The sequence below is a fragment of the Caulobacter sp. CCG-8 genome, from assembly GCF_037402475.1.
Classification (GTDB): domain Bacteria; phylum Pseudomonadota; class Alphaproteobacteria; order Caulobacterales; family Caulobacteraceae; genus Caulobacter.
The window spans coordinates 56,430-170,272 of record NZ_JBBEUD010000004.1; the positions used below are offsets into that span (position 1 = coordinate 56,430).

At 68.6% G+C, this 113,843-nt stretch carries 98 protein-coding genes and 3 pseudogenes (2 of these 101 cut by a window edge); 45 read left to right on the forward strand and 56 right to left on the reverse strand.

What is annotated here, in order from left to right:
* A protein-coding gene (locus WAE60_RS04610; protein ID WP_337685359.1) for a thioredoxin family protein crosses the window boundary here: on the reverse strand, positions 1-522 show its start. The gene continues 1,671 nt to the left of window position 1, outside the view; 522 of the gene's 2,193 nt are visible here — the first part of the coding sequence; it begins with the start codon at positions 520-522; the stop codon falls past the left edge of the window.
* Between the two features lie 117 nt (positions 523-639).
* Here WAE60_RS04610 and WAE60_RS04615 point away from each other — a divergent pair, with 117 nt between their 5' ends.
* Entirely contained in the window at positions 640-1,032 is a 393-nt protein-coding gene (locus tag WAE60_RS04615; protein ID WP_029909032.1) for an acyl dehydratase, read from the forward strand.
* A 113-nt stretch (positions 1,033-1,145) separates the two neighbouring features.
* Here the strand turns inward: WAE60_RS04615 and WAE60_RS04620 are convergent, their stop codons facing one another.
* Positions 1,146-1,940, reverse strand: coding sequence for a SapC family protein (locus WAE60_RS04620; RefSeq protein ID WP_337685220.1), 795 nt, complete (start codon positions 1,938-1,940; stop codon positions 1,146-1,148).
* 361 nt (positions 1,941-2,301) lie between these two features.
* Positions 2,302-4,362 carry a TonB-dependent receptor gene (locus tag WAE60_RS04625; RefSeq protein ID WP_337685221.1) on the reverse strand — a complete coding sequence of 687 codons (2,061 nt, stop codon included), beginning with the start codon at positions 4,360-4,362 and terminating at the stop codon, positions 2,302-2,304.
* Between the two features lie 149 nt (positions 4,363-4,511).
* Here WAE60_RS04625 and WAE60_RS04630 point away from each other — a divergent pair, with 149 nt between their 5' ends.
* Positions 4,512-5,330: a phosphatase PAP2 family protein gene (locus tag WAE60_RS04630; protein WP_337685222.1), complete on the forward strand. Its 819-nt coding sequence runs from the start codon at positions 4,512-4,514 to the stop codon at positions 5,328-5,330.
* Positions 5,331-5,461: 131 nt separating this feature from the next.
* Here the strand turns inward: WAE60_RS04630 and WAE60_RS04635 are convergent, their stop codons facing one another.
* The 4 genes from WAE60_RS04635 to WAE60_RS04650 all read right to left on the reverse strand — a co-directional run bounded on the left by WAE60_RS04635 (position 5,462) and on the right by WAE60_RS04650 (position 10,535).
* Positions 5,462-6,001, reverse strand: a complete 540-nt coding sequence (locus WAE60_RS04635) for a GNAT family N-acetyltransferase (protein ID WP_337685223.1) — start codon at positions 5,999-6,001, stop codon at positions 5,462-5,464.
* A gap of 13 nt (positions 6,002-6,014) precedes the next feature.
* Positions 6,015-6,893: an N-carbamoylputrescine amidase gene (aguB, locus tag WAE60_RS04640; protein ID WP_337685224.1), complete on the reverse strand. Its 879-nt coding sequence runs from the start codon at positions 6,891-6,893 to the stop codon at positions 6,015-6,017.
* On the reverse strand, positions 6,890-7,894 hold the full coding sequence (locus tag WAE60_RS04645; RefSeq protein ID WP_337685225.1) for an agmatine deiminase family protein: 1,005 nt from the start codon (positions 7,892-7,894) through the stop codon (positions 6,890-6,892). Before WAE60_RS04645 ends, aguB begins: the two co-directional genes overlap by 4 nt.
* Before the next feature lie 157 nt (positions 7,895-8,051).
* Entirely contained in the window at positions 8,052-10,535 is a 2,484-nt protein-coding gene (locus tag WAE60_RS04650) for a TonB-dependent receptor (protein WP_029909048.1), read from the reverse strand.
* Between the two features lie 192 nt (positions 10,536-10,727).
* Between WAE60_RS04650 and WAE60_RS04655 the strand changes: the two genes are divergently transcribed.
* Positions 10,728-12,320, forward strand: a complete 1,593-nt coding sequence (locus WAE60_RS04655; protein ID WP_337685226.1) for a glycosyltransferase family 39 protein — start codon at positions 10,728-10,730, stop codon at positions 12,318-12,320.
* 134 nt (positions 12,321-12,454) lie between these two features.
* On the opposite strand, the gene WAE60_RS04660 is transcribed toward WAE60_RS04655, so the two are convergent.
* Positions 12,455-13,096 carry a 3-oxoacid CoA-transferase subunit B gene (locus tag WAE60_RS04660; RefSeq protein ID WP_029909052.1) on the reverse strand — a complete coding sequence of 214 codons (642 nt, stop codon included), beginning with the start codon at positions 13,094-13,096 and terminating at the stop codon, positions 12,455-12,457.
* Positions 13,096-13,806, reverse strand: a complete 711-nt coding sequence (locus WAE60_RS04665) for a CoA transferase subunit A (RefSeq protein ID WP_337685227.1) — start codon at positions 13,804-13,806, stop codon at positions 13,096-13,098. The genes WAE60_RS04660 and WAE60_RS04665 overlap by 1 nt, the downstream gene beginning before the upstream one ends.
* A gap of 126 nt (positions 13,807-13,932) precedes the next feature.
* Here WAE60_RS04665 and WAE60_RS04670 point away from each other — a divergent pair, with 126 nt between their 5' ends.
* Genes WAE60_RS04670 through WAE60_RS04680 form a run of 3 tightly spaced genes read left to right on the forward strand, consistent with a single transcriptional unit; the run spans position 13,933 to position 16,732 of the window.
* A complete protein-coding gene (locus WAE60_RS04670; RefSeq protein WP_197026666.1) occupies positions 13,933-14,514 on the forward strand; it encodes an NAD(P)H-dependent oxidoreductase in 582 nt (193 codons plus the stop codon).
* Positions 14,515-14,517: 3 nt separating this feature from the next.
* The gene (locus WAE60_RS04675; protein ID WP_029909058.1) at positions 14,518-16,437 is read left to right on the forward strand and encodes a monovalent cation:proton antiporter-2 (CPA2) family protein; all 1,920 of its coding nucleotides are present in this window, start codon (positions 14,518-14,520) and stop codon (positions 16,435-16,437) included.
* Between the two features lie 55 nt (positions 16,438-16,492).
* Positions 16,493-16,732, forward strand: coding sequence for a hypothetical protein (locus tag WAE60_RS04680; RefSeq protein WP_029909060.1), 240 nt, complete (start codon positions 16,493-16,495; stop codon positions 16,730-16,732).
* Positions 16,733-16,823: 91 nt separating this feature from the next.
* Here WAE60_RS04680 and WAE60_RS04685 read toward each other — a convergent pair whose 3' ends face one another.
* Positions 16,824-20,573: an Ig-like domain-containing protein gene (locus tag WAE60_RS04685; RefSeq protein WP_337685228.1), complete on the reverse strand. Its 3,750-nt coding sequence runs from the start codon at positions 20,571-20,573 to the stop codon at positions 16,824-16,826.
* Positions 20,574-21,950: 1,377 nt separating this feature from the next.
* On the opposite strand from WAE60_RS04685, the gene WAE60_RS04690 reads away from it, so the two are divergent.
* Together WAE60_RS04690 and WAE60_RS04695 are read left to right on the forward strand one after the other, a co-directional pair.
* On the forward strand, positions 21,951-23,504 hold the full coding sequence (locus WAE60_RS04690) for a response regulator (RefSeq protein ID WP_337685229.1): 1,554 nt from the start codon (positions 21,951-21,953) through the stop codon (positions 23,502-23,504).
* Between the two features lie 37 nt (positions 23,505-23,541).
* Positions 23,542-25,242, forward strand: coding sequence for an MFS transporter (locus tag WAE60_RS04695; RefSeq protein WP_337685230.1), 1,701 nt, complete (start codon positions 23,542-23,544; stop codon positions 25,240-25,242).
* 90 nt (positions 25,243-25,332) lie between these two features.
* Here the strand turns inward: WAE60_RS04695 and WAE60_RS04700 are convergent, their stop codons facing one another.
* The 4 genes from WAE60_RS04700 to rlmN form a co-directional block, all read right to left on the reverse strand.
* Entirely contained in the window at positions 25,333-26,172 is an 840-nt protein-coding gene (locus WAE60_RS04700) for a serine protease (RefSeq protein WP_337685231.1), read from the reverse strand.
* 25 nt (positions 26,173-26,197) lie between these two features.
* On the reverse strand, positions 26,198-26,626 hold the full coding sequence (locus WAE60_RS04705; protein WP_029909070.1) for a DUF350 domain-containing protein: 429 nt from the start codon (positions 26,624-26,626) through the stop codon (positions 26,198-26,200).
* A gap of 153 nt (positions 26,627-26,779) precedes the next feature.
* Complete coding sequence (locus tag WAE60_RS04710) at positions 26,780-27,199, reverse strand: hypothetical protein (RefSeq protein ID WP_337685232.1); 420 nt, start codon at positions 27,197-27,199, stop codon at positions 26,780-26,782.
* The gene (gene rlmN / locus WAE60_RS04715; RefSeq protein ID WP_337685233.1) at positions 27,199-28,416 is read right to left on the reverse strand and encodes a 23S rRNA (adenine(2503)-C(2))-methyltransferase RlmN; all 1,218 of its coding nucleotides are present in this window, start codon (positions 28,414-28,416) and stop codon (positions 27,199-27,201) included. Before rlmN ends, WAE60_RS04710 begins: the two co-directional genes overlap by 1 nt.
* A 344-nt stretch (positions 28,417-28,760) precedes the next feature.
* On the opposite strand from rlmN, the pseudogene WAE60_RS04720 reads away from it, so the two are divergent.
* Together WAE60_RS04720 and WAE60_RS04725 are read left to right on the forward strand one after the other, a co-directional pair.
* Positions 28,761-30,429 (forward strand): annotated as a pseudogene (locus WAE60_RS04720) (M2 family metallopeptidase).
* A gap of 142 nt (positions 30,430-30,571) precedes the next feature.
* The gene (locus tag WAE60_RS04725; RefSeq protein ID WP_337685234.1) at positions 30,572-32,233 is read left to right on the forward strand and encodes a TadE/TadG family type IV pilus assembly protein; all 1,662 of its coding nucleotides are present in this window, start codon (positions 30,572-30,574) and stop codon (positions 32,231-32,233) included.
* A gap of 243 nt (positions 32,234-32,476) precedes the next feature.
* Here WAE60_RS04725 and WAE60_RS04730 read toward each other — a convergent pair whose 3' ends face one another.
* On the reverse strand, positions 32,477-33,412 hold the full coding sequence (locus tag WAE60_RS04730; protein WP_337685235.1) for a 2-oxoglutarate and iron-dependent oxygenase domain-containing protein: 936 nt from the start codon (positions 33,410-33,412) through the stop codon (positions 32,477-32,479).
* A 197-nt stretch (positions 33,413-33,609) separates the two neighbouring features.
* Between WAE60_RS04730 and WAE60_RS04735 the strand changes: the two genes are divergently transcribed.
* Entirely contained in the window at positions 33,610-34,287 is a 678-nt protein-coding gene (locus WAE60_RS04735; RefSeq protein WP_337685236.1) for an OmpA family protein, read from the forward strand.
* Between the two features lie 103 nt (positions 34,288-34,390).
* On the opposite strand, the pseudogene WAE60_RS04740 reads toward WAE60_RS04735, so the two are convergent.
* Positions 34,391-35,116: pseudogene (locus WAE60_RS04740) on the reverse strand (ATP-binding protein); the annotation flags it as partial.
* A 138-nt stretch (positions 35,117-35,254) separates the two neighbouring features.
* On the opposite strand from WAE60_RS04740, the gene WAE60_RS04745 reads away from it, so the two are divergent.
* The 4 genes from WAE60_RS04745 to WAE60_RS04760 are packed head-to-tail and all read left to right on the forward strand — an operon-like array spanning position 35,255 to position 39,990.
* Complete coding sequence (locus WAE60_RS04745) at positions 35,255-35,950, forward strand: TnsA endonuclease N-terminal domain-containing protein (RefSeq protein ID WP_337685237.1); 696 nt, start codon at positions 35,255-35,257, stop codon at positions 35,948-35,950.
* Positions 35,937-37,865, forward strand: coding sequence for a Mu transposase C-terminal domain-containing protein (locus tag WAE60_RS04750; RefSeq protein WP_337685238.1), 1,929 nt, complete (start codon positions 35,937-35,939; stop codon positions 37,863-37,865). The genes WAE60_RS04745 and WAE60_RS04750 overlap by 14 nt, the downstream gene beginning before the upstream one ends.
* The gene (locus WAE60_RS04755; RefSeq protein WP_337685239.1) at positions 37,865-38,779 is read left to right on the forward strand and encodes a TniB family NTP-binding protein; all 915 of its coding nucleotides are present in this window, start codon (positions 37,865-37,867) and stop codon (positions 38,777-38,779) included. The genes WAE60_RS04750 and WAE60_RS04755 overlap by 1 nt, the downstream gene beginning before the upstream one ends.
* Positions 38,776-39,990, forward strand: a complete 1,215-nt coding sequence (locus WAE60_RS04760; RefSeq protein ID WP_337685240.1) for a TniQ family protein — start codon at positions 38,776-38,778, stop codon at positions 39,988-39,990. The genes WAE60_RS04755 and WAE60_RS04760 overlap by 4 nt, the downstream gene beginning before the upstream one ends.
* Here the strand turns inward: WAE60_RS04760 and WAE60_RS04765 are convergent.
* Positions 39,987-41,822 (reverse strand): hypothetical protein, encoded by a 1,836-nt coding sequence (locus WAE60_RS04765; RefSeq protein WP_337685241.1) that lies wholly within the window; start codon positions 41,820-41,822, stop codon positions 39,987-39,989. The genes WAE60_RS04760 and WAE60_RS04765 overlap by 4 nt on opposite strands.
* Before the next feature lie 365 nt (positions 41,823-42,187).
* Between WAE60_RS04765 and WAE60_RS04770 the strand changes: the two genes are divergently transcribed.
* Positions 42,188-43,531, forward strand: coding sequence for a hypothetical protein (locus tag WAE60_RS04770; RefSeq protein WP_337685242.1), 1,344 nt, complete (start codon positions 42,188-42,190; stop codon positions 43,529-43,531).
* Here the strand turns inward: WAE60_RS04770 and WAE60_RS04775 are convergent.
* From WAE60_RS04775 to WAE60_RS04805, 7 genes are all read right to left on the reverse strand, one after another.
* Positions 43,512-44,606 (reverse strand): hypothetical protein, encoded by a 1,095-nt coding sequence (locus tag WAE60_RS04775; RefSeq protein ID WP_337685243.1) that lies wholly within the window; start codon positions 44,604-44,606, stop codon positions 43,512-43,514. The two genes, WAE60_RS04770 and WAE60_RS04775, sit on opposite strands and share 20 nt — an antisense overlap.
* Positions 44,599-45,246, reverse strand: coding sequence for a hypothetical protein (locus tag WAE60_RS04780; protein WP_337685244.1), 648 nt, complete (start codon positions 45,244-45,246; stop codon positions 44,599-44,601). Before WAE60_RS04780 ends, WAE60_RS04775 begins: the two co-directional genes overlap by 8 nt.
* The gene (locus WAE60_RS04785) at positions 45,246-47,216 is read right to left on the reverse strand and encodes a hypothetical protein (protein WP_337685245.1); all 1,971 of its coding nucleotides are present in this window, start codon (positions 47,214-47,216) and stop codon (positions 45,246-45,248) included. Before WAE60_RS04785 ends, WAE60_RS04780 begins: the two co-directional genes overlap by 1 nt.
* Positions 47,217-47,822: 606 nt before the next feature.
* On the reverse strand, positions 47,823-48,731 hold the full coding sequence (locus tag WAE60_RS04790; RefSeq protein WP_337685246.1) for a plasmid partitioning protein RepB C-terminal domain-containing protein: 909 nt from the start codon (positions 48,729-48,731) through the stop codon (positions 47,823-47,825).
* Positions 48,728-49,615, reverse strand: a complete 888-nt coding sequence (locus tag WAE60_RS04795) for a plasmid partitioning protein RepB C-terminal domain-containing protein (protein ID WP_337685247.1) — start codon at positions 49,613-49,615, stop codon at positions 48,728-48,730. The genes WAE60_RS04790 and WAE60_RS04795 overlap by 4 nt, the downstream gene beginning before the upstream one ends.
* Positions 49,615-51,183 carry a recombinase family protein gene (locus WAE60_RS04800; RefSeq protein WP_337685248.1) on the reverse strand — a complete coding sequence of 523 codons (1,569 nt, stop codon included), beginning with the start codon at positions 51,181-51,183 and terminating at the stop codon, positions 49,615-49,617. Before WAE60_RS04800 ends, WAE60_RS04795 begins: the two co-directional genes overlap by 1 nt.
* A gap of 89 nt (positions 51,184-51,272) precedes the next feature.
* Entirely contained in the window at positions 51,273-51,590 is a 318-nt protein-coding gene (locus tag WAE60_RS04805) for a helix-turn-helix transcriptional regulator (RefSeq protein ID WP_337685249.1), read from the reverse strand.
* 304 nt (positions 51,591-51,894) lie between these two features.
* Between WAE60_RS04805 and WAE60_RS04810 the strand changes: the two genes are divergently transcribed.
* Entirely contained in the window at positions 51,895-52,803 is a 909-nt protein-coding gene (locus tag WAE60_RS04810) for a hypothetical protein (protein ID WP_337685250.1), read from the forward strand.
* A complete protein-coding gene (locus WAE60_RS04815; RefSeq protein WP_337685251.1) occupies positions 52,804-53,196 on the forward strand; it encodes a hypothetical protein in 393 nt (130 codons plus the stop codon).
* Positions 53,197-53,429: 233 nt separating this feature from the next.
* On the opposite strand, the pseudogene WAE60_RS04820 reads toward WAE60_RS04815, so the two are convergent.
* The 3 genes and pseudogenes from WAE60_RS04820 to WAE60_RS04830 all read right to left on the reverse strand — a co-directional run.
* Positions 53,430-54,266 (reverse strand): annotated as a pseudogene (locus WAE60_RS04820) (ATP-binding protein); the annotation flags it as partial.
* Positions 54,267-54,395: 129 nt separating this feature from the next.
* Entirely contained in the window at positions 54,396-55,343 is a 948-nt protein-coding gene (gene gshB, locus WAE60_RS04825; RefSeq protein ID WP_337685252.1) for a glutathione synthase, read from the reverse strand.
* Between the two features lie 110 nt (positions 55,344-55,453).
* A complete protein-coding gene (locus WAE60_RS04830; RefSeq protein ID WP_337685253.1) occupies positions 55,454-56,026 on the reverse strand; it encodes a DUF308 domain-containing protein in 573 nt (190 codons plus the stop codon).
* 167 nt (positions 56,027-56,193) lie between these two features.
* On the opposite strand from WAE60_RS04830, the gene WAE60_RS04835 reads away from it, so the two are divergent.
* Both WAE60_RS04835 and WAE60_RS04840 read left to right on the forward strand, forming a co-directional pair.
* On the forward strand, positions 56,194-56,655 hold the full coding sequence (locus WAE60_RS04835; protein WP_029909084.1) for a MarR family transcriptional regulator: 462 nt from the start codon (positions 56,194-56,196) through the stop codon (positions 56,653-56,655).
* Positions 56,656-56,777: 122 nt separating this feature from the next.
* On the forward strand, positions 56,778-57,785 hold the full coding sequence (locus WAE60_RS04840; RefSeq protein WP_337685254.1) for an NAD(P)-dependent alcohol dehydrogenase: 1,008 nt from the start codon (positions 56,778-56,780) through the stop codon (positions 57,783-57,785).
* Between the two features lie 32 nt (positions 57,786-57,817).
* Here WAE60_RS04840 and WAE60_RS04845 read toward each other — a convergent pair whose 3' ends face one another.
* The 5 genes from WAE60_RS04845 to rdgB form a co-directional block, all read right to left on the reverse strand.
* On the reverse strand, positions 57,818-58,633 hold the full coding sequence (locus WAE60_RS04845; protein ID WP_029909086.1) for a transglutaminase family protein: 816 nt from the start codon (positions 58,631-58,633) through the stop codon (positions 57,818-57,820).
* Positions 58,630-59,043: a YraN family protein gene (locus tag WAE60_RS04850; RefSeq protein WP_337685255.1), complete on the reverse strand. Its 414-nt coding sequence runs from the start codon at positions 59,041-59,043 to the stop codon at positions 58,630-58,632. Before WAE60_RS04850 ends, WAE60_RS04845 begins: the two co-directional genes overlap by 4 nt.
* The gene (gene rsmI, locus WAE60_RS04855; RefSeq protein WP_337685256.1) at positions 59,040-59,909 is read right to left on the reverse strand and encodes a 16S rRNA (cytidine(1402)-2'-O)-methyltransferase; all 870 of its coding nucleotides are present in this window, start codon (positions 59,907-59,909) and stop codon (positions 59,040-59,042) included. Before rsmI ends, WAE60_RS04850 begins: the two co-directional genes overlap by 4 nt.
* A gap of 100 nt (positions 59,910-60,009) precedes the next feature.
* Positions 60,010-61,158 carry a radical SAM family heme chaperone HemW gene (hemW, locus tag WAE60_RS04860; protein WP_337685257.1) on the reverse strand — a complete coding sequence of 383 codons (1,149 nt, stop codon included), beginning with the start codon at positions 61,156-61,158 and terminating at the stop codon, positions 60,010-60,012.
* A gap of 138 nt (positions 61,159-61,296) precedes the next feature.
* A complete protein-coding gene (gene rdgB, locus WAE60_RS04865; protein ID WP_337685258.1) occupies positions 61,297-61,902 on the reverse strand; it encodes an RdgB/HAM1 family non-canonical purine NTP pyrophosphatase in 606 nt (201 codons plus the stop codon).
* Positions 61,903-62,476: 574 nt separating this feature from the next.
* Here rdgB and WAE60_RS04870 point away from each other — a divergent pair.
* Both WAE60_RS04870 and WAE60_RS04875 read left to right on the forward strand, forming a co-directional pair.
* Positions 62,477-63,010 (forward strand): DUF2975 domain-containing protein, encoded by a 534-nt coding sequence (locus WAE60_RS04870; RefSeq protein WP_029909095.1) that lies wholly within the window; start codon positions 62,477-62,479, stop codon positions 63,008-63,010.
* Positions 63,011-63,033: 23 nt separating this feature from the next.
* The gene (locus tag WAE60_RS04875; protein ID WP_029909097.1) at positions 63,034-63,264 is read left to right on the forward strand and encodes a helix-turn-helix transcriptional regulator; all 231 of its coding nucleotides are present in this window, start codon (positions 63,034-63,036) and stop codon (positions 63,262-63,264) included.
* 129 nt (positions 63,265-63,393) lie between these two features.
* Here the strand turns inward: WAE60_RS04875 and rph are convergent, their stop codons facing one another.
* The gene (gene rph / locus WAE60_RS04880; protein ID WP_337685259.1) at positions 63,394-64,110 is read right to left on the reverse strand and encodes a ribonuclease PH; all 717 of its coding nucleotides are present in this window, start codon (positions 64,108-64,110) and stop codon (positions 63,394-63,396) included.
* Positions 64,111-64,221: 111 nt separating this feature from the next.
* On the opposite strand from rph, the gene hrcA reads away from it, so the two are divergent.
* On the forward strand, positions 64,222-65,298 hold the full coding sequence (gene hrcA, locus WAE60_RS04885; protein ID WP_029909100.1) for a heat-inducible transcriptional repressor HrcA: 1,077 nt from the start codon (positions 64,222-64,224) through the stop codon (positions 65,296-65,298).
* 7 nt (positions 65,299-65,305) lie between these two features.
* A complete protein-coding gene (grpE, locus tag WAE60_RS04890) occupies positions 65,306-65,923 on the forward strand; it encodes a nucleotide exchange factor GrpE (protein ID WP_029909102.1) in 618 nt (205 codons plus the stop codon).
* Positions 65,924-66,005: 82 nt separating this feature from the next.
* On the opposite strand, the gene WAE60_RS04895 is transcribed toward grpE, so the two are convergent.
* On the reverse strand, positions 66,006-66,476 hold the full coding sequence (locus WAE60_RS04895) for a low molecular weight protein-tyrosine-phosphatase (RefSeq protein WP_337685260.1): 471 nt from the start codon (positions 66,474-66,476) through the stop codon (positions 66,006-66,008).
* A 95-nt stretch (positions 66,477-66,571) separates the two neighbouring features.
* On the opposite strand from WAE60_RS04895, the gene msrA reads away from it, so the two are divergent.
* From msrA to WAE60_RS04915, 4 genes are all read left to right on the forward strand, one after another.
* Complete coding sequence (gene msrA / locus WAE60_RS04900) at positions 66,572-67,090, forward strand: peptide-methionine (S)-S-oxide reductase MsrA (protein WP_029909106.1); 519 nt, start codon at positions 66,572-66,574, stop codon at positions 67,088-67,090.
* A 150-nt stretch (positions 67,091-67,240) separates the two neighbouring features.
* Positions 67,241-68,359, forward strand: a complete 1,119-nt coding sequence (gene dnaN, locus WAE60_RS04905; RefSeq protein ID WP_029909108.1) for a DNA polymerase III subunit beta — start codon at positions 67,241-67,243, stop codon at positions 68,357-68,359.
* A gap of 172 nt (positions 68,360-68,531) precedes the next feature.
* Positions 68,532-69,188 (forward strand): hypothetical protein, encoded by a 657-nt coding sequence (locus tag WAE60_RS04910; protein WP_337685261.1) that lies wholly within the window; start codon positions 68,532-68,534, stop codon positions 69,186-69,188.
* The gene (locus WAE60_RS04915) at positions 69,185-69,781 is read left to right on the forward strand and encodes a hypothetical protein (protein ID WP_337685262.1); all 597 of its coding nucleotides are present in this window, start codon (positions 69,185-69,187) and stop codon (positions 69,779-69,781) included. Before WAE60_RS04910 ends, WAE60_RS04915 begins: the two co-directional genes overlap by 4 nt.
* A 128-nt stretch (positions 69,782-69,909) precedes the next feature.
* Here the strand turns inward: WAE60_RS04915 and WAE60_RS04920 are convergent, their stop codons facing one another.
* Positions 69,910-70,038: a hypothetical protein gene (locus tag WAE60_RS04920; RefSeq protein WP_255347291.1), complete on the reverse strand. Its 129-nt coding sequence runs from the start codon at positions 70,036-70,038 to the stop codon at positions 69,910-69,912.
* Between the two features lie 157 nt (positions 70,039-70,195).
* Between WAE60_RS04920 and WAE60_RS04925 the strand changes: the two genes are divergently transcribed.
* The 6 genes from WAE60_RS04925 to gyrB all read left to right on the forward strand — a co-directional run bounded on the left by WAE60_RS04925 (position 70,196) and on the right by gyrB (position 76,278).
* Positions 70,196-70,570, forward strand: coding sequence for a VOC family protein (locus WAE60_RS04925; protein WP_337685263.1), 375 nt, complete (start codon positions 70,196-70,198; stop codon positions 70,568-70,570).
* Positions 70,571-70,796: 226 nt separating this feature from the next.
* Positions 70,797-71,501 carry a hypothetical protein gene (locus WAE60_RS04930; protein ID WP_337685264.1) on the forward strand — a complete coding sequence of 235 codons (705 nt, stop codon included), beginning with the start codon at positions 70,797-70,799 and terminating at the stop codon, positions 71,499-71,501.
* A gap of 96 nt (positions 71,502-71,597) precedes the next feature.
* Positions 71,598-72,347: an SDR family NAD(P)-dependent oxidoreductase gene (locus tag WAE60_RS04935; protein ID WP_337685265.1), complete on the forward strand. Its 750-nt coding sequence runs from the start codon at positions 71,598-71,600 to the stop codon at positions 72,345-72,347.
* A gap of 90 nt (positions 72,348-72,437) precedes the next feature.
* On the forward strand, positions 72,438-72,593 hold the full coding sequence (locus tag WAE60_RS04940) for a hypothetical protein (RefSeq protein WP_197026651.1): 156 nt from the start codon (positions 72,438-72,440) through the stop codon (positions 72,591-72,593).
* Positions 72,594-72,634: 41 nt separating this feature from the next.
* Positions 72,635-73,798, forward strand: a complete 1,164-nt coding sequence (gene recF, locus WAE60_RS04945) for a DNA replication/repair protein RecF (RefSeq protein ID WP_337685266.1) — start codon at positions 72,635-72,637, stop codon at positions 73,796-73,798.
* Positions 73,795-76,278, forward strand: a complete 2,484-nt coding sequence (gyrB, locus tag WAE60_RS04950) for a DNA topoisomerase (ATP-hydrolyzing) subunit B (protein ID WP_029909122.1) — start codon at positions 73,795-73,797, stop codon at positions 76,276-76,278. Before recF ends, gyrB begins: the two co-directional genes overlap by 4 nt.
* An 83-nt stretch (positions 76,279-76,361) precedes the next feature.
* Here the strand turns inward: gyrB and WAE60_RS04955 are convergent, their stop codons facing one another.
* Positions 76,362-77,390, reverse strand: a complete 1,029-nt coding sequence (locus WAE60_RS04955) for a hypothetical protein (RefSeq protein WP_337685267.1) — start codon at positions 77,388-77,390, stop codon at positions 76,362-76,364.
* A gap of 364 nt (positions 77,391-77,754) precedes the next feature.
* On the opposite strand from WAE60_RS04955, the gene WAE60_RS04960 reads away from it, so the two are divergent.
* Positions 77,755-78,708: a bifunctional helix-turn-helix transcriptional regulator/GNAT family N-acetyltransferase gene (locus WAE60_RS04960; protein WP_337685268.1), complete on the forward strand. Its 954-nt coding sequence runs from the start codon at positions 77,755-77,757 to the stop codon at positions 78,706-78,708.
* Here the strand turns inward: WAE60_RS04960 and ybaK are convergent.
* From ybaK to WAE60_RS05000, 8 genes are all read right to left on the reverse strand, one after another.
* On the reverse strand, positions 78,705-79,178 hold the full coding sequence (gene ybaK, locus WAE60_RS04965) for a Cys-tRNA(Pro) deacylase (RefSeq protein WP_337685269.1): 474 nt from the start codon (positions 79,176-79,178) through the stop codon (positions 78,705-78,707). The genes WAE60_RS04960 and ybaK overlap by 4 nt on opposite strands.
* A 194-nt stretch (positions 79,179-79,372) precedes the next feature.
* Positions 79,373-81,859, reverse strand: a complete 2,487-nt coding sequence (locus tag WAE60_RS04970) for an exo 1,3/1,4-beta-D-glucan glucohydrolase (RefSeq protein WP_337685270.1) — start codon at positions 81,857-81,859, stop codon at positions 79,373-79,375.
* 362 nt (positions 81,860-82,221) lie between these two features.
* On the reverse strand, positions 82,222-83,745 hold the full coding sequence (locus tag WAE60_RS04975; RefSeq protein ID WP_337685271.1) for a tryptophan halogenase family protein: 1,524 nt from the start codon (positions 83,743-83,745) through the stop codon (positions 82,222-82,224).
* A 121-nt stretch (positions 83,746-83,866) separates the two neighbouring features.
* Positions 83,867-86,818: a TonB-dependent receptor gene (locus WAE60_RS04980; RefSeq protein ID WP_029909137.1), complete on the reverse strand. Its 2,952-nt coding sequence runs from the start codon at positions 86,816-86,818 to the stop codon at positions 83,867-83,869.
* A 240-nt stretch (positions 86,819-87,058) separates the two neighbouring features.
* Entirely contained in the window at positions 87,059-87,787 is a 729-nt protein-coding gene (locus tag WAE60_RS04985; RefSeq protein WP_337685272.1) for an SGNH/GDSL hydrolase family protein, read from the reverse strand.
* Positions 87,787-91,230 (reverse strand): LamG-like jellyroll fold domain-containing protein, encoded by a 3,444-nt coding sequence (locus WAE60_RS04990; RefSeq protein WP_337685273.1) that lies wholly within the window; start codon positions 91,228-91,230, stop codon positions 87,787-87,789. Before WAE60_RS04990 ends, WAE60_RS04985 begins: the two co-directional genes overlap by 1 nt.
* Before the next feature lie 46 nt (positions 91,231-91,276).
* A complete protein-coding gene (locus WAE60_RS04995) occupies positions 91,277-92,776 on the reverse strand; it encodes a carboxylesterase family protein (protein ID WP_337685274.1) in 1,500 nt (499 codons plus the stop codon).
* Complete coding sequence (locus WAE60_RS05000) at positions 92,763-93,686, reverse strand: ROK family protein (RefSeq protein WP_337685275.1); 924 nt, start codon at positions 93,684-93,686, stop codon at positions 92,763-92,765. Before WAE60_RS05000 ends, WAE60_RS04995 begins: the two co-directional genes overlap by 14 nt.
* Positions 93,687-93,868: 182 nt before the next feature.
* On the opposite strand from WAE60_RS05000, the gene WAE60_RS05005 reads away from it, so the two are divergent.
* On the forward strand, positions 93,869-95,092 hold the full coding sequence (locus WAE60_RS05005; RefSeq protein ID WP_029909147.1) for an ROK family transcriptional regulator: 1,224 nt from the start codon (positions 93,869-93,871) through the stop codon (positions 95,090-95,092).
* 170 nt (positions 95,093-95,262) lie between these two features.
* On the opposite strand, the gene WAE60_RS05010 is transcribed toward WAE60_RS05005, so the two are convergent.
* From WAE60_RS05010 to WAE60_RS05020, 3 genes are all read right to left on the reverse strand, one after another.
* Positions 95,263-96,861, reverse strand: coding sequence for a flavin monoamine oxidase family protein (locus WAE60_RS05010; RefSeq protein ID WP_337685276.1), 1,599 nt, complete (start codon positions 96,859-96,861; stop codon positions 95,263-95,265).
* Positions 96,862-97,059: 198 nt separating this feature from the next.
* On the reverse strand, positions 97,060-98,094 hold the full coding sequence (locus tag WAE60_RS05015; RefSeq protein WP_337685277.1) for an aldo/keto reductase: 1,035 nt from the start codon (positions 98,092-98,094) through the stop codon (positions 97,060-97,062).
* 19 nt (positions 98,095-98,113) lie between these two features.
* Positions 98,114-99,283: an MFS transporter gene (locus WAE60_RS05020; RefSeq protein WP_337685278.1), complete on the reverse strand. Its 1,170-nt coding sequence runs from the start codon at positions 99,281-99,283 to the stop codon at positions 98,114-98,116.
* Positions 99,284-99,382: 99 nt separating this feature from the next.
* Here WAE60_RS05020 and WAE60_RS05025 point away from each other — a divergent pair, with 99 nt between their 5' ends.
* Complete coding sequence (locus tag WAE60_RS05025; RefSeq protein WP_029909154.1) at positions 99,383-100,312, forward strand: LysR family transcriptional regulator; 930 nt, start codon at positions 99,383-99,385, stop codon at positions 100,310-100,312.
* Between the two features lie 149 nt (positions 100,313-100,461).
* Here WAE60_RS05025 and WAE60_RS05030 read toward each other — a convergent pair whose 3' ends face one another.
* The 4 genes from WAE60_RS05030 to WAE60_RS05045 all read right to left on the reverse strand — a co-directional run bounded on the left by WAE60_RS05030 (position 100,462) and on the right by WAE60_RS05045 (position 103,377).
* Complete coding sequence (locus tag WAE60_RS05030) at positions 100,462-100,944, reverse strand: cupin domain-containing protein (protein ID WP_337685279.1); 483 nt, start codon at positions 100,942-100,944, stop codon at positions 100,462-100,464.
* Between the two features lie 8 nt (positions 100,945-100,952).
* On the reverse strand, positions 100,953-101,873 hold the full coding sequence (locus tag WAE60_RS05035) for an alpha/beta hydrolase (RefSeq protein WP_337685280.1): 921 nt from the start codon (positions 101,871-101,873) through the stop codon (positions 100,953-100,955).
* Positions 101,874-102,026: 153 nt separating this feature from the next.
* Entirely contained in the window at positions 102,027-102,893 is an 867-nt protein-coding gene (locus WAE60_RS05040; protein WP_029909161.1) for a dienelactone hydrolase family protein, read from the reverse strand.
* Positions 102,894-103,032: 139 nt separating this feature from the next.
* Complete coding sequence (locus WAE60_RS05045; RefSeq protein ID WP_337685281.1) at positions 103,033-103,377, reverse strand: L-rhamnose mutarotase; 345 nt, start codon at positions 103,375-103,377, stop codon at positions 103,033-103,035.
* Positions 103,378-103,495: 118 nt separating this feature from the next.
* On the opposite strand from WAE60_RS05045, the gene fucP reads away from it, so the two are divergent.
* Genes fucP through WAE60_RS05085 form a run of 8 tightly spaced genes read left to right on the forward strand, consistent with a single transcriptional unit; the run spans position 103,496 to position 110,710 of the window.
* Complete coding sequence (gene fucP, locus WAE60_RS05050; protein ID WP_337685282.1) at positions 103,496-104,800, forward strand: L-fucose:H+ symporter permease; 1,305 nt, start codon at positions 103,496-103,498, stop codon at positions 104,798-104,800.
* A gap of 3 nt (positions 104,801-104,803) precedes the next feature.
* Entirely contained in the window at positions 104,804-105,817 is a 1,014-nt protein-coding gene (locus tag WAE60_RS05055; RefSeq protein WP_337685283.1) for a zinc-binding alcohol dehydrogenase family protein, read from the forward strand.
* On the forward strand, positions 105,811-106,638 hold the full coding sequence (locus tag WAE60_RS05060; protein WP_337685284.1) for an amidohydrolase family protein: 828 nt from the start codon (positions 105,811-105,813) through the stop codon (positions 106,636-106,638). Before WAE60_RS05055 ends, WAE60_RS05060 begins: the two co-directional genes overlap by 7 nt.
* A gap of 4 nt (positions 106,639-106,642) precedes the next feature.
* Positions 106,643-107,413, forward strand: a complete 771-nt coding sequence (locus WAE60_RS05065; RefSeq protein ID WP_029909170.1) for an IclR family transcriptional regulator — start codon at positions 106,643-106,645, stop codon at positions 107,411-107,413.
* Positions 107,410-108,447 carry an aldo/keto reductase gene (locus WAE60_RS05070; protein WP_337685285.1) on the forward strand — a complete coding sequence of 346 codons (1,038 nt, stop codon included), beginning with the start codon at positions 107,410-107,412 and terminating at the stop codon, positions 108,445-108,447. The genes WAE60_RS05065 and WAE60_RS05070 overlap by 4 nt, the downstream gene beginning before the upstream one ends.
* Positions 108,448-108,457: 10 nt before the next feature.
* Positions 108,458-108,754, forward strand: a complete 297-nt coding sequence (locus WAE60_RS05075; protein WP_029909174.1) for a UxaA family hydrolase — start codon at positions 108,458-108,460, stop codon at positions 108,752-108,754.
* 2 nt (positions 108,755-108,756) lie between these two features.
* Positions 108,757-109,968: a UxaA family hydrolase gene (locus WAE60_RS05080; protein WP_337685286.1), complete on the forward strand. Its 1,212-nt coding sequence runs from the start codon at positions 108,757-108,759 to the stop codon at positions 109,966-109,968.
* Positions 109,969-109,981: 13 nt separating this feature from the next.
* On the forward strand, positions 109,982-110,710 hold the full coding sequence (locus WAE60_RS05085; protein ID WP_337685287.1) for an SDR family oxidoreductase: 729 nt from the start codon (positions 109,982-109,984) through the stop codon (positions 110,708-110,710).
* Here the strand turns inward: WAE60_RS05085 and WAE60_RS05090 are convergent.
* From WAE60_RS05090 to WAE60_RS05110, 5 genes are all read right to left on the reverse strand, one after another.
* Complete coding sequence (locus WAE60_RS05090; protein ID WP_029909179.1) at positions 110,703-110,921, reverse strand: hypothetical protein; 219 nt, start codon at positions 110,919-110,921, stop codon at positions 110,703-110,705. The two genes, WAE60_RS05085 and WAE60_RS05090, sit on opposite strands and share 8 nt — an antisense overlap.
* Positions 110,869-111,543: a sigma-70 family RNA polymerase sigma factor gene (locus WAE60_RS05095; RefSeq protein WP_337685288.1), complete on the reverse strand. Its 675-nt coding sequence runs from the start codon at positions 111,541-111,543 to the stop codon at positions 110,869-110,871. The genes WAE60_RS05090 and WAE60_RS05095 overlap by 53 nt, the downstream gene beginning before the upstream one ends.
* 115 nt (positions 111,544-111,658) lie before the next feature.
* A complete protein-coding gene (locus tag WAE60_RS05100) occupies positions 111,659-112,033 on the reverse strand; it encodes a flagellar protein FliS (protein WP_337685289.1) in 375 nt (124 codons plus the stop codon).
* On the reverse strand, positions 112,020-113,720 hold the full coding sequence (fliD, locus tag WAE60_RS05105) for a flagellar filament capping protein FliD (protein ID WP_337685290.1): 1,701 nt from the start codon (positions 113,718-113,720) through the stop codon (positions 112,020-112,022). Before fliD ends, WAE60_RS05100 begins: the two co-directional genes overlap by 14 nt.
* A 119-nt stretch (positions 113,721-113,839) precedes the next feature.
* Positions 113,840-113,843, reverse strand: partial view of a flagellin gene (locus WAE60_RS05110; protein ID WP_029909187.1) — the end only. The gene runs 1,097 nt beyond the window's last position; the window shows 4 of its 1,101 coding nt (coding positions 1,098-1,101); its start codon lies off the right edge, out of view; it ends in the stop codon at positions 113,840-113,842.

Below are 113,843 nucleotides of genomic sequence, written 5' to 3' on the forward strand. Positions count from 1 at the left end.
CTTGGCGCCCCATTTCGGATCGGTCCCGGGCATCCCCGCCACCACGGGCAGGGTCAGGGTGACGACGGCGTCCTCGGGCACGCAGACCTGTTCGCAGACCAGGAAGGCGGCGGCGGCCTTCAGGGTGACCACCGAGCCGACCTGGGCGTTGGCCGGCACGCTGATCGGCACGGGCAGCAGCACGTCGCCGGTATAGGCGAAGTCCAGCAGCGGCCCGACGCGGCTCTTCTCCGGCGTCGGCCAGACGATGTCGCCGGCGGTCCAGCCGGCCGGCAGGGTCCAGACGATGCGGGTGGCGTCGCCCGCGTCGCCGGGATTGCGCCAGTAGGTGTGCCAGCCCGACTGGATCTTCTGGCTCAGGGCCACATAGACCGTCGAGCCCGGCGCGACGCCGGCCTCCTGCGAGACCAGCTCGACCTCGATATGCCCGGTGTGGACCGGATCGGCCTTCGCCGGAGGCGCGCCCAGGAACAGGGCGACCATCAGCGCCGGTACGACGGCGAACAGCTTGCGAAGCGACATGAACGGGTTCCAGGCCAGGTCGAGAGCACGACACATGACCTCTCCGAGCGCTCTCGACAATGGCCAAGCCGCCGTGATCAGGTCGTAGACCCGCGTTCGCAAGAGAGTCGCCCGTCCATGCCCGCTTCCTTCGACGACATCGAGATCGGCCAGGTCGTGTCCCTGGGGACCACGGTCGTGGACGGCAAGGCGCTGGAGAGCTTCTGCGCGGCGTTCCAGCCGGGCTGGCCCGCGGCCAGCGGCGCGCCCGACACCATGGTCTTCGCCATCTGGTCCAAGCTGGACAGCGAGGCCAGCGCCGCCTGGCCCCAGACCAAGCGGGTCGGCGTCGACGCCCTGCGCTGGCTGCGCAACCCGCCCGCGGGCGAGCTGCTGCGCGGCCGCATGACGGTGATGGGCAAGGACCCGGTCGGCGACGGCAAGGGCATCGTCATCGCCCAGCACGACCTGCTGGACGAGGCGGGACGGCTGGTCTTCTCGTGCCTGACGCGGAGCATCTTCGCGCGGTAGGCGGCGACCGAAGCTGGGGACAGGCGCATGCGCCTGTCCCCGACCGCGCAAAGAAAAAGGCGGCGGGCTCTTTCGAACCCGCCGCCTCTTCGCGACACCCGAGGGTGTGAAACCTAGTTCAGCGCGCCGTTGGCGGCCGTCTGCTGCTGGCGCAGGGTGGCCATGGCGATCAGGCGGTCCCAACCGATCAGCGAGACCAGGTGGGCGTAGATCTGGGCCAGGGCGCCGCTGGTCTGCAGTTCCTTGACCTTGTCGGCCGGCAGGGCGTTCAACTTCTCTTCTGAGACGCCGTAGTACTCGGCCACGGTCTGGGGCTCGCCGGCCTGGCCGTTGGCGTCGACCGGGGTGAAGACGGCCTTCTTCAGTTCGAAGAGGTCGTTGTCCTTCAGCAGCTGCACGAACGAGTCGGTGCGGCGGCGCTCGACTTCGAAGTCGTCGCAGAACTTGATGCAGTTCTGGGTGTATTCGGTGGGCTCGCCCTTGTCGTCGAACAGCGGGGTCTGGCCGCCTTCGGCCAGCAGGTCCGAACCGCGATCGATGCAGACGATCATGCGCTCCTGGGCCTCGTCATTGGCCAGGACGAACGGATAGCGGCGGATGTAGGCGGGGATGTAGCAGCCCGGCTCGAAACCGCCGTCGGCGGCGATGAACAGGTTCTCGCCGGTGTTGAGGCCCATGACGGCCAGCGGGACGCGGTCCTCGCCGGCGAAGATCACCGGATAGCTCAGGGCGGCCGGGGCGAACTCGGTGACGGCCAGCGGCACGGCGGTGCCGCTCAGGGCGAAGCTGTAGGGCTTGTCCTTGTGGACCAGGCCGAGCTTGGCGTGCTGCTCGCGGTTCAGCGGCTCCGGCGAGGAGTAGAACAGGACGTTGCCGGAGATGCCGCCGGCGGGTTGGGTCGTTTCCATGAACAGCTCGACAAAAAGCTAATGAGACGGACGCCTATTGCGTTTAGGCGTCCTTAGAAGGGTCCGGCGCTTCTAGCCGATCCGGAGGGGCCTCGCAATCGACCCCTCCGCCTTACGGTTAAGTCGGACCGCCGTTTCGCTCAGTACGCGAAGGAAGCCCGGTAAACGCTGTCATGGGTGGAGCGTTATCGAGGAGGCGAACCCGCCCTTTCCCCCTTTGTTGTCATCCCGGAAAGCGCGGAGCGCTTGTCCGGGACCCAGGGGACTGGGCGAAGGCGGTGCGGCTCACCTGGGTCCCGGACAGCCTCTTCGAGGCTTCCGGGATGACAACCCTGGGGGATCGACAAGCTCGTCCGCGATCCTAGAACTTCCAGGCCACGCCCGCCCGCACCGAGCGGCCCGGCGACGGGGCGATGTCCTTGAGGAACGAGACGTGCTCGCGGATCTCCTCGTTGGTCAGGTTGCGGCCGTCGATGAACAGCCGCAGCGGGGAGTCGGCGATCGGCTTGAACGTGGCCTTCAGGTTGACCACCGTGTAGCCGTCGGTGGGCAGTTCGAAGGTCGCCACGCGGTCCTGCTCGGCCACCCGGCGCACCTCCAGGGTGGTCTCGACGCGCGGCGCGGTCCAGACCACCGAGCCGCCCAGCGACCACGGCGGGATGCGGGCCGGGACGCCGGCGTCGGTGTCGCCGTGCACCCAGTCGAAGGTGGTCTCCAGGCGGATCGACTGGCTGGCGCCGCGCCAGGCCTCGTAGCTGGCCTCCAGCTCGGCCCCGTGGAAGTCGGCCTTGGTCTGGAAGTACTGGTAGACGGGCAGGTCGTCCTCGACCGCGCCGGTCGGGGCTTCCTCGATGAAGTTGTCGTACTTGGCGGCCCACAGGTGGCCCTCGGCGCGCAGGCGGTCGCTGTTCCAGCGGACCGTGGCCTCCAGCGAGGTGACGGTCTCGGAGTCCAGGCTGTCGTCGCCGACCTCGAAGCCGCCGGTGCCCGGGTGCGGGCCGTTGGCGAACAGCTCGAACTCGGTCGGGGCCCGGCCGTTGCGCGACAGGGTCAGGGCGGTGAACAGGGCGTCGGTCGGCTTGTAGAACACGCCCAGCGAGGCCGAGACGTTGTCGAAGTCGCGCGTCTCGGTCGGAGTCCGCAGCTCGCGGGTGTCGAAGCGCAGGCCGGCGTCGATCCCCCACTGGCCGCGGTCCAGCCGCTGCAGGGTGAAGATCCCGTACTCCTTGATGTCGGTGGAGGGCACGAAGGCCTCGTCGCCGATCGCCTCGAAGTGGCGGTCCAGGGCCTGGAAGCCGATGGCGCCCTGGTGGCCGTCATGCTCGCGGTGCACCAGCTCCACGCGGCCTTCCGTGCCGTGCGACAGGAAGCGGGTGCCCACCTCGCCGTCCTCGACGCTGACCTCGGCGTGCTCGTAGTCGGCGTAGCCCAGCGAGACACGGACCTTCTCGAACCACGGATTGTCCAGTTCCTGCTCGCCGCGCAGGTCGTAGCGGGTCTGTTGCAGGTGGATCGAGACCGGGCCCTCGGCGTCCGGATCGATCGGGGCCAGGATCTGCTCGTAGGGCACGCCGTAGGTGGTGTCGGTCTTCTTGACCGACGCCCCGATGAAGCCCCGGTCGTGGACCCAGGAGACGCCCGCGCCGTAGGCGTCGACCTCGACGTCGGTGTTCTTGACCACGTGGTCGGGATCGACCGTCAGGCCGTCGCGGGCCGCCAGGCGGTCGGAGACGGCGGCGGTCGGGATCGAATAGTCGTCGGTGCGGCGGCTGGAGAAGTCGGCCGCGAACACGATCGGGCCCTTCCCGGCCTTGACCGCGCCGCTGTAGGCGTAGCCGTCGTCGACGCTGGAGGCCGAGGCCGACAGCCGGCCCTCGGGGCCGTTGGCGGCGGGCGTCGAGGGCACGCGGTCGTCGATCATGTTGACCACCCCGCCGATGCCCGAGCCGCCGTAGGCCAGGGTCGAGGGGCCGCGCAGCACCTCGATGCGCGAGGCCTCGCCCGGGTCGCTGGCCACGGCGTGGTCGGGCGACAGGGCGCTGGCGTCCACCTGGCCGACGCCGTTCTGCAGCACCATCACCCGGGGGCCCGACAGGCCGCGGATCACCGGGCGCGAGGCGCCGGGGCCGTAGAAGGTGGAGCGCAGGCCCGGCAGGCCGTTCAGCATGTCGCCGATGCCGGCCGGCGGGGCGACGTCCAGCTGGTCGCGGGTCACGACGTTGACGCTGCTGGTCACGGTGTCCAGCGACACGGCGTAGGGGGCGGCGGTGACCACCACCTTGTCGACCGCGTTGGGGGCTTCGGGCGCGTCGGGCGCGGCCGCGGCGTCGGCGGGCGCCGGCGTCTCGGCGGCGTGCGCCAGGGGCGCGGCGAGGGCGAACGCCAGCAGGCTCGCGGCGGAAAGCAGTACGCGACGGGGCATGGGAAATCCTGAACCTTGACCGGGGGAGCGGCTTGGCCGAAGTGTTATGAAATAACATTACGAGTCGTCAAGCCGCTTCTTGCCAAAACCCGGCTTGACGCGGCGTCTCGTCGCCGTTCTGTGGTCGGATGACCGATCGGAGGCCGCCCATGACCCGAAACGCGATGCTCGTCGCCGCCTTTTCAGGCGCCCTGCTGATGGGCTGCTCGCCGGTCCAGGACCTGTTCTCCAAGGCCGGCCCGGCCGCCGCGCCCTATGCGGTCAGCCCCAGCACCGCCAGCTGGACCAAGCCGCCGCCCGGCTACCTGACCACCGGCATGAACCTGGACGGCGCGACCATCGTCGGCCCGCCGCCCGAGCCGAAGTCGACGCGCGGCCGGGCAGACCGCAAGATCTTCAACCAGACCCGCAAGCTGGCCGGCGGCCCGGCCTGGGACAAGGCCATCACCGACGCCGACCTGTCGGGCGCACATGGCTTCAAGAGCTTCTCCTGCGCGGCGGGCGTCAATATCGGGCCCGAGGCGACGCCGGTCCTGGCCAACATGCTGCTGCGGATGACCGACGACGCCGCCACCCTGTACCAGCCGGCCAAGGCGGTCTTCCAGCGCAAGCGGCCGCCGGTGGGCAACAAGAAGCCGATCTGCGTGCCGCGCGAGAAGTGGATCGAGACCGACGGCTCGTATCCGTCCGGGCACGGCCTGATCGGCTGGTCCTGGGCTCTGGTGATCTCGGAAGTCGCCCCCGAGCACGCCAGCGCCGTCCTGGCGCGCGGCCGCGAGTTCGGCGACAGCCGCATCGTCTGCGGCGTGCACTTCCAGAGCGACATCGAGGCGGGGCGCTACCTGGGTTCGGCCATGGTCTCGCGGCTGCACCAGGACCCGGCGTTCCTGAGCGATCTGGAGAAGGCCAAGGCCGAGGTGGCGGCGTCGAAGGCCGCCGGACCTCCGACCGGATGCCCCGCCGCCTAGCACTTGCCCCCTACGGATCGCTTCGCGATCGTCTTCCCCCGGAGGGGGAAGAGCCGCGCCGCGTTCGAGGGCTCCGCCCCCTACGGGGGCGGACAGACCGCGAAGCGGTCAGGTGGGGGCAAGTGGGTGCGCTACGGATAGGCCCTAGGCCGTCCCACGAACACCACGTGCGGCTTCAGCGGATCGCCCTCCGCCACGCCCGGATGCTCGAAGTCCCGCGCCGGGTCGTAGGCCATGCCCAGCCGCCGCATCACCGCCTGGGAGGCCAGGTTGGTGCGGGCGGTGAAGGCGATGATCTCGTCGATGCTGAGGTCGAAGCCGTAGTCGAGGGCCGCGCGGGCCGCCTCGGTGGCGTAGCCCTGGCCCCAGGCGTCGGGGGCGAAGCGCCAGCCGATCTCGACCTGGCCGGCCAGCAGCGGGTTCTCCTCGGGCACGTGCCAGATGCCGGTCAGGCCGATCACCCGCCGGTCGTCCCGGCGCTCGACCACGTAGAAGCCGAAGCCGTGCTCGGCGAAGTGGGCCTGGACGCGGTCGACGAAGTGGTCGCTCTCGGCCCGCGAGCGCGCGCCGCCCAGCCAGGCGCCGACCGCCGGATCGGCGTTGATCGCCGCGATCGCGTCGCGGTCGGCGTCGACCGGCGCGCGCAGGACGAGCCGGCCCGTCCCTATCACTTCAAGCCGCCGATCACGCGGGACGGCCGCTGGCCAGGGCGCCGTAGAACTCCGGCCGCCGGTCGCGGAAGAAGCCCCAGGCCGCGCGGTGGGTCTGCAGGAAGTCCAGGTCGAAGGTGGCGTTGACCAGGCCCTCGTCGCTGCGGCCCAGCTCGCTGACCAGGTCGCCGCGATGGTCGGCCACGAAGGACGAGCCGTAGAAGGTCTGGCCGCCGTTCGGATAGCCGTCCCACGGCTCGAAGCCGATGCGGTTGGCGCCGACCACCGGGATCACGTTGCTGACCGCGTGGCCCTGCATGGCCCGCCGCCACGGCAGGGCGGTGTCCAGGCTGGGGTCATGCGGCTCGCTGCCGATGGCGGTGGGATAGAACAGGGCCTCGGCGCCCATCAGGGCCATGGCGCGGGCGGCCTCGGGGTACCACTGGTCCCAGCAGATGCCGACGCCCAGGCGGCCGAAGCGCGTGTCCCAGACCTTGAAGCCCGTGTCGCCCGGCCGGAAGTAATACTTCTCCATGTAGCCGGGGCCGTCGGGGATGTGGCTCTTGCGGTAGAGGCCCAGCAGGCTGCCGTCGGCGTCGGCCATGACCAGGCTGTTGAAGTAGTGCGGGCCCTCGCGCTCGAAGATCGAGATCGGGATCACCACGCCCAGCTCGCCGGCCAGGGGCGCGATGGCCTTGACCACCGGGTGCTCGCGCCACGGATGGGCCTCGGCGAACCAGCGCTCCTCCTGGGCCACGCAGAAGTACGGGCCCTGGAACAGCTCGGACGGCAGGATCACCTGGGCGCCCTTGGCGGCGGCCTCGCGGATGAAGGCTTCCGTCTTCTTGATGTTGGCCTGCAGGTCCATTCCGTACGAGGTCTGGATCGCGGCGACGCTGAGCTTGCGGGTCATTCGCCGGGCTCCTGTTGGCTGATGCAGTGGAACGAGCCGCCGCCGGTGAGGATGGCGGTCGAGGGCAGGCCGATCACCTCGCGCTCGGGGAACAGGCCGCTGATCACCTCGACGGCGAAGGCGCCCGACTCCTCGGCGTAGATCGGCACGATCACCGCCTCGTTGGCGATCAGGAAGTTCATGTGCGAGGCCGGGATGATCTCGCCGTCCTCGCCCGTGATGCGGCCCGGCGACGGGATGCGGACCACCTGCAGGGGCGAGCCGCGGCTGTCGGTCATGCCGGCCAGGGCGCGGGCGGTCTCGGCGTAGACCTCGGCGTTGGGGTCGTCGACGCCGAAGGCCATGGGGCAGGCCACCACGCCCGGCGCGACGAAGCGGGCCAGGTTGTCGACGTGGCCGTCGGTGTGGTCGTTCAGCAGGCCGTCGCCCAGCCACAGCACCTTCTTGGCGCCCAGGGCGGCGGTCAGGGCGGCCGTGGCCTTGGCCTCGTCCCAGTCGCCGTTGCGGTTGGCGTTCAGCAGGCACTGGCGGGTGGTGAGGATCGTGCCCGTGCCGTCGTGGTCCAGGGCGCCGCCCTCCAGCACGAAGGCGTTGCGGGCCAGGGGCGCGCCCGAGGCGGCGGCGATCTGCTCGGCGACGATGTCGTCGCCCTCCAGCTGGTACTTGCCGCCCCAGCCGTTGAACTTGAAGCCGGCCGCGACGGCGCCCTTGGCGGTCTCGGTGAAGATCGGGCCGGTGTCGCGCAGCCAGATGTCGCCGAACTGGCCGCGGACGATCTCGACCGTGGTGTCGGCCAGCAGGGCGCGGGCGGCGGCCTCGGCCTCGTCGCCGACCACCATCAGGCGCACGCGCTCGCCGCCCGGACCGGCCAGGGCGCGGGCCAGGTCGGCCACTTCCTGCTGGGCTTGCTCGAGGTCTTCCTGCCACAGCTCGGCGTGGCTGGGGAAACCCACCCACATGGCGCGGTGCGGAGCCCACTCGGCGGGGACGGTCGTGGTCATGAACGGAACCTGGATCGAAACGGGAGGCGCAAATGGGCCGGGACGGCCCCGGGGTCAAGCCGCCCTTCTAGCAAACTGGTGCGACAAAAGAAAAAGGGCGGTCCGTTTCCGGACCGCCCTTCCGTCTTTGACCGAGAGGTCAGCCTCGAGAGGCCGATTAGAACTCGGTGCGCAGGGTGAACTGAACCGTGCGCGGCGAGCCGATGTAGTAGGTCGGCGCGCTGGCCGCCGAACCCGTCAGGGCCACGGCGTTGGTGCGCGAGCTGATCGAGCCGAAGTAGGTCTCGTTGAACAGGTTGTTCACGTTCAGCTGGGCGTAGGTCTTCTTGGCGAAGGGCAGGTCGTACGACAGCGACATGTCCCACACGGTGTAGTGCGGGGCCACTTCGTCGTTCACGTCCGTCGAGTAGCGGTTGCCGGTGTACTTGCCCTGGACGCCCATGTGCAGCGCCTCGGTGATGTCCCAGTCGACGCGGCCGCCGAAGGTGTACTTCGGGGTCTCGACCACTTGCTTGCCCGACAGCGGCAGGAGGGCGCCGGCGGCGTTGAGCACCAGGTCGTCCTGGATCTCGCTGTTGTTGTACGAGAACGAGCCGGTGACCGTCAGGTATTCCGCGACGGCCCAGGCCGCTTGCGTGTCGAAGCCCCAGGCCTTCACGTCACCGACGTTGCGGTCAATGCTGATGTTCAGGTCCGGATCGAAGGCTTGCACGATGCGGTTCTTGTAGTCGGTCTTCCACAGCGCGGCGGTGGCCATGACGGTCGGCGCCGAGTAGCGGTAGCCCAGGTCGTAGGTCTTGGTCGTTTCCGGACGGGTGTCGGCCGGGGTGCCGACGCCGTTTTCCAGCGTGGCGGTGTAGAGGTTGTCGGTACGCGGCGAGGAGAAGCCCTCGGCGTAGCTGACGTACACGGTGTGACCGCCGCCGATGTCATAGGTCGCGCCGGCGTTCGGCAGGACCTTGTCGTACTTCACGGTGGCCGACCACGGCTTGATGTAGCGCAGGTTGGCGGCCGTGCCGGTGGCGAACTGCACGGTGCCGTCGGTGTTGGTGACGACCGGCGCCTGGGTGGTGCAGCTGACGGTGAAGCCCGAGATGACGGTGGTCAGGTTCGTGGCGTTCTGCGTGTAGCAGTACTGGTTCAGCTCGCGCTTGAAGAAGGGCGCGCGCACGCCGAGGTTCACGGTCAGGCGGCTGTCCATGAACTTGCCGCGGTATTCGGCGGCGACCTGGTTCAGCTGGGCGATCGAGAAACGGTCGCGAGCGCGCAGATAGCTGCCGTCCGAGGTGTAGATCTTGGCGCCGTGGCCGTCCTTGCCGCCGAACACGTTGGTCGTGTTGCCTTCGGCGTCGAGGGCCGTGTACTCGCCGGTCTGACGGTGGCGGCCGTAGTCGCCGGTGTAGGCGACGCGGATGCGGTTGTCGTCGTTCAGGTCCCAGATCAGCGAGCTGGTGACCGTGTAGCGGCGGGTGTTGGTGACGCTGGGCGCGAAGAACGCGACGGTGTCGAGCGTGTCGCCGTCGCCGTTCAGGTCCTTGGCGGCGCCGTTCGAACCGCGGACGCGGCCGTCGGTTTCAGCCACGGTGGCCAGCTGCGAGCCGCCGTCGGCCAGGGTGTACTGGAACGACGGGTCGATCGTCAGGCGCAGGTTGTCGGTCAGGTGGAACAGGGCCGAGCCGCGGACGCTGCCGGTGTTCGACGGGTTGACCTGGCGGCCGTAGTAGTCCGAGCAGTTGCCCGGGATGGCCGGGGCGGTCTCGGTGATGGTGCGGGTGCCCGCGTTGATCACGCGGTTGGTGCAGGTGGCGGTGTAGTCGAGGTTCTTGCCGAAGGCGTTGAACTCGGCCAGCGTCAGCTGACGGATGTTGTTGTTGCGGTTCTCATTGTAGTTCACCGCGAGGCTGACGAAGTCGCCGCGATCGCCGATGTCCTGGATGATGCGGGCGTTGACCTGCTTCTTCTCGAGCGAGCCCGGGCCCTTCCACTTGTCGTACTTCTGGTACGAGCCGGCCACGAAGGCGCGGGTGCCGATCGGACCGAAGTCGCCGGTTTCCAGCATCAGGAAGGCGCGGCGATAGTTGTCGTCGCCGATCGAGGCGTCGGCGATGCCGCCGAACTCATGAGCCGGCTTGCGGGTGATGTAGTTGATGGTGCCGCCGGTGGCCGAAGCGGTCGGGCTGTCGACGTCGGTCGTGCCCAGGTTGACGCTGGCGCGGTCGATCAGTTCGGGGTCCAGCTGCTGGTTCGGATAGACGGCGTAGTTGCCGGTGTCGTTCAGCGGCACGCCGTCGAAGGTGACCGAGACGCGGGCGCCGTCGAAGCCGCGCAGGCGCAGGTTGCCGCCCGACGAACCGTAGGGGTCGTTGTTGGTGAAGCTGACGCCCGGCAGCAGGTTCAGCGACTGGAACACGTTCTGGCCGGTGGACTGGGTCGCCAGGAAAGCGTTGTCGACCGAGGCGCGCGACTTCGGCAGCGTCTCGACGATCTGGCCGGCGACGGCGCGCTGGCCGGCGGCGGTCACGACCACGCTGTCGACTTCGTTGGCTTGCGAGCCGGTCGACTGGGCGAAGGCGGCGGTGGCGCTGAGCAGGCAGCCGACCAGAGCGGTCGACGCCAGACAGGCGAGCTTTTTCGTCATCATCTTGATCTATCCCCTCGTTCAAGTCGCAGCGGGGTGCATGAAGCCCGCCGGACCACTCATTAAGAGGCTCTTTAGCGACGTATTTAGAAGGTTTGGTGACGGAAAGGCCACGATCGCGGATAAACACGCTTCGGGGGCCCCGCTTGCGGAAGATTTAGTCAGCGTCCTCTTACTTATGCGGGAGAAATCGGCGTGGCCCTTGATGAAACAGCGCGGGCGACTCGAGCGCGAATCGAAAGGCTGACCCTGATCTTGATCGGGGTCCTGACGATTCTGAGGGTCGTGGCGCTGTTCGTGACACCCCTGGAGTTGTACCCGGACGAAGCCCAGTACTGGCTGTGGTCGCGCCACCTCGATTTCGGCTACTTCTCCAAGCCTCCGGTCATCGCCTGGCTGATCTGGGCGACCACCGGGATCGGCGGCGACGCCGAGGCCTGGCTGCGCATCGGTTCGCCCCTGCTCAACGCCGCCACGGCCCTGATCATCGCCCGCATCGCCACGCGGCTGTACGGAAACGAACGGGGCGGGACCTGGGTCGGCGCGGCCGCCGCGGCGATCTTCATCCTGATGCCGGGGGTCCAGCTGTCGTCGGTGCTGATCACCACCGACACCCCGCTGCTGTTCTTCCTGGCCTTGATGATCTGGGCCTGCGTCAGCTTGCCGCACGCCTCGCCCCGCGTCCGCATCTGGGTCGCCGCCGGCATGGGCGCGGCGCTGGGCATGGCGTTCCTGAGCAAGTACGCGGCGATCTACGCCCTGGCCAGCCTGGCCGTGCACCTGTTCCTCTCGCGCGAGGCCCGGCGCGCCTGGACCCCGGCCATGGCGGTCGCCTTCTTCGCGGCCCTGCTGGTGGTGTTCGCCCCCAACATGATCTGGAACTACCAGCACCACTTCTCGACGCTGGAGCACACCGCCGCCAACGCCAACTGGAAGTCGGGCAAGCTGTTCAACCCGATGGAGCTGATCCAGTTCGTCGGCTCGCAGTTCGGGGTGTTCGGGCCCATGCCGTTCGCCGTGCTGGGCGGCGGCGCCCTGCTGCTGGCGGTCCGAAAGCGGCTGGCCGCCGCCGACATCACCCTGCTGTGCTTCGCCCTGCCGCCGCTGGCGACGGTAGCGGCCCAGGCTTTCGTCTCGCGCGCCAACGCCAACTGGGCGGCCGCGGCCTATGTCGCCGGGTCGGTGCTGGTCGCCGCCTGGCTGCTGCGCTGGGACGCCCGCCGCTGGCTGATCGGCGGCCTGGTCCTGCAGGGCGCGCTGGCCTTCCTGTTCCTGACCTGGGTGATCGCTCCGCGCACGGCCGACGCCATGGGCATGGGCAACGCCTTCAAGCGGGCCCGCGGCTGGGACCAGACGGTGCAGGCGATCATCGACCGCTCGCGCGAGGAGCAGGCCCTGCACGGCGGCCTGACCGCCGTCGCCCTGGACGACCGCTTCCTCTACAACGTGGCCGCCTATTACGGCCGCGACTATTTCGGCACGCCGGCCGCCCCGCCGCTGAAGATGTGGGTGCACGAGATCGCCCCCCGCAACCAGGCCGAGGCCGAGGCCCCGCTGGACGCCGGGCTGGGCCGCCGGGTGCTGATCGCCAGCCTGGAAGGCACCTATCGCGGCAAGATCCAGCAGGACTTCGCGACGACGTCCGACCTGCAGATCGTCCGCGTGCGCCTGGACAGGAAGCGCTCGCGCCGCACCGACCTGTTCATCGCCCAGGACTTCCGGCCCGTGCCGCGCGACCCGGTGACGGGGCTGCCGCCGGATACGCCGTGGAAGGATCCGGGTAAGTAAGTGATTTCCCTCCCCCTCGTGGGGAGGGTGGACGCGAAGCGGACGGGTGGGGCCTGCTGACTCATCAAACCCCACCCGACCCTGGCTCCGCCAGGGCCACCCTCCCCACAAGGGGGAGGGACAAAGCCTTAGCCCTAGAGGGCGACCTCGAACGCCGCCTCGGTCTTGGCCTTCACTTCATCCACCGTCACGTCCGGCGCCAGCTCGATCAGCCGCACCGGCGTCTTGCCGCGGTTGATCTCGAAGACGCCCAGCTCGGTGATCAGCAGGTCGACCACGCCCGCCCCGGTCAGGGGCAGCGAGCAGCGGTGCAGCAGCTTGGGCGCGCCGGACTTCTCGCAGTGGTCCATGACCACCACCACCCGCTTGACGCCGGCCACCAGGTCCATGGCCCCGCCCATGCCCTTGACCATCTTGCCGGGCACCATCCAGTTGGCCAGGTCGCCGTTCTCGCTGACCTGCATGCCGCCCAGGATCGACAGGGCGATGTGGCCGCCGCGGATCATCGCGAAGCTGTCGGCCGACGAGAAGTACGAGCTCGAGTCCAGCTCGGTGATCGTCTGCTTGCCGGCGTTGATCAGGTCGGCGTCCTCCTCGCCCTCGTAGGGGAAAGGGCCCATGCCCAGCATGCCGTTCTCGCTCTGCAGCGTCACGGACATGCCCTCGGGGATGTAGTTGGCCACCAGGGTCGGGATGCCGATGCCCAGGTTCACGTAGAAGCCGTCCCGCAGCTCCTTGGCCGCCCGTTCGGCCATCTGGTCGCGCGTCCAGGCCATTACACCGACTCCTTCGGACGGGTGGTCACGCGCTCGATGCGCTTCTCGAACTTGGCGCCCTTGATCAGGCGGTCGACATAGATGCCGGGCGTGTGGATGTTGTCCTTGTCCAGCGCCCCGATCTCGACGATCTCCTCGACCTCGACGACGGTGGCCTTGCCGGCCGTGGCCATCATCGGATTGAAGTTCCGCGCGGTCTTCCGATAGACGAGGTTGCCCTCGGCGTCGGCCTTCCAGGCCTTGACGATGGCGAGGTCGGCGACCAGGCCGCGCTCCATCACATACATCTCGCCGTCGAACTCGCGCGTCTCCTTGCCCTCGGCCACCAGGGTGCCGTAGCCGGTGCGCGTGAAGAAGGCCGGGATGCCCGCCCCGCCGGCGCGGATGCGTTCGGCCAGGGTGCCCTGCGGATTGAACTCCAGTTCCAGCTCGCCGCTGAGGTAGAGCTGTTCGAACAGCTTGTTCTCACCCACATAGGACGAGACCATCTTCTTGATCTGGCGGTTCTCCAGCAGGATCCCCAGGCCGAAGCCGTCGACGCCGCAATTGTTGGAGATGACCGTGAGGTCCTTCGTCCCCGCCTCGCGGATCGCCGCGATCAGGTTCTCGGGAATGCCGCACAGGCCGAAGCCGCCGGCCATGATGGTCATGCCATCGAATAAAAGACCCGCCAGCGCTTCGGCGGCTGTGGACTTCACCTTGTCGACCATGGTTCCTCCCGGAGCGACGTTCGCCGATTGCTCTGGACCGGCGGGCGGAGAAATTCAACTCTTGATGAATAAAATTTCGATGCGTGGAGTGAAGGCGTGACGGATCAGGCTAACCCTGGGGAAGCTATCATCGGCGGCGTGACGCCCGCCACCTCGGGCGTGCTTTTGACCCTGGCGCATCCGGCGCTTGAACGGTCTCGCGCCAACCGCGCCCTGGCCAAGGCGGCCAAGGGGCTGGACGGCGTCACCTTCCACGACCTGTACGAGACCTATCCGGACTTCGCGATCGACATCGAGGCCGAGCAGGAGAAGCTGTTGAACCACGACGTGATCGCCGTGCAGTTCCCGCTCTACTGGTACTCGACGCCGGCCCTCCTGAAGGAGTGGTTCGACCTGGTGTGGCTGCACGGCTTCGCCTACGGCCTGGAGGGCAACGCCCTGGCCGGCAAGCGCCTGTTCGCCGCCTGCACCACCGGCGGGGCGGCCAAGGCCTATCACGCCCACGGCTACAACCGCTTCACCCTCGACGAATATCTTCGCCCCCTGGAGCAGACCGCCTATCTGTGCGGCATGGTCTGGGAGACGCCCTTCGTGGTGCACGGCGCGGCGGTCAAGGACGACGAGGAGCTGAAGGCCGAGGCCCAACGCTACCGCGCCCGCATCGCCTCGCTGCTGACCGTCCCCGCCGACGCCGAACTGGGGGCCTGAGCCATGCCGTTCCTGCTGCAAGCCTTGGTCTACCTGGGCGCCGCCGTCATCTCCGTCCCGATCGCCAAGCGCCTGGGCCTGGGCTCGGTGCTGGGCTACCTGATCGCCGGTGTTGTGATCGGGCCGTTCGCCCTGTCGCTGGTCGGCGAGCAGACCGACGTGCGGACCTTCGCCGAGTTCGGCGTGGTGATCCTGCTGTTCCTGATCGGACTGGAGGTCCAGCCCTCCACCCTGTGGGACATGCGCAAGGCGATCTTCGGCTTCGGCGGCGCCCAGGTGGTGGGCACCTCGGTCGCCATCGCCGGCGTCTCGATGCTGCTGGGCCTGCCCTGGCAGACGGCCCTGGCCGTGGGGATGGTGCTGGCCATGTCGTCCACCGCCATCGTGCTGCAGACCCTGGACGAGAAGGGTCTGAGGCAAGGCCCGGTCGGGCGCGCGGCCTTCGGCATCCTGCTGCTGCAGGACCTGGCGGTGATCCCGATGTTCGCCCTGTTGCCCACCCTGGCGACCATCGCCCCGCCGGTCCACGCCGAGGCGGCCGGCGGGCACGGCGGCGCCAGCCTGATCGCCCACCTGCCGCCGTGGGCCCAGGGCCTGTCGGTGCTGGTGGCCGTCGGCGCCGTGGTCGGCGGCGGCCGCTACCTGGTGCGGCCGATCTTCCGCTTCATCGCCGAGGCCCGCCTGCGCGAGATCTTCACCGCCGCGGCCCTGCTGATCGTGGTGGGCGTGGCCAGCATCATGCAGATGGTCGGCCTCTCCCCCGCCCTCGGCGCGTTCCTGGCCGGGGTCGTGCTGGCCGAGAGCGAGTTCCGCCGCGAGCTGGAGACCGACATCGAGCCGTTCCGCGGCCTGCTGCTGGGCCTGTTCTTCATCACCGTCGGGGCGGGCATCGACCTGAGGCTGGTGGCCAGCCAGCCCCTGACCCTGATCGGCCTGGTGCTGGGCCTGATGGTCCTGAAGTTCGCGGTGATGTTCGGCCTGGCCCGGCTGTTCGGGGCCCCGGCCCGGGGCGCCGCCGCCGTCGCCACCGCCCTGGCCCAGGGCGGGGAGTTCGCCTTCGTGCTGCTGACCTTCACGGTCGGGGCCGGCGTGATCGGTGCGACCCTGGCGGCCCTGCTGACCGCCGCCGTCGCCGTCTCCATGGCCCTGACCCCGGTGGCGATGATCCTCTACGAGCGCATCGCCCAGATGTTCGACGCGGCGATCCCCAAGGTGACGCCCGACACCGGGGCCTTCGACGACAGCGAGCCCGACATCATCATCGCCGGCTTCGGCCGCTTCGGCCAGATCACCGGCCGCCTGCTGACCGCCAACGGCTTCCGCTCCACCGTGCTGGACAGCGACATCGAGCAGATCGACCTGCTGCGCCGCTTCGGCCGCCGGGTGCACTACGGCGACGCCACGCGGATGGACCTGCTGCGCGCCGCCGGGATCGAGCGGGCCCGGATGCTGATCGTCGCCCTGGACGACCGCGAGAAGACCGTCGAGCTGGTCGAGACCGCCCGCAAGGCCTTCCCCGACCTGGTGATCCTGGCCCGGGCCTGGGACCGCCGCCACGCCTACGACCTCTTGGCCAACGGCGCCGACGCGGTCGAGCGCGAGACCTTCGAGGCGGCCCTGGCCCTGGGGACCACGGCCCTGCAGAAGCTGGGCTACCGCGCCCACCGGGCCCATCGCGCCGCCGGCATCTTCCGCCGCCACGACCGCAAGTCGTTCGAAGACCTGCGTCCCGTCTGGGGCCAGGAGGAGGCCTACATCCTGGCCTCGCGCGACGCGGCCCAGACCATGGACAAGCTGCTGACCGCCGACCTGGCGCGCCTGCGCCCCGGCGACGGCGCGGGGGCCTGGGACACCGCCAGCCTCGACGAGGAGCTGAAGGAACGCGCCGAACGGGAAGCCGCCCGGCGCGAAGAGGCGAAATAGAGTCGGGAACCGGACTCTGTCGCGGGGGCTTCCCCTTTCCGGAGGAAGCCAGGCGATGCGGTACTATTTCCAGCTCAGCGACGGCCACGTCCTGACCGACGAGGAGGGCGAGGTGTTCGACGACCTCGACGCCGCCAAGGTCGAGGCCGCGCGGATCGCCGGCGAGTGGCTGCGCGACAACGCCGACGAGTTCGCCCAGGACGGCGCCCTGCTGGTCGAAGTGCTGGACGAGCGCCGGGCCGTGCTGGCCACCGTCGCCGTCGAAGCCGACGCCCCGACGGGCACGATGCACTAGCCCCGGCCGGGGACATGCCCTTGGGCGTGTCCCCAACGTTCGCTGGGCTTGGATGGGGACACGCCCAAGGGCATGTCCCCGGCCGTGATCCCTACAGCAGCCAGTCGCCGACCACGTGGTGCTGCGGGTCCAGATAGCCGCCCTGGGTCAGGCCGGCGATCGTCCAGTTGTCGAGAATCACCGTGCCCATGCCCACGGCGGTGATCTGCACCGCGTCGACATGGTGGTCGCCGTTGGTGTCGACGTCCTTGAAGCTGGGCTTCAGCAGCTGGTCGATCAGGCCGTTGAGCACGGTCTGGGCCCGCGACGGTCCGCCGAAGTCGAACAGATCGCCCAGCTGTTCGCGCAGCGGGGTGACGATGCGGTCCTGGCCGGGGTTGAAGTCGGTGATGTGGTCGGTCCCCGACAGCAGGCCGAAGACGAAGTCGTCGGCGCCGGCCCCGCCGGTCAGGATGTCGTTGCCCAGGCCCCCTTCCAGGGTGTCGCGGCCAGTCCCGCCGTCCAGCCGGTCGTTGCCCAGACCGCCGATCAGGTGGTCCGACCCGCCGGCGCCGTTGATCACGTCGTTGAGCAGGCCGCCGGTATAGGTGGTGTCCTTCTCGCCGGTGTCGGTGAAGCTGTTGGCCTTCAGCAGATTGCCCGACAGGGTGCGGTTGTCGCCCGCCTCGCCCACCGTGATCGAGACGGTGATCGGGGCGGTGAAGCCGCCGTGGCCGTCCGAGGCGGTGTAGGAGAAGCTGTCGACCACCGAATGGCCGGCGGCCAGCTGGTCGAAGCTGTCGGCGTCGGCCACGTAGCGGACCTGGCCGTTCTCGATGCTGATCGAGGCGCCCAGGGCCGACTTGGCGCCCGACAGGGCCGCGATGGCCAGGGCGTCCAGGTCGACGTCGTGGTCGTTGGCCAGCACGTTGACCAGGATCGAGGCGTCCTCGGCCACCGAGGCCGCGTCGGCCGCGCCGATCGGCGCGTCGTTGACCGCCTCGACGCCCAGCTGGACCGTCACAACGCCCGAGACGCCGCCATAGGCGTCATGCGCCGTATAGGTGAAGGCGTCGGCCCCGTTGTAGTTGGCGGCGGCCGTGTAGACGAACGAGCCGTCGGCGTTCAGCACCAGGGTCCCGTAGGTCGGGCCCTGGCCCAGCACGGCCGTCAGGACGTCGCCGTTCAGGTCGCTGTCGTTGGCCAGCACGCCGTGGGCGGCGTCCACCGTCAGGACCGCGTCCTCCGAGACCGTGAACACGGCGTCCAGCGTCGCCACCGGGGCGGTGTTGATGAACAGCTGCGACAGGATCGCGTCGTGGTCGGTGGGCTGGTCGATCGCCGCCTGGCCGGTGTTGAGGTGAACGTTGTCGAACACCGCCCCGTCCTTCAGGCTCTGGGAGACCAGCAGGTTGTCGATCTGCTGGGCGTTGCCCTCGAAGATGTACGAGTAGCGCTCCTCGGGCGTCAGGGTGCGGGCCAGGTTGTACAGCGCGCCGTCGGCCTCCAGCAGGGTCAGGCTCTGCTCATAATAATAGGCGTTGAAGTCGCCCATCACCGCGATGTGGGCGTCCGGGTTCGCGGCCAGCAGGCCGGCGACATAGTCGTGGACGGCCGTGCTCTGATCGGCGCGGCGGTCGTCGCCGCTGTTGGCGGCCGGCTGGTTGGCGCCGAACAGCGGGTCGCTGCCGCCGCGCGAATAGTTGTGCACGTCGATGGCGGTGATCGTCTCGCCCCGGAACACGAAGTCGGCGGCCAGCGGATTGCGGCTGTTGTTGAAGGCGTTGGCGGGGCCGGTGGTGTCGGTGACCAGCCGGGCCGAGCCCTCCACATACGTCACGCGGTCGGCCAGATAGAGGAAGGCGTTGCGGATGTTGCCGTTGCTCTCGCCGCCGGTGGTGTTGTTGGCGGTCGGGGCGATCTCGATCCAGCTGTAGTGCGGGCCGCCGGCCGCCTCGATGGCCGCCACCAGCTTGTTCAGGGTGTCGGCCCCGCTGTAGTTCGTACCGTTGCCGGTGCCGTCGGCGTCCTGGATCTCCTCGACGCCCAGGATGTCGGGCGCGCCCAGATTGTGGGCGATGTCGGCCGCCAGGGCCGCGAACTTGGCGTCGGAGTCCTGGGGCGAGATGTTTTCGAGGTTGTAGGCCCCGATCGTCAGGTGGCTGTCGTCGCCGGCCAGGGTGGTGACCTCCAGCGGCACGGCGCCGCCGCTGGTGGTGGTCTCCACCGAGGTGGCGATCACCTCGTACTCGCCGCCGAAATAGCTGACCACGCCGGTGACGTCGCCCAGGTGGTCGCCCAGCACATAGGCCGAGTTGAAGCCGGGGTTCACGCCGCTGTCGGCATAGACCAGGATCCGCTCGGGATTGTTGTCGCCGTCCGACAGGGTGACCCCGCCGCGGCTGTTCAGGCCCGTGGCGTTCGCGCCATCGTCGGCCACCACCCAGGTCTGGCCCTGGTAGGTCGCGCCCGTCGACTGGGCGTTGTGGATCGTCACGACCATGCCCTCGACCGACTCGTAGAAGTCGATCCCGTCCGTCGCCGGATCGAAGGTGGAAAGGTGGTCGTCGTCGATCACCGTGGTCGGGATGGCCCGGCCGCCGGCGCCCAGCACCGTGGCGGCCACCGTGCCCGTGCCGATCACGCTGATCGTCGGGGCGGTGATCTCGGTGATCGACAGGTTGGTGGCGACGCCGCCGTTATATTCGTCGACCGTGCCCGTCACCTTGACCAGGTCGCCGACATGCACCGTCGGGATGGCGTTGGTGAACACGAAGACGGCGTCCGAGGTGGCGTCGTCGCCGTCGCCGTTCGGGTCCTGGATCCAGAAGCCGCGCGAGCCGGTGGTGTCGATGGCCGTCACCACGCCCTGGGTCGAGACGGTCTGGCCGTCATAGGCCGAGATGTGGCCCGCGCCCTGGATGTCGTAGATGGCCACCGGGGCGAAGTCGTCGTTGACGATCGCGCCCTGGCCCACGCCGTCGACGATGGCGGCCGCGCCGCTGGCCACCACCAGGTTGGAGAGGTTGACGCTGAAGGCCTCGTTCGGCTCGGGCGTGGCGTCGCCGTGGACGATCACCGAGATCGTCTGGCTGGCCGGGCCGCCGGCCGTGAAGGTCAGGGTCCCGTGGGTCTCGTTATAGTCCGAGCCGTTCTGGGCCGAGCCGTCGGCGGTGGCGAAGTCCACGGTGAAGGCGCCGGTGGTGTTGGTGCGGGTGACGGTGAAGGTCATCACCTGGTCGCCGCTGTCGCCCTCGGTCAGGGTGACGTCGCTGATCGAGACGTTGGCGCTGGGCACGCCGCCGTCGGTGACCGTGAAGCCGGTCTTGTAGGCCACCGGATTGCCGTCATCGAGCGACCAGTTGGCCGCATTGGCGATGGCCGACAGGATCTCGGCCTTGGTCCCGGTGGTGGTCCCCACATAGGCGCCGTTGTCCAGCGAGAAGGCCAGGGCGGTGCTGCCCGCCGCCAGGCCGGTCGGGATCGCCGAGGTGTTAGAGTTGGTGGCGTCGCCGGCGTAGGTGGCGTTGCCGTCGGCGAAGTCCAGGGCGAACAGCGGCGTCGCGCTGGCGGCCGAGCCCTGATAGGCGATGATCTGGTCGCCCGAGGTGGACGGATTGAACGAGCCGGTCAGGCCCGTGACCGTGATCACCGTGCCCGCCGCCGCGCCGCCCGCCGGCGCGGTGTAGGTGAAGACACCCTCGCCGCTCCGGAAACCGCCCGCCGCGAACCAGCCGTTGTCGGTGAAGCTGATCACGGTGCCGGCGTCGATCGCCTGCAGCAGCACGAACGAAAACGACTTGCCGGCGGTGTCGGCGCTGTAGCCGATCAGGGCGAGATCGCCCACGGTCAGGGTGGTCATGCGTTTCCTCCGAAGGGGGGTCTTGTTCTAGGTGATCGCCGCGGGTCGGGAGTGGATGGACGGGCCGAGTGTTCTAGGCGCTTTCAGCACGGCCGCGATCTTCGACCAGCCTATGGACGCTCGATGACAGGACGATGTCGAAGTTTTCAGCATTCCGCAATCGAGAGCTTGCGGCTCAGCTTTCAGAAATCCGGATTTCCGATCTGAATATAAAGTCGTGGCGAATCATTATTTACATGCTCAGCACACCTCTCCCGGATAGACTTCCGTATTCGACCTTGAAAAGGACCTCGCCGGGTCCACGGATATTTCGAATATCCTCGATACGCCAACCTCGGGGACGACTGACGGCGCCCCTCGCAATGCCTGGGGCGGGCGGCGAAGATTGCGGCCGGAAGCGCGCGATGTCCGATCGGAAAGAAAAACTTACTTACTTGATCGGAAACCAGACGCCGGAGCGCGCTCCGCGCCGCCGCCCGATTGCTGGGCGCCGCCTCGCGCCCTCTCCCGGAGGGAGAGGGAGGGGCCCGCGCCGCAGGCGTGGGAGGGTGAGGGGTTTCACCCTGTCAGGTTTGGCTGCGACCGCCCTGCCGGCGCGCCGGTTGGCGTCGTAACCCCTCACCCTGCCCTCTCCCTATGGGAGAGGGTTCAGATGGGCGACTTGCGCTCGGCGAATAGCGAACGAACCTCAGCGTTTTCAACGCCCTGAACTTTCTCGACCAAACTTATCCTCCCCCTTCCAGACGCCCGTATCCTTTACCCACCTCGACGCGGGAAAGGGCGCATGGCCAGCGACCGATGCGGCGGCGGGGGGCGATCGAGCGGGAAGCTCTGTCGGCGGTCCGAAAGGATCAAACTCCATCCATCTGGTGCCGGCTGGGCTCGGAACACGGATACAGCGTTGGATGGGGGCCGGTTGAGCAGCAGGCGGGCGGTGAGACGCTCGCGGTCCGGGACTGGAGATCGTTGCTCCAGCCCGCCCGTCGGAGGCTTCAAGGCGGCGAGGTTCGAACAGAGCTCAGCGCCGCCGCGCTTCCGGACAACGACCGCGCGGAGCGATCGGGCTTCGTCGAAACGGTATTCTCTAATTTCTTCCGGACGATGTCCGGCGCTCTGCGTCCCTTTCCATCAGCTCACAGCCGGATTGGCGTGGGATCACACTCCCTTGCCCCCAACCTGGCGGCTTCGCCGCCTGTCCGCCCCCGTAGGGGGCGGAGCCTTCGCACCCGCGCTCTTCCCCCTCCGGGGGAAGACGACCGCGAAGCGGTCCGTAGGGGGCAAGCAGTCGCCGCTCCCGACTCGGAAAGAAGGCCCCCACCGCACGATGTTCTCCGCCGCACACCCGTCGTTAAGCCGCTCCCGCTAAGCTCCGCGCCCATGAACGACCGTCCTTCCTCCGCCGGGGTCACGCCCGAACAGCTGGCCACCCTCAGCCACGAGTTCCGCACGCCGCTGAACGGCGTGCTGGGCATGGCGCGGCTGCTGGAGGGCACGCGGCTGACCGCCGAGCAGAAGGCCTATGTCGGCACCCTGCGCGAGAGCGGCGACCACCTGCTGTCGCTGGTCAACGACGTGCTGGACTTCGCCCGCCTGGGCGCCACGGCCATCGAGCTGCACGCCGCCCCGGTCGATGTCGAGAACCTGCTGCGCCAGGTGGCCGAGCTGCTGAGCCCGCGCGCCCACGAAAAGGCCATCGAGATCGCCTGGGCCGCCGCGCCCGGCCTGCCCGCGATCCTGGCCGACGAGGGCCGCCTGCGGCAGGTGCTGCTGAACTACGCCGGCAACGCCATCAAGTTCACCGAGACCGGCGGGGTGCTGCTGAGCGCCGAGCTGGTTTCCGACGGTCGCATCCGCTTCAACGTCCGCGACACCGGCCCGGGCGTCGCGCCCGAGGCCCGCGCCGCGATCTTCGAGGCCTTCGTCCAGACCGATCCCTCGCACCAGGCCCAGCTGGGCGGGGCGGGCCTGGGCCTGGCCATCGTCGCCCGCCTGGCCGGCGCCATGCACGGCGAGGCCGGGGTCGGCGGCGAGCTGGGCCAGGGCGCCGACTTCTGGTTCGAGGCGCCGTTCGAGTTCGCCCCGACCGAACCCACCGACCTTCCCCTGGCTGGCCGCGTCGTGGCCGTCGCCTCGCCCAATCCCATGGTCCGCGAAGCCGCCCTGCGCCAGGTCCGCGCCAGCGGCGGCCAGGCCCTGGCCGGCGAGACCGTCGCCGCAGCCCTGAAGGGCGCCCCCGCCGACGCGGTGCTGCTGCTCGACGCGGCGCTGTCGGGCCCGCGCGGCGCGCTGAAGGCCCCGGCCGGCCGCGCCTGCGTCGCCCTGCTGACCCCCGACCAGCGCGACCGCATCCCCAAGCTCAAGGCCTCGGGCCTGGGCTATCTGATCAAGCCGCTGCGCCGCGCCTCGCTGATCGCCCAGGTGCTGGCGGCCCGCCCTGTGGCCAAGGCCGCGCCCGTCGAGGCCGCGCCGCTCGCCCCCGCCCACGAGGACGACCGCATCGCCCCGGCCGCGGCCCCCGGCGTCCGCGTGCTGCTGGCCGAGGACAATCCGATCAACGCCCTCTTGGCCCGCGCCCTGCTGGAACGCGAAGGCTGCAAGGTCGACCGCATCGCCAGCGGCGACGAGGCCGTCTCGGCCCTGTCGCGCGGCTTCTACGACCTGATCCTGATGGACCTGCGCATGCCGGGCCTGAACGGCATCGAGGCCACCAAGGCCCTGCGCGAACGCGGCGTGACCACGCCCATCGTCGCCCTGACCGCCGACGCCTTCGACGAGGACCGCCGCGCCTGCCTGGCGGCGGGCATGAACGACTTCCTGGCCAAGCCCCTGACCTCGCCGGCCCTGCGCGGCGTGCTCACCAATTGGGCCCGCCTTGGACAGAGTGGGCTCGGCTGGACGAAAGCGGCGACACGCGCCAAGGTCGCCGGCTAATGGCGGGGCGGCTTCCCCGCTTCGGGGACCGCCACGCATGACCGACGACGCCAAGGCCGCAGCGCCGCAGAAGAAGACCCTTCTCCAGACCCTGGCCTTCTTCGGCGAACGCCGCAGCCTGGTGATGCTGGGCCTGGGCTTCGCCTCGGGCCTGCCCTTCATGCTGATCTTCGACACCCTGTCGCTGTGGCTGCGCGACGCGGGGCTGTCGCTGGCGGTGATCGGCTTCTTCAGCCTGGCCACCCTGAGCTTCTCGTTCAAGTTCCTGTGGGCCCCGCTGATCGACCGCACCAAGGTGCCGATCTTGCACAGCCTGGTCGGCCATCGCCGGGCCTGGATGCTGGTCTGCCAGGCGGTGATCATCCTGGGCCTGCTGGGCATCTCCGGGACCAACCCGGCCGCGAACCTGCCGCTGATGGCCGCCATTGCCGTGATCGTCGGCTTCGCCACCGCCACCCAGGACATCGTCATCGACGCCTGGCGGATCGAGGTGGTCGATACCGACCGCCAGGGCCAGATGGCCGTGGCCGTGCAGTGGGGCTATCGCGGGGCGATGATCATGGCCGGCGCCGTGCCCCTGATCCTGGCCGAGCGCTTCGGCTGGAACATCTCGTACCTGGCCATGGCCGGGGCGATGCTGGTGGGCGTGATCTCGACCCTGCTGGCCCCGCGGGAAGAGGCCCACGCCATCCGGCCGATCCACACCGACGGCGTCAACCAGCCCAAGGCGCTGGAGATCATCGAATGGCTGGCGCGCCTGGCCATCCTGGTGGCCGGCGCCCTGCTGGTGGGGTCGGGCCTGTCGGGCGACGCCAGCCTGCTGTCCAAGGTCGTCGGCGGCGACGCCCTGGCCGAGGCCTGGAAGAACAAGCAGAACGGCGTCTTCCTGCAGCTGCCCGGCGTCGCGCTCGGCCTGGCGGTCATCGCCGTCGCCGCCTGGCCGGTCCCCGGGATCAAGACCAAGCCCGGCGTCTATCTGTCGACGGCGCTCTATTCGCCCCTGAAGGAGTTCCTGACTCGCTTCTCGGGCGTGGCCGGCCTGATCCTGGCGGCGATCTGCGTCTACCGGGTCTCGGACTTCGTGCTGAACATCATGAACCCGTTCTACCGCGACATGGGCTTCACCCTCACCGAGATCGCCGAGATCCGGAAGGTGTTCGGCATCATCGCCTCGATGGCGGGGGTGTTCCTGGGCGGGGTGGTCGTGGCGCGCTTCGGCCTGATGCGGGCCCTGATCATCGGGGCCTTCGCCCAGCCGATCAGCAACCTGATGTTCGCCCTGCTGGCCATGAGCGGCCACGACACCCGCATGCTGTTCGCCTCGATCTGCATCGACAACATCGCCGGCGGGGTCGCTGGCACCGCCCTGATCGCCTACATGTCCAGCCTGACCACGGCGGGGTTCACGGCCACCCAGTATGCGCTGTTCTCGTCGCTCTACGCCTTGCCCGGCAAGCTGATCGCCTCGCAATCGGGCCGGATCGTCGAGGCTTCGGCCGTGGCGGCCGAGCACGGCGGGCCGATCGGCGCCCTGAAGGGCCTGTTCACCCGCCTGCCGCCCGAGAGCTTCACCGCCGCCGGCGCCAAGCTGGGGGTCGGCCCCGCGGCCATGGCGGCGGGCTACACCGCCTTCTTCATCTACACCGCCCTGATCGGCCTGGTGGCCATCGCCCTGTCGTTCGCGGTCGCGGTCCGCCAGCCGGCCCACATGGCGGCCAAGGCGGCGGCGGAGGGCTGATGTGCGGCCGGCGACATGCCCTTGGGCGTGTCCCCAAGTCCTCGTGCGGCGCGAGCTGATGGGGACACGCCCAAGGGCATGTCCCCAACCTCAGGCCTCGCTCTTGAGGCACACCACCTGGGCCACGCGCAGGTCGCGGCGCAGGCCGTCGGCGACGCGGCCGTAGTTCTCGGTGGTGATCGACTCGCCCAGGGCGAAGCTGGCCGGACGGCGGCGGCTCTGCTTGAGCAGGTCCTCCACCGTCTCCTGGGCGGTCGTGTAGATGCGGCCCCGGCGCGGCGATTCCGCCACCGTGACGCCGATCACCCGGCCGGCGCTGTCCAGGGCCGGCGCGCCCGACAGGCCCGACAGCGTGCCCTTCAGATTGTCGGTGCGGCCGACCTCGGCCCAGACCAGGACCGGCTCGACGCGGGCCCCGCGCCCTCGGATGACCAGGTTCTCGCGGCCCAGCAGGCGCGAGGTCACCTCGCCCGGATGGCCCTGCGGGAAGCCCGGGTGATAGGCCCGCTCGCCCCGGCGAGGCGGCTCGGCCGCGGCGCGCAGCGGCACGGCGGGCGCACCGCCCTCGGTGGTCAGGATGGCCGCGTCGCCGGACGGGTCCAGGGTGATGCGGGCCGCCACGCCCCGGCCGTCGGCCACGACGATCGCCGCCTCGCGGCAGCCGTCCACCACGTGGCGGGCGGTCAGCCAGGAGCCGCCGTCGTCGACCGAGAAGGCCGTGCCGCTGCCGGGCTGGCCCTTCTCGGGCACCTGGACGACCACCGACGGGTCGAACGGCGAGGCCGGCCCCAGCGGCAGGCCCACGTCGCCGGGCACCGGCGGCGGCGGCGGCGGGGCGTCGGAACGCTCCTGCCGGCCGATCGCGACGACCAGCAGGGCGCTGACCACCGCCCCGTAGATCAACCAGTCCGGAAGTTTGGGGAAATGCACTGGACCCGCCCCGGCCTTTCCCGCCTCAGCCCGCGACCGCGGCGGCGAGGATCAGGGCGGTGGCCAGCTTGGCCCCGACCAGCAGGGCGGCGGCGGCCACCTCGCCCTCGTTGATCCGCTCGGGCAGGCCCTTGAGCAGCATGTCGGTGATCCGGAAGACCAGCAGCTGGACCACGATGGTCGAGACGCCCCACAGCACGATCTCCAGCGGCGACACCGAGGCCGACAGCGAGGTGGCCAGCGGGATGGCCAGGCCCACCATCACCCCGCCCAGCGACAGGGCGGCGGCGGCGTTGCCCTCGCGGATCAGCTTGATCTCCTTGTGCGGGGTCAGGAGGCAGTAGAGCGCCGTCCCCACCACCAGCATCGCCAGGGTGATGGCGGCGTGCATCAGGGTCAGCGGCAGACCGCTGGCGAAGGCCTGGATCTCGGGCGACTGGAGCTGAGGCGGCATGAAACAGGAACCCCCGGAACTGAAGACGGCATTGCTAGCAGGGATCAAAGGTCCTGCGAAGCCGGGGACATGCCCTTGCGGCGTGTCCCCATCGACATCCACCGAGCCAGGACTTGAGGACACGCCGCAAGGACATGTCCCCAATCGGAGACGTTACTGGACGAACCTCGTCACCGACCAGCCGTAGGTGCGGATCCGCCAGGCGCCGTCCTCCAGGACCTGCGTGAACGACCAGCCGCCGTCCTCGTCGAACGGCTTGCCGTCGCGCACGCCGGTCCAGCGGGTGGGCAGGGAGAAATAGACCGTGTCGCCGGTGCGGCCGAAGTCCTGGGGCGGGCCGAACGTGTGGCGCAGGTCGCCGATCGCGCCCACGTGGTGGGTCATCAGCTCGCGCCAATGGGCCAGGCCCGCCTGGCCGGTGAAGACATGCGGCGGGAAGTTCTCGAGGATGACCACATCGCCGGCCGAGAACACGCCTTCCAGCATGCTCGTGTCGGCCGTTTCCAGGAACCGCGCCAGCGCCTTCGGGCCGGCCATCATGGCGGCGTCCGGCGCGGCGGGCTCGGTCGCCATCAGGCGGCCGCCTCGTCCTCGTCTTCGTCCAGAACGCCGGCCATGGCCGCCATCGACAGCTTGCGCATGGCCGAGGCGCGGACCTTCTCGCTCTCGCTCTTCAGCTGGCCGCAGGCGGCCAGGATGTCGCGACCGCGCGGCGTGCGGATCGGCGAGGAGTAGCCGGCGCGGTTGAGGATCGCGGCGAAGGTCTCGATCGCCGCCCAGTCCGAGCACTGATAGTCGGTGCCGGGCCAGGGGTTGAACGGGATCAGGTTGACCTTGGCCGGGATGCCCTTGATCAGCTTGACCAGGGCCCGGGCCTCGTCGGGGCTGTCGTTGACGCCCTTCAGCATCACGTATTCGAACGTCACCCGGCGGGCGTTGCTCAGGCCCGGATAGGCGCGGATGCCGGCCATCAGTTGCTCGAGCGGGTACTTCTTGTTCAGCGGCACCAACACGTCGCGCAGGGCGTCGTTGGTGGCGTGCAGGCTGATGGCCAGCATGGCCTGGGTCTTCTCGCCCAGAGCCTCCAGCTGCGGGACCACGCCGGAGGTCGAGACGGTGATCCGGCGACGCGAGATGGCGATCCCCTCGTTGTCGCTGATGATCTCGATGGCGTCGGCCACCTGGCCCATGTTGTAGAGCGGCTCGCCCATGCCCATGAACACGATGTTGCTCAGCAGGCGGTCGTCCTTGTCGGATGGCCATTCGCCGAGGTCGTCCTTGGCGATCTGCACCTGGGCGACGATCTCGGCGGCGGTCAGGTTGCGGACCAGGGCCTGGGTGCCGGTGTGGCAGAAGCTGCAGTTCAGGGTGCAGCCGACCTGGCTGGAGACGCACAGGGCGCCGACGCGGCCGACGGACGGGATGTAGACGGTCTCGACCTCGATGCCCGGAGCCATGCGGATCAGCCACTTGCGGGTGCCGTCCTTGCTGACCTGGCGCTCGACCACCTCGGGCCGGGCGATCGTGAACTGGTCGGCGAGGCGGGCGCGGGTCTCCTTGGCGACGTCGCTCATCTGGGCGAAGTCGGTGATCCCGCGGTGATGCACCCAGCGGAAGATCTGAGTGGCGCGCATCTTGGCCTTGCCGTGCTCGACCACGCCGCTCTCGGCCAGGGCGGCAACCATCTGCGGCCGGGTCAGGCCCGACAGGTTGATCAGGGGCTTGGGCGCATCAGCCCCTTCTTTCGAAGAGGAGGGAGCCATGCGCGACAGGTCGAGGGTGACGCTCAAGGGGCGGTCCAGGGGCAAGACATTTCGGGATCGAGGCGAGGATATAGCAGCTCTCGCGGCTTTTTCCAAAAGGACGGGGCGTCGCGGCCCATCCCGCTTGACGCCTGGGCCTTGGCCTCCTTCCATGCGCCCTTCGATCCCGAGACGGATCGCCGAAGTCTGGGGAGGCTCCGATGAAGACCCGCCTGCTGGCCGCCTGCGCGGCCCTCGCCCTGTGCGCCGGCGCCATGGCCGCGCCCGCCGCCCACGCCCAAACCCAAGCTCGGGCGTCCGCCGCCGCGCCGACGCCGACGCCCGAAGAGGCCAAGGCCTTCGTCGACAGCGCCGAGAAGGACCTGATGGCCATGGGCGAATACGCCGCCCGCATGGCCTGGGTGCAGGCGACCTACATCACCGACGACACCAACTGGCTCAACGCCAAGGTCGATGCCGAGGCCAACGCCATGGCCGTGCGCTACGCCAAGCAGGCCGCGCGCTTCGACAAGACCCCGGTCGACGCGGTCACCCGCCGCAAGCTGAAACTGCTGAAGGCCGGCCTGGTCCTGCCCGCCTCCGACCGGCCCGGCGCGGCCCAGGAGCTGGCCGACGTCCAGGCCCGGCTGCGGGCGCTCTATTCCACCGGCAAGGTGACCATCGACGGCGAGACCCTGACCCTGGACGACCTGGACGACCGGCTGCGCACCGAGCGCGACCCGGCCAAGGCCAAGGCCATGTGGGAAGCCTGGCACGCGGTGGCCAAGCCGATGGCCGCCGACTACCCCAAGCTGGTCAAACTGGCCAACGAAGGCTCGGTGGAGCTGGGCTACAAGGACACCGGGGCCCTGTGGCGCTCGTGGTACGACATGGAGCCCGACGCCTTCGCCGCCAAGACCGACGCCCTGTGGGCCCAGGTCGCGCCGTTCTACAAGAACCTGCACTGCTACGTGCGCGGACGGCTGAACGCCAAGTACGGCGACGCCGTCCACCAAGACCGGCCCGATCCGCGCCGACCTGACCGGCAACATGTGGGCCCAGAGCTGGGGCAACATCTACGACATCGCCGCCCCGCAGGGGATTCCCGGCCCCGGCTACGACCTGACCCAGTCCCTGGTCGCCAAGGGCTATGACGCCACGAAGATGATGAAGACCGGCGAGGGCTTCTACACCTCGATGGGCATGGCCCCGCTGCCCCAGACCTTCTGGGAGCGCTCGATGATCACCCGGCCGCGGGACCGGGAGGTGGTCTGCCACGCCTCGGCCTGGGACGTCGACAACGACCAGGACATCCGGGTGAAGATGTGCACCCGGGTCAACGCCGACGACTTCTACACCGTGCACCACGAGCTGGGGCACAACTTCTACCAGCGCGCCTACGCCGGCCAGCCGTTCCTCTTCCGGGGCGGGGCCAACGACGGCTTCCATGAGGCGATCGGCGACTTCGTGGGCCTGTCGGCCCTGACCCCGACCTATCTGAAGCAGATCGGGGTGATCGACGCCGTCCCCGGGGCGGACGCCGACGTGCCCTATCTGCTGAAGATGGCGATGGACAAGATCGCCTTCCTGCCGTTCGGCCTGCTGGTCGACAAGTGGCGCTGGCAGGTGTTCTCCGGCCAGGTCGATCCGGCCCACTACAACGAGGCCTGGTGGAAGCTGCGGACCCAGTACCAGGGCGTCGTTCCGCCCGGACCGCGCCCGGCCGACGCCTTCGATCCTGGAGCCAAGTTCCACGTCGCCGACTCCACCCCCTACACCCGCTACTTCCTGGCCCAGGTCTATCAGTTCCAGTTCTACCGGGCCGCCTGTCGCCAGGCCGGCTGGAAGGGTCCGCTGAACCGCTGCTCGGTCTATGGCGACAAGGCCGTGGGCAAGAAGTTCGAGGCCATGCTGGCCATGGGCCAGTCCAAGCCCTGGCCCGAGGCCCTGGAGGCCTTCACCGGCGAGAAGGACTTGGACGCCAGCGCCATCGCCGACTATTTCGCGCCGCTGAACGCCTGGCTGATCCAGCAGAACAAGGGTCAGTCCTGCGGCTGGTAGGCGCCTGAGACGGGCCCAAACGGCGCGGCGATTCACCATCGTCGTTTGCGGCCCGTTCACCGTCCTCGGCGACAATGCCCGATCTCTGGGGAGTCGGGCCTTGCTCATGACCATGTGGAAACGGCTTGCGACGCGTCTCGCGATGCGCCCCCTGGCGCGCCTTGGCCACGACGAGCGCGGGGCGATCGCCGTGCAGTTCGCGCTGCTGCTGATCCCCATCGCCATCCTGACCTTCGGCCTGATCGACCTGAGCCGGACCAGCGTCCAGAAGCGCCAGCTGCAGGACGCCCTCGACGCCGCGACCCTGATGGCCGCCCGCTCGACCGCGACCACCGACGCGGCCCTGGACACCGTGGGCGACGCCGCCCTGGCCACCGAGATGGCCGGCCTGGGCGTGGCCCTGGGCCCCAGCAACTCGACCTTCGCCCTGGGCCCGAACAACACCGTGGTCGGCACGGTCCAGAACGTCACGATCAAGCCGATCATCGCCAACCTCTGGAGCACCGGCGACAAGACCATCACGGCCGGCTCGACCGTGATGCGCTCGGTCAACAAGCTGGAAGTGGCGCTGGTGCTGGACAACACCGGCTCGATGGGCAGCACCCTGAACTCGGGGACCAAGAAGATCGACGCCCTGATCACGGCGTCCAAGTCGCTGGTCGACGTCCTGGCCGCCGCCGCGGCCCGGGCCAGCGAGACCGACGCGGTCAAGATCAGCGTCGTGCCGTTCTCGATGACCGTGAACGTCGGCTCGACCTATCAGAGCCAGACCGCCTGGCTGTCGGGCAAGATGCCGGCCACCGGCTACGGCACGGACGTGTTCGCCACCAACCAGAACCGCTTCACCCTGCTGTCGAACCTGGGCCTGACCTGGGCCGGCTGTGTCGAGAGCCGGCCCGCGCCCTACGACGTCACCGACGACGCGCCCAGCAGCTCGACCCCCGCCTCGATGTTCGTGCCGTTCTTCGCGCCCGACGAGCCGGACGACAACACCGTGGGCGTCAACCAGTCCAGCACGACGCGCTATCGCGACGCCCGCACCCAGAACACCTCGTATCCGATCGAGAACAACTGGCTGCCCGACGGGGTCTCGCCCAGCGGCACCTCGGCCACCGCCTGGACCAGCCGCTCGACGCCGATCGCCAAGTACGGGACCAGCAACAAGAACAACGTCCTCAGCGTGGCCAAGAGCGGGACCGACTACGGCCCCAACGCCGGCTGCGGCCTGACCAGCGTGATGCGCCTGACCAATGTGCGCACCACCACCCAGCGGGACCTGGTCAAGGCCAAGCTCGGCCAGATGATCGCCGACGGCAACACCAACGTCGCCATGGGCCTGGCCTGGGGCTGGCACACCCTGTCGAAGAACGCGCCGTTCGCCGACGGCGTCGATCCGACCACCAGCGCCGGCAAGAAGACCACCAAGGTGATCGTGCTGCTGACCGACGGCGACAACACCAACGACGTCGTGAACAACCCCAACAAGTCGATCTATACGGGCTACGGCTATATCGGCCAGGGCCGCCTGAAGAACGCCAGCGGCGTGGCCCTGACCACCAGCTCGACGGCGACCGACCGCCGCGACGCCATCGACAGCCGCGAGAAGCTGCTGTGCCAGAACGCCAAGGACAAGGGCGTGGTGATCTACGCCATCGGGGTGGGCGTCTCCGACCACTCCAAGGGCATCCTGCAGCAGTGCGCCACCAAGCTGGACATGTACTACGACGTGACCAGCGCCGATCAGCTGACCTCGGTGTTCAACACCATCGCCGGCTCGATCCAGAACCTGCGGATCACGAAATAGAAAAGGCCCGGAGCGCTGCTCCGGGCCTTTTTTCTCTCGATCCGCCTACCCACAACATCCGTCATCCCGGGCCTTGTGCCCGGGATCCCTCTGTCCGACGCGAGTGCGGAGGGGTGGCGCGCCAGCGCGCCATTTCACTTCACTTGCAAGCTGAACCAGGGGTCCCGGGCACAAGACCCGGGATGACGGTGCAGGGGGACGGACTCGGAGCGACCGAACGATCTCGGACCCGAGTCCCGCAGCCTAGGCCAGCTTGATCTCGCGCAGGCGCTGCTGGAGGAAGGCGTCGGCGGTGATCGGCTCGGGATATCGGTCCGGGTTCTCTTCCGTGACGCAGCTGGGCAGGGTCTTGATCAGGTAGTCCGACGCGAAGTGCAGGAAGAACGGCGTCGAATAGCGCGGCACGTTGCGGCGCTCGGGCGGCGGGTTCTGCACGCGGTGGATGGTCGAGGGCAGGACGTGGTTGGTCAGGCGCTCCAGCATGTCGCCGATGTTGATGACGATGCAGCCCGGCGGCGGGTTGATCGGCAGCCACTGGCCGTCGCGGTCCAGGAGTTCCAGCCCGCCCTCTTCCGCGCCCATCAGGAGGGTGATGGTGTTGATGTCGCCGTGGGCGCCGGCCCGTACGCCGGTGGCGTCCTTGGGGATCGGCGGATAGTGCAGCAGGCGCAGCACGCTGTTGCCGTCCTTGACCGTCGGGTCGAAGAAGTCGCGGCCCAGGTCCAGATAGGTGGCGATGGCCTTGAGCACCCGCACGCCCAGGCTGTCGAGCGCGCCGTACAGCCAGCCGACATTGTGGTGGAAGCTGGGAATCTCGGCCGGCCAGACGTTGTCGGCCATGTTGGCGCGGAACGGGTGGCCGGGCGGCAGGTCGCGGCCGACGTGCCAGAATTCCTTCAGGTCGTGATGGGTGGCGCCCTTGGCGGTCTCGATGCCGAACGGGATGTAGCCGCGCGAGCCGCCGGTGGCGCCGGCGTACTGCTTCTTGGTCTCCTCCGGCAGGGCGAAGAAGCCCTTGGCGTCGGCGATGGCCGCGTCGATGCGGGCCTGGTCCAGGTCGTGGTCGGAGATCACCGCGAAGCCGTAGCGCTGGAACGACGCGCCCAGCTCCTGGGCGAACCTGTCGAAATCCTTCGAGTACAGGGTGAACGAGACGGGTTCGATGGCGGATGCGGACACGGGCGTGGGCCTCGATATTTAGTAAGAGCGGACTTACTACACCGGCAGCGCCCCGGCGCGAAGTCCCGTTCATGCTGGCGTCATGCGCGCTGTTGGAACTTGACCATTGGCGATGCGTTCAGCCTCGCAATCGTTCAAGACGCCAAGGATCACGGGCGATACCCCAGGATCAAGGCCGCAAGAGGGAAAAGATCGAGATGATGAAGAAGACCGCGCCCTGGATCGCGCTGGCGGGCGCCGCCGCCCTGACCGCCGCCTGCACCACCACCGATCCCTATACCGGCATGCCCGTGCGCAACAACACGGGCACAGGGGCCCTGACGGGCGCCGGCGTCGGCGCGGTCCTGGGCTACCTGACCAACACCAACAAGGGCGAGCAGGGCCGCAAGAACGCCCTGATCGGCGCGGGCATCGGCGCCCTGGCCGGCGGCGCGGTCGGCAACTACATGGACCGTCAGCAGGCCGACTTCCGCCGCAGCCTGGAAGGCTCGGGCGTGATGATCCGCCGCAACGGCGACCAGATCGTGCTGATCATGCCCAGCGACGTGACCTTCGCCGTCGACAAGTCCGAGGTCCAGCCGCAGTTCACCCGCGTGCTCGACGACGTGGCCCGCACGCTGAACGCCTATCCGCAGACGACGATCGACGTGGTCGGCCACGCCGATTCCAGCGGTCCGGACGACTACAACCAGACCCTGTCGGAACGCCGCGCCAGCGCGGTCGCCGCCTATCTGACGAGCGCCGGCCGGGTCCTGCCCGACCGCGTCTTCGTGGCCGGCCAGGGCGAACGCCAACCGATCGCCAGCAACGACACCGCCGAAGGCCGCGCCCAGAACCGCCGGGTGGAGATCATCCTGCGGCCGCTGACGAAGTAGGGCTGCGACAACGGCCGGGGACATGCCCTTGCGGCGTGTCCCCAACCGCCTGGCGCCGTGCGAGCTCTGGGGACACGCCCAAGGGCATGTCCCCGGCCCCGGCTCAAAACACTCCGGCCGCCCCGCTCAGCGCGTTCGTCCGCCGGTGCGCCAGGGCCTCGGCCACGTGCACGCGCTTGACGCCGGTCGCGCCTTCCAGGTCGGCGATGGTGCGGGCCAGGCGCAGGACGCGGGTCCAGCCGCGGGCGCTGATCTGGCCGGCCTCGGCGGCGCGGGCCAGCAGGCCGCGCCCGGCCTCGTCGAGATCGGCGATCTTCTCCAGGAAGCGCCCCTCGGCCCGGCCATTCAGGGCGTCGGCGCCCACCGGCGCGCTTCCCAAGTCATGGGCCATCGCCTCGGCCCGCTCCTGCTGCAGCCGCCGGGCGCGGGCCACGCGGGCGGCGGCCTCGGCCGTGCCTTCCGTGGGCGGCGGCAGGGCCAGGTCGGCGGCGGTGACGGCCGGCATGTCGATCGCCAGGTCGATGCGGTCCATCAGCGGCCCGCTGACCCGGCCCTGATAGTCGCGCAGGCAGCGCGGAGCCTTGCCGCACGCCCCGCGCCCGGCCCCGCCGTGGCCGCAGCGGCAGGGGTTCATCGCCGCCACCAACTGCACCCGGGCCGGATAGCGGACGTGGGCGTTGGCCCGGGCCACCATCACCTCGCCGGTCTCCAGCGGTCCGCGCAGGCTGTCCAGGGCCTGGACCCCGAACTCGGGCAGTTCGTCCAGGAACAGGACGCCGTTGTGGGCCAGCGACACCTCGCCCGGCTTGGCCTTCAGCCCGCCGCCGGTGTGAATTTTCAGAGATAATGAGATGAAATCTCAGTTTGTTCCCCCTCCGCAGCCCGAAACGCCCACAGATAATTTTCAAAGAAAGCGAGACGGAATGCTATTTTATCGAAGAAAGTGCGACGAGATTGGAGACGGGCAATGACTCGGATCATCCCGCCAAGCCATCGGTCGATCACGGGCTCGCTGCCGACGCGGTTTCCCGCTCGGCAGCTTCACTACGAGTCGAAGCTGGAGCGCGACTTCCTGATCATGCTGGAAATCGACACAGGCATTGAGGCGCTGGCGACACAGCCGGTCACGCTTGATCTGGTCGTGAACGGGCGCCGTCGGCGCTACACGCCCGACATCCTGGCGACCTGGTGGGAAGATGCGCGCCAGCCATTCGGCAAGCGGCAGGTCGTGTTCGAGGTCAAGCCGTACCAGATCCTCAAGCGGGACTACGCGGACCTGGCCCCAAAGTACCGGGCCGCCAGGCAACACTTTGCCGCCGAGGGCATCGGCTTCAGGGTCGTGACCGATCGGACCATCAACTGCGCCCGGCAGGCAAACGCCGCTCTACTTGGCCCGGCGATGCGGCGGCCACTGTCGCAGGACATCATCTCCACCGTTCGCGCCATCCTCACCTATCCGGGCGTCGCCAGCCGCTCCTTCGGTGAGGTCAGAAAGCTGCTGATCGCAGACGGCCTTCTGCGGGACACCGCCCAGCAGGCGCTCTTCCACATGTTGGGCATGGGCTACCTGGTGGCCGATCTGGACGTCCCGGTCAGCGATATGACGGCCATGCAGTGGTGGGCGAAGCTGGCTGAAGAGGAGGCGGCGATTGAAACCGGCTAATTTCCGCGTCAGCGAAGAGATCTCCGTCGGCGGGCGCGCCGGCAGGTTCGTAAAGATCCTCGACTTCGACCGCTTCATGGTCCGGTTCGAGAGCGGCGAGACGCGGGTCGTCACGGCCCAAGAAATCGACCGCGAACCCGTCTTCAGCGCGCCTAAGCGCCACTATGACGATTGCAGCCCTGCCGAAATTGAAACGGCCTATCGATGGCACGATACGCTCAAGCCGCTTCTGGAAAAGAGCGTGGGGCGTGGCGAGCGGGAGGCCTTTGTCGCCGCGGCCGCCGACAAGTTGGCGACCAGCCCGGCAACGATCTATCGCCGCCTGGAACACTGGAACGGAGATCCGGTGAGCCTGCTGCCTGGCAAACGGTCCGGCGGGCAAGGACAGAGCCGGCTGGGCGATGAGCGCAAAGCCTTGTTGGCGCACATCATCGACAAGGAATACCTCAATCGCCGCCAGCGGAATGTCGTGGAAGTCTACAACGACTTCGTGCTGCCCGCCTTCGCGGACGCCCAGCTGGCCGCGCCGGGCATGGTCACGCTCTATAGGCACATTGCCGAGGTAGACCCCATCCACGCGATCGAGCGACGCCAGGGGAAGCGCGCGGCGCGGGATGCGAAGGCATCCTTGATGGGCAAGTTCCCCTTCGGCACGGCTCCACTCTCCTGTGTGCAGATCGACTACTGGCCCTACGACGCCGAGATCGTCGACGACATCTATCGGCTTCCAATTGGCCGACCGTGGCTGGCGCTATCCATCTGCACCCACACCTTCATGCCCACCGGCTTTGTCCTGACGCTCGACCCACCCTCCGCCAGCGTCGCCGGCGCGGCAATCTTCCACGCCATCACCCGCAAGGAAGCCTGGCTCAACGAGGTGGGCCTGGACATGACTTGGCCCGTCTGGGGCCTGCCCCAGATCATCATGGCCGACAATGCCAAGGAATTTCGCGGCACGATGCTTCGCCGTTTTCTGGCGCAGGAGGATCGCGAACTCCTCAACAGACCGGTCAAGCGCCCGCAGTTCGGCGCCCATATCGAACGCTTCTTCGGCACCTTGGCCAAGAAGGTCAAATCAATGCCGGGGGCCACCGGGTCGAACGTTCAGGAACGCAAAACTCGCGACAGCGCCAAGACCGCCAGCCTCACCCTGCAGGAGATGGAACTCTACCTGCTCAGCGTGCTGAACGAATACATGAACACACCGCACTCCTCGCTCGGCGGCCTGACGCCCCTGCAGAAGTGGCGCTCCTGCTTCTTTGAAAATGGCGTCCAGGTTCGCGAACTCCCTGAGGAGCCCAGCAATCTTGAGCAGCTTCGCATCGAGCTGCTGCCCTTCAAGATGCTGACCCTCCAAGCCTATGGTGTGGTGTGGGACCTGATCAAATACGACTCCGACGAGCTGGTGGCGATGCGGCACCGCCACGCCCGTGAAAAGGGGAGCACCTTCACAGTACGCAGGGACCCCCGCGACATCAGCCGGACCTATATCTGGGACCCCGACAACAAGCGCTATCTGACCGTGCCCTATCGGCATGCCGAAGGCCCGCCCATGAGTATTTGGGAGTTGCGCGCGGTCCGTGCAGACCTCAAGGCCAAGGGCATCAAGGCCTATACGGAGCTGACGATTTTCGACGCCTACAATGAGCGGCGCAAACGCCTCGCCCTCTTGGAGGAAGCCCAAAAGCTTACCCGCAAAGCCCAGCGGGACAACCAGCGCCGTCTCAGCCAAAATACCGCCATCGCCAGGGAGAAGGCCGTCATCGCCGCTGCGGCCCCAACGTCGCTGGCCGCGACGACGCCCATCGCTCGCGACAGGCCCGCGCCACACGAGCCTACCAGCCGAGCCTTTTCGCTGACGCCGGCCGCGCCGATCGTCGAACCCGACGACGACTATGATGATCTGGACATCTGATGGACCCGGTTGAAACCACGGCCGCCCCCGTCATCGAGGGGCTCGACCACCTTCACCCCAAGGCCCGTGCGCTCGTTGACCTGCCTGTCGAGGAACGGATCATCGCCCGCTGGCCGGGCTTGTGGATCGGCCACAAGGCGGCCGACAACATCTTTGCGACCCTGGACCGCTACCTGATCACCCCGCCCTCGATCCGGCCGCGCAACCTGCTCATTTACGGGGAGTCCGGCTTGGGCAAGTCGACCATCCTCAAACGCTGGGAAGCCCGCGTTCGCGCCGAGAACGCCAAGCGGGTGGAGAGCGAAGAGTTCGATGGGGCGGGTGACTGGATGGTGCTGCCGGCGATCCGGGTCCAGACCCCGCCGGCAGGGGACGAGACCAAGCTCTACAACAATATCCTGCTGGAATTTGGGATGAAGGTCTCGCCCTCCATGGGCGCGGCCCAAAAGGAACTGATGGTCCGCCAGCTGATCGCCCGATGCGGCGTGAAAGTGCTGTTGATGGACGAATTCCACAACGCATTGTCAGGCCGCTTCGATAAGCGACTGCACTTCAACGTCCTGATCAAGAACCTCACCAACGAGACCGGCGTGCCGATTGTCGCGGCGGGAACCGCCAGCGTCGACCAGGTCTTTCAGAAGGAAGATCAGCTCGACCGGCGCTTTAATCGGATCCATCTCGAGCCCATGAAACTGGACAACGAGTGGCGCAAGATCTTGCGGGCTTATGGCAAGCTGATCCCCTTGCGGCACCCCAGCGACCTGACCGACCCGTCGCTTTGCGAGCGCCTCTACGCCCTTTCCAAGGGGGGCATCATCGGCGAGCTCTCCAACCTCCTCTATGACGCGGCCCTGGCTGCGGTCGACAGCGGCGAGGAGCGCATCACCGAAGCGCTTGTTCGGTCCGTCAGATGATCGAGGCGGTCGAGGCGGTCTTCCAGGCCTGGAAGCAAAGCCCCGACCCGGCCAGATCGCGGCCCTGGCCCTATTACCCCGCGCCGCGCCCAGACGAGCTGCTTTCGTCCTGGTTCCTGCGCATCGCCCATGGCTTGGGGCTCAAGCCCTACACCTTGGCCCATATGACATGGCGCTCGACTCCGCCGCTCCTGACGCGCGACATCGACAACTTCGCCGACCCCCGCATCGTCGGCGTGATGGCCGCCAAAACCCTCACACCCGTCACGCGCGCCTGGGCCACGACGCTGGCGGCCTATGACGGATATCTTGTCGACCACTACGTTCCGGGCGGCAGGAACGACTGGGTGCTCCAGGTTGGCGTCCGCCACCGGATCAGGAACCTGGCCGGGCTGCAGTACTGCCCTGGCTGCCTGGGAGAGACGGGCTATTTCAAGCGAGCCTGGCGCCTTGGCTTCGTGACGTGCTGTCCTGCACACGCCCGCCGGCTTCTTGATCGGTGCGATGGCTGTGGCGGGACCCTGGAGCCTCACCGCGCGCCAGTCCTGCATGTCTGCCCACGATGCGGATGGGACCTTCGCCAAGCCATCGCCCCGATGGCCAGCCGGCGGGCCCTGGAATTGCAGACCCGGACCCTTTCGATCCTGGAGCGAGGCTGGGGGCACCTGGGCGCCAGCATCTTTAGCTGGAGCCACCTTTATTTCGACAGCCTGCGGATCATCGCCAAGAGCTTGGCCTTTGGTCCCCGCTCGGAGGTTTTTCGCAAGGCCGTGGTCCGGCGCTACGGTGGCGATCCCTCGCCCTATCCCTACACCAAGGGACGGTCGCTGGAGCATCTTGGTGTGGCCGACCGCCACCGGCTCTTGGACCTGGTGGCGGCCGTGCTCAAGCAATGGCCCAACCGCCTTGTCCAGACCTGCAAGGAAGCGCGGGTATGGCGAAGCTGGCTGCTGCACGACGAGTTGAACCCACCTTACGCGATCGAACGCGTCGTCGCCGACCATCTGGGCCATGGCTTTTACAAGCCCAGCGATGCGGAGATCGCCGCGGCCCTGACCTACCTTCGCAACACCGGCACGACCGTGACCAAGGAGACCCTGCGCCGATGGGTGGGCGACTGCCAGGCGGTGACGGCGATCTTCAAGGCCGACGCGCGGATGCGGTTTGAGCAATTGGCCGAAGATCTTGGCCTGCGCCGGCTGGGCGACTAGCTAGGGGTGGCCTCCGCAGGATTGCCTTCCAGCCGGCCGATAGCCCGCTTGATCGCCCGGGCGTAAGACCCGTGATCGTGAAGCCAGGCATTGGCCCTGCGTACCGTCATCCTCGGCAGCGCCAAGCCCGGCCGCGTCCACACGCCTCGGGATAAGGCGTTCACACGCAGCAGATCGCCAATCATATCGGCCGACATCAGGTCCCCTCCAGGATAGAAGAGGACACAGAGCGCCGAGTAGCCGTCCTGGCCGATGACCGATGGCGTCCCGCCGCCTGGCTCATCGCTTTCGATCTCCAGGTGCTCGGCCTCAAAGAAGTAGATCCAGCCCCGCTCGCCCCGCAGGCGCGCGACCAGGGCGCGGCGCTGGCGCCCCTCCCTGGTGGTCGCCCAATGCAGGACGCCAGCGCCGCTGTCCGCCGGATATCGCCAAAGCCCGTCGATACGATCGCTACCGGGCCCCTCCCTGGGCGCGATAATCTCCAGATCACGTCGCAGGTCCACCGACAGCTTCTCGAGCGCGGCGATCGTGGAGGCCACGCGAGCCGGGGGTGGGCGAGAGACGTCCATCTTGGCCTGCACCTTGTCCTTTATGTTCAGCTTGATGGCCAGGCGACCACGTCGCTCCGACTTGGGCCCATGCCCGGCCGTCGTGGCCGCATGGATTGGGCCATCGACCGGCACGATCTTGGTTTTCCCCGCGCCCAACTCTTCGGGCTCAACGGGGATGTGCTCGATGGTCCAGCCTCCGGACGCCCTCTGATCGAGCGAGGCCTTCTGCATGACGCCCAGCGCCGACCAGCTCGCCTGGCCGGTGATCACCTGGACGTCCTGGCTGATGTCGCCCTGGGCGCGCAGGCGCAGCCGCTGGGAGCCTGCATCGAACGGAACCTCCTCCTCGTCAGACTCGACCCGGCCAGGATGCAGAACACGGACGTGATCCAGACCAAGATCGTATTCGATGTGCAAAATCCGCGTGACCAGGTGGCGCTTCTTGAGCTGGCCATCGGCCGCCTGGACACCCACCCAACGCGTTTCGACCGTCCAGGTGCTTGGCCTGGAAAACGGGAAGGGCATACGCACATGGGTGGGGCTACGTCCGAAACCGTGGCGCCGCAAACTCTCGCAGACCTGATTGAAGCTATAGCGCAGGCCATGATCGGCGCAGATCCGCGCGGCGGCCAGCACGTCCAGCTCGTCCAGGCCTCGATAGGCCCAAATCCTCAGAGACCTGCCGGCCTCGCCATAGCGCCTCGATCGCTCGGGATCGATGATCCGCCCGCGCAGGTCCGGCCAGATGTCCATACCGCCTTCAATCATCAGCCGCAGCCACTGGCTGGTCACCCCGAAGGTCGCCCTGGCCACCTCGATCGCCGGGACCCACAGCATCCCGCCGTCGCCGGTCACGACCCGAAAGAGCGGCGCGGCCGCCTCTTCGGTCAGCGGGTAGGCTGGCGTCCATGGCGCCGTAGGCGAAAGCTGATAGGCGGCCGTCCGCCCCAGTAGCAGGTCCGACCACTTTTTAGACGCGGCAACGACTTCGACGCGGCTGGCCTTGCTGGGGGGCTCCTCCTGATAGGCTCCATCGCGCCAGCGGCTGCCCACCGGCGTCAACGGCAGTTGGCCCACCCCGATCCAGATCAAGCAGGTCCGCGCCGCCGCCGGCGGCTGCCAGGACACCTTGTCCCAGCCGACTTCGGCCAGACTTACCTCGCAGGCGGCTTCATCGACTTCGGTCGGCGCCCTGATCTTGCCGTGGCCGACGACCTGCCACGTCAGTCCATCCCTAGGGAAGGCGCTCAACGAAAGGTGCGCCGGAGCCTTTGTACGCATGGCTTACTCATCACCGTGGTCGCCAGACAGCGCCCCTCACTATTGGGTCGCCGCGAGGAATGAATCGGTAGTCGGCAAAGTTGTGCAAATCCTAAACTTCACCATGGCTGACCGGCTTTTCACGCATCCGATTAAGGCCGATAGAAACTTCACCAACAAGATCAGCGCTTCGTCCGAAGTTGGCGTTCTCAATTGCTATCTATTATTCGACAACGACAGTTGCCGCTAAATTACAGAGAAAATGCAGTAAAATCAGCAAAATGCCTTGGATTTCGACACCTACTCTGGTACAAAACTGGAGTAAAGATCAGAGCTTGGAAGATTATTCCTAGCAAACCCGGCAAAAATCGGTCGGAGAGAAGAAAATGCCTACTGCGATAAAGCCGCTCAGGCCTCGCGATATTCAAGCGAATGCGTCGGCGACAGACATTCCTCTGCCGCCCGCAACGCTGGCTCAATGGCTATCCGGAAGGGAGCCCTCGCACCTTTCGACCAACAGCGGCACGCCGCTGGTGGCTTTCCAGGCTTGGCGGAACTTCAAGGAGGCATTCGCCCCGGAACTAATCGGCCAGGCGTTCGAGGAGACTTCGCTCGCCCTGGGACGAAAGATCGAGCGCAGCATCGACCCATTCGGTGGGTCGGGCACCACGGCGTTGGCCAGCCAATTCCTCGGCGTCCAGCCCACCACCATCGAAGTCAATCCGTACCTGGCCGATCTCATCGAGGCCAAGCTTGCCAGCTATGAGGTCGAGGCGCTGGTTGAAGACTATGCCCGGGTCCTGGAAACCTTCACGGACGTCGCAGCCGATTGCTTCCCAGGCGCCCCCAACACCTTCGTCGAGCCGGGGCGTTCGGATCGCTACATCTTCAACGCCGGCGTCGCCGGCCGCCTGGCGGGACTGCGCAATGCGATCCTGGCCCTGGAAAATCCCACTCACGCCCGCCTTTTCCGGGTGCTGCTAAGCTCAATCGCCGTGGACGTCAGCAACGTCGTGGTCAGCGGCAAGGGGCGCCGGTACAGGCGCGGCTGGGAGGCGCGCCAGTCCACGGCCGCCCAGGTTCTGGGCCTATTCGACGACGCCTTTGTCCGCGCCATCTACGATATCCGCCGCTACCGCAACCGCGCCTGCCTGGATTACACCCTGCTGCGCGGGGACTCCCGCTTGCTGACCCCCAGCCAGGGGGAGTTCGACGTGGCGATCTTCTCGCCGCCCTATCCCAACAGCTTCGACTATACCGACGTCTACAATGTGGAACTCTGGGTCGGCGGCTATCTGAACAGCAAGACCAGCAACGAGATCCTGCGCAAGCAGACGCTTCGCAGCCACGTCCAGATCCACCGATCCTTTGAAACCGAACAACTCGTCTCCAAAACGCTCGACCGGGTGTCGACCGAGCTTGAGCATGTTCGGGCCTCGCTCTGGAATCGATCGATCCCCGACATGGTCAAAGCCTATTTCGGCGACATGCAGACGATCATGGCCAATCTCGCCGGCGCACTCACCCCGGGGGGACGCGCGTACATGGTCGTCGGCGACAGCCGCTATCACGGCGTCCAGATTCCGGTAGCCGATATTCTCATCGAACTGGCCGAGCACCTTGGTTTTGAAAAGGTGGCCGACGAGCCTTTCCGCTCGATGCGTGCCTCACCTCAGCAAGGCGGACGCGAGGAACTGATAGAGAGCTTGATCACGCTTCGGCGGGCCTAGCCGCAGCCAGCCGCTCCTCGCGCTTAGCCAAGCGGCTGGCCTCAGCACTTCGGTAGAGATACCAGCGCCACAGGTGCACGTCGTTGTCGTTGGCTTCCTGCGCGACCTTTTCAAAGGTCTTGGGGCCCAGGTCGGTGGCGCGCATGTCAAAGCAGCACAACGCCGCCTGATTAACGTGTTCGGCGTCCTTGTACGAAATCGCCTGGGTCAGCCCTTTCTCGATAGCTTCGTCGATCTTGGCGGCCGACTGGCTCGTGCCCGTCGTGGTCCGATCCGTCAGGGCCTTCAGCTCCAACACCCAGACGTTTTTGATGATCTTGGCGCCCGTGGCGTCAAACAGCTTGGCGAAGATCTTCAGATCCAATCGCCCATCTTCGTTGACGACTTCCGCCCTAACCTCGAAGCGGCTGTAGCGGGCATGCAGGAAGCTCATCAGCACGCCCTGGATCTTCTCTTCCGGCCTGTCGGCCGGCCAACCTTGAGCTGCCTTTCCCTCTGCCCATATCCTGACGCTGTTGCCCTGGACCACCAACGACGGCGTGCGCAGTCGCTTGGTGTAGAACTCATCCAGGCCCGCCTTCAGATCCTCCGGCGTGATGTCGGTTTCGGTCAGATAGACGTCCTCGACGTCGCCTGGATCGTCGACACCGGAACCATAAAGCGCAGCTTTCGGCACCGCCCCTCGCCAGTCGATAATTAGGGCCGGCAACCCGCCCAGGCCGGCCTGTTGCACGGCCGCCATCTGGTCGGCGGCGCTGTCATCGACATGGATCGCGTAGGCTAGGCCAAGCACGGTGTTGGAGACGAAGATCTTCTGGCTGATGGCGTCCTGGCCGTTGCGCAGATAGGGAACGCGTTCGCAGTTCTTGCCCTCGACATCGCTTTCCAAGGCGTCGCTACGAAGAATGATGGACACGCCCTTGTCCTCGCCGGCGGCGACGCGCAGCGCCACTAGCTCGGAGATCTGGCGGACAAACCGTTCTGTCGGCGAGGTCCCCGCGCGCTCAGGAATCTGCACCTCCTGGGCCAAACCTCTGATCTCGTCCTGCGTGAAATTCCCAAGCGCCTCAGGCATTCGCCCTCCGCTTGAGAAGGCGCAGATACATCGCCAGCTTTTCGGCTCGGCTGTAGATTACGCCGGCCGGCGCATAGCGCTGGAAGGCGTTGACCACGTTGTGACTCGGATTGCGTCCTTGATCGACAAACTCGGCGAAATCGACAACCCGCTGGTCGGCCACGGCCGGATTGGTCCACGACGCGTCGGCCAAGGCGGTGTCATCCCACAACTCCGGCGCGATTTCCGCAAAGGCGAAGGCCAATTCGTTGAGGAAGGAGCGAACCACCCCCTCGTCGGGAAAGCCATTGATCACAGACAACACCGGCCGAGCGCGCTCAGCCGCCAGGCGATAGCTGGCCGCGATGCGATTAGGGCTTTGCGGATCGTCCGTGAGGGAATCGACAACGACCAGGCCCTGGAAGATGCAGCGATCCAGCTGGGCCTCAAAGAGGGTGGAATGGGGACCATCCTTGCTCTTCAGCACCGACCCCTCGATCGGCTCGATCTCCCACATCGGGCTCAGCACGTTGGCCAGATAAGCGATCGCGTGCAGATCACGGTTGGCGATCGGCGTGGCGCCGGCCTCTTCGAGCGCGGCCAGAATTTGCAACACACGCGATTGAACGTCGATGTCGCACCCGGCTTCAGACGCAGACATCACCGCTCATCTCCCAGGATGTGCGTGACCTTCTCCATATAGAGCGGACTGAGGTCGCGTAACGCGGCGGTCGGAACTGCCTGATCCAGAAGGTTAATCACCCGAGAGGAGCGTTGATCGCCCGGATACGCCTGCAGAGTGCGAGGGATAAAGCCGCCCTCAACGATGTTGCAGGCCAGAATCGCATTGGAATTGGGCGTGGAGGCAAAGGTCGCGAAAAGGTCCCCAGCGCGCTCGGCGAACACTGCGTCCACCGATCCCTCCGGCCCATCGACCACCAGGCTGCCCCCAGACTCGCCCAGGACATTGAGCAGCACCATCCGGAAGATCAGATCCAGATATTCCCTTTGCGAGAGGGAGACCTGCTCGGCCTTGCGCCGCACGTAGTCGCCATGCGTGGCACCCGAGGTCATCTCCACCTCGAACGCAGGAAGCGGAAATTGCTTGCCCGACTGGCCGATCCGCACATCACGTGGCGCGTACACGAGCCTGACGTGTTCGGCGAAGAACGGCTTGGCGATAGCGTCAAACCTCGCCTGCAGTTGATCGCTGATCGCCTCAGCTTTCCGTTTGAGATCAGCCAGCAAGGCCTCGATTTCGCCCTCAGCGGTCGTCCGCTCTGCTTGGAACTCCTTCATCTGTTCCATGAAGGAGGTGATCCGCGATTGCTCCTTGGTCAGCTTCTCGGCGTCACCCGCCGGCAAGAGCTTGCTCAGCTTGTGAATTTCCAGTCGATGGGTCTCGATCTTCTGGCGCACATCGAGCAATTGCTTGTCAGACTTGGAAGCCCGTTCGGCCCGGTCGTCATAGGTCTTCTGGTTCTCCGCCAGAACGGCCCGAACCGTCTCAAGCTTTGCGTAGGTGCCCCTGGCCCGTTCGCGCCATCCCTCTGGCAGCGGCGCCCCGTCCGAGGAGGCATGCTGGCTGCCGCAGACCGGACAAAGACCCTTGTCCACCCGTTCTTGAACGATCGCGGCGGCCTCGTCGGCCTGCTGGCCGCACGCCAGGCAGATACGATCGGTGGCCAGTTTCAGAAAAAGGTACTGCTCGGTCGGCCGGATCCCCTGGAAGGCCGAACGCAGCGTGTCGAACTTGAACCGCTCGTAGTCCTGGGCCGCCGCAGCCACCTCGCTGTCAGCGCGCTTTAGCTGGAGGCGCGCATTGTCGCGCTCTTCCTCTAGGCCTTCGAGCTGAGTTTGGAGAGCTTCTTCGGCGTCTTTCAGCTCGGTAATGGCACCGTGCAGCAAAGCAAGCCGCGCTCGCGTTTGCCCTTCACTCTTTTGGCGCGTCGCTTCCTTGTTTCGGTCCTGGGTGATTTTATAGATCACGGCGCTAACGTTGCGCGCACTACTGTCGGCTGAAACGATGCGCCCTTCCAGAGTCCGAAGCCGTGCCGATTGCTCGGGCATCAGCAGCGCCCGGAAGATCTCGAACTGTGCGGCCTGATCCCAGATCAACGGACGCCTGGCCTCAAGGAAGAATGCAATGTGGTCGACGATCCGCAGCGCGTCTTCGAATGTCTCCAGATGCATCAGACGCGCCAACGCCGACCGGTAGACCTCCTCGTTGTCAATCCGTTCGACCGCTCCGCCAGGCCCGTGAATCTCGGCCGACACGAGCGTGAGGTTGGAAAGCCGCCTGACGACAGTCAGCGTCTCTCCACCAAACGCCACTTCAAGCTTACCCATGGCGCTACGCGCATCGTCGCCGACACGAACGGCGAAGAAGCGGTCACCAAGATTTTGAATATCGCTGCGATCACCGCCAAAGCCGGCTGGCCGCACCCTCACCGCGCCCACCAACAGATTGCGCATCAGGAACAATAGGGTGCTCTTGCCCAAACCGTTGACGCCCAGGATGAGCCACGGTCCCGGACCCAACTGAATATCCATCACGCCGTCGGCGTGGGGGCCCGGATAGAGCTGATATCCTTCGACCTTCAGACGACGAAGAAGCGGAAAGCTGATCAACGGCCCGCCCTCAAAGCCGGCGCGGCGCAGTAACTTTCAGACATTGTCTTTCCCCGTCTCGCGCTAGACCCGTCAGCGCGATGCGACCACCGATTGTTATAGCCACGCTTAAGCGCGATCAACCATGGAGTGATCACCCCCAATGGCCTCACCTTGCCACGCAGGTAGACCACCAACAACCGACGCGCCGGAGCCTCTTGGGCGCTTGCGGCGGAGCGTCTTCAGCGTCGCGGCCGCGCTCCAATCAATAATCCGTGCAAGCCCCGTGGCCGCTGTGATCCATTGACGGGGAACACGAAGAGGCATCGCTAAGCGCAATCACCGTCGCAGCAGCGGCCATCGCGCTTTGATCGCCCGAGTCTGTCGATCGGAGAGAGGAGGTCGAACCGGTGCCTCGGCGGTCCATCCACCAACATCCTCCGACCACGACGATCGTGAACGCTAACAACGAGAGGCTGGCGTTGAGCATCGTGCCGCACTCCTTTGGTTCATCAATCTTGCCCCGATCATGAGCTCCGAACAATGGGCTCTGTGGGGGGAGCATCCTGACCACTGATCCGACGACCTTCAGGGCCATTTGGCGACCGATCTAGTCGATTATCGCATTTACTCGGCGGCCATTTCATCGTTTCCGATGGTCCGCATCTCCGCGATCGACTGAAATTCACCAAGATATTCAGGCCTGTTCTGCGCGAGCCAACGCACGACCCGTCCCGCTGCGAGCAGCCTTGAGAGGTATCCCTTGGCCACGGTCAGATGCAGGGTGTCCACGCCGAAGGTGTCCTCCACCGACTTGATCTGCCCCTGCAGCGCGGAAAGCTCGCGCTCCAGGCGCGCCATGTTCTCACGCGACGCACCGCTCGCAGGCGACTTTCTCTTCGACGTTGCCAACTGGCTCTCGGGCGTCGCCACCAACATGGCGTTGGCGAAGTTCCTTGAGAAATTGCTCTGCCCGACCATTAGTTCGGCCGCCTCGATTTGGCGCAGCGGCTTCATCATGCGCAAGATGTCGAACACGACCATTGGGGTGGCGGTATCTTTTAAGAGATCCACGACTTCAGGACAGATCCCGTTCAGAAGTTTCGCCCGACGGCGGATGGTAATGACATCGACACCAAGAGCCTCTGCGAGCTTTTCCTCCGGTACCCCGCGCTCGATCGCGCGCAGGATCATCTTGTGCTCCTGCGCGACGGAGATCCGATTGATCCGCTTGTTGTACGTGAAAGTTTCGTCGTCGGTAGCGACCAAGCACGCGACCTCGGCTACTCCAAGATCACGCAACGCCTCCAGGCGAAGATGCCCATCCAGTACGAAGTACGAGCCTACGTTGTCAGCGTCGGGGATGACTATGGGAGGTTCGACCAGGCCGACGGCGCGGATCGACGTGACGATCTGGCGGTACTTGCCGCTCTCCTTTGTGGTGGCCCGAAGCGTCTTGAGAGACTTGATGGCCGCGACCTGGAGAACGACGCCATCCTCCCGGAAGCCCAGCTTCACCGGCGCCGTCCGGGTCATCGGCCGACGCCCATGCGCTCAGTCAGCCCCCGCGGCATGGTCAATAACTGCTCGGCCCCCAGGATCGCCACGAAGGATTCATCGGAACGCAGTTCCTTCAACGCCTCGATCACGAAGAGCAGCCGGCTCTGGGCGTAATCGGCCTTTTTCACCAGAACCCGCTGCCGATCCGTTTCCTTTTGATAGAGCTTGACGAGTTGATCGCCAGTCAGGCCCCGAGATGGGTTCTTTCGACCCAGGGCACTGTCTGGCATGGCGCGTCGGCGCCTGGCGCGCTGATCAAGCAAGCGGCGCACCACCCCGATCTTGGCGCCCTTTATCTTGCCCTCCTCGTAGGCGTCCGCGAGCGCTTGCTGGGCCTCGGCGTCGTCCACCTTGGCGATCTCGACCGCAAAGCTTAGAGGGATCAGACCCGTCTCCACCGCGGCGACCAAACGCCCCTCGCCCCTTTCCAGTAAGCCCGCGATCATGCAGACCCACGAGGACGTCACGCCGATCTTGTTGGCAATCTGGGAGTCGCTATAGCCGCGCTTTCGCATGCTCCCGACTTCTTGCATCAGGTCGATGGCGCGATGTTGGCGACGAGCCACGTTCTCGACCAGGCTTTCGACGAGGCAGTCGGCCTCGTTGGCCTCCACGACGATGGCGGGGATTTGCTCCTGCCCAAGCGCTTGAAACGCTTCCAGCCGTCCTTGACCACAGATGAGCGAATAGTGAGGACGACCATCTCGTTGCGCGCGGCGACTGACCTTGATCGGCCGTTTCAAGCCGATCAGGCTGATATTGTCGATAATCTCTCCGTGGCCCTTCTTGTTACGGCCGCGCGGATTGATCACCTCAATCTGATCGATCGGGATAAGTTCGATTTTGGGAACAGCGTTCATCACGCGGCCCTTTCGACTGGCACTCGCGCCGCCAGGTTGTTGAAGATCCCGAGGTCATCGAAGCGATAGGCGTCTAGGGAAAAGCCGTTTTCCTCACGCAGTCGCAGCCTGTCGCTCAGCACATCGATCGCTGGAAAAAGGTAGTAATCAAGGGGTGCTCGATTTGCCGCGTCCATGCGCACGGCGATCGTGATGTCGGGCTCCAAACCCGTTTCGAACCGAAGCTTCCAACGATAGGCGCCGCCTGGCGTTTGCAGGCACCGCACGATCAGCACCGAGGCGGTGAACTCACCATTGACCAGCAGCAGTCCGCTCACTGGGTCGACGTGGATCGATCCGCCCGCGCTGGAAACGCCCGAGACGATACCAGCGACAATGCCGGGATGAAGCTGGCGCAGTGCGCGGTTAATGGCGACATACTGATAGTCGCGGTCAGGGCGGTATCCGACCAACATGTATGCGCGCAGCAAGCTTCCGAACCGCGCGCGATAAGCTGAGCTGGATGGCATCTTGTCTTGCTCGTCGATGACCAAGCCAGAGAGCATTCCGACATCATCGAGAAGTTGCCGCAGGCATGCGAGCATTTCGTCATCATCGTAGGCACGCGAGCGGTCTGCGATAATGTCCCGCGCGCTATCGAACAGTCGTCGATCAACAATCGGTTCGTAGACGCCGTCTGCCCGGATCCAATTGTCAGGCGGATTGCGCACGCGCTTTTGCTTGAGCTTGAAGGACACGCGATTGAAGACGTTGTTCCCGATGTACTTCTCATTGGTCAGTATTTGATGGACTACCCCACGCGTCCAGGGCCGCCCCATATCGGTGATACGACCCTCGCTATTAAGCAGCTCGGCGATCGCCCGCTCGGTCATCCCCGTGATGCAGAAGAGTTGGTAGATGCGCCGAACGGTGGCTAGCTCGCCCTCTGGGCCCGGCACCAGGATGACGCGGTCGGTCTGCAGGCTCTTGTGTTCGCCCCTATCGAGCAGCGCTTTGCGTAGCCCCGAGCCGTCGATCAGTTGTCGGCGAAGACCATAGCCCGCCGCGCCGCCTTGACGGAAACCCAACTCTATCAAACGGCACTGCCCAATGAAGACCTTCGCGGACAATTCGCGGCTATACTCGCCGGCCATTGCGCGCTTGACGCTCTTTATAATGGTGGCCGTTGGACTGCCGTCGTTCTCGAATTGCTCAACGCAATAGACGACCCGGACGCCCCCTCGTCGACACGTGTACTCCAGGTACGCGCTCTCGTCGGCGTCTTGGAAGCGCCCCCAGCGGCTGACGTCATAGACCAGCAGGACTTCAAAGTCCGCCCGGTGGCCACGGACATCGTCGATCAATGCCCGTAGCTGATCTCGGCCCTCAATGGTCAACCCGCTTTTGCCTTCATCGGCATAGGTACGGACGATCTCCATGCGGTGCTTGTCCGCGTAAGCCTTGATCGCGGCGGCTTGGTTCTCGGTCGAATAGCGCTGATGATCGGTCGACATCCGCACGTATTGCGCTGCTCGCACCCGGGGCGCGGCGATATCGGATCCGATTGTGAGGTCGTCGGCACCGTTCACGGCACGCTCCGCCTATAAGGCCGCCGCCACTCAAACAAATTGTTGGAATGTGCGCAAGATTAGAATCTCGCCCTTCTCCTCGGCCGTGATCAATCAGCTCGGCTTATCAGTGAAGGGGGCTTTATTTCGGCGAGCAGCGCCTCCTGCCTCGTGCCGGAAAGCCCCCTGAAGTAATTGAGTAACTGCTGCTCGCGGGGAGTAGTGCTCACTATCGGGTCGGCCGACACCAAAGCCCAAGGATGGCAATCAAGCGCCTTTGCCAGCTTTTCCATCCATCCGACAGTCAAGCGTCGCTTTCCCATTTCAAGATGGCTGATTTGCTGATTGGTCGTTCCAGCCATATCAGCCAGCGCATCTAAAGTGAGATGGGCGGCCTCCCGCAAATGGCGGATGCGGTTCGTGGACAAGATCTTCCCACAATCTGTTGAGTAGACGAATCTGGATAGCCGGATTCGCTCGAATGCCTCGCAATGCGCAGTGTGGTGTAAGTCATATTTTGAGGAGATCGTCAGCGCGCAAAAGGTTGGCGGCACTCGACATACGTGCAATTGGTTGTCCGATTCGCGCCTAAGTGGCCGCGCTGTAAAATTGGAATCTGGCGCACGAGTAGGGAGAAACATGGCGGCCAAAACGGCCTTCACCTGTCACCTCGAATCCTAGACGTCGCCTAAGTCGAGAGCTCGTCCTCTCAGATAAACAGGGTGGATCCCCATGACCGACATTGCTGCCCCGCCTCCGCCCAACTGGGCGACGCTCCAATCTGGCTGGGATGAGTTCCGGCTGCGTTGGTCCAACGACGATTTCACGACCAAGGTCTTGAGCGGCGGCCTCAAGGTGGCGATGGACGGCGACAATCCGATTGGCGGCAACCTCTTCGCGGCCGCCGTGCGAGAACTCAGCGGCCACATCCTCCATACTCGGGCGCCCGACGAGGCGGTGCGGCGATGCGCCTGGTTCGAGCAGGCGCGGGACACTCGAACGGTCACCCGCGCCCAGCGCGCCGGCTTCATCGCCCACGCCGGGCTGCTTCCGAGCTACGTCGAGGGCACGCTTGGATTGGCTCGCGAAGAGTATATCGACCCCCTGATCGAAGCGATGGACTTGCTGAACAAGGCCACGCACGTCAGGCCCAACACCATCATCGCCGGGGGCGCCCAGACCCACGCCCTGGCCGGCGATATCCTCACCGCCCTGTCTGGCCTCATGGAGGCTGCGGAGGAATGCCGCGACGCCGTCATCAAAGAGCTGCATAAAACGATCAACACGCCCGTCCTGAACAAGCTGATGTCCGAGACTGTCGGCGCGCTGGACGAGCTCTCGACCCACACAATCGTCGAAGAGGCGTCGGTCGATGATATCCAGATCGTCGATCTTGGCGTCGACCGCCTGGACCTCGCCCTTGAAGGCACCGTCTACGTCACGCTCCAATACGGATCTGGCTCGGATTTCCGCCGCGGCGACGGGGCCAGCATGTCGGACAACTACCCGTTCACCGCCAATCTCGAGGTCGGCATCGGCGAGACCCTCACACTCGGCGAACCCACCGAGGTGGAGGTGGACAACTCCAGCTTCTATGGACTGGAGCCGGACGATGACGAGAACGAGGAGGAGACGGTCTAGATGACGCAGGATCCCGCCCCGCCCTTCTTCGTACCCTACATCGAGACCGAAAAGATGGAGGAAGCCTATGCCGAATTGGCGCGGGCGGCGCGGCGTGCGCCACTTCCCCTGGACGAGCGAATCTACTCGATCGCCTATAATAGCCGGGGCGAGAGCTGGACGGCGACCGTCGGCAAGCAACTCGCCGGCGAGAAGGTTGTCCGCAAGCGAGTCCGCGGCGGAAGCGCCGAGCACGTCCAACGACTTTCTGATGGGGCCACAGTCCTAGCGATCTTTCCCGGTATCCCCTTCATGGTCTGGCATGACGGTGTCGCGTCGGTTTGGGAAAACCCCCTCATGGCTGGGTCGCCGACCTCGATCAGGCGGTTCGGACCGCCTGCGGCGACGCCCTAGGTTGGTCTGGATCGATCTGATCCCGCGCGGCGGTGTCCTGGGACACGGCAAGTCGCTCGACGATGTTGTCGTATCTCGTCCGCCGAGGAAGCCTTCACATCTCTCGGCCACCGGAGACGCTTTGGCCTGCAGCAAAACCATCTGCCGAAGCCTCGACCGGATCACTCGCGACGGTGCGAGGCCACCTCCCTCTCATTATCTTCGAAAATTCTCATTATCTTTGAAAATTTACAGCCGGTCAGGGCCGCCATCGAGGCGCTGTGGTGCGGGGCGCGATACGGCCGGGCGCGGGTCAGGGTCCCCTTGGCGATCAGCCCGGCCACCGAATGGACCATCGAGGTCTCCAGCAGCTCGTGCGAGCTCAGGGGCGGCAACAGCCCCGGCAGCCGCTGGGCCAGCATCGACTTGCCCGAGCCCGGCGGGCCGCAGAACAAGAGGTTGTGCGAGCCGGCGGCGGCGATCTCCAGCGCCCGCTTGGCGTGCTCCTGGCCCTTGACGTCGCGCAGGTCGCGGAAGCCCTCGCCTTCGACCACCGGACCGGGCGACGGGGCCGAGAGGATCTGGCCGCCCCGGAAGTGGTTGATCAGGGCCACCAGCGAGCGCGGGGCCAGGATGCGCGTGCCGCCGGCCCAGGCCGCCTCGGGCCCGCAGGCCTCGGGACAGATCAGGCCCAGGTCCATCGCCCCGGCGGCCATGGCGGCGGGCAGGGCCCCGGCGCAGGGCGCGATCCGTCCGTCCAGGGACAATTCCCCCATCGCCGCCCAGCCGTCCAGCGCGTCGATCGGGATCACGCCCATGGCGGCCATCACGGCCAGGGCGATCGGCAGGTCGTAGTGGCTGCCTTCCTTGGGCAGGTCGGCCGGGGCCAGGTTGGCGACGATGCGCTTGGGCGGCAGGGACAGGCCCAGGCCGGCGAATGCTCCGCGCACCCGCTCCTTGCTCTCGGCCACCGCCTTGTCGCCCAGGCCGACGATGACCATGACCTGGGCGCCGCCCGTCAGCTGCACCTCGACGTCGACCCGGCGAGCCTCCACGCCCTCGAACGCCACCGTGACGACCTTTGCCGCCATAGGGATTCCGCCCCTTTGTCCACCCATTTATCCACAAGCCAAGCATGGCCGTTGGAGCGGAGCAAGAACGAAAAATGAACGTTTCAGGAAAGTGTGACGATTCAGTCGTCTAGAAGTAGTTCCTAATCCTCAGGTAGAGCTTAGTTCGGCGATCCGATCCCAGAGGATCGCCGCGGCGTCGGCGCCGCCGAACCGCTTCAGCTGCTGGGCGCCGGTCGGCGAGGTGACGTTGATCTCGGTCAGGTACTCTCCGATCACGTCGATGCCGACGAACAGCAGGCCGCGCCTCTTCAGCTCCGGGCCGATGATCGCGCAGAGCTCCAGGTCGCGCTTGGTCAGGTCCACGGCCTCGGCCCGGCCGCCCACCCGCAGGTTGGACCGCACCTGGCCGGCGGCCGGCACGCGGTTGACCGCGCCCACCGGCTCGCCGTGCACCAGCAGGATGCGCTTGTCGCCCTTGCTCACGGCCGGGACGAATTTCTGGGCGATCACCTGCTCGCGGCCGATCATGGCGTGCAGTTCCAGAAGGGCGTCCAGGTTGGGGTCGTCGGCCAGCAGCCGCGCCACACCCGAGCCGCCGCCGCCGTAGAGCGGCTTCAGCACGATGTCGCCGTGCCGGGCGCGGAAGTCGTAGATCGCCTCGTGGTCGCTGGTGATCAGGGTCGGCGGCTGGACGCCCGGGAAGTCGGTGACGAACAGCTTTTCCGGCGCGTTGCGCACCTCGGCCGGATTGTTCACCACCAGGGTGTGGGGGTGGACCTTCTCCAGGAAGTGGGTGGCGGTGATGTAGGCCATGTCGAACGGCGGATCCTGGCGCATCAGCACCACGTCGACGTCGTCCTTCATGTCCAGGATCACGGTCTCGCCCAACTCGGCGTGGGCGCCCTGAGTCTTGGTCAGCTTCAGCGGCTGGGCGCGGGCGAACACCCGGCCGTCCTCCATCGACAGCTTGTCGGGCGTGTAGAACCACAGCTTGTGGCCGCGCGCTTGCGCCTCCCACATCATCAGGAAGGTGGTGTCGGTTTCGATATTGATCCCCAGCACGGGGTCCATCTGGACGGCGACTCTCAGCGACATGGGGACTCCGGACGGGCTTGGATCGACTTGGGGGATCGGCTTGGGCGGCGCGGGAGGTCCCGCGCCGCGATTGCCTAGTTAAGGCGGCCCGGCCGCGAATGCGAGGGGCGTCAGGCCGTTGCGCCGCGCCGGCGCGTCGTCACGGCCAGCAGGATCGCCGAGACCAGGAAGTAGAACGCCCCGAACGCGGCGTAGGGCGCGACGACGGCGATGGCCGGCATGGCGGGCGCGGCGGCGCTCTTGATGAAGAAGCCGCCGGCCAGGGCCGACTGGGCGCCGCTCAGCACCATCGCCCACTGGGCGCCGTAGGTCCGCCAGCGGCGCACGCCGATGGCCAGCTGCAGCAGGCCGGCCAGCACCGCCCAGACGCCGAACAGCACCAGCACCAGGCGCGGATCGATCCGCAGGGCGGCCAGCACGCCCAGCGCCACCGCGGCGCTGACGGCGGTATTGAGGGCCTGGGGGATGTTGGCGCGGACGCCGCCGTTGGCCTGGGCGTCCCGGGCGTTCGCGAAGGCGTCCCAGGCCGGATAGAGCACCAGCAGGATCCCCGCCGCGACGGGATTGGCCACGCCGATCGCGAAGGCGGCCGCCACCCAGGCGGCGGCCACGACGGCGCGAAGGAGATAGTAGCGCACGAGCGCGCCGGCGTCGGTGCGCGAGGAGGAGGTGTTGTTGGCCATGCTGGCCTCCGTCAGGGCTGAGGTCGCGGGATTGCATCAATGTCGCGACATTTGATGTCGCGACATATGAGTTGACCTAGCCGATCCACGCGACCCCTGTCGAGTCATTATTTGTCACGACATATATTTTCACGCTAAGGCGAAGGGCGCTTCCCAGGAGTCCACCCGTGTCGAACACCGACCGCGCCCTCACGCTCGACGACCAGCTCTGCTTCTCCTTGTACGGGGCGAGCCTGGCGATCAACCGCGCCTACAAGCCGCTGCTCGACGCGCTGGAGATCACCTATCCCCAGTACCTGGTGCTGGGCGCGCTGTGGGAGGTCGACGGCCAGAGCGTCGGCGCGATCGCCGAGCGCCTGGGCCTGGACTCCAGCAACGTCACGCCCCTGGTCAAGCGCATGGAGGCGGCCGGCTTGCTGTCGCGCCAGCGCAATCCCGACGACGAGCGCCAGGTGGTGGTCAGCCTGACCGACCACGGCCGCGACATGCAGGCCCGTAGCACGTGCCTGGGCCAGACCCTTTTCGCCTCGGCCGGGATGAGCGTCGAGCGGCTGATCCAGCTGAACAAGGACGTGCAGGCCTTCCGCGACTCGGTGGCGCGGTTCGTGGCCGAGCGGCCGGAGCACTGAGGTCGGGGACACGCCCTTGCGGCGTGTCCCCGGCCGCCAGGTTGACGTCGCGGCCCGCTTGAACGGCCGGGCGGCCGGGCCCACGCTCGTTTCGAGGAAACGCTCACAGCGAGGCCAAGCCCATGAAAGCCATCCAGATCGCGCCCCCCGCCGGCCTCGACGCCCTGTGTCTGGTCGATCTGCCCGAGCCCGCCCCGCCGGGACCGGGCGAGATCCTGGTCCGCGTCCGCGCCAGTTCGCTGAACTATCACGACTATCTGGTGGCGCTGGGCGGCATCCCCACCGCCGACGGGCGCATCCCCATGTCCGACGGGGCCGGCGAGGTGCTGGCGGTGGGCGAGGGCGTGACGGGCTTCGCGGTCGGCGACCTGGCGGTCTCGACCTTCTTCCCGCGCTGGCTGGACGGCGAGGCGCCGGACGACGGGTTCGCCGGCGTGCCGGGCGACGGGGCCGACGGCTACGCCCGCGAGCGGGTGGTGGCCCCGGCCACGGCCTTCACCCGCGCGCCCCAGGGCTGGGACCCGGCCGAGGCGGCGACGATCACCTGCGCCGGCGTGACGGCCTGGCGGGGTCTGGTCGCCGACGGCGCGCTGAAGGGCGGCGAGACGGTGCTGGTGCAGGGCACGGGCGGGGTGTCGATCTACGGCCTGCAGATCGCCAAGGCCTTCGGCTGCACGGTGATCGCCACCTCGTCGTCCGACGAGAAACTGGAGCGGCTCAAGGCCCTGGGGGCCGACCACCTGATCAACTACAAGTCCGAGCCCGAATGGGGCAAGGCGGCGCGCAAGCTGACCGACGGCCGGGGGGTGGACCACATCCTGGAGATCGGCGGGGCCGGCACCCTGCCGCAGTCGATCGTGGCGGCGCGCAACGGCGGCCACATCGCCCTGATCGGCGTCCTGGCCGGGGTGGCGGGACCGGTGCCGACCGTGGCCATCATGGGCAAGCAGCTGAAGGTGATCGGCCTGACGGTCGGCAGCCGCCGCCACCAGCTGGACCTGGTCCGCGCCATCGACGTGGCGGGCTACCGTCCGGTGCTGGACCGGCGCTTCCCGCTGGAACAGCTGGCCGACGCCTTCCGCCACCAGGCCTCGGGCGGCCACTTCGGCAAGATCGTGGTGGATATCTGAGGACGGGGACATGCCCAAGGGCATGTCCCCGACTAGTTCAGCCGCAGCCGCACGCGCTCGCGCGCCGCCCGGGCCGCGATGGCCGCGCCGCCGTCCAGGACCTGGGCGCGGGACAGAGCCTGCAGCGCGCCGGCCAGGGCGCCTTGGCCCTCCCGGGCGGCGGCGACGTCCAGCCAGGGGTGGTGGTCGGTGGGGTCCAGCAGGGCCCGGCGCAGGGCCGAGCGCTCGGCGCGGTGCCAGTCGCGGGCCTGCTGGGCGCGGGCGAAGATGGTGTTCTGTAGACGGATCAACACGGCCCGGTCCGAGATCGGGCTCATCAGCACGTCCAGCTTGGCGGCGACGTCGGGCATCAGGCCGGTGCGCAGGGCCCGGCGCGACAGCTCGGACGGCAGCACCACCCGCCCCTCGCTGAACGGATCGAGCGCCAGCGGCCCCTCCTCGGTCTCGATGCGCAGCAGGAAGTGCCCCGGGAAGTCGACGCCGTGCAGGTCCAGGCCGCAGGCCCGGCCGGCGTGCAGGTAGAAGACGCCCAGGGTCACCGGCAGGCCCTTGCGGCGGTCGGCCACGGCGATGACGTCGGCGTTGTCGGGATGGTCGTAGGTGATCAGGTCGCCCGACAGGCGCAGGTCGCCGGCCATGGTCTCGGCCAGGGCCTCCTCGGGCGACTCGCCCTTCAGCCGCTCGGTCAGGCGGGCGATCGAGGCCTTGGCCATGTCGAGCACGGGGGCCAGGTCGCGGTCGGGATCGTCGTGCACCGCGCAGGCCAGGGCGGCGTCGAACAGGGGGAAGGCCTTGTCCGAGCACTCCCCGGCGCTCGTCAGCAGGGCTTCGGCCTCTTCCCGCGTCATTGGTCGTCCGCCCAGGCGTTGGGGACGTGGCGCGGGCGACGGCCGGGGGCCAGGGCGATCAGGTCCAGGCGCACCGTCGCGTCGCGCAGGCCGGCGCGGTGGGCGGCGACATGCGCCCCGGCGCGACGCAGGCGAGCCCTCTGCTCGTAGGTCACCGCTTCCAGCGCGGCCTCCAGACTGGTTCGGCTCTTGACCTCCACAACGGCCAGCACGCCGCCGCGTTGCGCCAGCAGGTCGATCTCGCCCAGCGGCGTGGCCAGGCGGAAGCCGAGGATGCGATAGCCCTTGGCCATCAGCCACAGGGCCGCGACCACCTCGGCGCGCCGTCCCGACAGCCGCGCGGCCGCGCCGCGCGCCTGCCGTTCCGGCCGGATCGGACGTTCTGGGCGGGCGGGACGGGCTAGGCTCATCCGGCCTCCTTCATGGCCAGGGCCTGGCGGTAGAGGTCCTTGCGCGACAGGCCCAGGGCCTTGGCGACCTCGGCGGCGGCCTCGCCCAGCGGCAGGCGGGTCATGGCCTCGCGCAGCGCGGCCTCGGCGTCGTCGGCGCTGGCGACCTTGTCCTCGCCGGGGCCGACCAGGATGACGATCTCGCCCTTGGGGGCCTCGAACCGCGGATCGGCCGCCAGGACGTCGAGCGGGCCCCGGACGCAGGTCTCGTAGAGCTTGGTCAGCTCGCGGGCCACGGCGCCGGGGCGCGGGCCGAACACGGCGGCCATGTCGGCCAGGCTGTCGGCCACCCGCGAGGCGCCCTCGTAGAAGATCAGGGTGGCGCGCGTATTGGCCAGCTCCTCGAAGAACGTCTTGCGCGCGGCGGTCTTGGTCGGCGGGAAGCCGGCGAACAGGAAGCGGTCGGTGGGCAGGCCGGCCAGGGTCAGGGCCGCCAGGGCCGCCGAGGCGCCGGGGATCGGGAACACGGCGTGGCCGGCCGCGATGGCCGCCTGGGCCAGGCGCGAGCCGGGATCGGAGACCATCGGCGTCCCGGCGTCCGAGACCAGGGCGATCCGCTCGCCAGCCTCCAGCCGCTCCAGGATGCGCGGCGTCTCGCGGTCGGCCACGTGCTCGTCGTAGCGCTGCAGCTTCTTGGAGATGGCGTAGGCGGCCAGCAGCTTGCCCGACACCCGGGTGTCCTCGGCCAGCAGGACGTCGCAGCCGTTCAGCACGTCCAGGGCCCGCAGGGTGATGTCGCGCAGGTTCCCGATCGGCGTCGCCACCAGATACAGCCCCGGCGCCAACGGCGCGTCGGACAGGGCGGGCGGAGGAAGCTGGCGGCTCAAGGGCGGACTTTCCGACAGACTGGGCCCGAGGAGACTGGGGACCGACACGAACAAAGGCGCCGACGACGCGGGTTACGCAAGACCATGGTCGACAGGGTTATCAGGTCGCGAGCATTCCTGTCAGCCGGTCCAGGACGAGACGACCGGACCGCGTGGCGCGAAGCCTGATCCTATCGTCCACGAGAAGATCATCTTCAACCAGGGATTTCACCCTGGGCGTGTCCGGCGACAGCCCCAGGGGCGCGACCTCGGCGAAGGCCACGCCGTCGTCGATGCGCAGGCCCAGCAGCAGCCGCTCCTCGGCCGCCTCCAGGGGCGTGAGGGCCTCGGGCTCGAAGCCGACGCCGGTCTCGGCGACCGCGCGAACATAGTCGGCGATCCCCCGACGGGCCGTGGTGGCCAGCTTTCCCTCGGCCAAGGTCAGGCGACCGTGGGCCCCGGGACCGACGCCGACATAGTCGACGCCGCGCCAGTAGACGAGGTTGTGGCGCGACCGGGCGGCCTGCCCCCGGGCGTGGTTGGACACTTCGTAGGCGTCGAAGCCGGCGGCCTCCAGCACGGCCTGGGTGGTCTCGAACAGGGCGGCGGCCAGGTCTTCGTCGGGTACGACCAGCTTGCCCCGGCCCACGGCGCGGTCGAAGGCGGTGCCCGCCTCGATGGTCAGCTGGTAGGGCGAGACGTGTTCCGGGCCCAGGGCGATCAGGGTCGACAGCTCGGCCGTCCAGGCCTCCACCGTCTGGCCGGGCCGGGCGTAGATCAGATCGGCCGACAGGCGCGGGAAGGCCTTCGCCGCCACGGCCAGGGCCCGCCGGGCCGAGCCGGCGTCGTGGTTGCGGCCCAGCAGCTTCAGCGCCGCGTCGTCCAGGGCCTGGACGCCCAGCGACAGCCGCGCCACCCCGGCCGCGGCCAGGGCCTCGAAGCGGTCGGTCTCGGCGTCCGTCGGATTGGCCTCGAGGCTGATCTCCAGGTCGTCGGCCGGAGTCCACAGCGCCTTGGCGGTCTCGATCACCCGGGCGACCTGGGCGGGATCCATCAGCGAGGGCGTGCCGCCGCCGAAAAAGATCGACAGCAGCCGACGCGGGCCGGTCAGGGCGCGCTGGGCCTTGAGGTCGGCGACGATGGCGTCGGCCAGGGCGGCCTGCTCGTCGGTCCTGCCCCGGTCGCGCACGACGTTGAAGTCGCAATAGGGGCAGATGCGCGAGCAGTAGGGCCAGTGGACATAAACCCCCAGCGGAGGAGCGTCGATCATCTCGACGCCTCGCAAAGATTGTCATCCCGGAAGCGCGCAGCGCTGTCCGGGACCCAGGTGAACCGCACCGCCTTCGCCCAGTCCCCTGGGTCCCGGACAGCCTCTGCGAGGCTTCCGGGATGACAATGATGGGGGGCTCTATTCAAACAGCGCCGCCTTCAGCTTGGCGAAGGCCACGGCGCGGTGGCTCATGGCGTCCTTGGCGGCCGGGTCCATCTCGCCGAAGGTCTGGTCGTGGCCGCTGGGGATGAAGATCGGGTCGTAGCCGAACCCCCGGTCGCCGCGCGGCGGGAAGGTCAGGGTCCCGTGGACCTCGCCTTGCACCACCACCGCCGGCCCGCCGTTGGGCCAGGCGACCGCGAGGGCGCAGGTGAACCAGGCCGAGCGGTCCTCCGAGCCGGTCTCCTCGATGCGCTCGGCGACCTTGTCCATGGCCACGGCGAAGTCCTTGGACGGCCCGGCCCAGCGCGCCGAATAGATGCCCGGCGCGCCGTCCAGGGCGGCGACCGACACGCCCGAATCGTCGGCCAGGGCGATGTGGCCCGACAGGTCGGCGGCGTGGCGGGCCTTGAGCAGGGCGTTGCCGACGAAGGTCGTCTCGGTCTCGTCCGGCTCGGGCAGGCCCAGGGCGCCGGCCGCCAGCACCTCGAAGCGGCCGTCCAGCAGGGCGGCCAGTTCCTTGGCCTTGCCCGGATTGTGGGTCGCCGCGACGAGCTTCGTTCCCGCTTCCAGCTTCAGCGTCATCGCGTCTCTCCTCGGAAATCATGCCAACGAGGCTTCTACTCCCCCATCTGGCCGGGCGCCCGCAAGGTTCGTGTTCAGACGGGGACATGCACGTGTGCGTGTCCCGACAACAGGCCAAAGCGTTTCGGCTTTTCTTCCGATGCCGTGCACCTGGTGGGGACACGCACAAGCGCATGTCCCCGGCCCGCGTGTCGCCATGGTGGCCCCGGCGCCACACCTTGGATAATCCGTTCGGTGAGCGCGATCATTACAGAGGTTTAATATCGTTTATCGATAAGCGACATTGGCGGTCGTGGAATCGCTCCCTATGTTCGCCGTATGGGAGAAACGCCATGTCGGCGCGGTCCCGCCCCACCCGATCCGAAGGCCCGCCATGTCCGCCGCCAGACTGTTCCGCATCGTCGACGCCGTCGCCACCCGCCTGGCCACGCTGACGCTGATCGCCGGTCTGCCGCTCGCCGCCGTGACCTTCGCGATCAAGACCTTCTGACCCCGGCCGAGAGCTCGCCTTTGACCCGTCCCGATCCGCCGGGGCATGGTCGGCGTTTCTGTGTGAGGGGAAGGGGAAGAGCGGATGCGCGCCTTGGGGCCTGGCTCGGTGTCGAGCTTCCTGAAGATTATTCTCGACGTGATCTATGTGGGCCTGTGGGTCTGGGTCAGCCTGCTGGCGATCTTCACGGTCGCGGTGCTGCTGCTCAGCTTCAATCCCGAACTGATCACCTCGAAACTGCATATCGGCAGCTCGGTCGACGAGCTGATCAGCAAGGGGCCGCTGTTCGCCGGCGCCCTGGGGGCCTGGGCCCTGCTGTCCGGCGGCTGGATGGTGATCGTCGAGCGCCTGCGGCGGGTGTTCTCCACCCTGACCGCCGGCGACCCGTTCCATCCGGACAATGTCCGCCGCCTGCGGGTGGTGGGCCTGGTCCTGGCCGCCCTCGAGATCGGCCACTACATCTTCGCCGCCCTGGCCAAGTGGCTGGCGCCGGACACCAAGATCGTCGACGGCTCGTTCAGCCTGAGCGCCTGGTTCCCGGTCCTGGTGGTGTTCGTCCTGGCCGAGGTCTTCCGCGAGGGCGCGCGCCTTCGACGGGAGGCCGAGCTGACCATCTGACCCCGCGGAGACTTTAGAATCCCATGGCCATCCGCGTGCAACTGGACCGCATCCTGCTGGAACGGCGGATGTCGCTGACCGAGCTGTCGGACCGGGTCGGCGTGACCATCGCGAACCTGTCGATCCTCAAGACCGGCAAGGCCCGCGCCGTGCGCTTCACGACGCTGGACGCCCTGTGCAGGGAGCTGAACTGCCAGCCGGGGGATCTGATGACCTACGAGCCGGGGCCGGGAGAGGCTCACGAGGAGGACTAAAGGGTTTTCCCTCCCCCTTGCGGGGAGGGGGGACCAGCGAAGCTGGTGGGTGGGGCCTGCTGAGTCAGAAAACCCCACCCGACCTTGGCTCCGCCAGAGCCACCTCCCCACAAGGGGGAGGGAAATCTTCTATTTCGAAACCGCCTCGCGCTGTTTCACGAACAGCTCGCCGATGCCCTTCTCGGCCAGGGCGAACAGCTGCTCGAACTCGGCGCGGGTGAAACCGCGCTTCTCGCCGGTGGCCTGGATCTCGACGATGTCGCCGGCGTTGGTCAGCACAAAGTTGCTGTCGGCCTCGGCGCTGCTGTCTTCCTCGTAGTCCAGGTCAAGCACCGGGGTGTCCTTGAACACGCCGCACGAGACGGCCGCCACCTGGCCCAGGATCGGGTCGGTCTTCAGCACGCCTTCCTCGATCAGGTAGTTGACCGCGATGCGCAGGGCGACCCAGGCGCCGGTGATGGCGGCGGTGCGGGTGCCGCCGTCGGCCTGGATGACGTCGCAGTCCAGGCTGATCTGGCGCTCGCCCAGGGCCTTGAGGTCGACCACGGCGCGCAGGCTGCGGCCGATCAGGCGCTGGATCTCCTGGGTGCGACCGCTCTGCTTGCCGATCGCGGCCTCGCGGCGGCCCCGGGTGTGGGTGGCGCGCGGCAGCATGCCGTATTCGGCCGTGACCCAGCCCGAGCCCTTGTTGCGCAGCCAGCCGGGGACGCTTTCCTCGACCGTGGCGGTGACCAGCACCTTGGTGTGGCCGAAGCCGACCAGGCACGAGCCTTCGGCGTAGCGGTTGACGCCGGTTTCCAGCGTGACTTCGCGCGTTTGGTCGGCGGCGCGTTCGGACGGACGCATGGGAAACTCCGGGGCTTTGCGTGATAGGATGGGGCCGCTTATCCTAGTTAAGACGGTCGTCCAATCCCGTCGAAGCCCGAGACATCCGGGTGAGGCGCGTTCGAAGGCTACATGACACAGCTCTTTTCGGGGTTTTCCGCACAGACTCCCAGCCTCACGGACCTGGACGCCCGCGCCCGCGACATCTTCCGGCGGGTGGTCGAATCCTATCTGGAGACCGGCGAACCGGTCGGATCGCGGACGATCTCGCGCGGCGGGGTGCAGCTGTCGCCGGCCTCGATCCGCAACACCATGCAGGATCTGGCCCAGCTGGGCCTGCTGGACGCCCCCCACACCAGCGCCGGCCGCATCCCCACCCATGCGGGCCTGCGGATGTTCGTCGACGGCCTGCTGGAGGTGGGCGACATCGGCGAGGAGGAGCGGCGCATCATCGAGTCGCGCCTGTTCGCCCACGGCCGCTCGTTCGAGGAGGCCATGGGCGAGGCCAGCGCGATCCTGTCGGGCCTCGCCGGCGGCGCCGGGGTGGTGGTCGCCCCGGTCCGCGAGGGCGGGGTCAAGCACGTGGAGTTCGTGGCCCTGGGCGCCGACCAGGCGCTGGCGATCATGGTGTTCGACGACGGCGCGGTGGAGAACCGGCTGATGCGGCGCGCCGCCGGCGTCACCCCGGCCGCCCTGCAAGAGGCCTCGAACTTCCTCAACGCCCGCCTGCGCGGCCGCACCCTGAACGAGGCCAAGGTCGAGATGGCCGCCGAGCTGGACACGGCCCGGCGTGAACTGGACGCCGCGGCGGCGCGTTTGGTCGAGGACGGCCTGGCCGCCTGGAGCGGCGGCGAGGACCCCGATCGCGCCCTGATCGTGCGGGGCCGCGCCAACCTGCTGGCCGACGCCAGCGCCCGGGAGGACCTGGAGCGCGTGCGCCGGCTGTTCGACGACCTGGAGCAGAAGGGCCAGCTGATCGGCCTGCTGGACGACGTGAGGACGGCCGAGGGCGTGCGCATTTTCATCGGGGCCGAAACGCGACTCTTTTCGCTTTCGGGTTCCTCCCTGATCGCGGCGCCCTATATGACGGGCCGACAGAAGGTGCTGGGGGCGATCGGCGTGATCGGCCCCACCCGCTTGAACTACGCTCGGGTGATCCCGCTGGTGGACTATACCGCCCGGGTGCTCGGGCGGATGATGGACGGATGAGGACTAGATGACCGACGAACAAACGCCGGCCGAGGACGTGGCCTTCGAGGCCGACGACGCCGCGCAGGAAATCGAGGCGCTGCAGCTGGAAGTGGCCGCCCTGAAGGACCAGGCGCTGCGCTTCGCCGCCGAGGCCGAGAACACCAAGCGTCGGGCCGAGCGCGAGATGAACGACGCCCGCGCCTACGCGATCCAGAAGTTCGCCCGCGACCTTCTCGGCGTGGCCGACAACCTGTCGCGCGCCACCGCCCACAGCCCGCGCGAGTCGCAGGACGCGGCGGTCAGCAACTTCATCATCGGCGTCGAGATGACCGAGAAGGAGCTGCAGAGCGCCTTCGAACGCAACGGCCTGAAGAAGATCGACCCGGGCAAGGGCGAGAAGTTCGACCCGCACCTGCACCAGGCGGTGATGGAGCAGCCCTCGGACGAGGTCGCCGCCGGCGGCGTCATCCAGGTTCTGCAGGCCGGCTACGAGCTGATGGGCCGCCTGGTCCGCCCGGCCATGGTCGCCGTGGCCGCCAAGGGCTCGACCGGCCCGGACGCCCCGGCCGAACCGACCGCCGCCCCCAACCCCTACGCCAGCAACGGCGCGGATACGGGCGGTTCGTTCGACACCAAGGCTTAGTCTCAACCGCAAAATCCGTTGTCATCCCGGAAGCCTCGCAGAGGCTGTCCGGGATGACAGCATTTGGAGTGCGGGAGAGCGCTCAGCCCTCCCCCTCGATCAAATCCGCCAGCCCCTTGGCCCCGGCCACCGCATCCGCCCAGGTCGTGTCGAAGTCCTTGTCCTCGCCGTAATACGGATCGGCCACCGACTTGCCCCGGCGGCCTTCGACCGCGTCCAGCAGCAACAGCAGCTCCGCCGTCGCGTCAGACGGCCGGATGCGCTTCAGGTCGGCGAGGTTGTCGCGATCCAGCGCCACGACGTGGGTGAACCGGCGGAAGTCCTCGGGCTCCACCTGCCGGCCGCGGTAGTGGGCGATGTCGACGCCGTTGCGCAGCGCCGTCGCCTGGGCCCGGCGGTCGGGCGGGTGGCCCACGTGCCAGGACCCGGTGCCGGCCGAATCGATCTCGACCTCCAGGCCCCGCCGCTCGACCTCGCGGCGGAAGGCCGCCTCGGCCAGGGGCGAGCGGCAGATGTTTCCGAGACAGACGAACAGGACGGCGGGACGCGGCACGGGCAACCTTCGGCGATGTGCGGGCCGCTTGCGCGCGGCCTCGGCAGGCCCAACATGTAGCCTCGCCCATTCTCCTGACGAAAGGCCGACTTCCCATGACCACGCAAACCGCGATCCTCGCCGGCGGCTGTTTCTGGGGCGTCCAGGACCTGCTGCGCCGCTATCCCGGGGTGATCAAGACCCGCGTCGGCTATTCCGGCGGCGACGTGCCCAACGCCACCTACCGCAACCACGGCACCCACGCCGAGGCGATCGAGATCGTCTTCGACCCGGCCGTGATCAGCTATCGCCGGATCCTGGAGTTCTTCTTCCAGATCCACGACCCGACCACCCTGAACCGCCAGGGCAACGACAAGGGCCTCAGCTACCGCTCGGCGATCTTCTACCTGGACGACGAGCAGAAGCGCGTGGCCGAGGAGACCATCGAGGACGTCGACGCCTCGGGCCTGTGGCCGGGCAAGGTGGTGACCGAGGTCGCCCCCGCCGGACCGTTCTGGGAGGCCGAGCCCGAGCACCAGGATTACCTGGAGCGCATCCCCAACGGCTACACCTGCCACTTCATCCGGCCGGACTGGAAGCTGCCGACCAAGGCCGAGCGCGCCGGCGTCGGCTAGTCCGCCCGCCGCGCTATCGCTCCAGTGCGCATTTCGCCGCGGCCGGGCCTTCCCCCGGTCGCGGTTTGCGCTAATGTCGCAAGTCCATTCATTGCGGGGCCACGGGGGGATTCTCTCTGACGGCGGCGGCCCTGGGACCTGGACCGAGATATGAAGCTTACCATCGAGCGGGCGGCGCTGCTGAAGGCGCTGGGTCACGTGCAGAGCGTCGTCGAACGCCGCAACACCATCCCGATCCTGTCGAACATCCTGCTGTCGGCCGACCGCGACACCCTGTCGTTCTCGGCCACCGACCTGGACATGGAGATCATCGACGAGGGCCTGGCCCAGATCGACCAGCCCGGCCAGATCACCGCCCCGGCCCACACGCTCTATGAAATCGTCCGCAAGCTGCCCGACGGCTCGGACGTCTCGCTCAGCTTCAGCGGCGACGACCCCCGCCTGGTGATCCAGGCCGGCCGCTCGCGCTTCAACCTGCCGGTCCTGCCGGCCGGCGACTTCCCGGTGATGAGCAGCGACGGCCTGTCGGGCCGCATCTCTGTCGACACCAACGAGCTGATCCGGCTGATCGACAAGACCCGCTTCGCGATCTCGACCGAAGAGACCCGCTACTATCTGAACGGCCTGTACCTGCACACCGTCAACGACGGCGGCGTGACCAAGCTGCGCGCCGTGGCCACCGACGGCCACCGCCTGGCCCTGGCCGAGATGGACGCCCCTGAGGGCGCCGCCGGCCTGCCCGGCGTGATCGTGCCCCGCAAGACCATCCAGGAGGCCCGCCGCCTGATGGAATCGGCCGGCGAGCAGGTCGACCTGCAGATCAGCGCCCAGAAGATCCGCTTCGAGTTCGGCCGCGCGGCCCTGACCTCCAAGGTCATCGACGGCGCCTTCCCGGACTATCTGCGCGTCATCCCGCGCGACAACGCCAAGATCCTGACCCTTGACAACGACCTGTTCGCCAAGGCCGTCGACCGTGTTGCCACCATCTCGGCCGAGAAGAGCCGCTCGGTGAAGCTGGCCGTCGAGCCGGGCCGCATCACCCTGACCGTGCGCAACATGGAGGCCGGCCAGGCCGTGGAAGAGGTCGAGGTCGATTACGACGGCGAGGCCTTCGAGATCGGCTTCAACGCCCGCTACCTGCTGGACGTCTGCGGCCAGATCGGTGGCCCGATCGCCGAGTTCCGCTTCGCCGACCCGGCCTCGCCCACCCTGGTGGTCGACCCGACGGACCCGGGCGTGAAGTACGTGCTGATGCCGCTGCGGGTCTAAGCCCCGCCGACATCGCCGGAAGGAGAACGGGCGCCGCGTGCGCCCGTTTTGCTGTCTGGACCGCGCCAAGTGTGTGTATTCGCACACGAATGGCGCGCCTTACGCCACATCGGCGTGAGGCGCCTCGCGGCAAGATCGCGGTCGAACGTGACCACGGTCTTCCGAGGTTCCCATGGCCAGAAAGACGCACGAGGCGTGGCAGTTGCGGCTTCTGCCGCTGATGATGGCGTTCGTCGTCGGGGCGGCGGTGTTCTTCAGCGCCGTCGTGCTGTGGCGTTTCGTGGCGATGGACGACCAGCTGGCCGCGCCTCGAGGCGGGATCGAGGCCCTGGGCGCCCTGCCCGCCGGACTGGGCGACGACGCCAAGGCGGCCCTGGCGCTGGAGCGCTACGTCATCGAGCGGCGCTACGACCAGGCCTCGCTGATCGTGCGGGCCCGCCTGTGGACCCGGTTCGTCGGCTTCATCACCGGCATGCTGCTGGCCCTGGTGGGCGCGACCTTCGTGCTGGGCAAGCTGGAAGAACCCCAAGCCAGCCAGGCCTCGGGCACGGCGGGAGTCGCCGGCCACAAGCTGGGTTTCGCCCTTTCCAGCGCCTCGCCCGGCATCGTCCTGGCCATGCTCGGCACAGTCCTGATGGCGCTGACCATCGCCATCCCCGGCCAGGCCAGCACCCAGGACGCGGCCATCTACTACCACGGCGGGAACCCGCTCGGCGTCATGGCCGATCCGGGCCTTCCAGACCCCTCGCCCCCATGCCCGCCAGGCGAGACCGATCCCTTCAAATGCCTGCCCGAGCAGGTCCCAGAGAGCCAAAGGAGCAAGTCATGACCCATTCCCTTCGCGGGCCGGGAGCGATCGCTCTCGCCCTGATCCTCACGGCGTCCCTGCCGGCGGCGGCCGCGGCCGAACCCGCCGAGGTCGCCCAAGGCGGCGCCTACTTCAACAGCAAGAACTATGAGATGGCCTTCAGGACCCTCAAGCCGTACCGGGCCAGGACGCCCGGGACGCTGAAGGTGGACTTCATGCTCTCCGCCAGCGCCTGCCGGATCGACTATCCGGGCCTGCCGGCCTGGGGCAAGTCCGGCCTGACGTTCCTGCCCACCCGCTACAAGGTGGACGCCCCGACGAACCAACTCATCGAATGGTACAAAGCGAACTGCGGACGGGGCGCGCAGAAGCCGACGAACTACGCCGCCATGACCGGCGGCACCTCCGGGACCTTCATGGAGGCCTTCCTGAAGGACCTGGCGGCTTCGAGCCTGGACAAGGGAACCGCCGCGACGGCGGCCGACGCGACCCTCGCCGCCCCGGGGAACACGGCGTTGCGCGACGCCGGCGCGACCAGCGCCCTGCGGAACGGTTCGGTCCAGGCCCCGGCGGCGGCCAAGCTCGGCGCCGCCGGGGCGCTGAACCGGCAGTAGGACCGCTCGCACACATGCGAGCATGACCTCCGCGACGCCCGTCGCGCGTCGGCCTTCATGTCCTGGAAGATGGAAGGGAAGGCGCGCGACGGACGTCCTGAGACCACGCCCCGGTCCGAAGACGGCCTTCAGGCGATGCCCAGCACCCGCACGGCCAGCCACAGCGCGCCGCAGACGATCGCCCAGCCGGTGGCGACGCCGAGTTCCGGGTGGTCCCGCCACCATTGGCGCCGAGCGCCCAAAGCCTTGAGTTTCACGTGCCCCCTCCCCAGGGTTTGTTACCGTTATTCATGCGCGACATAATGACTCGCGCAAGCAACCTCCGGTGTTACGCGATCGTCACATATCGGCCCGTTCTTGTCGCCCCCGTCGCCCATGCTAATGTCCGTTTCATAAGAAAACGGGAGGAAGCGCATGGCGAAGATCAGCTACATGACGGTCGGCTCGAACAAGCTGGAGGCGGCCAAGGCCTTCTACGACGACCTGCTGGGCTCGATCGGCATGAAGGGGGTCTATGACCACCCGTCCGGCGGGAGGCTCTATCGCGGCAAGGGCACGGGGCTGTTCGGGGTGCTGGGTCCGTACGACGGCAATCCGGCCTGCGTCGGCAACGGCATTTTGGGCGGGTTCGACTTCGAGACCCGCGAGGAGGTCGACGCCTTCCACACCCGGGCCATCGAACTGGGCGGCTCGTGCGAGGGCGGCCCGGGCGAGCGGATGCCGGGCGCCTATTTCGCCTATTTCCGCGACCTCGATGGCAACAAGCTGTGCGGCTACAAGTTCGGCTGACGCCGCCAGCCGAACTGGAGCCATGGCGATGAGGCGGAAGCGGGCGCCTGGGAGCGCCCGTTTTTTGGCCCCGAACTCGATGTGCGCAATCGCACATAAATGGAGAGAGACACCTCACAGCCAGCCGGGCGGCGTCGAGGCACGGTCACGGCCGGACCAAGGAAACCCTCCGCGACGGCGACGCCCCGATCGTCCGCGCGGGTTCCTTAAAGCCAAGGAACAGCCCATGACCTCTCGCCTCAAATCCGGTCTGGTCGCCGTCGCCCTGATCGCGGCCTGCCCGCCCGCTCCCGCCCTGGCCGCAAAGGCCGCCAAACCCGTCGATCCTCCCGAAGTCCAGCGAGGCCGGGCCTTCTTCGAGAACTGGGAGTACGAGCGCGCCTTCAACACGCTCGTGCCCTACCGCCACAAGGCGGGCGGCACGCCGCAGGTCGATTTCCTGATCGCCGCCAGCGCCTGCAAGATCGCGCAAAAGGACCTGCCCGCCAGGGGCAGGGCGGCCCTGGCCTCCCTGCCGGATCGCTACGAGGGGACCAGGGCGTGGGAGGCGTGGCGGCAACCCGCCAGCGAAGCCCTGCGCACCTGCGGCCAGGACCTGCAAAGGCCGATCTTCGTCGCGGGCTCGGCCGGCGTCTCCGGCAAGTTCATCGGCAAGCCCCCGGAGGACTCGACCCCGCCGCCCAGCGCGATGGTGGACGAGGCCCTGCCCGAGCCCGCCGCGCCGGAGAAGGAGGTCGCCGCGGCGGCCGAGACCGCACCGCAGGCCGCTCCGCAGAAGGGGACCAAGTCGAACTCCCGGAAGCTGCGCAACGCCATGGCCGGCATCGCCGCCACCGCGGCCGCCGCCTTCCTGAGCAGCCTGGCCGAGAACGCCGGCGCGGCGGCGGCGGAGAAGTTCAAGGATCCCGGCGACCAGGAGGCCGACAAGTAGAAGGTTCCGCACGTCTGGAGCGGGCCCTTGATGCCGATCCGGACCTGAGCCCCTATATCCTCGCCGGACGCGTTCGGCGCCGGCGAGGAGCATCTCATGAGCATGGATTTGAGCGGCCGCGCGGCCCTGGTCACCGGCGCGTCGTCGGGCTTCGGCGAGGCCGTGGCCCTGGGCCTGGCCAAGGCCGGCGCCAAGGTGGCCCTGGCCGCCCGCCGCGAGGACCGCCTGCGCGACCTGGCCGCGCGCATCCAGGCCGCCGGCGGCGAGGCCCACGTGATCGTCGCCGACTTCACCCAGGAAGACCAAGCCCAGCGCGCGGTCCGCGAGGCCGAGGCCGCGTTCGGTCGGCTGGACATCCTGATCAACAACGCAGGGGTCATGTACCTGGAGCCCGTGGCCACGGCCGACCTCGCCCGCTGGCGCTCGATGCTGGAGCTGAACCTGCTGGGCCTGATCGCCGCCACCCAGGCCGCCCTGCCCGGCATGACCGCCCGCAAGGACGGCCACATCGTCAACATCGCCTCGACCGCGGCCCACGTCGCCAATCCGATGGCGGCGGTCTATTCGGCCACCAAGTTCGGCGTGGCGGGCTTCTCGGAAGCCCTGCGCAAGGAGGTCCACAAGGACAACATCCGGGTGTCGGTGATCTCGCCCGGCATGGCCGCCACCGAGCTGCGCGACCACATCGCCGTGCCGGCCGTCCAGAGCGCCGTCAACAAGTCGGCCGCCGCCATGCGCCAGCTGACCGCCGAGGACGTGGCCGACGCCATCCTCTACGCCGTCAGCCGCCCGCCCCACGTGATGATCAACGAGATCCTGATGCGCTCGACCGACCAGGAGCGCTAGGCCTGGCCCGAGCCAAGATTCCGTCTCCATCCCAACGCGCGTCCGCCACGATCCAGGCGCAGAGCGGTTGCATCCCGCAAGGAGATCGCCATGCGCCTGGCCTGGGAAAGACTCGCCGCCGTCCTCTTCAGCGGAGCCGCCTGGCTCCTGGTCCTGCTGGTGGGGCCGCACCTGGCCCACGCCCTGCGCGGACCGCCCCGCCTGGTGGCCCACGCCGGGTTCAGCCGGCGCCGCGACCAGGGCTGATCGCATTTAGCGCTGCGGCGCGAATAGGCTAGAACCCCCCGGTGAGCCGCGCCGCCCTGCTGTCCCTGACCCTGACCGACTTCCGCTCGTACGAGCGCGCGACCCTGCGGCCGGACGGCGCCAGCGTCTATCTGTTCGGGGCCAACGGGGCGGGCAAGACCAACCTCTTGGAGGCGATCAGCCTGCTGTCGCCCGGCAAGGGCCTGCGCGGGTCCAGCCTGACCGAGGTGGGCCGCCGCCTGCCGGGCGAAGCCGTCGGCCGGGCCTGGGCCGTGGCGGCCGAAGCCCAATCGGGCGACGACGAGCCTGTGCGCCTGGGCACCGGCGTCGAGCTGGCCGGCGCCGCCCGCCGGGTCGTCCGCATCGAGGGCGAGACCGTCCCGCCCGGCCGCCTCGCGGACCACGTGCGGCCGATCTGGCTGACCCCGGCCCAGGACCGGCTGTTCCTCGAGGCCGCCTCCGAGCGCCGCAAGTTCTTCGACCGCCTGGTGTTCGCCGGCGAGCCCGACCACGCCCGCCACGCCAACGCCTACGACAAGGCCCAGCGCGAGCGCATGCGGCTGCTGACCGACGCCGTCGAGAGCGGCCAGCCGGCCGACGCCGTGTGGCTGACGGCGCTGGAGGCCCGCCTCGGCCAGGCCGGCGCCCTGATGGCCGGGGCCCGGGCCCGCACCCTGCTGGTCCTGCAGGCCGAGATCGACACCCGCGGCGACCGCCCCTTCCCCCGCGCCCGCCTGGCCCTGACCGGCGAGTGGGAAGCCATGGCGCTGGAGGGCGCGGACGCCGCCGAGATCGAGCATCGCCTGGCCGCCGCCCTGGCCGCCGCGAGGCCCCGCGACGGGGCCGCCGGACGCGCCCTGACCGGCCCGCACAGGGGCGATCTGGCCATCCATCACGTCGACAAGGACCGTCCGGCCGCCGAATGTTCGACCGGGGAGCAGAAAGCGCTGATTCTGAACCTGGTTTTGGCGCAGGCCTCGCGACTTTCGCGTGCGAAGGACGCCCCGAATCCTATAGTGTTGCTCGACGAAGTCGCCGCGCATCTCGACCTGAAAAGGCGAGCCGCCCTGGCCGACGAAATCACGGCGCTCGGCCTGCAGGCTTTTCTGACAGGCACCGACGAGTCGCTGTTCGACCATCTGAAAGGTCGGGCTCTGGGCGTTCGCGTCAGCGAACGGGGCCTGACCGCATTGGAAGACGTATGACCGAAGAGACCAAAGGCCAAAACTCGGAAGATCGCCTGACGACGGCGGACGGCTCGGAGATGTCGGCCCCCGAAGTGATGACGGGCGAGTACGGCGCCGACTCCATCAAGGTGCTCAAGGGCCTGGACGCGGTGCGAAAGCGCCCCGGCATGTACATCGGCGACACCGATGACGGCTCGGGCCTGCACCACATGGTCTACGAGGTGGTCGACAACGCCATCGACGAGGCCCTGGCCGGCCACGCCACCAAGGTGGAGGTGATCCTCAACGCCGACGGCTCGGTGACGGTCACCGACGACGGCCGCGGCATCCCGGTGGGCATCCACGAGGGCGAGGGCGTCAGCGCGGCCGAGGTCATCATGACCCAGCTGCACGCCGGCGGTAAGTTCGACCAGAACAGCTACAAGGTCTCGGGCGGCCTGCACGGCGTGGGCGTGTCGGTGGTCAACGCGCTCAGCGACTGGCTGGAGCTGAAGATCCACCGCGACGGCCACAGCCACCAGATGCGCTTCGAGCGCGGCGACGCGGTGACCTCGCTGAAGGTGACAGGCGACTCGCCCGTCCGCACCGAGGGCCCCAAGGCCGGCGAGGTGCTGACCGGCACCGAGGTGACCTTCTTCCCGTCCAAGGACACCTTCGCCTTCATCGATTTCGACCGGAAGACGCTGGAGCATCGCCTGCGCGAGCTGGCGTTCCTGAACTCGGGCGTGACCATCTGGTTCAAGGACGAGCGTGACGCCGAGCCGTGGGTCGAGAAGCTGCACTACGAGGGCGGCATCGAGGCCTTCGTGCGCCACCTGGACAAGGCCAAGACCCCGCTGCTGAAGACGCCGATCGTCATCCGCGGCAAGAAGGACAAGGTCGAGGTCGATCTGGCTGTCTGGTGGAACGACAGCTACCACGAGCACATGCTGTGCTTCACCAACAACATCCCCCAGCGGGACGGCGGCACGCACTTGTCGGCCTTCCGGGGCGCGCTGACGCGCATCATCACCAACTACGCCGAGAGCTCGGGCATCACCAAGAAGGAGAAGGTCAATGTCGGGGGCGAGGACGCCCGCGAAGGCCTGACCTGCGTGCTGTCGGTCAAGGTGCCGGACCCCAAGTTCAGCTCGCAGACCAAGGACAAGCTGGTCTCGTCCGAAGTGCGCCCGGCCGTAGAGAGCCTGGTGCAGGAAGGCCTGGCCACCTGGTTCGAGGAGCACCCGAACGAGGCCAAGGCCATCGTCTCCAAGATCGCCGAGGCCGCCGCGGCCCGTGAAGCAGCTCGCAAGGCCCGCGAACTGACCCGCCGCAAGAGCGCCCTCGACATCACTTCGTTGCCGGGAAAGCTCGCGGATTGCTCCGAACGCGACCCGGCCAAGTCCGAGATCTTCATCGTCGAGGGCGACTCGGCCGGCGGCTCGGCCAAGCAGGCCCGCAACCGCGACAACCAGGCCGTCCTGCCCCTGCGCGGCAAGATCCTGAACGTCGAGCGCGCCCGCTTCGACAAGATGCTGTCGTCCGACCAGATCGGCACGCTGATCACCGCCTTGGGGGCCGGCATCGGCCGCGACGACTTCAACCCGGACAAGGTGCGCTACCACAAGATCGTGCTGATGACCGACGCCGACGTCGACGGCGCCCACATCCGCACCCTGCTGCTGACCTTCTTCTACCGGCAGATGCCGGAGCTGATCGAGCGCGGCTACATCTACATCGCCCAGCCGCCGCTCTACAAAGCCGCCAAGGGCAAGTCGTCGCGCTACCTGAAGGACGACGCCGAGATGGACGCCTTCCTGGTGGACGAGGGCGTGGACGGCGCCGAGCTGGACCTGGCCGGCGGCGAGCGCCGCACCGGCGCGGACCTCCTGGCCCTGGTCCAGCTGGCCCGCCAGGCCAAGGGCAACATCGATCGCCTGGCCCAGCGCGCCCCGGCCTTCGCCGTCGAGCAGGCGGCCCTGGCCGGCCTGTTCGGCGACAAGCCCGACATCGCCGCCGCGGCCAGACGCCTTGATCTGTATGCGGAAGAAGGCGACGGCCCGTGGTCGGGCGAGCGCGGCGACACCGCCTTCGTCTTCAAGCGCATCCGTCGCGGCGTCACCGAGACCGTGGTCCTGGACGACGGCCTGCTGCACGCCGCCGACGCCCGCCGCCTGGCCGAACGCGCCGGCGCCCTGGCCGAGGTCTTCTCGGGCTCGGCGATCTTCCGCCGCAAGGACAAATCGACCACCGTGCGCGGCCCGCTCGACCTGGTCGGCGCGGTGCTGGACGCCGGCCGCAAGGGCCTGTCGATCCAGCGCTACAAGGGCCTGGGCGAGATGAACCCCGAGCAGCTGTGGGAAACCACCCTCGACGTCGAGGCCCGCACCCTGCTGCAGGTCCGCGTCAACCACGCCGACGACGCCGACGACATGTTCAGCCGCCTGATGGGCGACCTGGTCGAGCCGCGGCGGGAGTTCATCCAGGAGAACGCCCTGGACGCGGAGGTGGACGTCTAGCGTCGGCCTCGCCGACGACCGAAGCTCGAGGGGTCGGCGCGAGCCGGCCCCTTTAGCGTTTTCGGACTTCCAGGCCGGCGGCCTCAGTCGTCCGTGAAATAGTCCGCGATCGCGGCGTCCACGGACTCCAGTTCGAACCCCGGCGAGCCGGCGCGTTCCAAGGCGTGGCGGATCTGCCAGGCGCTGCGGCCGACGTGGATGCCCATGCCGCGCAGCTCCTCGACGATGGCGGCGCGGGTGGCGTCGTCGACCGACTTGTTGTTCTCCAGCCGCGCCTGGTCCAGCCGCCAGCCGAAATAGGTGTCGGGCGTCAGTTCGATCACCGCACCGGGGGCCGGCAGCCACTCGTAGATGGCGCAGCGGCGGTCGACGGCCGCGTCCACATAGTTGGCCAGGCAGTTGCGGTAGCGGCGGGCGGCGTCGCGGATGGCCGCCACGGTCTCCAGCGGCCGCAGACGCTCCGTACCCGGATGAGGCGGCTTGGGCAGTTCGCGGCGGAAGTCGTCGGCCACCAGGTTGAACAGGGTCTTGGCGGTGGGCGCGCGGGTCCAGACGGCGATCCGCTCGGCCAGCACCGCCTCGGGCAGGCGGCGGGCGAGCAGGGCGTGGGCCTCGGCCAGCAGCTTGGCCTGGGCGGCGCTGACCCGCACGGCCGCCCCGCCGGCGTCGCGCAGCGGACGCGGCAGGGCGCCCAGGGTCCGCACCTGCAGCGGATCGATCCGATCGGCGTGGCGCAGGGTCTTGGCCGGCTTGGGATCGGCCAGCAGGGCGACCAGGACGCGATAGTCCTCGGGCGCCCAGGCGATCTCGCCCAGCCGCTCCAGCGCCCGGGCCAGGCCCTCGGGGGCCGGATCCAGCACCAGGCGCACGGCCTTGCGCAGCGGGGCCTCGAGCAGCAGGTCGACGTCGACCGGCGGCCGGCCCCCATGCTTTTCGGCGGTCTCCGTCGCCAGCATCAGGCAGATCAGGTGTCGTCGCGCCGTCGGGGCGGTGACGAAGGGCGTATGCGGCGCGGGCCACAGGGCGGCCAGCACGTCCGCATAGGCGGGCGCGATCAGGCGCAGCAGGGGCGAGGCGAGCTCGGTCGCCTGGGCCAGAACGAGGGTGGTCATCGATAGCTCCCGGCGACGGCCGGGGCGGTCGTCGCTAGCGGTGTTGGTGGTCTTGCGGACGAAGCGGGCGCGGCTCGCACGACGCGCGCCATCGCACCGGGATCGGTGGCTTGTATGGCTGGGCGGCGTTCAAGGTCATGCGGCGGCGGCTTCCTGAGTTGGGCGCTGGACGGAAGGCGCTGATCTCACGAATCGTCGGGCGCGGACAAGGCGTCCGCGCGGCCGGAGGCGACTTGGCCTCGGCCTTGTGGCTCGAAGGACACGGTTCGATGAACGCGACCGGCCGACCGCGCCTGTCGGGCGGCGCTTGCGCGGCTCCTCGTATGGGCATACATATAGTGCGCTATATATATTTGAGGCCGCCATGACCCAGGACACCCTCGCCGACCTCGGACCCGCCTTCCTGGGCAGCCGGCTCAAGCGGCTTTCCGACCGGCTGCAGGCCGAGGCCACCGCCGTGCTCCAGGCCCACGACCTGCCGATCCAGCCGGCCCAGCAGGTGGTGCTCGGCGCCCTGAAGCGCGACGGCGCCCTGACGATCGGGGCCCTGGCCCAGCGGCTGGGGATCAGCCAGCCGACCATCACCCGCACCGTCCAGGGCCTGGTGGACCAGGGGCTGCTGGCCGTCAGTCGCGAGGCCCGCGACATGCGCCACAAGACCCTGTCCCTGACCGACGAAGGCGCGCGGGTGATCGGCGACGCCCAGCGCGAGGTCTGGCCGCGCGTGGCCGCGGCGGTGTCGCAGCTGTGCGGCGGGCGGGAACAGGCCTTGCTGGACCAGATCGCGGCGGTGGAGGCCGGGCTGGACGCCCGGTCGCTGCTGGACCGCGTCCGGGCGGCCGACGGCCTGACCGTGCTCGACTACGCCGACGACCTGGCCCAGGCCTTCCACGACATCAACGCCGAATGGATTTCGCGGATGTTCGCCCTCGAGGAGAACGACATCCGCCTGCTGGAGGACCCGCGCGGCCTGATCATCGACAGGGGCGGGGCGGTGCTGTTCGCCCGGACGCCCGACCTGGGCGTGGTCGGGACCTGCGCGATCATGCGGATGAAGGACGGCTGGTACGAGCTGACCAAGATGGGCGTGCTGGAGGCGGCGCGCGGCCGCAAGGTCGGCGAGTTCCTGCTGGCGGCGGCGATCGAGCGCGCCAAGGCCATGGGCGTGGCCGACCGGCTCTACCTGCTGACCAACAAGAAGTGCGCGGCGGCCATCCATCTCTACGAGAAGCTGGGCTTCCAGCACGACGCCGAGATCATGGCCCTGTTCGGCAGCCGCTACGAGCGGTGCGACGTGGCGATGCGGTATCGGGGTTAGGCCGAAACCTGCGCCGCCACGGCCTTCAGCACAGTCTTGGCCGCGTTCGGGTCCAGCCGGACCTGCAGGCCGCGCTGGCCGCCGTTGATGTAGACGCGATCCTCCGCCAGGGCGTCGGCCTCGATCACCGCCGGCAGGGCCTTCCTCTGGCCGAAGGGACTGATGCCGCCGACCTTGTAGCCGCTGATCCGCTCAGCGTCGGCGGGCTTCATCATCTGGGCCGACTTGCCGCCGACGGCGGCCGCCAGCTTCTTCATGGCCACCTCGCGGTCGGAGGGCACGATGACCAGCACCGGCTTGCCGTCGACCAGGGCCATCAGGGTCTTGAGCACCCGGCCGGGATCCTCGCCCAGGGCCGCGGCGGCGGCCAGGCCGATGCTGTCGGCGTCCGGGTCGTAGTCGTAGGCGTGGACGGTGAAGTCGACCCCGGCCTTGGTCAGGGTCTGGGTGGCGGGCGTGGTGCGGGACATGGCGTCACTATAGCCAAGCCCGCCCGCGCCGAGCCAGAGCCAGGACTCCCACGCTTAGGCAAACCCTCCGTTGTCATCCCGGAAGCCTCGCAGAGGCTGTCCGGGATCCAGGGGACTGGGCCAATGCGGTGCGGTCCACCTGGGTCCCGGATAAGCGCTCCGCGCTTTCCGGGATGACAACGAAAGGGTGAGCCCTACTTCGGGCAGATCGCGTCGCCCTCGTTGGAGGCCAGGCGCACCTCGGTCAGCGAGACCCCGAACGGCGCGGTCGTGCCGATCACGAACGGGGCGGTGACGTGGTCCATCTTGGCGCCGACCGCCTGGAAGCAGGACAGCTTGATCTTGGCGCTGCGCCATTCGCCCGGCTTGGCGGCCTTGACCAGGTTCGAGACGTCCAGCGTGCCGGCGCACGAGGCGTCGTCGGCGCAGCCGATGCTCATCGTCACCGGGGCGGTCGGCGGGACGTCGATCCGATAACGGACCATCACCGCCATGTCGCCGGTGGTCTGGCGCGACAGGTCGACCGGCGGACCGTGGATGGCCAGCATGCCCTGGCCGGTCCAGGCCACCTGGCGGGCGTTCTCCTGGGCCCCGGCGTCGATCGTCTTGACCGATCCCGCCCCCAGGAAGTCCATCCGCCACGGCGCGGGCAGGCGGCCGTCGACGAAGTAGCGGTCGACGCTGCCGGCGGCGGCGACGTTGCCCGGGTCCTCGGCCAGGGTCCCGACCTGGCCGGGCTTGGCGTAGGACAGGCCGTAGCCGTAGGCGAACTGCGGGTCGTAGCCTGGCTGGCCGCGGTTCAGCGGGCCCTGGTCGGCGCGCTTGGGCCACGAGAAGCCCAGCTTGCCCTGGAAGTCGCGGGCGGGCTTGCCGCCCTTGCCGGCCACCAGCACATCGGCGACGCCGCCGCCTTCGCTGCCCGGCAGCCAGGCGGCCACGAAGGCGTCCGAGGCGTTGATCTCGGGGTTCACCCACAGCGGGCGGCCCGACAGGAACACCGAGACGACCGGGATCCCCTGCGCCTTCAGCTTCTTGAGCAGGGCCAGGTCGGTCTTGTCGCCCAGCTGATAGCCCAGATGCGCGACATCGCCCTGGAATTCCGCGTAGGGGTCCTCGCCGAACACGACGATGGCGACGTCGGGCTTGGTCTTGAACTGGCCGTTCGGCGCCAGCTCGGCCTGGCCGCCGGCCGCCGTCACCGCCTGCTCGATCCCGCCCCAGATCGACTGGCCGTGCGGGAAGTCGCTGTTCTTGTTGCCCGTGCCCTGCCAGGTCAGGGTCCAGCCGCCCGAGGCCTTGCCGATGTCGTCGGCGGCGCCGGCCACCAACACCTTGGCGCCCGGCTTGACCGGCAGGACGCCGTCGTTCTTCAGCAGCACCAGCGACTTGGCCACGGCCTCGCGGGCGATGGCCCGGTGATCGGCCGCGCCCAGACGGTCCAGCTTGCCCTGGACGGTCGGCGCCACGCGCTCGAACAGCCCAGCCTTGACCTTGACCCGCAGGATGCGGCGCACGGCGTCATCCAGCCGCGCCATCGGGATCTCGCCCGACTTCACCTGGGCCAGGGTGTTGTCGTAGAGGCCCTTCCAGCTGTCGGGGGCCATGTACATGTCCAGGCCCGCGTTCATCGCCTGCGGGCAGCTGATGTTGGTGCAGCCCGGCAATTGTCCGTGGGCGTTCCAATCGCTGACCACGAAGCCCTGGAAGCCCATCCTGCCCTTGAGCACGTCGGTCAGCAGGGTCTTGTTGCCGGTGATCTTCTGGCCGTTCCAGCTGGAGAACGAGGCCATCACCGTCAGGATGCCGGCGTCGATGCTGGGCGGATAGCCCTGGGCGTGGATGGCCACCAGCTCCTGTTCGGAGATCCGGGCGTCGCCCTGGTCCTTGCCGTCCTCGGTGCCGCCGTCGGCCAGGAAGTGCTTGGCCGAGCCGGCGATGTGGCCGGCGCCCAGGGTCTGGCCGGGCTTCAGCTCGCCCTGCAGGCCCAGGGTCATGGGACCGGAATAGGACTTCACCACCTCGGGATCCTCGGCGTAGCCCTCGTAGCTGCGGCCCCAGCGGTCGTCGCGAGGCACGGCCACGGTGGGGCCGAAGGTCCAGTCGCCGCCGACCACCGCCACCTCCTCGCCGGTGGCCTGGCCGATGCGGCGGATCAGGGCCGGGTCGCGCATGGCGCCCAGGCCGATGTTGTGCGGGAAGATCGTGGCTCCGACGATGTTGTTGTGCCCGTGCACGGCGTCGATGCCGAACATGATCGGGATCGGGGTGTGGCCGGCGCGCGGGGCCAGGGCTTCCTTGCGGTAGGCGTCGACCAGGTCGATCCAGGCCTTCGGCGGAGCGCGGTCGTCGCCGCCGGGGGCCGAGTTGCCGCCGGCCAGGATCGAGCCCAGCGGATATTTCTCGAGATCGGCCGGGGTCATCGAGGCGATGTCGCCCTGGATGGTCTGGCCGACCTTCTCCTCGACGCTCATCCTGGCCATCAGCTGGGTGATGAAGGCCTCGGTCTTGGCGTCGGTGATCGCCGCCGGACTGGCCGCCGCGGGCCACTGGTCCGGATGGGCGATGGTCGACGGCGCCGGGCTCGACTGGGCGAAGGCGACCGCGCCCCCCAAGCTGAAGGAGGCCAGACCGGTCGAGGCGACGAGGGCCGAAATCAGCAGGCGACGAGGCGAAACGGTCATTCAACACCTTCGAGAAGCGGCCCAGGCGACGGGTGCGCGGGCGGAATTGCGCGGCAAAGAACCGGCGCGACGGGGAGAACGTCGTCGCGCCGGAGTTTGGAGAGCCCCCGATGAAGGGCATCCAGTCGCGCCGACGTCGGAGGGGTCTGACGCCGGCGTGTCGTCCCCGCCGACGGATCGGCGCTGGAATGGGACGCAGAGGAATTCGTGGGACGCCGCTCGCCGCTGTCGGGCGCGCTGGCGCGGGACCTAGGTGTTTCCTTCCCTGATACGGAGGCTGCCGCCCCTCTTCACGGCCTTGACTGCACCATGGATTGACAGCGCTGTCCAGAGATTTGATAGCGGTACCTTGCCGGGCGGCGTCAGGCCATGGCGGCCTCCGCGGCCCACATGCCGTGGCGTTTGAGGTAGTCGGCGTGGCCGGGCATGGCCTCGACCCGGCGGGCGACCAGGGCCTTCATGTTGCGGAAGCCCTCGGCGATCGCCCGGCTGTCCTGGTCCGCCACCAGCGGCGAATAGGACCGCGGATGCACGCCCTGCCCCAGCAGCACCGCCAGCCAGGAGGTCGGAGTGAACATCTCGTCGGGATGGATGACCAGCTGGCCGCGCTCGCGGAACAGCTCGATCCGCTCGGCCAGCGAGTCCGGGATGGGCATCTGGCGCACATAGGACCACAGGGCCGCGTCGTCGCGGACGGTGGCCTTGTAGTGCAGGACCAGGAAGTCGCGGATCGTCTCCATGTCGACCTGGATGCGGCGGTTGTAGACGTCGCGGTTGGCCGGCGAGAACGACCGGTCGGGGAAGTGCTGCAGCAGCTTGTTGATGCTGGCCTGGATCAGATGGATGCTGGTGGACTCCAGGGGCTCCATGAACCCGCTGGACAGGCCGATGGCGACGACGTTCTTGTCCCACATCCTGCGGCGGCGGCCGGTGTTGAACCGCAGCAGGCGCGGCTCGGCCAGGGGCTCGCTCTCCAGGTTCGCCATCAGGGTCGCCACGGCCGCCTCGTCCGAAATGAAGCGGCTGGAATAGACATAGCCGTTGCCGACCCGGTGCTGCAGCGGGATGCGCCACTGCCAGCCGGCCTCGCGGGCCGTCGAGGTGGTGTAGGGCGACAGCGGTCCGCGCAGGGCGCACGGGACGGCGGCGGCCCGGTCCATCGGCAGCAGGTCCGACCAGTCCTCGTAGCCGGCCTTCAGGGTCTGCTCGATCAGCAGGCCGCGGAAACCCGAGCAGTCTATGAACAGGTCGCCCTCGACGACCTGGCCGGACTTCAGCCGCAGGGCGGTGACGAAACCGGTCTCGGGATGCTGGTCGACCTGGACGACCTCGCCCTCGGTGCGCGCGACGCCCAGCGTCTGGGCGAAGCGGCGCAGGTACTGGCCGTAGAGAATGGTGTCGAAATGATAGGCGAAGCCGAAGGTCGACATCGGGTCGCGCGGATCGTCGCTCTGCCGGTCGAACCGGCCGGCCTGGGCGGCCTGGGCGCACAGCGAATAGTCGGCCAGGTCGAGGGCGCCGCCCTCGTGGTCCAGCTTCAGCCAGTACTGGAAGAAGTGGCCCAGCTCGGCGTTGAGGCCGTAGACCCCGAACGGGTGGAAGTAGGACTGACCCATCCGGCCCCAGTCGCGGAACTGGATGCCCAGCTTGTAGGTGGCCTGGGTCTCGCGCATGAACTCGGCCTCGTCCAGGCCCAGCATGGCGTTGAACAAGCGGATCGGCGGGATCGTGGCTTCACCGACGCCGACGACGCCGATGTCCTGGGATTCGACGACCTGGATGCGGTAGCGGCGGTCGAGGCCGCGCGCCAGGGCCGCGGCGGTCATCCATCCGGCGCTTCCGCCCCCGACGATGACGATGTTCTGGATCCAGTTTCCGTCAGACATCTCGCCGTCCCTCCAGCTTGGTGACGTCCCGTCGCCCGGCGATTCTGAGCCGGGCGGCGGCGACGCTCAAGGGCGTCGGCCATGGCCCCGCGAAGGGCCATGGCCGGGCCTTGCCTCGGCGCTAGCGGCCGAAGCGGTAGCGGAGACCGAACGTCACGCGGCGGTCGCCCGACACGAAACGGAAGGGCAGTTCGGAGAACTGCAGGTAGGCCTTGTTGTCTTCCTTCGTCAGGTTCGAACCCTCCAACGTCACCTTCAGGTCCTTGGTGATGTCGTAGGCGATCTGGCCGTCCAGCTGACCATAGGCCTCGTTGAAAATCCCCAGCCTGTGGGTGTCCGGGTTGGCGCCGAAGCTGAAGGCGCCCAGGTAGGCCTTGTCACGCCAGGCGTAAGACAGGCGGGTCGAGAAGGGACCGCGCTCGAAATAGCCCAGGACGTTGAAGGCGTGCTTGGACACGCCGGGGATCGGCAGGTTCTTGGAGAAGTCGGTGAACTCGGGCGATTTGGAGTCCGAGTAGGTGTAGTTGGCCGTGAAGCCGAACCCGTTCTCGAACGCATACTGCGCCTGGGCTTCCAGACCCTTGATCTCGCCGCCCTCGCCGTTGACCACCGAGTCGAACGTACCGGTCGTGGCCCCCGCCACCGACTGGTCCTTCACCGTCACCGGGAAGGTCTCGGGGACGATGAACGAGTCGATGCTCTTGTAGAATACGCCCGCCGAGACCAGGCCCTGGCTGCCGAAATAGTGCTCCCAGGTCAGGTCGAACTGCGACGCGCGGAACGGATCGAGGTCCGGGTTGCCGCCGCTGCCGTTGGTGTAGAGGAACTTGTCGAAGTTCGGCCCCGGGGTGGACGAGCGGGTGAAATTGTACGACGCGCCCTGGCCCAGCTGGAACAGGTTCTGGGCGGCCACGACGCGGGCGCCGCTGGCGCGGACCTTGTCCTGGTCGGTGACGTTGAACACCGCGTTGATCTGCGGCAGGACGTCCGTGTACTCGCGCACCGTCCGTTCGCTGTCCGGGTTCTTCAGGATGCCGTTCCAGCTGTCGGTGCCCCACCACAGCGGGGTCACCGGCGTGTTGGACGAGTCGATGACCAGCTTGGTGTGCACCACCCGGACGCCGGCGTTGATGTGGTAGCCATCGTCGCCGAGGTCGGCCATCACATAGCCCGAGGTCGTCTCGTCCTTGATTTTGAAGGACTCGATCGGGTCGCGATAGAAGGCGAACTTGGTCGACGGATACAGGCCCTGGATCCAGCCGACCGGGTTCTTCATCTGCCCGTAGTCCTGGAAGAGCGCGTTCACGCCGTGGACGTTGTCGGTGACGGCGCGGTTCGGGGCCGTGGCGGCGGTCTGGTACGGCGTGTTCACCGCGACCGAGTTGCCGAAGCGCGAACAGCCGTAGAAGGCGATGTCGCACTTCTTCAGGCCGATCGCGCCGTCCTGGAAGTAGCCCAGCGGGGTCCAGTCGACGAACACCCCGTGGTCGGTGGTGCCCTGGGCGCTGGCCGGCAGCTCGCCCTTGCCCGAGAGGTCGTTCAGGTAGCGGCCGTAGTCCGAGGTGACCTTGTCTTCCGAGTAACGCAGACCGGCGCTGAGCAGCATGTTTGCGCCTTCGCCGAACTCAGGACGGTAGTGCAGGTCACCGGTGATGGCCTTGTTGTCCAGCTCGGTCTTGTCGCCGAACGCCCAGTGCGACTTGAAGAACACCGAGCTCGGCGTCGTCATGGCGGTGGCTAGGTTGGCCGCCGGCGTGAACATCGGATAGGCGCCGTTCGTGAAGCTATAGGTCGCGGTGGCCGGGGCGGTGGCGTTAGGGGCGAAGCCCGCGACGCCGTCACGCACGGTGTACTGCGTGTAGCGCGTATCGACCTGGGCCGAGTTGGACTTGTAGTCGGTCTTCGACCAGGCCGCGCGGGCCTCGCCGCTCCAGCGGTCGGTCCCCTTCCAGTCCAGGGCGAACTGCACGTTGTCGGTCTTGGACTTGGCGTTCTTGGCGAAGGTGTCGCCTTCCGAGGAATTGGCGGTCACCGTGCCCGACTGCAGGACGTCGTTGCTGCTCTTCACCAGCCCCTGCGAGTTGTACATCGCGTTTTCGTTGGCGTAGGCCCACTTCAGCGAGTGCTCGCCCGTGAAGATCTTCAGGTCCGAGTGGAACCAGTCGGCCGTCAGGGTCACGGTGTCGGAGATGTTCCAGTCCGCGTTCAGCGAGAAGGCGGTGCGCTTGCGCTCCTGGTGGCGGTTGTTGCTGTAGCGGTATTCCGGCGACCAGAGGTTGGTCGAGCCGGTCTGGACCTGGTTGTTGCCCGTCGCGGTGGGGCGGTTCAGATAGGCCCAGCCGCCGCGGTTCTCACCGCTGAGCACCTCGGTGTTGATCCAGTTCTCGTCGTAGGTGAAGCTGCCCAGCAGCCCGAAGTCGGGCGTGATCTTGTAGCCGATCACCGCCGAAAGGTTCGGCTTCAGCTTGCCGTCGGTCGAGCCTTGGTTGCCCGCGACGTCCAGCGACGCGGTGAAGTCGTCGCTCATGTCCAGCGCTTTGCGGGTCTTCAGGTTGACCGTGCCGCCCAGGGCGCCGGCCAGCTGATCGACCTGGGGCGACTTGATCACATCGACGCCGGCCAGCAGGTTGGACGGGATGCCCTCCAGCGAATTGGTCTGCTTGAGGTTGCCTTCGCCCAGGCGGAACGCTTCCAGGCCCGACAGGAAGGTGTCGCCGTTCAGCAGAGTGATGTTCTGGTCCAGACCGCGGATGCGGACCTTGGTGCCCTGGCCGTTCTCGCGGTCGATCTGCACGCCCGGCAGGCGCTGAAGCGACTCGGCGATGTTCTGGTCGGGGAACTTGCCCATGTCCTCGGCCGTGATCGACTCGATGATCTGGTCCGAGTTCTTCTTCAGGCTCAGGGCGTTGGCCAGCGAGGCCCGGAAGCCCGTGACGACGACTTCATCAACCTGGGATGGTTCCTCGTTCTTGGCCGGCGCGGCCTGGGCCAGCGCCTGGCCGGCGCTCAGCAGCACCATGGCCGAGGCGGCGCTGAGCAGAGCCGTGCGCGATCGATAAGACTTTGTAGTCATTGTGCATTCCCCTGATGTGCGGCAGCAGTTCTCGTTCTCGATCAGCGGAGCCGAACGAGCCAAGATGCGGAGTTTGAGGGATGCGTGCGCATCCTCCCGTGGATTTCCGGCTTATTTTTGAGTGCCGGTAGCCTCAACCTATGGAGAACCGACAGCGCTGTCAACAGCGCTGTCAGATTGGACGGGAAATTCCGAAACTGATTTTCGTTATGCGACTTTCAGGTCACGCCCGCGGCGGGCTCAGGCCAGGGCCGTGGCGATGGCCGCCAGGGCCACGGGCTCCATGACGGCGTAGCCTTCGCGGGTCGGATGCACCCCGTCATAGGCCAGGCCCGGCTTCATGCCGCCCGTCCCGTCGTCCAGCACGCGGGTGTAGTCGGCGACGACCACGCCCCGCTCGGCCGCATAGGCCCGCAGCCAGGCGTTCAGGGTGCGGACCTTGGCCGTGGGTCCCAGGCCGGGCTTCCAGGGAAACTCGGCCACTGGCAGGATCGTCGACAGGATCACCGCGATCCCGCTGGCCTGGGCCAGGGCGGTCATGGCCTGGAGATCGGCCTGGGTGGCGGCCGGATCGTAGGGCCCTGCGTTCTGGGCAATGTCGTTGACGCCGGCCAGGATGTGCACCGCCGCCGGCTTCAGGGCCACCACGTCGGACCAGAACCGCACCAGCATCTGGGCCGTCACCTGGCCGCCGATGCCCCGGCCGAGGAAGCCGTTGTCGGCGAAGAAGGCCGGATGGGAATCGCGCCAGCCCTGGGTGATCGAGTCGCCGATGAACACCACCCGCCGCCGCTCGGCCGGCAGGGTCTTGTCCGCCGCGTTCTCGGCCGCGTAGCGCTGGAGGAACGGCCAGTCGGTGCGCAGCCGCTCCTCCTCGCTGGGCCAGGCCGGGGCGGGGGCGGGCGTCTGGGCCAGGGCCAGGCCGGGAACGGCGAGACCCGCCGCCAGCAGGGCGCGACGATCCAGCATCAGCGCGCCTCCCCGATGGTCGCCGCCGTCGGGACGACATTCCAGCCGCGCAGCTCGACCTTGGCCCCCGCCCGCGCCGCGCCCGGATAGCGGACCTCGACCGTCCGCCGCTCGCCGGGCAGCAGCGAGACATAGTTGTCGGCGTAGTAGGCGGGCAGGATGCGATCGCCCTTGGCGTCGACCAGGGTCAGCTTGCCGTTCAGGGCCGGGGCCGAGCCGGTGTTGGCCAGGGTCACGGCGACCACGGTCTCGGCGCCGCCTCCCGACGACGAGGCCGCGATCGACACCGGCTGGGCGGCCATGTCCGACAGCTTGCGCTCGCCCTCGGCGTCCCGGGCCACCCAGTAGAGGTTGCTGGACAGCGCCGTCCCGTCGGCCGCCGCCAGGTCCAGCCGCACCACGGCGGCGCCCTGCCTCAGCGGACCGGAAAGGTCCAGCGTCTCGCCCAGGGTCACGGCGTCGGCGGCGGCGTCGATCCGCGCGGAGCGGTCGTCCAGGACCTTGCCGTCCAGGCCCAACACCCGCGCCCGCAGGGCCGCTCCGGCGATCGGCGTCAGGCCGTTGTTGACCACCGCCAGCCGGTGGTCGGCCAGGCTCATCTGAACGTGGACGCGCTCGGCGGCCTTCTGGGTCCCGTAGTACGCGGCATGGGTGTCGTAGTCGTGGCTGAGGATCTGCCACATGGTCGACGGCCAGGCGGGCTGGGTCATCCACAGCAGGCGGCCCGACGACTTGGTCCACAGCTCCTGGTTCATGCCCTCGAAGATCGCCCGGTGCGTCTCGTAGTTCATCAGCTGGGCCTTGCGCTCGAAGTCCTCGAGGCTGGTCGGCGCGCCCAGCTTGGCGGTCATGGCGTCGAGGAAGGTCTTGGTCGCGCCGTTCCCGGTCGGGTGCCAGTCGTGATAGGCCCAGACGTCGCTGATCGGCCAGCGGTCGGGCGCGGGCACGGCGGCCTCGAAGGCCTCCAGGGTCGGGAACGACGGCGTGCCGACCTCCACCGAGAAGCCCTTGGCGTGCTCGGTGAAATAGGTCTCCGGCTCACGGTAGTTGTAGGGCCCGCTGTTCTGCAGGTTCACCCGGTTGGAGCTGCCGGTGTACCAGCGCGTGCCGTCCAGGTCGTGGACCAGCGCCTCCAGGCCCTCGTTGAGGATGGGCTGCGGAATCCCCTCATTGCGCCCGAACCACAGGGCGATCGAGGGGTGGTTGCGGTAGCGGCTGATGACGTCGGCGGCGTTGGCCAGGAACAGCGGCACGTCCTGCGGCTCCAGCTGGTAGTCCTGGGTCGAGGCCCAGAAGTCGTTCAGCACCAAGAGGCCGTACTCGTCGGCCAGGTCGTAGAAGACGTCCTCGGTGTTCTGCCCCACCCAGTTGCGGATGACGTTGAGGTGGGCGTCCTTGTGCAGGCGGAAATAGGGCTCCAGCCGCTCGCGCTCGACGCGCTTGCGCCAGTCGTCCGTGCCCCAGTTGCCGCCCCGCGCGGCGATCTTCACGCCGTTGACCTTGAGGACCAGGTAGGGCGTCAGGCCGGTGTCGGGGACGTCCTTCACCGCCGGCGAGGTCTCGCCCGCCTTGGTCAGGCTCGTGGCCCAGCCGCCGTCGACCTTGCGCACGCCCTCGTGGCTGCCGTCGGTGACGTCCTGGCCCAGCTGGCGGGCCTTGGAATAGTCGACCTCCACCCGCCGCAGCTCGCCCTTCGAATCCATCAGCGACAGCTCGTAGGTCATCTGGCGCAGGCCGATGCGGCTGTCCTTCTGGTCGCTGGTCCGGCCGTCGACATTGGCCAGAACCCGCAGGCCGTACAGGACCTGCTGGCCGTAGCCGTTGGGCCACCAGAGCTTGGGGTCACGGATCGACAGCCGCGGGAAGTCGGCGGGCTTGAACACCACCTCGCCCTGGCCCGGCGCCAGGGTCAGGGTCTTCTCGACGGCGACGTCGTCGAAGGCGGCGCGCACGGTGGCCTGGACCGGGGCGGCGGTCAGGTTCTCGACCGGCACGGCGATCTCGACCTCGGCGACGCTGTTGTCCGCCTTCGGCAGGGTGGTGACCACATGGGTGTCGCCGATCCGCACCGGGCCCGTCGAGGTCAGCACCACGTCCTGCCACAGGCCGGTGTTGCGGTCGCGGACGCTGGGGATCCAGTCCCAGCCCTCGCTGGCGATGAAGGTCGGGCCGTCCAGGGCCTGCATCCCGCCGTTCTCGCCGACCCCGGCCGTCAGGCTCTCCTCGTGGGCCAGGCCCGGGTGCGGCGGCGGCGAGACCTTGACCGCCAGGGCGTTGACACCCGGCTTCAGCTTGCCGGTGACGTCGAACCGCCCCCGGATGAAGGCGCCCTTCAGCACGCCCAGCTTCTCGCCGTTCAGCCAGACCTCGGCGGCGTAGTTGACGCCCTTGAAGACCAGCGCCTGGTGGCGGCCGTCCTGGTCAGTGGGCGCCGTGAACTCGGTCCGGTACCAGTAGTCCTGCTTGTTCAGGCTCTCGGGGATGGCCGTGTTGTTCAGGCCGTAGTCGGGGTCGGGATAGACGCCGCGATCGACCAGGGTGGTCAGCACCGTGCTGGGCACGGTGGCGGCGTACCAGCCCTTGGCGTCGTAGCCGGGTCTGGACAGCGCTGTCGGATCGGCCGCGACCTTCGGCGCCTCGACCAGCGACCAGCGCTTCAGGGTCCAGGCCGCCGCGCCTTCCGAGGCGGCGGCGGCGACCAGGGCCGGACCGGCATAGGGCGGCACGGCGACGGGCTTGGAGAACGGGGCCTTGGTCTTGGGCCGGGTCCAGGCGTCCTGCGGGGTGACCTGGCCGTACATCTGGCGCACCTGCACCGGCCAGGTCGGGCTGCCAGGCTCGTAGACAGTCAGGGCAGGATCAGGCTTCGCGGCCGCCAGGGCCTTGACCTGGGCGGGGGTCAGGCCGCCCGCCTGGACGGTGAAGCCGGCGACCTTGCCGCCGAACGGCGCGCCCGGTCTGCGCGGCCCCAGCTGCACGGTCGCGGCCGAGGCGACCGGTCCCGCCGGCCCTTCCGCCACCTTGGCCCCGTCGACATAGAGCGCGACCTTGGCTCCGTCCGACACCGCCGCCACGTGGGTCCAGCCGCCAGGCTTCAGCGCGCTCGGCCCCTTGACGACCGTCGCGCCGGTCAGGACCGCCGGCGCGCCGTCCTCGAGGACCAGGAACCGTCCGCCGCTCGCCGGGTCGCCGACCCCGGCCACCACGACGCGGCCGGACGAGGCCGTCGCGGGCGAGATCCAGCCCTGCAGCGACCACGGTCCTTGCGCCGGCAGCGGGCTTCCCGCCAAGGGCTTCGACAGCCCGTCGCCGCCGCGCGGCAGGTCGGCGTTGTAGGGGCCGTAGACGGCCTGGGCGGCGGCCGGCGAGGCGGCCAGCACGGCGCCCAGGGCGACGGACGTCGCCAGCAGCGACAGGCGGAGTCGGGCGAACTTGGTCGTCATGTCTTCCTCCTCGAGCCGGCCTCTCTCGGGCCGATCTTTGTGGTCTTCAGGGACGCGGTAGGCGGCGGCAGAACGCGCCGCGATCGTCTCTCGTGACGTGAGGTCCGGACGGGGTGAAGGTGATCGCCTCGACCGCCGCCCCCTGGGCTGGCCAGGGCGTCAGCCCCGGTCCGTTGGGATCGCCCGTCCTGGCGAAGTTGGTCCAGTAGGCACCCAGGCGCGGCCATTGGCCTTGCGTCGTCCCGGCCGGCGGGGCGTCGAACACGAAGGGCAGCTCCGAGCCGTGCCGCACCGGCCCCGCGCCGGGCGCGGCCACGGCCAGCTCGTAGCGCCAGACCCGTTGGCCGGCCGCGACCTGCCGCGCCGCCGCCCAGATCGCGGGACAGCGGAAGCCGGTGTCGGTCGCGATCTGGTCGGCGACCGCCTCGGAGGCCGGGGCGTCGCCGACGAGCCCGTAGAGTCCCAGCGCTTGGTCGGTCTCCGCGCCATACTCGGCCTTCACCCAGGTCCGGGCGTTGGCGGGGCCCTTGTACAGGGACAGCTCGCTGGCGCTGTTGCCGATGATCAGCGGAACCCGCGCCTGCCGGCCGGCGGCCAGGGTCGCGGCCGGCGCCTCGCGGATCACCGCCCCGTCGACCACGGCCTGCAGCCAGACGAAGCCGTCGTCGGCGATCGGCGGCTTCAGGCCGTCGGAGGCGTCCAGCACGGCCTCGCCCGACGCCGCCCGCATCGCCGACAAGTCCTTCGCGCCCAGCGCGCGGGCCAGGTCCTGGCCCAGCTTTTCGTTCTCTTCCAGCGTGCGCGGCGGCAGGCCGAAGCCAGCCGTGCCGCTCTGCTCGATGGCCTTGTGGAACAGGCCGCGCGCCTGGGGCGCCAGCATCAGCAGCCCCACGTCCTGGCCGCCGGCCGAATGACCGAAGAGCGTGACGTTGCCGGGATCGCCGCCGAACCGGGCGATGTTGTCCCGCACCCAGCGCAGGGCCGCGACCTGGTCCATCAGGGCGTAGTTGCCCGAGGCTCCGCCGCCCTCGGCGGTCAGGTCCGGATGCGACAGGAAGCCGAAGGCGCCCAGACGGTACTGGATCGAGACCAGCACCACGCCCTGCTCCGCCAGGCCGGACTCCACCGTGCCCCGGGCCGATCCGGCCCGATTGGCCCCGCCGTGGATCCAGACCATGACGGGCAACGGCGCATACGGATCCAGGACGGGCGTGCGGACGTCGAGATAGAGGCAGTCCTCGCGACTGTCGGCGGCGTCCCTGGCGTTCCAGCCGTAGGAGCGTTGCAGGCAAGGCGCGCCGGAGACCGTGGCGTCGCGGTTCCCGGCCCAGGGCGCGACCGGGGCCGGCGGCTTCCAGCGGCGCTCGCCCACCGGCGGGGCGGCGAAGGGCACGCCGCGGAACACCGCGCCGCCGCCGCGCGCCTCGCCCTGGATCGCGCCGCCGGTGGTCGTGACGACCGGTTCGTCGGCGGCCATGACCGAGCCCGCCGCCCCTAAGGCCAGCAGGAGGGCCAGCAGCGCGGCGCGGCGGTCAGGCCACGGCATGGGCTTGGGCTTCGGCCTGGGTCCACAGGCGGGCCGCGCCGCGCACCCCCGAGGAGTCGCCCCACCTGGCCGGGGCCAGCCGGGCGCGCCAGCCGTCGGAGAACACATGCGGCTCGATGAAGGCGGGCAGACGCTCGTAGAGCTCGGCGACGTTCGACATGCCGCCGCCGAACACGAAGGCGTCGGGATCGACGATGTCGGCGATCACCGCCAGGCCCCGGCCCAGGCGGTCGAGATAGCGGTCGAAGCTGGCCCGGGCCCCGGCGTCGCCGGCCCGGGCGGCGGCGACGATCTCCTCGCCGGTCAGGGCCTGGCCGGTGCGCTCGGCATGGTCGCGGCGGAAGCCCGTGCCCGAGATCCAGGTCTCCAGGCAGCCGTGGCGGCCGCACCAGCAGGCCGGGCCGGGCGACTCCTCGGGCTTGGGCCAGGGCAGCGGCGTGTGGCCCCACTCGCCGGCCACGCCGTTGGCGCCCTCGACCAGCTTGCCGTCGACCGCCAGCCCGCCGCCGCAGCCGGTGCCGATGATCACCGCGAACACCCCGGCCAGACCCGCCGCCGCGCCGTCGACGGCCTCGGACAGGGCCAGGCAGTTCGCGTCGTTGGCCAAGCGCACGGGACGGCCCAGGCCCGCCTCCAGGTCCTCGCGGAACCGGCGGCCGTTCAGCCAGGTGGAGTTGGCGTTGCGCATCACGCCGGTGCGCGGCGAGACCGAGCCCGGCGCGCCGACGCCGATCGAACCGCGGCCGCCGGCCTGCTGCTCGGCCTGGGCGATCAGGTCGCGCACCGTGACGATGGCCGCGTCGTAGGATCCGGGATTGGGGGCGCGCACGCGGGCCAGGAATTGGCCGTCGGGGGACAGGGCGGCGGCCTCGATCTTCGTGCCGCCAAAATCAACGCCGACCTGAATCAAACCCGGTTTCCTCCAGCGGCCCTTTGCAGGCTTGTCTTAGCGGCGCCGAGGCGCGCTTCACAGCCTGCGTCATAGTCGGCGACGACGAATAAAGAAAGCAATTTAAGTTATTCCCGATAGCGGCGCCGCTATCGCCATCGGCCGCCGCGATGATACTAGGGCGTCTGGTCGAAGGTCATCGAATGCCGTCCTTGGAAGTCTCGCGGAAATCGAACCGGAAGCGCACCGCCGGCGCCAGCCTGTCGGGGGCCAATCTCGAGCGGGTCGGCGACCACAACCAGCGGGTCATCCTGCAGGCCATCCGGGTGGGCGGACCGATCACCCGGGTGACCCTGGCCCAGATCACCGGCCTGACCCCGCCGGCCGTGGCCAACATCACCAAGCGCCTGCTGGACGACGGCCTGATCCTGGAAGCGGGCCGCGTCCAGGGCGCGCGCGGCCAGCCGGCCATGAACCTGACGATCAATCCCGACGGCTGCCTGTCGATCGGGGTGAACATCGACCGCGACCACATCACCGTCGTGATGCTGGACCTGCTGGGCGCCGTGCGGGCCAGGGCCAGCCAGGAGATCGACTTCCCCCTGCCCGCCGACGTCGCCAAGTTCTGCAAGGTCCAGATCCGCAAGATGCTGGCCGCCTGGAAGGGCCCGCCGCCGCGGCTGTCGGGGATCGGCGTGGCCCTGCCCGACGACCTGGGCCGCGTGGACCTGCCGCACCGGCCCGAGAACTACGACGTCTGGAGCACGGCCGACATCGGCAAGCTGATGGCCGACATCGTGCCCCTGCCCATCTTCCTGGAGAACGACGCGGCCGCGGCCGCCCTGGGCGAGCTGCAGTTCGGCCACGGCCTGCGCCGGCCCAGCTTCTTCTACGTCCTGGTGTCGTCGGGCCTGGGCGGCGGCCTGGTGATCGAGGGCGACTATTTCCGCGGCGCCCAGGGCCGCAGCGGCGAGATCGGCTTCCTGCCGGTCAGCTCGCCGGAGACGCCCGCCAAGGCGCTGCAGGAAGTGGTGTCGCTGTCGGCCCTCTACGCCCACCTCGAGGCGGGCGGGATCGCGGTGACCCGCCCCGACCAGCTGGGCGAACTGTCGGCCAAGGGCCAGGCCCTGGTCGAGGACTGGATCGCCCTGTCGGCCCGGCTGCTGGTCCAGCCGTTCGTGTCGATCAGCTGCCTGGTCAATCCGCAGGCCATCTATGTGGGCGGCCGGCTGCCCACCGAGCTGCTGGACCGGCTGGTCGCGGCGGTCAACGACCGCCTGGCCGCGATCGCCGACGTGCCGGCCCTGGCCCGGGTCGAGCGGGCCGCCACCTCGGCCGACGGACCGGCCGTGGGCGCGGCCCTGCTGCCGTTCATGGCCCAGCTGCTGCCGTCACGAGCGGCGCTGATGAAAACTGGCGCGGCCTGATAATCAGTCTACGGACTATCTAACCATAATTCCCGCTCATCCCGGCGAATGCCGGGACCCAGATCCCATAGCGGTGTGGAGGATTGGATGAGCGCCGCGCTCTTGGCCTCAGCCCCAAAGCCATCCCATCTGGGTCCCGGCATTCGCCGGGATGAGCGGTGTTGGGGTCATCAGATGGTCCGCTGGGCGGTCACCGGCCGCCCCTTCCGGTGCTGGGCGTCCAGCATGACGATGGCGCGATGGGCGGCGCGGATCGCCCCCTCCTGCCAGGCGCCGACGTGGCTGAGATACTCGCCTGCGAAGTGGATCGGCCCGTCCGGCTGACCCAGCAGGTGGTAGTCCGGCTCGTCGTCGCTGGCCCAGCCCACCCCGATGCCGAGGTTGTAGGGCACGGCCGCCCACTGCACCTGCATGGGCTTTTCCAGCAGCTGGCCGCAGCCGGGGTGCATGGCCTCGATGACCTTGCGGGTGTGCTCGATCTGGGCGGCGCGCGGCATCTTGGCCAGCTCGTCCGCCGCCCGGCCGCCGGCATAGGCGCCCAGCAGCACCCCGGTCTTCGAGTGCAGGCCGTAGCTGGGATACCAGACCATGTTGCTGGGCCCCTTCACGAACGAGAGGCCGCCGTAGATCTGGTACTTGGGGCCCTCCCAGAAGCGCGGGGCCTGCCAGCCGATCTTGATGCTGTCGCGATAGGGCGTGCGGGCGATGGCGGCCTTGTAGGCCGGGCTGAAATCGGCGTCGATCTTGGCCAGCACCGGCAGGGGGATGGTCGAGATGCAGTAGTCGGCCTCGATCGTCAGGTCCTGGTTGGCGACCTTGTCGTGATAGGCGATCCGGACGCCCTTCGCGGTCTTGCGGATATGGCGCACCTCGCACTGGCGCTTGATGATCTTGGGACCCAGGGCCTTGGCGAAGGCGTGGGGGATGGCGTCCATGCCGCCCTTGGGCTGGAACATGGTGGCCTGCATGTCGATGGTCTCCTCGAACAGCACGCCGTTCCAGAGGTCCTCGTCCAGCAGGGCCTTCAGGCTGATCGGGTCGTAGGGCGTGGCGCGCTCGTCGCCGGCTCCCGGCTCGATCTTCAGGCCGGCCCGCTGCGAGCCCTTGTAGAAGAGGTCCGGCGACAGGTCGCCGTAGGTCTTCAGGAAGGCGACCATCCGCTGCTTGTCCTCGGCGGTCAGGTCCTGGTCCAGCGCGCCCTTGTTGATCGCCTTGGCCAGCAGTTCGGAGACGTGGCCGCGGGTGTCGTTGATCGCCGTGCGCATCTGGATCGGCTTGCCGCCGTTGGCCTCGGGGTTCAGCAACAGGGCGCTTCGGCTGGTGTTGACCTCGACCTCCAGCTCCACGCCCAGCTCGCGGCAATAGCCCAGGACGATCTGGTGGTGGCTGGGCAGGCGCGCGGCGCCGGCGTTCATGTACTGGCCTTCGTCCCAGGCGCAGACCTGGCGCGAGCCGTCGGTCATCTCGATCTTGTCGCCCCGGCGCACGGTCCAGACGCGGCCGCCGGTGCGGGCCCGGGCCTCCAGGATCGTGCAGTCGTAGCCGGCCTTGCCCAGCTCCCACGCCGCCGCCATGCCCGACACGCCGGCGCCCAGGATCACCACCTTGGCGCCGTTCCCGCCGCCGCCCTTTGCCAGGTCCGGCGGCGCGCCGGCCGCGAAGGCCGTGGAGGGCGCCAGCAGGCCCAGCGCCTGCATGGCGGTGAAGGCGGCGCTGTAGCCGCCGGCGGCGCCGATGGCGTGAATGAAGCTGCGACGGCTGACCGGCATGCATGACCCCTTTTTGCCTGTTGGTTGGGGCCATGCGAGGCGGCGGCTTCCGCCGGGTCAATCGGGCGGCGGCCCCGGCGCGCGTTTGCGGGCGGGGCGCCGCAGCAGCTTGCGGCCGGCGCCGCATTTCGCGGCGCGGACCCGCCGTCCGTGCGCGCTGGTGCAAGACCCTGGGCGCGCAGGGACAAGCGACAGGACCTAGACCGGCGGCGGGTTCACCTGCCTGAATCCCCCCTCCCGCCAGTAGGGATAGTGCGGATAGGCCGGGGTGACGGCGCTGGCGGCGTCGAGACGCGCCACCTGGTCCGGCGTCAGGCTCCAGCCCACCGCGCCCAGGTTCTGGCGCAGCTGCTCCTCGTTGCGGGCCCCGACGATCACGCTGGATACGGTGGGCCGGCGCAGCAGCCAGTTGATGGCGATCTGCGGCAGGGTCTTGCCGGTTTCGGCGGCGACGGCGTCCAGGGCGTCGACCACCGCGTAGAGGCGCTCGTCGTCGACCGGCGGGCCGATGTCGGCGGTTTCGTGCAGGCGGCTGACCGCCGGCAGGGGCTGGCCGCGGCGGATCTTGCCGGTCAGCCGGCCCCAGCCCAGCGGACTCCAGACCATGGCCCCGACGCCCTGGTCGATCCCCAGCGGCATCAGCTCGTGCTCGTAGTCCCGGCCGACCAGCGAATAATAGGCCTGGTTGGCGACGTAGCGCGGCCAGCCGTGGGCGTCGGCGACGGCCAGCGACTTCATCAGCTGCCAGCCGGAGAAGTTGGAGGCGCCGACATAGAGCACCTTGCCGGCCCGGACGAGATCGTCCAGGGCCGACAGCACCTCCTCGATGGGCGTGAAGGCGTCGAAGGCGTGCAGTTGCAGCAGGTCGATGCGGTCGGTGCGCAGGCGCTTGAGCGCCGCCTCGACGCCGCGGACCAGCCGCAGGCGCGAGGTGCCGCCGTCCAGCGGACCGTCGCCCGTGGGCAGGCCCAGCTTGGTCGAGATCAGCGCCTGGTCGCGCACCCCTTCCAGGGCCGCGCCGAGAATCTCCTCCGAGGCGCCGTTCGAATAGACGTCGGCGGTGTCGAACAGGTTGACCCCGGCCTCCAGGCAGATCTCGATCAGGCGGCGGGCCGCCTGCGCGTCGGTGTCGCCCCAGTGGCTGAACAGCGGGCCGCTGCCCCCGAAGGTGCCGGCGCCGAAGCTGAGGGCCGGGACCTTCAGCCCCGATTTTCCGAGTTGGCGATATTCCATGATCCGACGTCCTTTTAGATCAGAGGGCGGCGACGCGGGGAACGCGGCGCTCAAGTGAAAGGCTGAAGGCGGCCAGGGCAAGGGCCGACAGGGGTACGGCGGCGGCGACCAGGGGCACCGAGGCCAGGCCCGGACCGTGGGCGATCACCGCCCCGCCCAGCCAGGCGCCAAAGGCGTTGCCCAGGTTGAAGGCGGCGATGTTCAGGCTGGAGGCCAGGCCCTGGCCCGCGCCGCCGGCTTGCGACAGCACCCGCATCTGCAACGGGGCGACGGTGGCGAAGGCGGCCGCGCCCAGGCCGAAGGCGGCGACCACCGCCCCGATGCGGTCGTGGAAACCGAAGGCCGAGGCGACCAGCACCAGGGTCAGGATGGCCAGGCTGCCCAGCAGGGCGGGAGCCAGGGCCTTGTCGGCCCAGCGTCCGCCCACCAGGTTGCCGCCGACCAGGCCCGCGCCGAACACCAGCAGGATCGGCGAGACGGCTTCCTTCGAGAAACCGGCCAGCTCGGTCAGGATCGGCTGGATGTAGGTGAAGACCGCGAACACCCCGCCGAAGCCGAGGACGGTCATGGCCAGGCCCATCTGCACCTGCGGGCGGGCCAGGACGGCGAACTCCTCGCGCAGCGGGGCGGGCTCGGCGAAGTCCTTTTCGCGCGGGACCAGGGCGGCCAGGACGACGAAGGCGACGAGGCCGATCGCGCCCACGGCCCAGAAGGTGGCGCGCCAGCCGAAGGCCAGGCCCAGCCACGAGCCGAACGGCACGCCCAGCAGGGTGGCTAGGGTCAGGCCGGTGAACATGATCGCGATGGCCGAGGCCTTGCGCTGCGGCGGGACCAGGCTGACGGCGACCAGCGAGCCGACGCCGAAGAAGGTGCCGTGGGCCAGGGCGGTGACGATCCGCGCGGCCATCAGCAGGCCGTAGGTCGGGGCCAGGGCGGCGGCGACGTTGCCGATCGTGAAGATGGCCAGCAGCACCAGCAGGGTGGTCTTGCGGGGCAGGCGGCGGGTGGCGACGGTCAGGATCGGCGCGCCGACGAACACGCCCAGGGCGTAACCGGTCATCAGCAGCCCCGCCTGCGGGATCGAGACCCCGAGGTCGGCCGAGACCTGCATCAGCAGGCCCATGATGACGAACTCGGTGACGCCGATCCCGAAGGCGCCGACGGTCAGGGCGTAGAGGGCGAGGGGCACGACAGGAACTCCGAAGGATTTCGAACCGCCGAGATAGTGCCCGCCGCCATCATGAATTAGATTGGAGGAAAGCACCGCACCTGTGAGTTGAAGTCAAAGATGGCCAGGCTGGAGATCAATCGCTCGGGCGAGATGGAGGTGTTCGCCCGCGCCGTGGAGCTGGGCGGCTTCTCGCCCGCCGCCCGCGAGCTGAAGATGACCCCCTCGGCGGTCAGCAAGCTGATCAGCCGGATGGAGGCGCGGCTGGGCGCGCGGCTGATCAACCGCTCGACCCGCAAGCTGACCCTGACGGCCGAGGGCCAGCTGTTCCACGAGCGGACCCTGCGGCTGCTGGCCGACCTGGACGAGGCCGAGAGCGCGGTGGCCGCCAACACCACCCCGCGCGGCCGGGTGCGGATCAATTCCAACGTGCCGTTCGGACTGCACCACCTGCTGCCGCTGGTCCCGCGCTTCTCGGCGGCCTATCCGAAGGTGATCCTGGACATCGTGCTCAGCGACACGGTCGTGGACCTGATGGACGCCCGCACCGACGTCGCCATCCGGGTGGGGCCGATGCGCGCCTCGCAGCTGATGGCCCGCAAGCTGGGCGAAAGCCCGATGGCCGTGGTGGCCTCGCCCGACTACCTGGCCCGCCACGGCGCCCCGAAGACGCCGCGCGACCTGGCCGCCCACAACTGCATCGGCTTCAACTTCACCCGCCATTGCGACAAGTGGCCGTTCCTGGACGGCGGCGAGCGCCTGTCCCTGCCGGTCCACGGCGACGCCACGGCGGGCGACGGCGAGACCTCGCGCCAGCTGGTCCTGGTCGGCCAGGGCCTGGCCCGGCTGTCGCACTTCCACATCGGACCCGACATCGCCGCCGGCCGGCTGGTCCCCGTGCTGGAGGCCTACAATCCCGGCGACGTCGAGGAGCTGCACGCGGTCTATGTCGGCCACGGCGGCCAGCTTCCCAGCCGGGTGCGGGCGCTGATCGACTTCCTGGTCGCGGAAGTGGATCTGCACGGGGTGCGCGCCGCCCAGAGCTCCTAGGGAAGAACGGTTGTCATCCCGGAAGCCTCGCAGAGGCTGTCCGGGACCCAGGGGACTGGGCTGAGGCCTTGCGGTTCACCTGGGTCCCGGACAGCGCTTCGCGCTTCCGGGATGACAACCGTTTGAGAGAGCCCGCGCCCGGAGCTGCCCTACGGCTTTGGCTTAGGCGCCGCCGCCGGATCGACATAGACCGTGTCGGTCGGGCCTTGGCCGAAGATGTAGACCACCACCGGCTCGTCGCGGGTCAGGGCGAAGTGATGGTCGTCCGCCGGCTCGGTGTAGAAGCTGCCCGGCGGCAGCGCCTTGACCCTGGCCTCATCGGCCTTGTCGCCATAGCCGAAGAACCAGGTGCCCGAGATCACCACCGCCGTGCGCTCGTCGCGGTGGCTGTGGGCGGCGATCCGGGTGTTGGCCGGGGCCGACAGTCGGATCGTGTAGGGCCCGGGCTTGGTCGGGTCGCCGGCCAGGACCGAGGTCTGGATGCCGGCGACGCCCGAGGAGCCGGGACCGGCCCCGCCCTGGGCCAGGGCGGCGGCCTCGGTCGGGGTGAGGCGCAGCTCCGGGCTGGGGGCGGCGCCGGCGCCCGGCGCGGTCAGCAGGACCGCGACGAAGGCAAGCGCGAGGGTCTTCATGGAGGCCCTCACAGGGGCTTGTCCAGGAACGGCCGCACCAGGGCGATCGTGGCCTTGGGGTTCTCTTCCATGATCCAGTGGCCCGAGGCCGGCACCACGCCCTCGGTGACGTTGTCGGCGGCGGCGCGCATGACCGTGGCCATCATCGGCCCGAACGACTTCTCGCCGCCCAGGGCCAGCACCGGCATGGTCAGCTTGCCGTACTGGGCGAGGAAGGCCTTGTTGTCGATGGCGTCCTGGTCGAAGGCGTGGAACTGCTCGAAGCCGGCGTGCATGGCGCCGGGCCGGGCGTAGAGCGCGGCGTAGTGGGCCCGGGCGTCCTCGGTGAAGTTGGCCGGATTGGCCGAGAACTCGTTCCAGAAGCGGTCCAGATAGATGCGCTCGCGACCGGCGACCAGGCGCTCCATGTCGGGTCCGCCGAACCGGAAGTGCCACAGCAGCGGGTTCTTCAGGACCTCTTCCCACGGACCGATGCCCGGCACCGGGGCGTCGATCAGCACCAGGCGGGTGACGCGCTTCTGGTTCTGCACCGTGAGGGCGTAGGCGACCATGTTGCCGATGTCGTGGGCGACCACGTCGGTCTTGTCGATCTTCAGCGTGTCCAGCACCCCGATCATGTCGGTGGCTTGCGTCTTCTTGTCGTAGCCGCCGGCCGGCTTGGTCGACAGGCCCATGCCGCGCAGGTCGGGGACCACCACGGTGTGGTCGCGCGCCAGGTCGGCCGCCATCGGCGCCCACATGTCGCCGGTCTCGCCGTAGCCATGCAGCAGCAGGACGGCCGGGCCGTGGCCGCCGACCCGGACGTGGATCGTCGTGCCGTTGGTGGTGATCTCCTGGGTCTTGAACGACGCCGGGAAGGCGGGGATTTCAGCGTGGGCGACATTCGCCAACGACAGCAACGCGACGACCCATAGCAACAGACGCTTCATGGCGAACCTCCTGATTTCGATACGCCTATCTGCGCCTTGCTCCGCCCAGGCGGATTGGACGATTCCGCCGGGACTCGGCGTTTTCCGTCGGGCCGCCTCGTCGTCGCCGGCCTGGCGACGACGACTTGGTTCGGACGCCCGACGCTCGGGCCGTCAGGCCAGGGCGCGCTTGTAGAGCGCCAGCAGGTTGGCCCATGCCTTCTCGGCGGCGGGTTCGTTGTAGACGGCGCTGCCCTTGACGGTCCAACCGTGGGCCGCGCCCTCGAAGACCTCGACCTGGGCCGGGCGCTTGGCCTCGGCGAAGGCGGCCTTCAGCTTGTCCTTCACGGTCGGGTCCTGCTTGTCGTCATTGTCGGCGACCTCGATCAGGTACTCGGCGTGGGTCTTGGGGATCAGCAGGTGCGGGCTGGTCGGCTGGTCGGTGAACAGGCCGCCGCCGTGGAAGGTGGCCACCGCGCCGATGCGGTTCGGGACCGCCCCGGCGGTGCGGAACGAGAGCGGGCCACCCATGCAGTAGCCCTGGACGCCGGCCTTCTTGGCCTTGTTGGTCTGGGGCTGGGCGTCGAGGAAGGCCAGATAAGCGACGGCGTCGCGGTCGGTGCCCTCGGGCGTCACGGTGGCCCGCAGCGGGGTCAGCTTGGCGCGGTCGTCGGGCTTGGAGAAGTCGAAGGTCCCGTCGATCACCGGCGCCTTCTTGGCCCGGTAGTAGAGGTTGGGCACCAGCACCACATAGCCGGCCGCGGCCAGCCGCTTGCCCATGTCGCGGAACGCCGGACGCAGGCTCAGCACGTCGGGCCAGATCAGCACCGCCGGCCATTTGCCCTTGCCTTCCGGGTAGTAGAGGGCCGCGTCGGCCACGCCATCGGGCGTCTTGATCTCGACGTCCTTCTCGACGACCGGGCTCTGCGCCCCGGCCGAGGTGGCGGCGACCCCGCCCAGGGCGGCGGCGGCCAGGCCGAAGGCGCGGCGCGACAGGCGAGGATCGTGGACCAGGCCGGGGTGGATATCGTCGTCACACATGCGAGCAGTCTCCGTCGGAGCGGGCGGGGATGGGGTGAACCCATTACCGCATGACCCAACACCAGAAATGTTTCAACGAGGAAACAACGTTCGACGAACCGGACCTGGCGCGCGACCGACGACCCAGCCGGCCGGCGGATCATCCGTGTTCGGCCAGGTCGAAGATGCGCGTCGCCGGCGTCCACTTCTCGCCCGGCGCCGCCCAGGGCAGGGTCTTCTGCAGGGCGCCCATCATCGCCTCCCAGGCCTGGACGTCCGGATCGGCGGCGTCCGCCGCGGCCTTGGCCTCCGGCGAGAAGTCCGGCCCGGTCTCCATGATCATGAACAGCCGCGGACCGGTCAGCCAGATCTGCATCTCCAGTATGCCCGCCGCCCGGATCGAGCGGGTCACCGCCTCGGGCGGCCCGCCGGGCGCGTGCCAGCGCCGGTAGGCGGCGATCGTCTCAGGGTCGTCGTGCAGGTCCAGCGCCAGGCAGTGCCGCATCCGGTGTTCCTTCCCTCGTGCCGTTTTGTTTTCATATTTGACGCGACACATCACATGTGATGCTTTTCGTTCCAGACAAACGGGAGCGGGTCAACCGCCCCCAAGGGAGGAACCCGCCTTGGACAAGAGTCCCCCGCAACGGACGGCGCTGGCGCCGTTGATCCTGATCGTCGCCCTGTTCTTCCTGTGGGGGGTGGCCAACAACCTCAACGACGTCCTGATCCCGCATCTGAAAAAGGCCTTCTTCCTCAATGACCTGCAGTCGGGCCTGGTGCAGATGGCCTTCTATCTGGGCTATTTCTTCCTGGCCCTGCCGGCCAGCGTGGTGATGCGCCGCTGGGGCTACAAGGCCGCCGTGATCGTCGGCCTGCTGCTGTTCGGCCTGGGCGCCCTGCTGTTCTACCCCGCCGCCGAGGTCCGGCAGTATTCGTGGTTCCTGGCCGCCCTGTTCGTCCTGGCCTCGGGCCTGGCCTTCCTGGAGACCTCGGCCAATCCGCTGATCACCGTGCTCGGCGACCCGGCCAAGGCCGAGCAGCGCCTGAACTTCGCCCAAGCCTTCAATCCGCTGGGCTCGATCACCGCCGTGGTCGTGGGCCGCCAGTTCATCCTGTCGGGCGTGGAGCCCACCAAGGCGGAGTTCGCGGCCATGACCCCGGCCCAGCTGGACGCCTTCCAGACGGCCGAGGCCCATTCGACCCAGGTTCCCTATCTGGTCATCGCCGGGGTGGTGCTGGCCTGGGCGCTGCTGGTGGCCCTGACCAAGTTCCCGCACCAGGCCGGGCGTCCCGATCCCGGCGAGACCGACGCCGGCCTGCCGGCCGCCCAGGCCATCCCCGCCCTGCTGGCGCGCCCGCGCTTCCTGTTCGGGGTGGCGGCCCAGTTCTTCTATGTCGGCGCCCAGGTCGGGGTCTGGAGCTACATGATCCGCTACGCCCAGCACGAAGTCCCGGGCATGGGCGAGAAGACCGCGGCGGCCTATCTGTCGTGGTCGCTGGTCGGCTTCATGGCCGGACGCTTCCTCGGCACGGCCGCCATGAGCCGGGTGCGTCCCGCCCTGCTGATGGGCCTGTTCGCGGCGGTCAATGTCGGCCTGACCCTGACGGCCGCCCTGGTCGGCGGCAAGACCGGCCTCCTGGCCCTGGCGGCCACCAGCGTCTTCATGTCGATCATGTTCCCGACCATCTTCGCCGGTTCGCTGAAGGGGCTGGGCCCGCTGACCAAGACCGGCTCGTCGTTCCTGGTGATGAGCATCATCGGCGGGGCGGTGCTGACGGCGGCCATGGGCGCGCTGTCGGACGCCAGCGCCATCAACTTCGCCATCCTGGTGCCCTGCGCCTGCTTCGCCGTGGTCGGGCTGTTCGGCTTCACGGCCGGCCGCGCCACGCGCGAGGACCTCCGGACGGCCCCGGTGGGAGCCCACTAGGCCATGATGGACGCCCTGGTCTGCGCCGCGCCCGGCGAACTGGTCCTGGAACGCCGCCCGATCCCCGATCGGGCGGCGGACGAGGTGCTGATCCGGGTGCGGCGCGTCGGGATCTGCGGCACCGACATGCACATCTTCCGGGGCGCCCAGCCGTTCCTGGCCTATCCCCGGGTCATGGGCCACGAGCTGTCCGGCGAGGTGGTCCAGGCGCCGGACGACAGCGGCCTGGCGCCGGGCGACCCGGTCTATGTCATGCCCTACATGTCGTGCGGGACCTGCGCCGCCTGCCGCAAGGCCAAGCCCAACTGCTGCATGAACATCCAGGTGCTGGGCGTCCATCGCGACGGCGGCATGGCGCAATACCTGGCCGTGCCCGCCGGCTTCGTCCGCAAGGCCGAGGGCGTGACCCTGGACGAAGCGGCGATGATCGAGTTCCTGGCCATCGGCGCCCACGCCGTGCGCCGGGCGGGGATCACGCCCGGCCAGTCGGTCCTGGTGGTCGGGACCGGCCCCATCGGCATCGCCGCGGCCCTGTTCGCCAAGCTGCAAGGCGGGGTCGTCACGGCGCTGGACGGCCGCCGCGACCGCCTGGCGTTCTGCCGGGATCATCTGGATACGGATCATATCGTCGACCTGGGCGCCGACACGCCAAAGGTGCTGGCCGAACTGACCGGCGGCGACTTCTTCGACGTGGTGTTCGACGCCACCGGCGCGCCCAAGGCCATGGAGGCCGGCTTCGCCTATGTTGGCCACGGCGGGACCTATGTGCTGATCTCGGTGGTCGGGGCCGACATCACCTTCTCCGACCCCGAGTTCCACAAGCGCGAGACCACCCTGCTGGGCAGCCGCAACGCCACGCCCGAGGATTTCGACACCGTGGTCGCGGCCATGCGGACGGGCCAGGTCCCGACCAAGGCGCTCAACACCCACGCCGCCGCCCTGGCCCAGCTGCCGCAGGTGCTGCCTGGCTGGATGGATCCGGCGGCCGGCGTCATCAAGGCGATCGTCGCATGCTGATCGACGCCCACCAGCACTTCTGGCGCGTGGGTCGGAACGGCTTCTCCTGGCCGACGCCCGATCTCCTGGCCATCCACCGCGATTTCGGCCCGGCCGACCTGGCGAAGGTCGGCGCGCCCGTCGGCCTTACCGGGTCGGTGCTGGTGCAGTCCCAGGCCGACGACCGCGACACCGACTGGCTGCTGGACCTGGCCGCCGACGAACCGCTGGTGCTGGGCGTGGTGGGCTGGGCCGACCTCGCGGCGCCCGAGGCCCCGAACCGCATCGCCGCCCTGGCGCGCCGTCCCAAGCTTCGCGGCCTGCGGCCGATGCTGCAGGACCTGGACGACGACGCCTGGATCGCGTCGCCGGACCTCGACCCCGCCCTGGACGCCATGGTCGCCCACGGCCTGTCGCTGGACGCCCTGGTCCTGACCCGCCACCTGCCGCACCTGCTGGATCTGGCCCGCCGCCGGCCCGACCTGGCGATCGTCATCGACCACGGCGCCAAACCGCCGATCGCGACCGGTGACGAGGTCGAAGCGTGGGGACGCGGAATCGACGCCCTGGCCGAGCTGCCGCAGGTGTTCTGCAAGCTGTCGGGCCTACTGACCGAGGCCAGGCCGGCGCAGCCGACCGACGCCCTGGCGCCCTACGTCCGCCGGCTGGTCGCGGCGTTCGGCCCCGAGCGGCTGATGTGGGGCAGCGACTGGCCGGTGCTGGACCTGGCTGGCGATTACGGCGGCTGGCTGGCCCTGGCGAAGGCGCTGAGCGGCCTGACCGATCCGGCCGATCTGGCGGCCCTGTTCGGCGGGACATGCCGCCGCTTCTATCGGATATAGGGCCATGGCCGAGTCCGAAGACACCCTCTCCAAATACCGCGCCCCCGCCCTGGAAAAGGGCCTGGACGTCCTCGAGCTGCTGGCGGCGCGGGGCGGGCCCCTGGGCATGGTCCAGATCGCCGCGGCGCTGAACCGCTCGGTCAGCGAGCTGTTCCGCATGGTCCAGGTGCTGCAGCACCGGGGCTACATCGCCGACACCCCGACCGGCGAAGGCCTGGTCCTGACCGACAAGCTGTTCTCGCTGGGCATGGCCCGGGCCCCGACCCGGACCGTGCTGGAGGCCGCCCTGCCGGTGATGCGGCGGCTGTCCGACGCCATCGGCCAGTCCTGCCACCTGGCGGTGGCCAGCGCCGACCAGATGGTGGTGGTGGCGCGGATCGAGGCCCCCGGCAACCAGGGCTTCTCGGTGCGGGTCGGCTACCACCGGGCCATCGTCGAGGCGACCTCGGGCCTGGTGCTCTACGCCTTCCAGCCCGAGCCCGTGCGGGCCGAGTGGCGCGCGCGGCTGGAGCCGACCGTCGCCCCGACCGCCTGGTCCGGTTTCGAGGCGCGGGCCAAGAAGGCCCGGGCCGACCGGCACGTCCTGGCGCCCAGCGACGTGACCCGGCTGGTGCTCGACCTGTCCGCGCCGATCTTCGGGCCCGACGGCGTCGCCGCGGCCCTGACCTCGCCCTATGTCGAGACGCCCACGTCCCTCTCGGTGCCCGACACCATCGCGGCCATCAAGGCGGCCGCCGACGAGATTTCCGTCGAGCTCGGAGGCCCGACCCCGTGAACCTGGCCGATCCCCTGCCTGTTTCCCGCGACCGCCCGGCCAACCGGCTGGGCCTGCCGCCGCTGGGCTTCGGGGCCGCTGGGATCGGCAACCTCTACGCCGCCGTGAGCGACGCGGCGGCGCGCGAGGCGGTCGAGGCCGCCCTGGCCGCGGGCCTGACCTATTTCGACACCGCCCCGCATTACGGCTTCGGCCTCAGCGAGACCCGCCTGGGCGCCATCCTGCCGTCGACGGCCAAGGTCTCGACCAAGGTCGGCCGGCTGCTGCGTCCCGCGCCCGAGGCCGACCCGGCGGCCGAGCGCCACGGCTTCGTCGCCGCCGCGCCGTTCGAGCCGGTGTTCGACTATTCCTACGACGGGGTCATGCGGTCGTTCGAGGCCAGCCTGAAACGCCTGAAGCGCGACCGCGTCGAGGTGCTGCTGGCCCACGACCTGGGCCCGGTCACCCACGGCGCCGACGACGCCATGCGGCGACGCCAGTTCTTCGAGGGCGGCTACAAGGCCATGCGGGCCCTGCGCGACGGCGGAGCGACGGACGCCATCGGCCTGGGCGTCAACGAGTGGGAGATCTGCGACGCGGCCCTGGACGAGGGCGACTTCGACGTCTTCCTGCTGGCCGGCCGCTACACCCTGCTGGAGCAGACGGTGCTGGACCGCTTCCTGCCGCGCTGCGCGGCCCGGAACGTGTCGATCATCGTCGGCGGCCCCTTCAATTCCGGCGTCCTGGTCGAGGGCGTCAAGGCGGGCGCCCACTACGACTACGGCCCGGCGTCGGCGCAGGTGCTGGACCGGGTCCGCCGGCTGGAAGCGGTCTGCCTGGCCCACGCCACGCCCCTGGCGGCGGCAGCCCTGCGGTTCCCGTCGGCCCATCCCCAGGTGGTCAGCGTCATCCCGGGCCTCTCCAGCCCGGCCCAGGTGCGCCAGGCCCTGGCCTGGGCCGGGCACGCCATTCCCGACGCCCTGTGGGACGACCTCCGCGCCCTGGGCCTGCTGCATCCCGACGCGCCGACGCCCCGCGCGGCGGGGAAGGCTTGAGAAGGTCTCGATGAGTCTGATCCTGCTGCATCCCGACGACAACGTGCTGGTGCTGAGCGCGCCGGTCCGCGCCGGCCAGGTCCTGACCATCGACGGCCAGGCGGTGACCGCCGGGACCGACGTCGGGGTCGGGCACAAGCTGGCCCGCCGCGCCCTGGCGGTCGGCGACAAGGTGCTGAAATACGGCGCGCCCATCGGCTCGATCACCGCCCCCGTGGCCGCCGGCGGCCACGTGCACCTGCACAACATGAAGAGCGACTACATCGCCAGCCACACCCGGCAGGCGACGGGTTCGGAAGGACACTGACCATGGACCAGGCCCTGAAAGGCTATCTGCGGTCCGACGGCCGCAAGGGCATCCGCAACGTGGTGGCGGTGGCCTATCTGGTCGAATGCGCCCACCACGTGGCCCGCGCGATCGTGACCCGGAGCGACGACGCCGACGTCCACCTGATCGGCTTTCCCGGCTGCTATCCCAACGCCTATGCGCTGAAGGTCATGCAGGCGATCACCACCCATCCGAATGTCGGCGGGGTGCTGCTGATCTCGCTGGGCTGCGAAAGCTTCAACCGCGAGCAGCTGCGCGCGACCATCGAGGCCAGCGGCCGTCCGGTCGAGACCCTGGTGATCCAGGAGAGCGGCGGCACCGCGAGCACGATCGCCAAGGGCCTGGAGGCGGTGGCGCGCCTGCGGGCCATCGCCGCCGAGACGCCGACGGCGCCCATGGCGGTCTCGGAGCTGGTGATCGGCACGATCTGCGGCGGCTCGGACGGCACCAGCGGCATCACCGCCAACCCCGCCGTCGGCCGCGCCTTCGACCGCCTGGGGGCGGCGGGGGCGGCCTGCGTGTTCGAGGAGACCGGCGAGCTGGTCGGCTGCGAGCGGATCATGGCCGACCGGGCGATCACGCCGGAGCTGGGCCTGGAGCTGGAGCGCAGCGTCCAGAAGGCCGAGGCCTACTACACCGTCATGGGCTACGGCAGCTTCGCGCCCGGCAACGCCGAGGGCGGGCTGACCACCCAGGAAGAAAAATCGATGGGGGCCTATTCCAAGTCTGGATCGGCGCCGATCGTCGGGATCCTCAAGCCCGGCGACCTGCCGCCCAGCGGCGGCCTCTACCTGCTGGACGTGGTGCCCGACGGCGAGCCGCGCTTCGGTTTCCCCAACATCTCGGACAACGCCGAGATCGTCGAGCTGATCGCCTGCGGCGCCCATCTGACCCTGTTCACCACCGGCCGCGGCTCGGTGGTCGGCTCGGCGATCTCGCCGGTGATCAAGGTCTGCGCCAATCCCGAGACCTACCGCAAGCTGGCCGGCGACATGGATGTCGACGCCGGGCGGATCATGGAGGGGCGCGGCACGCTGGACGAGGTCGGGACCGAGATCCACGACCTGGTGCTGGCCGTGGCCGGCGGCCGGCGCACCGTCTCCGAAGCGCTGGGCCACCAGGAATTCATCCTCACCTACAAGGCCTTCGACCCGATCGGTCCGGCCTGCCTGCCGCTGCGGCGGGCCAGCTAGCGAGCAACGAAAGATGGGAAGACTTTCCGGCAAGACCGCCCTGGTCACGGCCGCCGCCCAGGGCATCGGCAAGGCCAGCGCCGAGCTGTTCGCCCGCGAAGGCGCGCGGGTGATCGCCACCGACATCAACGACGCCCTGCTGGCCGAACTGACGGGCTGCGAGACCCGCCGCCTGGACGTGCTGGACCCGCGGGCCATCCTCGACCTGGCCGCCGAGCTGGGGGCGGTCGACGTGCTGTTCAACTGCGCCGGGGTGGTGCACAGCGGCACGATCCTGGACTGCGACGAGGCTGCCTGGGCGTTCTCCACCGACCTGAACGTCACCGCCCAGTACCGGATGATCCGCGCGTTCCTGCCGGCCATGCTGGCGGCCGGCGGCGGCTCGATCGTCAACATGTCGTCGGTGGCCAGCTCGATCAAAGGCGTGCCCAACCGCTTCGCCTACGGCGCCACCAAGGCCGCGGTGATCGGCCTGACCAAGGCGGTGGCGGCCGATTTCGTCGGCCAGGGCGTGCGCTGCAACGCCATCTGCCCAGGCACGGTCGAGACCCCGTCGCTGAACCAACGCCTGGCCGACACCGGCGACTACGAGGCCGCCCGGGCGGCCTTCACCGCCCGCCAGCCGATGGCCCGCCTGGGCAAGCCCGAGGAACTGGCCCAGTTGGCGCTCTACCTGGCCAGCGACGAGTCGGCCTTCACCACCGGCCAGATCCACATCATCGACGGCGGCTGGATCAACTGATCCGGCCCAGGGTCTTGTCCACCAGGCCGTCCAGGTCGCCGGCGTCGTCGCCGAACAGGGTCAGGTCGTCGGCGCTGGCCTGGGCGAACAGCGCCACGGCCTCGTCGGACGCGGCCAGCAGGGCGACGGCGGCCTGCGCCTCGTCGGGCGGCCAGCGCTCAAGATCGGCCCCCAGGCTGGCGAGGCTGGCTTTGAACCGGGCGATATCCATGGCTACAGATCTTCTTCTGTCTCTGGAGATTGGTCTTCAGCGCCGCACGCCCCCGTTTGAGGAGCGACCGCACCGCCTGTTCCGAGCAGTCCAGGACGTCGGCGATTCTACCAACGTCCAGCTCCTCGAAATAGAACATAGTCAGGGCCTGGTTCTGGGCGGCTGGCAGGCGTTCCAGGGCCAGGCGCAGGCCCTTGGCGCTTTCCATCCGTTCCAGACGGACATGAGCGTCTTCCGGGGCGCCCTCGAGCCGCGCCGCGCGCTGGTCGGCGTCGGCCAGGCGGGCGATCACCTCCTGCGGCTCGGGCGAGGCCTGCGAGACGCCGCGTAGCGAACGCCGCCGGTCGATGGCCTTGTTGACCGCCACCCGGTGCAGCCAGGTCGAGAACCGCGCCTCGGGCCGCCAGTCCAGCCGCGCCCGCCACACCGCCACGAACACCTCCTGGGCGACGTCCTCGGCCTCGTGCACGTCGCCCAGCACGTTCAGCGCCAACCGCCGCACCAGCCGCATGTGGCGCTCGACCAGCAGGCGGAACGCGCCCGGCTCGTCGCCGGCGCAGGCCAGGAACAGATCCTCGTCCGAGCGATCGCCGGGAAGAATGTTGTTCGTCGAACCAGGCATTGTTTCGGTCCAATCCAGAGCTTGTCTGAAAATAGGACAGGCAAAACAGGGGCCACATTTCGAATAACTGCGTTAGTAAAATGGCCGGATATTTGGCGGCAATATTATTGCCTTACTATTGTTTCACTCTGAGACATTTGCAGAACGGTTGAAGCAGGTCCAGCATTTTTTGATACAGAGGCGACATACTGCTTCGGCGAGAGGCCTCGGTGAGCGTTTCCAGCAAGGAACGGTAAAACCGGCGAAGCATCGCGCCGTCCTGTCCGGCGGCCGAAAAATCCAGGCTGGTCGACAGCACCATCAGGATCTGGGTCGCGCGGGCGGCGTGACGGCACATTTGATCCAGGGCCCCGGCCTCGTGGGCCGATTTTGCCGAGGCGATCGCGCGGTGCAGCTCCTCGTGCACGGCGGCGAGCACGTCGCGCGGGTTCTGGTTGAGATTGCGCGCGGCCGCGTAGGCCCCGAGGGCTCTTGCGTTAGTCGTCGTCATCGCTGGTGCTGGCTCCGAGAATGGCTTTGATCTGCTGTTGAAGAAGCTTGGCGGCCGAGAGCTCGCTCTCCATGGCCGCGTACCTGGCGACCAGCTTTGTCCGGTAGTCCTCGGCGTCGGTCCGGATGTCGTCGGCCTTGCTGGTCAGGTCGGTGTCGATGGTTTCCAGGCTGGCGATCTGGGTCTGGATCGTGCCGTTGGTCGTGTTGGCGTAGCCGCCGAGCAGGCTGGTGACCTGGTTGGCGAAGCCCTGCTGCACCTTGACGGCGATCGCGCCGCTCGTGGCCGGCGACAGGGCGAAGGACAGCCCCTCGTAGATCGTGCCCTTGGCGCCGGTGATCAGGCTGCCGACCACGGTGAACAGACCGCTCTTGCCGCCCACCGTCACGTCGGTGATGGCCCCGTCCACGGCGGTGACGTCCAGGCTGAAGTCGAACGACTGGGTCGTGGCGTTCTTCATCAGCTTCAGGCCCGCGTTGTCGGTCGAGAAGCTGGTCTCGAAGAAGCCGGCCACGCTGGAGAGGTCGGTCAGCAGCAGGTTGTCCAGGGTGGTCTCGCTGGACAGCTGCAGCTGGTTGTTGGAATCGAAGGTGAGCCCCAGGTCGGACAGGTCGGAGACGTCGTCGCCGGACGAGGCGGGCGAGCCCGACAGCACGGCCGAAAGCTGGCGGTTGACGTCACGCAGGATGCTGTCGGCGAACAGCACCGCATCCTCGGGCACCGTGCCGTCCGAGCCCACCGTCTGGTTGGTCGCCACGAAGGCGCGCAGGGCGTTGTAGGCGGTGATGAAGCCGGTGATCGCCGTCTTGATGTCGTCGTAGTTGGCCTCGACGTCGAGCGTGATGGTCTGGCCGGCCGTCGTGCCCTGCAGCAGCGAGATCGACAGGCCCGGGATCACGTCGGTCAGCTCGTTGCCGTCGCTGGTGATGGTCTGCTGGTCGACGGTGACGATCGAGGGCTGGGCGGCCTGGAGCTCCGAGGCGAAGGCGCCGGTGGAGTCGGTCAGGCCGATGCCCAGGGCCACGTCGTCACCCGACGTGGCGGCGACGGTGATGGCCTGGTTGGTGTCGCTGGTCGACAGCACCAGCCGCGCGCCGGTCCCGGTGCTGATCACCGTGGCGGTCACCCCGCTGGTCGCGGTCTGGGCGTTGATGGCGGTCGACAGGTCGTTCAGCGTCATGCCGCTGGTGACGGTGATGTCGACGGCGGTCCCGTTCGCCGCGCCGATCGACATGACGCCATCCAGCCCCAGGGCCGTCTTGGCCGAGGCCTGGGTGGCCGAAGCCACCTTCTGGGCCTTGGCCAGCTGGGTGACGGTGATCTCGTACGAGGCCGCGACCGCGTCGCTGTCGGCGCTGACCGCCAGGATGTCGGTGGCGTCCGCCCCGTCCGAGGCGGTCAGATAGGCCTGCTTCTCGTCGAAGGCGTTGGTGGTGGTCGAGATCGCGCTGTAGGTCGACGAGGCCAGGCTGGACATCGAGTCCGACACCGCCTGCAGCAGCGACTGCAGGGTCTGGTAGGACGAGATCTTGGTCTTGTTGGCGGTGACCTTGGCGTCGATCGTGTCGGCGCGGGCGGTCTTCTGGGCGACGGCCGCGTCGATGATGGCGTCGGTGTCCAGGCCCGACACCGTGCCGGTGACGTAGCTGGTCGAGCCCGAGGTCGAAACGCTGCTGGTCGTGGTCATGGTTGGCCTATTGGGGCGGGCCTGCTGGGAGGACGGGGAAAAGCGGCGGGAGGGTCAGGGAGGCCCTCCCGCCGAGGTCACGGACGCCGGCGGGGAGCCGACGGCGTCCGTCGATGGACCTAC

What these genes read in the sequence shown, in the direction of transcription:
- WAE60_RS04630 (WP_337685222.1), top strand. Translation starts at nt 4,512, where the DNA reads ATGACCCGAAACGCGATGCTCGTCGCCGCCTTTTCAGGCGCCCTGCTG.
- WAE60_RS04650 (WP_029909048.1), bottom strand. Translation starts at nt 10,535, where the DNA reads ATGATGACGAAAAAGCTCGCCTGTCTGGCGTCGACCGCTCTGGTCGGC.
- hrcA (WP_029909100.1), top strand. Translation starts at nt 64,222, where the DNA reads ATGACACAGCTCTTTTCGGGGTTTTCCGCACAGACTCCCAGCCTCACG.
- ybaK (WP_337685269.1), bottom strand. Translation starts at nt 79,178, where the DNA reads ATGTCCCGCACCACGCCCGCCACCCAGACCCTGACCAAGGCCGGGGTC.
- WAE60_RS04840 (WP_337685254.1), top strand. Translation starts at nt 56,778, where the DNA reads ATGAAAGCCATCCAGATCGCGCCCCCCGCCGGCCTCGACGCCCTGTGT.
- WAE60_RS04675 (WP_029909058.1), top strand. Translation starts at nt 14,518, where the DNA reads ATGCCGTTCCTGCTGCAAGCCTTGGTCTACCTGGGCGCCGCCGTCATC.
- WAE60_RS04810 (WP_337685250.1), top strand. Translation starts at nt 51,895, where the DNA reads ATGACCGACATTGCTGCCCCGCCTCCGCCCAACTGGGCGACGCTCCAA.
- fliD (WP_337685290.1), bottom strand. Translation starts at nt 113,720, where the DNA reads ATGACCACGACCAGCAGCGTTTCGACCTCGGGCTCGACCAGCTACGTC.
- WAE60_RS04870 (WP_029909095.1), top strand. Translation starts at nt 62,477, where the DNA reads ATGCGCGCCTTGGGGCCTGGCTCGGTGTCGAGCTTCCTGAAGATTATT.
- WAE60_RS05030 (WP_337685279.1), bottom strand. Translation starts at nt 100,944, where the DNA reads ATGAAGACCCTCGCGCTTGCCTTCGTCGCGGTCCTGCTGACCGCGCCG.
- WAE60_RS04755 (WP_337685239.1), top strand. Translation starts at nt 37,865, where the DNA reads ATGGACCCGGTTGAAACCACGGCCGCCCCCGTCATCGAGGGGCTCGAC.
- WAE60_RS05085 (WP_337685287.1), top strand. Translation starts at nt 109,982, where the DNA reads ATGGGAAGACTTTCCGGCAAGACCGCCCTGGTCACGGCCGCCGCCCAG.
- dnaN (WP_029909108.1), top strand. Translation starts at nt 67,241, where the DNA reads ATGAAGCTTACCATCGAGCGGGCGGCGCTGCTGAAGGCGCTGGGTCAC.
- WAE60_RS05065 (WP_029909170.1), top strand. Translation starts at nt 106,643, where the DNA reads ATGGCCGAGTCCGAAGACACCCTCTCCAAATACCGCGCCCCCGCCCTG.
- WAE60_RS05090 (WP_029909179.1), bottom strand. Translation starts at nt 110,921, where the DNA reads ATGGATATCGCCCGGTTCAAAGCCAGCCTCGCCAGCCTGGGGGCCGAT.
- WAE60_RS04910 (WP_337685261.1), top strand. Translation starts at nt 68,532, where the DNA reads ATGGCCAGAAAGACGCACGAGGCGTGGCAGTTGCGGCTTCTGCCGCTG.
- WAE60_RS04735 (WP_337685236.1), top strand. Translation starts at nt 33,610, where the DNA reads ATGATGAAGAAGACCGCGCCCTGGATCGCGCTGGCGGGCGCCGCCGCC.
- WAE60_RS05100 (WP_337685289.1), bottom strand. Translation starts at nt 112,033, where the DNA reads ATGACGACGACTAACGCAAGAGCCCTCGGGGCCTACGCGGCCGCGCGC.
- WAE60_RS04780 (WP_337685244.1), bottom strand. Translation starts at nt 45,246, where the DNA reads ATGTCTGCGTCTGAAGCCGGGTGCGACATCGACGTTCAATCGCGTGTG.
- WAE60_RS05055 (WP_337685283.1), top strand. Translation starts at nt 104,804, where the DNA reads ATGATGGACGCCCTGGTCTGCGCCGCGCCCGGCGAACTGGTCCTGGAA.
- WAE60_RS04710 (WP_337685232.1), bottom strand. Translation starts at nt 27,199, where the DNA reads ATGGCGACCGAGCCCGCCGCGCCGGACGCCGCCATGATGGCCGGCCCG.
- WAE60_RS04815 (WP_337685251.1), top strand. Translation starts at nt 52,804, where the DNA reads ATGACGCAGGATCCCGCCCCGCCCTTCTTCGTACCCTACATCGAGACC.
- WAE60_RS04680 (WP_029909060.1), top strand. Translation starts at nt 16,493, where the DNA reads ATGCGGTACTATTTCCAGCTCAGCGACGGCCACGTCCTGACCGACGAG.
- rph (WP_337685259.1), bottom strand. Translation starts at nt 64,110, where the DNA reads ATGCGTCCGTCCGAACGCGCCGCCGACCAAACGCGCGAAGTCACGCTG.
- WAE60_RS04830 (WP_337685253.1), bottom strand. Translation starts at nt 56,026, where the DNA reads ATGGCCAACAACACCTCCTCCTCGCGCACCGACGCCGGCGCGCTCGTG.
- WAE60_RS04975 (WP_337685271.1), bottom strand. Translation starts at nt 83,745, where the DNA reads ATGTCTGACGGAAACTGGATCCAGAACATCGTCATCGTCGGGGGCGGA.
- WAE60_RS04760 (WP_337685240.1), top strand. Translation starts at nt 38,776, where the DNA reads ATGATCGAGGCGGTCGAGGCGGTCTTCCAGGCCTGGAAGCAAAGCCCC.
- WAE60_RS05015 (WP_337685277.1), bottom strand. Translation starts at nt 98,094, where the DNA reads ATGGAATATCGCCAACTCGGAAAATCGGGGCTGAAGGTCCCGGCCCTC.
- WAE60_RS04795 (WP_337685247.1), bottom strand. Translation starts at nt 49,615, where the DNA reads ATGAACGCTGTTCCCAAAATCGAACTTATCCCGATCGATCAGATTGAG.
- WAE60_RS04915 (WP_337685262.1), top strand. Translation starts at nt 69,185, where the DNA reads ATGACCCATTCCCTTCGCGGGCCGGGAGCGATCGCTCTCGCCCTGATC.
- WAE60_RS04990 (WP_337685273.1), bottom strand. Translation starts at nt 91,230, where the DNA reads ATGACGACCAAGTTCGCCCGACTCCGCCTGTCGCTGCTGGCGACGTCC.
- WAE60_RS05010 (WP_337685276.1), bottom strand. Translation starts at nt 96,861, where the DNA reads ATGCCGGTCAGCCGTCGCAGCTTCATTCACGCCATCGGCGCCGCCGGC.
- WAE60_RS05080 (WP_337685286.1), top strand. Translation starts at nt 108,757, where the DNA reads ATGGACCAGGCCCTGAAAGGCTATCTGCGGTCCGACGGCCGCAAGGGC.
- WAE60_RS04850 (WP_337685255.1), bottom strand. Translation starts at nt 59,043, where the DNA reads ATGAGCCTAGCCCGTCCCGCCCGCCCAGAACGTCCGATCCGGCCGGAA.
- msrA (WP_029909106.1), top strand. Translation starts at nt 66,572, where the DNA reads ATGACCACGCAAACCGCGATCCTCGCCGGCGGCTGTTTCTGGGGCGTC.
- WAE60_RS05040 (WP_029909161.1), bottom strand. Translation starts at nt 102,893, where the DNA reads ATGTGTGACGACGATATCCACCCCGGCCTGGTCCACGATCCTCGCCTG.
- WAE60_RS05045 (WP_337685281.1), bottom strand. Translation starts at nt 103,377, where the DNA reads ATGCGGCACTGCCTGGCGCTGGACCTGCACGACGACCCTGAGACGATC.
- WAE60_RS04845 (WP_029909086.1), bottom strand. Translation starts at nt 58,633, where the DNA reads ATGACGCGGGAAGAGGCCGAAGCCCTGCTGACGAGCGCCGGGGAGTGC.
- WAE60_RS05005 (WP_029909147.1), top strand. Translation starts at nt 93,869, where the DNA reads ATGCCGTCCTTGGAAGTCTCGCGGAAATCGAACCGGAAGCGCACCGCC.
- WAE60_RS04765 (WP_337685241.1), bottom strand. Translation starts at nt 41,822, where the DNA reads ATGCGTACAAAGGCTCCGGCGCACCTTTCGTTGAGCGCCTTCCCTAGG.
- WAE60_RS04985 (WP_337685272.1), bottom strand. Translation starts at nt 87,787, where the DNA reads ATGCTGGATCGTCGCGCCCTGCTGGCGGCGGGTCTCGCCGTTCCCGGC.
- WAE60_RS04790 (WP_337685246.1), bottom strand. Translation starts at nt 48,731, where the DNA reads ATGACCCGGACGGCGCCGGTGAAGCTGGGCTTCCGGGAGGATGGCGTC.
- WAE60_RS04955 (WP_337685267.1), bottom strand. Translation starts at nt 77,390, where the DNA reads ATGACCACCCTCGTTCTGGCCCAGGCGACCGAGCTCGCCTCGCCCCTG.
- gshB (WP_337685252.1), bottom strand. Translation starts at nt 55,343, where the DNA reads ATGTCGCTGAGAGTCGCCGTCCAGATGGACCCCGTGCTGGGGATCAAT.
- WAE60_RS05060 (WP_337685284.1), top strand. Translation starts at nt 105,811, where the DNA reads ATGCTGATCGACGCCCACCAGCACTTCTGGCGCGTGGGTCGGAACGGC.
- WAE60_RS04935 (WP_337685265.1), top strand. Translation starts at nt 71,598, where the DNA reads ATGAGCATGGATTTGAGCGGCCGCGCGGCCCTGGTCACCGGCGCGTCG.
- WAE60_RS04645 (WP_337685225.1), bottom strand. Translation starts at nt 7,894, where the DNA reads ATGACCACGACCGTCCCCGCCGAGTGGGCTCCGCACCGCGCCATGTGG.
- WAE60_RS04615 (WP_029909032.1), top strand. Translation starts at nt 640, where the DNA reads ATGCCCGCTTCCTTCGACGACATCGAGATCGGCCAGGTCGTGTCCCTG.
- WAE60_RS04695 (WP_337685230.1), top strand. Translation starts at nt 23,542, where the DNA reads ATGACCGACGACGCCAAGGCCGCAGCGCCGCAGAAGAAGACCCTTCTC.
- WAE60_RS04980 (WP_029909137.1), bottom strand. Translation starts at nt 86,818, where the DNA reads ATGACTACAAAGTCTTATCGATCGCGCACGGCTCTGCTCAGCGCCGCC.
- WAE60_RS04775 (WP_337685243.1), bottom strand. Translation starts at nt 44,606, where the DNA reads ATGCCTGAGGCGCTTGGGAATTTCACGCAGGACGAGATCAGAGGTTTG.
- hemW (WP_337685257.1), bottom strand. Translation starts at nt 61,158, where the DNA reads ATGATCGACGCTCCTCCGCTGGGGGTTTATGTCCACTGGCCCTACTGC.
- WAE60_RS04705 (WP_029909070.1), bottom strand. Translation starts at nt 26,626, where the DNA reads ATGCCGCCTCAGCTCCAGTCGCCCGAGATCCAGGCCTTCGCCAGCGGT.
- WAE60_RS04770 (WP_337685242.1), top strand. Translation starts at nt 42,188, where the DNA reads ATGCCTACTGCGATAAAGCCGCTCAGGCCTCGCGATATTCAAGCGAAT.
- grpE (WP_029909102.1), top strand. Translation starts at nt 65,306, where the DNA reads ATGACCGACGAACAAACGCCGGCCGAGGACGTGGCCTTCGAGGCCGAC.
- WAE60_RS04745 (WP_337685237.1), top strand. Translation starts at nt 35,255, where the DNA reads ATGACTCGGATCATCCCGCCAAGCCATCGGTCGATCACGGGCTCGCTG.
- WAE60_RS04620 (WP_337685220.1), bottom strand. Translation starts at nt 1,940, where the DNA reads ATGGAAACGACCCAACCCGCCGGCGGCATCTCCGGCAACGTCCTGTTC.
- aguB (WP_337685224.1), bottom strand. Translation starts at nt 6,893, where the DNA reads ATGACCCGCAAGCTCAGCGTCGCCGCGATCCAGACCTCGTACGGAATG.
- WAE60_RS04725 (WP_337685234.1), top strand. Translation starts at nt 30,572, where the DNA reads ATGCGCCCCCTGGCGCGCCTTGGCCACGACGAGCGCGGGGCGATCGCC.
- WAE60_RS04970 (WP_337685270.1), bottom strand. Translation starts at nt 81,859, where the DNA reads ATGACCGTTTCGCCTCGTCGCCTGCTGATTTCGGCCCTCGTCGCCTCG.
- WAE60_RS05035 (WP_337685280.1), bottom strand. Translation starts at nt 101,873, where the DNA reads ATGAAGCGTCTGTTGCTATGGGTCGTCGCGTTGCTGTCGTTGGCGAAT.
- WAE60_RS05075 (WP_029909174.1), top strand. Translation starts at nt 108,458, where the DNA reads ATGAGTCTGATCCTGCTGCATCCCGACGACAACGTGCTGGTGCTGAGC.
- WAE60_RS04685 (WP_337685228.1), bottom strand. Translation starts at nt 20,573, where the DNA reads ATGACCACCCTGACCGTGGGCGATCTCGCCCTGATCGGCTACAGCGCC.
- WAE60_RS04665 (WP_337685227.1), bottom strand. Translation starts at nt 13,806, where the DNA reads ATGGTCGACAAGGTGAAGTCCACAGCCGCCGAAGCGCTGGCGGGTCTT.
- WAE60_RS04960 (WP_337685268.1), top strand. Translation starts at nt 77,755, where the DNA reads ATGACCCAGGACACCCTCGCCGACCTCGGACCCGCCTTCCTGGGCAGC.
- WAE60_RS04875 (WP_029909097.1), top strand. Translation starts at nt 63,034, where the DNA reads ATGGCCATCCGCGTGCAACTGGACCGCATCCTGCTGGAACGGCGGATG.
- WAE60_RS04625 (WP_337685221.1), bottom strand. Translation starts at nt 4,362, where the DNA reads ATGCCCCGTCGCGTACTGCTTTCCGCCGCGAGCCTGCTGGCGTTCGCC.
- WAE60_RS05025 (WP_029909154.1), top strand. Translation starts at nt 99,383, where the DNA reads ATGGCCAGGCTGGAGATCAATCGCTCGGGCGAGATGGAGGTGTTCGCC.
- WAE60_RS04930 (WP_337685264.1), top strand. Translation starts at nt 70,797, where the DNA reads ATGACCTCTCGCCTCAAATCCGGTCTGGTCGCCGTCGCCCTGATCGCG.
- WAE60_RS04925 (WP_337685263.1), top strand. Translation starts at nt 70,196, where the DNA reads ATGGCGAAGATCAGCTACATGACGGTCGGCTCGAACAAGCTGGAGGCG.
- WAE60_RS04660 (WP_029909052.1), bottom strand. Translation starts at nt 13,096, where the DNA reads ATGGCCTGGACGCGCGACCAGATGGCCGAACGGGCGGCCAAGGAGCTG.
- gyrB (WP_029909122.1), top strand. Translation starts at nt 73,795, where the DNA reads ATGACCGAAGAGACCAAAGGCCAAAACTCGGAAGATCGCCTGACGACG.
- WAE60_RS05095 (WP_337685288.1), bottom strand. Translation starts at nt 111,543, where the DNA reads ATGCCTGGTTCGACGAACAACATTCTTCCCGGCGATCGCTCGGACGAG.
- rdgB (WP_337685258.1), bottom strand. Translation starts at nt 61,902, where the DNA reads ATGACGCTGAAGCTGGAAGCGGGAACGAAGCTCGTCGCGGCGACCCAC.
- WAE60_RS04690 (WP_337685229.1), top strand. Translation starts at nt 21,951, where the DNA reads ATGAACGACCGTCCTTCCTCCGCCGGGGTCACGCCCGAACAGCTGGCC.
- WAE60_RS04940 (WP_197026651.1), top strand. Translation starts at nt 72,438, where the DNA reads ATGCGCCTGGCCTGGGAAAGACTCGCCGCCGTCCTCTTCAGCGGAGCC.
- WAE60_RS04995 (WP_337685274.1), bottom strand. Translation starts at nt 92,776, where the DNA reads ATGCCGTGGCCTGACCGCCGCGCCGCGCTGCTGGCCCTCCTGCTGGCC.